Annotated in this window: 113 protein-coding genes and 1 pseudogene (2 of these 114 only partly in view); 48 read left to right on the plus strand and 66 right to left on the minus strand. The window is 64.4% G+C overall.

Features of this window, described 5'->3' with window-relative positions; all coding sequences use genetic code 11:
* Both J1M86_RS17155 and J1M86_RS17160 read right to left on the minus strand, forming a co-directional pair.
* Window positions 1-305 carry the 5' portion of a hypothetical protein gene (locus J1M86_RS17155; protein ID WP_206510755.1) on the minus strand. It extends 136 nt beyond the left edge of the window, so 305 of the gene's 441 nt are visible here — the first part of the coding sequence; its start codon is at window positions 303-305; its stop codon lies beyond the left edge, outside the window.
* A 39-nt stretch (window positions 306-344) separates the two neighbouring features.
* Entirely contained in the window at window positions 345-1,142 is a 798-nt protein-coding gene (locus tag J1M86_RS17160; protein ID WP_206510756.1) for a helix-turn-helix transcriptional regulator, read from the minus strand.
* 84 nt (window positions 1,143-1,226) lie between these two features.
* Here J1M86_RS17160 and J1M86_RS17165 point away from each other — a divergent pair, with 84 nt between their 5' ends.
* Complete coding sequence (locus J1M86_RS17165) at window positions 1,227-2,018, plus strand: alpha/beta fold hydrolase (protein ID WP_206510757.1); 792 nt, start codon at window positions 1,227-1,229, stop codon at window positions 2,016-2,018.
* A 60-nt stretch (window positions 2,019-2,078) separates the two neighbouring features.
* Here the strand turns inward: J1M86_RS17165 and nrdR are convergent, their stop codons facing one another.
* A complete protein-coding gene (gene nrdR / locus J1M86_RS17170) occupies window positions 2,079-2,543 on the minus strand; it encodes a transcriptional regulator NrdR (RefSeq protein ID WP_075840206.1) in 465 nt (154 codons plus the stop codon).
* Between the two features lie 155 nt (window positions 2,544-2,698).
* Complete coding sequence (locus tag J1M86_RS17175; protein WP_206510758.1) at window positions 2,699-3,178, minus strand: LysM peptidoglycan-binding domain-containing protein; 480 nt, start codon at window positions 3,176-3,178, stop codon at window positions 2,699-2,701.
* 228 nt (window positions 3,179-3,406) lie between these two features.
* Here J1M86_RS17175 and lexA point away from each other — a divergent pair, with 228 nt between their 5' ends.
* Window positions 3,407-4,210 (plus strand): transcriptional repressor LexA, encoded by an 804-nt coding sequence (gene lexA, locus J1M86_RS17180; RefSeq protein ID WP_206510759.1) that lies wholly within the window; start codon window positions 3,407-3,409, stop codon window positions 4,208-4,210.
* 94 nt (window positions 4,211-4,304) lie between these two features.
* On the opposite strand, the gene J1M86_RS17185 is transcribed toward lexA, so the two are convergent.
* The 3 genes from J1M86_RS17185 to ptsP all read right to left on the minus strand — a co-directional run bounded on the left by J1M86_RS17185 (window position 4,305) and on the right by ptsP (window position 8,614).
* On the minus strand, window positions 4,305-5,447 hold the full coding sequence (locus J1M86_RS17185) for an acyl-CoA dehydrogenase family protein (protein ID WP_075840054.1): 1,143 nt from the start codon (window positions 5,445-5,447) through the stop codon (window positions 4,305-4,307).
* A gap of 123 nt (window positions 5,448-5,570) precedes the next feature.
* Window positions 5,571-6,833 (minus strand): uracil-xanthine permease family protein, encoded by a 1,263-nt coding sequence (locus J1M86_RS17190; RefSeq protein ID WP_206510760.1) that lies wholly within the window; start codon window positions 6,831-6,833, stop codon window positions 5,571-5,573.
* A 23-nt stretch (window positions 6,834-6,856) separates the two neighbouring features.
* Window positions 6,857-8,614, minus strand: coding sequence for a phosphoenolpyruvate--protein phosphotransferase (gene ptsP, locus J1M86_RS17195; RefSeq protein ID WP_206510761.1), 1,758 nt, complete (start codon window positions 8,612-8,614; stop codon window positions 6,857-6,859).
* Window positions 8,615-8,767: 153 nt separating this feature from the next.
* On the opposite strand from ptsP, the gene J1M86_RS17200 reads away from it, so the two are divergent.
* The 4 genes from J1M86_RS17200 to J1M86_RS17215 are packed head-to-tail and all read left to right on the plus strand — an operon-like array spanning window position 8,768 to window position 12,921.
* Window positions 8,768-9,535: a DeoR/GlpR family DNA-binding transcription regulator gene (locus J1M86_RS17200; protein ID WP_206510762.1), complete on the plus strand. Its 768-nt coding sequence runs from the start codon at window positions 8,768-8,770 to the stop codon at window positions 9,533-9,535.
* A complete protein-coding gene (locus J1M86_RS17205) occupies window positions 9,532-10,557 on the plus strand; it encodes a 1-phosphofructokinase family hexose kinase (RefSeq protein WP_206510763.1) in 1,026 nt (341 codons plus the stop codon). The genes J1M86_RS17200 and J1M86_RS17205 overlap by 4 nt, the downstream gene beginning before the upstream one ends.
* A gap of 8 nt (window positions 10,558-10,565) precedes the next feature.
* A complete protein-coding gene (locus tag J1M86_RS17210) occupies window positions 10,566-12,623 on the plus strand; it encodes a fructose-specific PTS transporter subunit EIIC (protein ID WP_206510764.1) in 2,058 nt (685 codons plus the stop codon).
* Between the two features lie 40 nt (window positions 12,624-12,663).
* Window positions 12,664-12,921 carry an HPr family phosphocarrier protein gene (locus tag J1M86_RS17215; RefSeq protein WP_206510765.1) on the plus strand — a complete coding sequence of 86 codons (258 nt, stop codon included), beginning with the start codon at window positions 12,664-12,666 and terminating at the stop codon, window positions 12,919-12,921.
* Between the two features lie 43 nt (window positions 12,922-12,964).
* On the opposite strand, the gene J1M86_RS17220 is transcribed toward J1M86_RS17215, so the two are convergent.
* The 5 genes from J1M86_RS17220 to J1M86_RS17240 form a co-directional block, all read right to left on the minus strand.
* On the minus strand, window positions 12,965-14,011 hold the full coding sequence (locus J1M86_RS17220; protein WP_241260183.1) for a hypothetical protein: 1,047 nt from the start codon (window positions 14,009-14,011) through the stop codon (window positions 12,965-12,967).
* Window positions 14,012-14,015: 4 nt separating this feature from the next.
* Entirely contained in the window at window positions 14,016-15,455 is a 1,440-nt protein-coding gene (hflX, locus tag J1M86_RS17225) for a GTPase HflX (RefSeq protein ID WP_241260289.1), read from the minus strand.
* Window positions 15,456-15,739: 284 nt separating this feature from the next.
* Window positions 15,740-16,609, minus strand: coding sequence for a diaminopimelate epimerase (gene dapF, locus J1M86_RS17230; protein ID WP_206510766.1), 870 nt, complete (start codon window positions 16,607-16,609; stop codon window positions 15,740-15,742).
* A gap of 61 nt (window positions 16,610-16,670) precedes the next feature.
* Complete coding sequence (gene miaA, locus J1M86_RS17235; protein WP_206510767.1) at window positions 16,671-17,582, minus strand: tRNA (adenosine(37)-N6)-dimethylallyltransferase MiaA; 912 nt, start codon at window positions 17,580-17,582, stop codon at window positions 16,671-16,673.
* Window positions 17,579-18,298, minus strand: coding sequence for a hypothetical protein (locus J1M86_RS17240; protein ID WP_206510768.1), 720 nt, complete (start codon window positions 18,296-18,298; stop codon window positions 17,579-17,581). The genes miaA and J1M86_RS17240 overlap by 4 nt, the downstream gene beginning before the upstream one ends.
* 224 nt (window positions 18,299-18,522) lie before the next feature.
* Here J1M86_RS17240 and J1M86_RS17245 point away from each other — a divergent pair, with 224 nt between their 5' ends.
* Window positions 18,523-19,956, plus strand: a complete 1,434-nt coding sequence (locus tag J1M86_RS17245; protein ID WP_206510769.1) for a DUF349 domain-containing protein — start codon at window positions 18,523-18,525, stop codon at window positions 19,954-19,956.
* A gap of 10 nt (window positions 19,957-19,966) precedes the next feature.
* Here the strand turns inward: J1M86_RS17245 and J1M86_RS17250 are convergent, their stop codons facing one another.
* The 4 genes from J1M86_RS17250 to J1M86_RS17265 all read right to left on the minus strand — a co-directional run bounded on the left by J1M86_RS17250 (window position 19,967) and on the right by J1M86_RS17265 (window position 22,849).
* On the minus strand, window positions 19,967-20,587 hold the full coding sequence (locus J1M86_RS17250; RefSeq protein ID WP_230554829.1) for a hypothetical protein: 621 nt from the start codon (window positions 20,585-20,587) through the stop codon (window positions 19,967-19,969).
* Window positions 20,584-22,107 (minus strand): tRNA (N6-isopentenyl adenosine(37)-C2)-methylthiotransferase MiaB, encoded by a 1,524-nt coding sequence (miaB, locus tag J1M86_RS17255; RefSeq protein ID WP_206510771.1) that lies wholly within the window; start codon window positions 22,105-22,107, stop codon window positions 20,584-20,586. The genes J1M86_RS17250 and miaB overlap by 4 nt, the downstream gene beginning before the upstream one ends.
* A gap of 269 nt (window positions 22,108-22,376) precedes the next feature.
* Complete coding sequence (locus J1M86_RS17260; RefSeq protein WP_206510772.1) at window positions 22,377-22,544, minus strand: hypothetical protein; 168 nt, start codon at window positions 22,542-22,544, stop codon at window positions 22,377-22,379.
* Window positions 22,545-22,615: 71 nt separating this feature from the next.
* The gene (locus tag J1M86_RS17265) at window positions 22,616-22,849 is read right to left on the minus strand and encodes a hypothetical protein (protein WP_206510773.1); all 234 of its coding nucleotides are present in this window, start codon (window positions 22,847-22,849) and stop codon (window positions 22,616-22,618) included.
* Between the two features lie 889 nt (window positions 22,850-23,738).
* Here J1M86_RS17265 and J1M86_RS17270 point away from each other — a divergent pair.
* The 4 genes from J1M86_RS17270 to J1M86_RS17285 all read left to right on the plus strand — a co-directional run bounded on the left by J1M86_RS17270 (window position 23,739) and on the right by J1M86_RS17285 (window position 27,006).
* Window positions 23,739-24,467, plus strand: coding sequence for an amino acid ABC transporter ATP-binding protein (locus J1M86_RS17270; RefSeq protein WP_187346801.1), 729 nt, complete (start codon window positions 23,739-23,741; stop codon window positions 24,465-24,467).
* 89 nt (window positions 24,468-24,556) lie between these two features.
* Window positions 24,557-25,384: a glutamate ABC transporter substrate-binding protein gene (locus tag J1M86_RS17275; RefSeq protein ID WP_206510774.1), complete on the plus strand. Its 828-nt coding sequence runs from the start codon at window positions 24,557-24,559 to the stop codon at window positions 25,382-25,384.
* 87 nt (window positions 25,385-25,471) lie between these two features.
* Window positions 25,472-26,149 carry an amino acid ABC transporter permease gene (locus J1M86_RS17280; RefSeq protein ID WP_075840060.1) on the plus strand — a complete coding sequence of 226 codons (678 nt, stop codon included), beginning with the start codon at window positions 25,472-25,474 and terminating at the stop codon, window positions 26,147-26,149.
* Window positions 26,149-27,006, plus strand: coding sequence for an amino acid ABC transporter permease (locus J1M86_RS17285; protein ID WP_206510775.1), 858 nt, complete (start codon window positions 26,149-26,151; stop codon window positions 27,004-27,006). The genes J1M86_RS17280 and J1M86_RS17285 overlap by 1 nt, the downstream gene beginning before the upstream one ends.
* A gap of 93 nt (window positions 27,007-27,099) precedes the next feature.
* Here J1M86_RS17285 and J1M86_RS17290 read toward each other — a convergent pair whose 3' ends face one another.
* The 6 genes from J1M86_RS17290 to J1M86_RS17315 all read right to left on the minus strand — a co-directional run bounded on the left by J1M86_RS17290 (window position 27,100) and on the right by J1M86_RS17315 (window position 32,471).
* Window positions 27,100-27,696: a regulatory protein RecX gene (locus J1M86_RS17290; protein WP_206510776.1), complete on the minus strand. Its 597-nt coding sequence runs from the start codon at window positions 27,694-27,696 to the stop codon at window positions 27,100-27,102.
* Between the two features lie 15 nt (window positions 27,697-27,711).
* Window positions 27,712-28,749, minus strand: coding sequence for a recombinase RecA (gene recA / locus J1M86_RS17295; protein WP_206510777.1), 1,038 nt, complete (start codon window positions 28,747-28,749; stop codon window positions 27,712-27,714).
* Between the two features lie 183 nt (window positions 28,750-28,932).
* Window positions 28,933-29,127, minus strand: coding sequence for a DUF3046 domain-containing protein (locus J1M86_RS17300; RefSeq protein WP_075840063.1), 195 nt, complete (start codon window positions 29,125-29,127; stop codon window positions 28,933-28,935).
* Window positions 29,118-30,290 (minus strand): glycosyltransferase, encoded by a 1,173-nt coding sequence (locus tag J1M86_RS17305; protein ID WP_206510778.1) that lies wholly within the window; start codon window positions 30,288-30,290, stop codon window positions 29,118-29,120. The genes J1M86_RS17300 and J1M86_RS17305 overlap by 10 nt, the downstream gene beginning before the upstream one ends.
* 59 nt (window positions 30,291-30,349) lie before the next feature.
* The gene (locus J1M86_RS17310; protein ID WP_241260186.1) at window positions 30,350-31,876 is read right to left on the minus strand and encodes a glycerol-3-phosphate dehydrogenase/oxidase; all 1,527 of its coding nucleotides are present in this window, start codon (window positions 31,874-31,876) and stop codon (window positions 30,350-30,352) included.
* Window positions 31,877-31,925: 49 nt separating this feature from the next.
* Complete coding sequence (locus tag J1M86_RS17315) at window positions 31,926-32,471, minus strand: TetR/AcrR family transcriptional regulator (protein WP_075840064.1); 546 nt, start codon at window positions 32,469-32,471, stop codon at window positions 31,926-31,928.
* Window positions 32,472-32,716: 245 nt separating this feature from the next.
* Between J1M86_RS17315 and J1M86_RS17320 the strand changes: the two genes are divergently transcribed.
* Both J1M86_RS17320 and J1M86_RS17325 read left to right on the plus strand, forming a co-directional pair.
* Window positions 32,717-34,297 carry an FAD-binding oxidoreductase gene (locus tag J1M86_RS17320; protein ID WP_206511097.1) on the plus strand — a complete coding sequence of 527 codons (1,581 nt, stop codon included), beginning with the start codon at window positions 32,717-32,719 and terminating at the stop codon, window positions 34,295-34,297.
* 19 nt (window positions 34,298-34,316) lie between these two features.
* Window positions 34,317-35,210: a diacylglycerol kinase gene (locus tag J1M86_RS17325; protein WP_075840066.1), complete on the plus strand. Its 894-nt coding sequence runs from the start codon at window positions 34,317-34,319 to the stop codon at window positions 35,208-35,210.
* 41 nt (window positions 35,211-35,251) lie between these two features.
* Here the strand turns inward: J1M86_RS17325 and J1M86_RS17330 are convergent, their stop codons facing one another.
* The 5 genes from J1M86_RS17330 to pgsA all read right to left on the minus strand — a co-directional run bounded on the left by J1M86_RS17330 (window position 35,252) and on the right by pgsA (window position 38,582).
* Entirely contained in the window at window positions 35,252-35,425 is a 174-nt protein-coding gene (locus J1M86_RS17330; RefSeq protein WP_187346792.1) for a hypothetical protein, read from the minus strand.
* A gap of 120 nt (window positions 35,426-35,545) precedes the next feature.
* Entirely contained in the window at window positions 35,546-36,280 is a 735-nt protein-coding gene (locus tag J1M86_RS17335) for a hypothetical protein (protein ID WP_230554842.1), read from the minus strand.
* A 119-nt stretch (window positions 36,281-36,399) separates the two neighbouring features.
* A complete protein-coding gene (locus J1M86_RS17340) occupies window positions 36,400-37,224 on the minus strand; it encodes a PspA/IM30 family protein (RefSeq protein ID WP_075840067.1) in 825 nt (274 codons plus the stop codon).
* A 167-nt stretch (window positions 37,225-37,391) separates the two neighbouring features.
* Window positions 37,392-37,748: a helix-turn-helix domain-containing protein gene (locus tag J1M86_RS17345; protein WP_075840068.1), complete on the minus strand. Its 357-nt coding sequence runs from the start codon at window positions 37,746-37,748 to the stop codon at window positions 37,392-37,394.
* Window positions 37,749-37,964: 216 nt separating this feature from the next.
* A complete protein-coding gene (pgsA, locus tag J1M86_RS17350) occupies window positions 37,965-38,582 on the minus strand; it encodes a CDP-diacylglycerol--glycerol-3-phosphate 3-phosphatidyltransferase (RefSeq protein WP_206510781.1) in 618 nt (205 codons plus the stop codon).
* 140 nt (window positions 38,583-38,722) lie between these two features.
* Here pgsA and J1M86_RS17355 point away from each other — a divergent pair, with 140 nt between their 5' ends.
* Both J1M86_RS17355 and J1M86_RS17360 read left to right on the plus strand, forming a co-directional pair.
* A complete protein-coding gene (locus J1M86_RS17355; protein ID WP_241260187.1) occupies window positions 38,723-39,307 on the plus strand; it encodes an amino-acid N-acetyltransferase in 585 nt (194 codons plus the stop codon).
* A 61-nt stretch (window positions 39,308-39,368) separates the two neighbouring features.
* Entirely contained in the window at window positions 39,369-39,650 is a 282-nt protein-coding gene (locus J1M86_RS17360; protein ID WP_206510782.1) for a YciI family protein, read from the plus strand.
* Window positions 39,651-39,700: 50 nt separating this feature from the next.
* Here J1M86_RS17360 and J1M86_RS17365 read toward each other — a convergent pair whose 3' ends face one another.
* Window positions 39,701-42,367: a DNA translocase FtsK gene (locus tag J1M86_RS17365; protein WP_206510783.1), complete on the minus strand. Its 2,667-nt coding sequence runs from the start codon at window positions 42,365-42,367 to the stop codon at window positions 39,701-39,703.
* 92 nt (window positions 42,368-42,459) lie between these two features.
* Complete coding sequence (locus J1M86_RS17370; RefSeq protein WP_206510784.1) at window positions 42,460-43,083, minus strand: TIGR03085 family metal-binding protein; 624 nt, start codon at window positions 43,081-43,083, stop codon at window positions 42,460-42,462.
* A gap of 62 nt (window positions 43,084-43,145) precedes the next feature.
* Between J1M86_RS17370 and J1M86_RS17375 the strand changes: the two genes are divergently transcribed.
* The gene (locus tag J1M86_RS17375; protein WP_206510785.1) at window positions 43,146-43,928 is read left to right on the plus strand and encodes a sulfite exporter TauE/SafE family protein; all 783 of its coding nucleotides are present in this window, start codon (window positions 43,146-43,148) and stop codon (window positions 43,926-43,928) included.
* A gap of 12 nt (window positions 43,929-43,940) precedes the next feature.
* Here the strand turns inward: J1M86_RS17375 and J1M86_RS17380 are convergent, their stop codons facing one another.
* The 3 genes from J1M86_RS17380 to thyX form a co-directional block, all read right to left on the minus strand.
* The gene (locus tag J1M86_RS17380; protein WP_241260188.1) at window positions 43,941-45,767 is read right to left on the minus strand and encodes a ribonuclease J; all 1,827 of its coding nucleotides are present in this window, start codon (window positions 45,765-45,767) and stop codon (window positions 43,941-43,943) included.
* Window positions 45,764-46,672 (minus strand): 4-hydroxy-tetrahydrodipicolinate synthase, encoded by a 909-nt coding sequence (dapA, locus tag J1M86_RS17385; protein WP_075840071.1) that lies wholly within the window; start codon window positions 46,670-46,672, stop codon window positions 45,764-45,766. The genes J1M86_RS17380 and dapA overlap by 4 nt, the downstream gene beginning before the upstream one ends.
* Window positions 46,673-46,743: 71 nt before the next feature.
* Window positions 46,744-47,496: an FAD-dependent thymidylate synthase gene (gene thyX, locus J1M86_RS17390; protein WP_075840072.1), complete on the minus strand. Its 753-nt coding sequence runs from the start codon at window positions 47,494-47,496 to the stop codon at window positions 46,744-46,746.
* Window positions 47,497-47,640: 144 nt separating this feature from the next.
* Between thyX and J1M86_RS17395 the strand changes: the two genes are divergently transcribed.
* Entirely contained in the window at window positions 47,641-48,120 is a 480-nt protein-coding gene (locus tag J1M86_RS17395) for a hypothetical protein (protein WP_206510786.1), read from the plus strand.
* A 28-nt stretch (window positions 48,121-48,148) separates the two neighbouring features.
* Here J1M86_RS17395 and zwf read toward each other — a convergent pair whose 3' ends face one another.
* The 8 genes from zwf to J1M86_RS17435 form a co-directional block, all read right to left on the minus strand.
* Window positions 48,149-49,603, minus strand: coding sequence for a glucose-6-phosphate dehydrogenase (gene zwf, locus J1M86_RS17400; RefSeq protein ID WP_206510787.1), 1,455 nt, complete (start codon window positions 49,601-49,603; stop codon window positions 48,149-48,151).
* A gap of 52 nt (window positions 49,604-49,655) precedes the next feature.
* Complete coding sequence (locus tag J1M86_RS17405; protein ID WP_206510788.1) at window positions 49,656-50,885, minus strand: winged helix-turn-helix domain-containing protein; 1,230 nt, start codon at window positions 50,883-50,885, stop codon at window positions 49,656-49,658.
* A 42-nt stretch (window positions 50,886-50,927) separates the two neighbouring features.
* Window positions 50,928-51,377 carry a flavodoxin family protein gene (locus tag J1M86_RS17410; protein WP_075840073.1) on the minus strand — a complete coding sequence of 150 codons (450 nt, stop codon included), beginning with the start codon at window positions 51,375-51,377 and terminating at the stop codon, window positions 50,928-50,930.
* The gene (locus J1M86_RS17415) at window positions 51,377-51,835 is read right to left on the minus strand and encodes a tetratricopeptide repeat protein (RefSeq protein WP_075840217.1); all 459 of its coding nucleotides are present in this window, start codon (window positions 51,833-51,835) and stop codon (window positions 51,377-51,379) included. The genes J1M86_RS17410 and J1M86_RS17415 overlap by 1 nt, the downstream gene beginning before the upstream one ends.
* 5 nt (window positions 51,836-51,840) lie before the next feature.
* Window positions 51,841-52,599: a 4-hydroxy-tetrahydrodipicolinate reductase gene (gene dapB, locus J1M86_RS17420; RefSeq protein ID WP_206510789.1), complete on the minus strand. Its 759-nt coding sequence runs from the start codon at window positions 52,597-52,599 to the stop codon at window positions 51,841-51,843.
* A gap of 109 nt (window positions 52,600-52,708) precedes the next feature.
* Window positions 52,709-53,815 (minus strand): zinc-binding dehydrogenase, encoded by a 1,107-nt coding sequence (locus J1M86_RS17425; protein ID WP_206510790.1) that lies wholly within the window; start codon window positions 53,813-53,815, stop codon window positions 52,709-52,711.
* Between the two features lie 42 nt (window positions 53,816-53,857).
* Window positions 53,858-56,536 (minus strand): glucosidase, encoded by a 2,679-nt coding sequence (locus tag J1M86_RS17430; RefSeq protein ID WP_206510791.1) that lies wholly within the window; start codon window positions 56,534-56,536, stop codon window positions 53,858-53,860.
* A 55-nt stretch (window positions 56,537-56,591) separates the two neighbouring features.
* Entirely contained in the window at window positions 56,592-56,774 is a 183-nt protein-coding gene (locus tag J1M86_RS17435) for a hypothetical protein (RefSeq protein WP_075840218.1), read from the minus strand.
* Between the two features lie 205 nt (window positions 56,775-56,979).
* On the opposite strand from J1M86_RS17435, the gene J1M86_RS17440 reads away from it, so the two are divergent.
* From J1M86_RS17440 to J1M86_RS17530, 19 genes and pseudogenes are all read left to right on the plus strand, one after another.
* Entirely contained in the window at window positions 56,980-57,618 is a 639-nt protein-coding gene (locus J1M86_RS17440) for a hypothetical protein (protein ID WP_206510792.1), read from the plus strand.
* A gap of 82 nt (window positions 57,619-57,700) precedes the next feature.
* Entirely contained in the window at window positions 57,701-58,084 is a 384-nt protein-coding gene (locus J1M86_RS17445; protein WP_206510793.1) for a response regulator transcription factor, read from the plus strand.
* Window positions 58,085-58,307: 223 nt separating this feature from the next.
* Window positions 58,308-58,667 carry an NADH-quinone oxidoreductase subunit A gene (locus J1M86_RS17450; RefSeq protein ID WP_075840076.1) on the plus strand — a complete coding sequence of 120 codons (360 nt, stop codon included), beginning with the start codon at window positions 58,308-58,310 and terminating at the stop codon, window positions 58,665-58,667.
* 40 nt (window positions 58,668-58,707) lie between these two features.
* Window positions 58,708-59,262: an NADH-quinone oxidoreductase subunit B family protein gene (locus J1M86_RS17455; protein WP_075840077.1), complete on the plus strand. Its 555-nt coding sequence runs from the start codon at window positions 58,708-58,710 to the stop codon at window positions 59,260-59,262.
* Window positions 59,263-59,270: 8 nt separating this feature from the next.
* Window positions 59,271-59,912, plus strand: a pseudogene (locus J1M86_RS17460) (NADH-quinone oxidoreductase subunit C); the annotation flags it as partial.
* Window positions 59,912-61,219, plus strand: a complete 1,308-nt coding sequence (nuoD, locus tag J1M86_RS17465; protein ID WP_206510794.1) for an NADH dehydrogenase (quinone) subunit D — start codon at window positions 59,912-59,914, stop codon at window positions 61,217-61,219. The pseudogene J1M86_RS17460 and the gene nuoD, both read left to right, overlap by 1 nt.
* Window positions 61,216-62,043, plus strand: coding sequence for an NADH-quinone oxidoreductase subunit NuoE (nuoE, locus tag J1M86_RS17470; RefSeq protein ID WP_206510795.1), 828 nt, complete (start codon window positions 61,216-61,218; stop codon window positions 62,041-62,043). Before nuoD ends, nuoE begins: the two co-directional genes overlap by 4 nt.
* A gap of 1 nt (window position 62,044) precedes the next feature.
* Entirely contained in the window at window positions 62,045-63,343 is a 1,299-nt protein-coding gene (nuoF, locus tag J1M86_RS17475; RefSeq protein ID WP_206510796.1) for an NADH-quinone oxidoreductase subunit NuoF, read from the plus strand.
* Window positions 63,340-65,688 carry an NADH-quinone oxidoreductase subunit G gene (locus J1M86_RS17480; protein ID WP_206510797.1) on the plus strand — a complete coding sequence of 783 codons (2,349 nt, stop codon included), beginning with the start codon at window positions 63,340-63,342 and terminating at the stop codon, window positions 65,686-65,688. Before nuoF ends, J1M86_RS17480 begins: the two co-directional genes overlap by 4 nt.
* Entirely contained in the window at window positions 65,685-66,962 is a 1,278-nt protein-coding gene (gene nuoH / locus J1M86_RS17485) for an NADH-quinone oxidoreductase subunit NuoH (RefSeq protein ID WP_206510798.1), read from the plus strand. Before J1M86_RS17480 ends, nuoH begins: the two co-directional genes overlap by 4 nt.
* Window positions 66,955-67,458: an NADH-quinone oxidoreductase subunit NuoI gene (gene nuoI / locus J1M86_RS17490; protein WP_241260190.1), complete on the plus strand. Its 504-nt coding sequence runs from the start codon at window positions 66,955-66,957 to the stop codon at window positions 67,456-67,458. The genes nuoH and nuoI overlap by 8 nt, the downstream gene beginning before the upstream one ends.
* A complete protein-coding gene (locus J1M86_RS17495; RefSeq protein WP_206510800.1) occupies window positions 67,455-68,222 on the plus strand; it encodes an NADH-quinone oxidoreductase subunit J in 768 nt (255 codons plus the stop codon). The genes nuoI and J1M86_RS17495 overlap by 4 nt, the downstream gene beginning before the upstream one ends.
* Window positions 68,219-68,518: an NADH-quinone oxidoreductase subunit NuoK gene (gene nuoK, locus J1M86_RS17500; protein ID WP_206510801.1), complete on the plus strand. Its 300-nt coding sequence runs from the start codon at window positions 68,219-68,221 to the stop codon at window positions 68,516-68,518. The genes J1M86_RS17495 and nuoK overlap by 4 nt, the downstream gene beginning before the upstream one ends.
* Before the next feature lies 1 nt (window position 68,519).
* Entirely contained in the window at window positions 68,520-70,400 is a 1,881-nt protein-coding gene (gene nuoL, locus J1M86_RS17505; RefSeq protein WP_206510802.1) for an NADH-quinone oxidoreductase subunit L, read from the plus strand.
* A gap of 11 nt (window positions 70,401-70,411) precedes the next feature.
* Window positions 70,412-71,938 (plus strand): NADH-quinone oxidoreductase subunit M, encoded by a 1,527-nt coding sequence (locus J1M86_RS17510; RefSeq protein WP_206510803.1) that lies wholly within the window; start codon window positions 70,412-70,414, stop codon window positions 71,936-71,938.
* Entirely contained in the window at window positions 71,938-73,545 is a 1,608-nt protein-coding gene (gene nuoN / locus J1M86_RS17515; protein ID WP_206510804.1) for an NADH-quinone oxidoreductase subunit NuoN, read from the plus strand. The genes J1M86_RS17510 and nuoN overlap by 1 nt, the downstream gene beginning before the upstream one ends.
* A gap of 145 nt (window positions 73,546-73,690) precedes the next feature.
* Window positions 73,691-74,779, plus strand: a complete 1,089-nt coding sequence (locus tag J1M86_RS17520; RefSeq protein ID WP_206510805.1) for a GGDEF domain-containing protein — start codon at window positions 73,691-73,693, stop codon at window positions 74,777-74,779.
* Window positions 74,780-74,826: 47 nt separating this feature from the next.
* On the plus strand, window positions 74,827-75,054 hold the full coding sequence (locus J1M86_RS17525; RefSeq protein ID WP_075840082.1) for a hypothetical protein: 228 nt from the start codon (window positions 74,827-74,829) through the stop codon (window positions 75,052-75,054).
* The gene (locus J1M86_RS17530; protein ID WP_075840083.1) at window positions 75,051-75,791 is read left to right on the plus strand and encodes a polyprenol monophosphomannose synthase; all 741 of its coding nucleotides are present in this window, start codon (window positions 75,051-75,053) and stop codon (window positions 75,789-75,791) included. Before J1M86_RS17525 ends, J1M86_RS17530 begins: the two co-directional genes overlap by 4 nt.
* Before the next feature lie 8 nt (window positions 75,792-75,799).
* On the opposite strand, the gene J1M86_RS17535 is transcribed toward J1M86_RS17530, so the two are convergent.
* The 5 genes from J1M86_RS17535 to J1M86_RS17555 all read right to left on the minus strand — a co-directional run bounded on the left by J1M86_RS17535 (window position 75,800) and on the right by J1M86_RS17555 (window position 81,967).
* Window positions 75,800-76,501, minus strand: coding sequence for a 1-acyl-sn-glycerol-3-phosphate acyltransferase (locus J1M86_RS17535; protein WP_075840084.1), 702 nt, complete (start codon window positions 76,499-76,501; stop codon window positions 75,800-75,802).
* 97 nt (window positions 76,502-76,598) lie between these two features.
* On the minus strand, window positions 76,599-77,879 hold the full coding sequence (locus J1M86_RS17540) for a pitrilysin family protein (RefSeq protein WP_075840085.1): 1,281 nt from the start codon (window positions 77,877-77,879) through the stop codon (window positions 76,599-76,601).
* A gap of 70 nt (window positions 77,880-77,949) precedes the next feature.
* Window positions 77,950-80,223 (minus strand): polyribonucleotide nucleotidyltransferase, encoded by a 2,274-nt coding sequence (locus tag J1M86_RS17545; protein ID WP_206510806.1) that lies wholly within the window; start codon window positions 80,221-80,223, stop codon window positions 77,950-77,952.
* Window positions 80,224-80,597: 374 nt separating this feature from the next.
* On the minus strand, window positions 80,598-80,867 hold the full coding sequence (gene rpsO, locus J1M86_RS17550) for a 30S ribosomal protein S15 (protein WP_075840087.1): 270 nt from the start codon (window positions 80,865-80,867) through the stop codon (window positions 80,598-80,600).
* Between the two features lie 143 nt (window positions 80,868-81,010).
* Window positions 81,011-81,967: a bifunctional riboflavin kinase/FAD synthetase gene (locus J1M86_RS17555; protein ID WP_187346793.1), complete on the minus strand. Its 957-nt coding sequence runs from the start codon at window positions 81,965-81,967 to the stop codon at window positions 81,011-81,013.
* 103 nt (window positions 81,968-82,070) lie between these two features.
* Here J1M86_RS17555 and J1M86_RS17560 point away from each other — a divergent pair, with 103 nt between their 5' ends.
* The 4 genes from J1M86_RS17560 to J1M86_RS17575 are packed head-to-tail and all read left to right on the plus strand — an operon-like array spanning window position 82,071 to window position 85,374.
* Complete coding sequence (locus J1M86_RS17560; protein WP_307786668.1) at window positions 82,071-83,018, plus strand: metal ABC transporter substrate-binding protein; 948 nt, start codon at window positions 82,071-82,073, stop codon at window positions 83,016-83,018.
* Window positions 83,015-83,770 (plus strand): metal ABC transporter ATP-binding protein, encoded by a 756-nt coding sequence (locus J1M86_RS17565; protein ID WP_206510808.1) that lies wholly within the window; start codon window positions 83,015-83,017, stop codon window positions 83,768-83,770. The genes J1M86_RS17560 and J1M86_RS17565 overlap by 4 nt, the downstream gene beginning before the upstream one ends.
* A gap of 1 nt (window position 83,771) precedes the next feature.
* The gene (locus J1M86_RS17570; RefSeq protein WP_206510809.1) at window positions 83,772-84,632 is read left to right on the plus strand and encodes a metal ABC transporter permease; all 861 of its coding nucleotides are present in this window, start codon (window positions 83,772-83,774) and stop codon (window positions 84,630-84,632) included.
* A gap of 16 nt (window positions 84,633-84,648) precedes the next feature.
* Window positions 84,649-85,374 (plus strand): metal-dependent transcriptional regulator, encoded by a 726-nt coding sequence (locus J1M86_RS17575; protein ID WP_075840090.1) that lies wholly within the window; start codon window positions 84,649-84,651, stop codon window positions 85,372-85,374.
* A 30-nt stretch (window positions 85,375-85,404) separates the two neighbouring features.
* On the opposite strand, the gene truB is transcribed toward J1M86_RS17575, so the two are convergent.
* Genes truB through J1M86_RS17590 form a run of 3 tightly spaced genes read right to left on the minus strand, consistent with a single transcriptional unit; the run spans window position 85,405 to window position 87,958 of the window.
* Window positions 85,405-86,346, minus strand: coding sequence for a tRNA pseudouridine(55) synthase TruB (truB, locus tag J1M86_RS17580; protein WP_206510810.1), 942 nt, complete (start codon window positions 86,344-86,346; stop codon window positions 85,405-85,407).
* A gap of 26 nt (window positions 86,347-86,372) precedes the next feature.
* Window positions 86,373-87,038 (minus strand): 4'-phosphopantetheinyl transferase Npt, encoded by a 666-nt coding sequence (npt, locus tag J1M86_RS17585; RefSeq protein ID WP_075840092.1) that lies wholly within the window; start codon window positions 87,036-87,038, stop codon window positions 86,373-86,375.
* On the minus strand, window positions 87,035-87,958 hold the full coding sequence (locus J1M86_RS17590; RefSeq protein WP_075840093.1) for a metallophosphoesterase: 924 nt from the start codon (window positions 87,956-87,958) through the stop codon (window positions 87,035-87,037). The genes npt and J1M86_RS17590 overlap by 4 nt, the downstream gene beginning before the upstream one ends.
* 142 nt (window positions 87,959-88,100) lie before the next feature.
* On the opposite strand from J1M86_RS17590, the gene J1M86_RS17595 reads away from it, so the two are divergent.
* The 4 genes from J1M86_RS17595 to J1M86_RS17610 all read left to right on the plus strand — a co-directional run bounded on the left by J1M86_RS17595 (window position 88,101) and on the right by J1M86_RS17610 (window position 91,036).
* Complete coding sequence (locus tag J1M86_RS17595; RefSeq protein WP_206510811.1) at window positions 88,101-88,295, plus strand: hypothetical protein; 195 nt, start codon at window positions 88,101-88,103, stop codon at window positions 88,293-88,295.
* Window positions 88,296-88,423: 128 nt separating this feature from the next.
* Entirely contained in the window at window positions 88,424-89,131 is a 708-nt protein-coding gene (gene modA, locus J1M86_RS17600; protein WP_241260308.1) for a molybdate ABC transporter substrate-binding protein, read from the plus strand.
* Window positions 89,128-89,934 carry an ABC transporter permease gene (locus J1M86_RS17605; RefSeq protein WP_206510812.1) on the plus strand — a complete coding sequence of 269 codons (807 nt, stop codon included), beginning with the start codon at window positions 89,128-89,130 and terminating at the stop codon, window positions 89,932-89,934. The genes modA and J1M86_RS17605 overlap by 4 nt, the downstream gene beginning before the upstream one ends.
* Window positions 89,935-89,947: 13 nt before the next feature.
* A complete protein-coding gene (locus J1M86_RS17610) occupies window positions 89,948-91,036 on the plus strand; it encodes a sulfate/molybdate ABC transporter ATP-binding protein (RefSeq protein WP_206510813.1) in 1,089 nt (362 codons plus the stop codon).
* Here J1M86_RS17610 and J1M86_RS17615 read toward each other — a convergent pair.
* The 8 genes from J1M86_RS17615 to rimP form a co-directional block, all read right to left on the minus strand.
* Entirely contained in the window at window positions 91,018-92,367 is a 1,350-nt protein-coding gene (locus J1M86_RS17615; protein ID WP_206510814.1) for an MATE family efflux transporter, read from the minus strand. The two genes, J1M86_RS17610 and J1M86_RS17615, sit on opposite strands and share 19 nt — an antisense overlap.
* Window positions 92,354-93,304, minus strand: coding sequence for a bifunctional oligoribonuclease/PAP phosphatase NrnA (locus J1M86_RS17620; protein ID WP_206511099.1), 951 nt, complete (start codon window positions 93,302-93,304; stop codon window positions 92,354-92,356). The genes J1M86_RS17615 and J1M86_RS17620 overlap by 14 nt, the downstream gene beginning before the upstream one ends.
* A gap of 56 nt (window positions 93,305-93,360) precedes the next feature.
* Window positions 93,361-93,837 carry a 30S ribosome-binding factor RbfA gene (gene rbfA / locus J1M86_RS17625; RefSeq protein WP_075840097.1) on the minus strand — a complete coding sequence of 159 codons (477 nt, stop codon included), beginning with the start codon at window positions 93,835-93,837 and terminating at the stop codon, window positions 93,361-93,363.
* Between the two features lie 33 nt (window positions 93,838-93,870).
* A complete protein-coding gene (locus tag J1M86_RS17630; protein ID WP_075840098.1) occupies window positions 93,871-94,161 on the minus strand; it encodes a DUF503 domain-containing protein in 291 nt (96 codons plus the stop codon).
* Between the two features lie 158 nt (window positions 94,162-94,319).
* Window positions 94,320-97,244, minus strand: coding sequence for a translation initiation factor IF-2 (infB, locus tag J1M86_RS17635; protein ID WP_206510815.1), 2,925 nt, complete (start codon window positions 97,242-97,244; stop codon window positions 94,320-94,322).
* A 98-nt stretch (window positions 97,245-97,342) separates the two neighbouring features.
* Window positions 97,343-97,726, minus strand: a complete 384-nt coding sequence (locus tag J1M86_RS17640; protein WP_206510816.1) for a YlxR family protein — start codon at window positions 97,724-97,726, stop codon at window positions 97,343-97,345.
* 64 nt (window positions 97,727-97,790) lie between these two features.
* Entirely contained in the window at window positions 97,791-98,801 is a 1,011-nt protein-coding gene (nusA, locus tag J1M86_RS17645) for a transcription termination factor NusA (RefSeq protein ID WP_075840100.1), read from the minus strand.
* 3 nt (window positions 98,802-98,804) lie between these two features.
* Window positions 98,805-99,374: a ribosome maturation factor RimP gene (rimP, locus tag J1M86_RS17650; RefSeq protein WP_206510817.1), complete on the minus strand. Its 570-nt coding sequence runs from the start codon at window positions 99,372-99,374 to the stop codon at window positions 98,805-98,807.
* A gap of 132 nt (window positions 99,375-99,506) precedes the next feature.
* On the opposite strand from rimP, the gene J1M86_RS17655 reads away from it, so the two are divergent.
* Both J1M86_RS17655 and J1M86_RS17660 read left to right on the plus strand, forming a co-directional pair.
* The gene (locus J1M86_RS17655; protein WP_206510818.1) at window positions 99,507-100,019 is read left to right on the plus strand and encodes a hypothetical protein; all 513 of its coding nucleotides are present in this window, start codon (window positions 99,507-99,509) and stop codon (window positions 100,017-100,019) included.
* The gene (locus tag J1M86_RS17660; RefSeq protein ID WP_075840102.1) at window positions 100,016-100,456 is read left to right on the plus strand and encodes a ferritin-like domain-containing protein; all 441 of its coding nucleotides are present in this window, start codon (window positions 100,016-100,018) and stop codon (window positions 100,454-100,456) included. Before J1M86_RS17655 ends, J1M86_RS17660 begins: the two co-directional genes overlap by 4 nt.
* Window positions 100,457-100,463: 7 nt before the next feature.
* Here the strand turns inward: J1M86_RS17660 and J1M86_RS17665 are convergent, their stop codons facing one another.
* Together J1M86_RS17665 and J1M86_RS17670 are read right to left on the minus strand one after the other, a co-directional pair.
* Window positions 100,464-102,185 (minus strand): acyl-CoA dehydrogenase family protein, encoded by a 1,722-nt coding sequence (locus J1M86_RS17665; RefSeq protein WP_206510819.1) that lies wholly within the window; start codon window positions 102,183-102,185, stop codon window positions 100,464-100,466.
* A 79-nt stretch (window positions 102,186-102,264) separates the two neighbouring features.
* Window positions 102,265-104,016, minus strand: coding sequence for a proline--tRNA ligase (locus J1M86_RS17670; RefSeq protein ID WP_206510820.1), 1,752 nt, complete (start codon window positions 104,014-104,016; stop codon window positions 102,265-102,267).
* Window positions 104,017-104,112: 96 nt separating this feature from the next.
* Between J1M86_RS17670 and yaaA the strand changes: the two genes are divergently transcribed.
* The gene (gene yaaA, locus J1M86_RS17675; protein WP_206510821.1) at window positions 104,113-104,856 is read left to right on the plus strand and encodes a peroxide stress protein YaaA; all 744 of its coding nucleotides are present in this window, start codon (window positions 104,113-104,115) and stop codon (window positions 104,854-104,856) included.
* Window positions 104,853-106,079 carry a DUF2786 domain-containing protein gene (locus J1M86_RS17680; RefSeq protein WP_075840104.1) on the plus strand — a complete coding sequence of 409 codons (1,227 nt, stop codon included), beginning with the start codon at window positions 104,853-104,855 and terminating at the stop codon, window positions 106,077-106,079. The genes yaaA and J1M86_RS17680 overlap by 4 nt, the downstream gene beginning before the upstream one ends.
* 11 nt (window positions 106,080-106,090) lie before the next feature.
* Here the strand turns inward: J1M86_RS17680 and J1M86_RS17685 are convergent, their stop codons facing one another.
* The 8 genes from J1M86_RS17685 to cobO form a co-directional block, all read right to left on the minus strand.
* The gene (locus J1M86_RS17685; RefSeq protein ID WP_206511100.1) at window positions 106,091-107,539 is read right to left on the minus strand and encodes an MFS transporter; all 1,449 of its coding nucleotides are present in this window, start codon (window positions 107,537-107,539) and stop codon (window positions 106,091-106,093) included.
* A 65-nt stretch (window positions 107,540-107,604) separates the two neighbouring features.
* The gene (gene cobA / locus J1M86_RS17690; RefSeq protein WP_206510822.1) at window positions 107,605-108,837 is read right to left on the minus strand and encodes a uroporphyrinogen-III C-methyltransferase; all 1,233 of its coding nucleotides are present in this window, start codon (window positions 108,835-108,837) and stop codon (window positions 107,605-107,607) included.
* 11 nt (window positions 108,838-108,848) lie between these two features.
* Window positions 108,849-110,531, minus strand: coding sequence for an ABC-F family ATP-binding cassette domain-containing protein (locus tag J1M86_RS17695; RefSeq protein ID WP_206510823.1), 1,683 nt, complete (start codon window positions 110,529-110,531; stop codon window positions 108,849-108,851).
* A gap of 18 nt (window positions 110,532-110,549) precedes the next feature.
* Window positions 110,550-112,211, minus strand: a complete 1,662-nt coding sequence (locus tag J1M86_RS17700) for an alkaline phosphatase D family protein (RefSeq protein ID WP_206510824.1) — start codon at window positions 112,209-112,211, stop codon at window positions 110,550-110,552.
* 19 nt (window positions 112,212-112,230) lie between these two features.
* Window positions 112,231-113,082 (minus strand): LLM class F420-dependent oxidoreductase, encoded by an 852-nt coding sequence (locus tag J1M86_RS17705; RefSeq protein ID WP_206510825.1) that lies wholly within the window; start codon window positions 113,080-113,082, stop codon window positions 112,231-112,233.
* A gap of 18 nt (window positions 113,083-113,100) precedes the next feature.
* Window positions 113,101-113,463, minus strand: coding sequence for a cobalamin biosynthesis protein (locus J1M86_RS17710; protein ID WP_075840105.1), 363 nt, complete (start codon window positions 113,461-113,463; stop codon window positions 113,101-113,103).
* Between the two features lie 8 nt (window positions 113,464-113,471).
* Entirely contained in the window at window positions 113,472-114,896 is a 1,425-nt protein-coding gene (locus J1M86_RS17715; protein WP_307786669.1) for a cobyrinate a,c-diamide synthase, read from the minus strand.
* Window positions 114,890-115,343, minus strand: the 3' portion of a protein-coding gene (cobO, locus tag J1M86_RS26445; RefSeq protein ID WP_075840223.1) for a cob(I)yrinic acid a,c-diamide adenosyltransferase. Its footprint extends 167 nt past the window's final position; the window shows 454 of its 621 coding nt (coding positions 168-621); the start codon falls outside the window, past its right edge — the gene reads right to left on this strand; it ends in the stop codon at window positions 114,890-114,892. Before cobO ends, J1M86_RS17715 begins: the two co-directional genes overlap by 7 nt.

The following is a 115,343-nucleotide window of genomic DNA, read 5'->3' on the forward strand; positions in this document are numbered from 1 at the left end:
GTGATACCGACGGTCGAAGCGGTGATCAGCGCGAAGATCGACACTGCGCCCAGCCACCCCACAGTGCGAGTGCGCTCGCCGTCCAGGAGTGCCAACGACCACGTTCCGCCGACGAAAGCTGCACACCCGAGAAGGCCACCGAGAACTGCACCGACAACAAAGCCGTAGGCCGCCGTCCAGCCGTCGACACTGACCGTCGACGGTCGGTACATCGTCCAAGCTGCGTAGGCGATTCCGCAGACTACCGGCCAACCGAAAGCGAAAACTACCCAACTGCGATTGGCCTCTGTCTGGTGAGCTTCCATAGCGGCAAGCGTAGTCGGGGCCGATTCTGCGCCGTTCACTCACGATTCGGCTCGCAGCATGTCTGCCGTGAGCTGGTCCGAGGGATAGAAGAGTTCGATGGTCAGTTCTTCGAGCGTTATGTCACGCGGAGTGCCAAAGGTGGTCATCGTGGTGAAGAAGGAAAGCCTGGAGCTTCCCAGAAGCATCTCGAAGGGCACCACCAATTGAGGGTCATGTTGATCTCGGCTGCTGCCACTCGCCCGAGGTCCATCGAGGATGCGCACGGTCTCGTATTCACTCACCTCACGCTCGATATCCGTCAAACGGTCATCACCGGTTGTTCGCACGAGCCGACGAAGCTGATCGAGTAGATAACTCGCCCATTCATCGAAGTTGCAGGTATGGCCCGACAACCCATCGGGGTGAAGCGATGCCCGAAACATGTTGAGAGGCGGTCCATGCAGGTGATCTGGAATCAAAGACATCAGCTTAGTTGCAGAGCTGTTGGCCAGCACGACGTTCCAGGCCCGATCGAGCGCAACCCCGGGAAAGGGATCGTGAGCGTTCAGGAGTTCCTGGATTGTTGCTCTGATGCGCACGAGCTGCCGGTCATCGAACGCGACCTCAGAGTATCGCGGAGCATGACCTGCGGCCAGAAACAGTGAATTCCGTTCCCGTAGAGGAATTTCCAACTTCCTCGCCAAGGCATCCAACAAGGCCTGACTGGGTTGGGACTTGCCGGTTTCCACACAGCTCAGATGCCGTGGGGAGACACCGACATCGTGGGCCAGATCGAGCTGACTGATCGACCGACGCGAACGCCATTGCTGAAGCATTACCCCCACCGACACCGCCATGATTCGATGCTACGTAGTAGCTGTCCGGTTCATATGACCTCTGAGGTAGTAGCCCTTGTGGGTCGACGAATGCACCATTGGGCCATGAGCAACTCAACGCCCCCGAAGATCATCATTTCTCCCGCAATGGCCGTGCCAGCTCGGGCCTATCGACGCCTACTCGGCGCACTGGACGAGATCGGATGGTCAGCCGACGTGGCGCCCAGAAGAGGCATCGAAGAGGGCGATACAGCTCCGTCGCGAGCAGTGGATTGGTCGTTCAACGATGAAGTCGATGATCTTGCAGCCGCCGTGCGCACAGCACGCAACTCGCAGCCGGATCAGCCAGTTCTTGTCCTCGGCCACAGTTTCGGCGCTCAGCTTGGCGCAGCCCTGCTGACCGGCGAGACCCCGATCAAGTGCTGTCCGGATGGACTGATAACCGTCGGCGCCTCGGTACCCCACTTTCGCCACTTTCCGCGCCTGGGCCTACGAGAACTTGCGGTAGCCGAAGCAGTGTCAGTAGGGACCGCGATAGCCGGCTACTGGCCGAAGCCAGGCTTCGGTGCACCGACTCCGAGGACTTTGATGCGGCAATGGGCTCGAATGGTGTACGCCGGAAAAGCTCCGCTTCCCGTGGATGGTCGGATCACCATTCCCACTCTCGCGGTCCGACTCGATGACGACGACCTGGTTCCCGTTCGAGCGGCGGAACACTTCGAAAGAGCTGTTACACCGGAGCATCTGGAAACGTGGACTTATGGCAGAGCCGACTGCCCGGTCGGTGGATCGATAGGCCACATCGGCTGGCTTCGAACACCACGACCGGTAGTCGAAAAGATCCAGCGATGGGCACGATTCGTTGCCTCGGAGGGACTCACGAGACGCACCGTGTAGGGAGATGTATCCGCCAACGCCATCAGACGTAAGGGCAAAACCACCTCGCGACTACGCGGGTCAGTCGACCGCGGACGACTCGCGGTGCGCGCGTAGGTCCTGAATCTCCTTCTCGAAGTCCTCGGCCGAGCTGAAGGACCGATACACGGAGGCGAACCGCAGGTACGCCACCTCGTCCAGATCACGTAGTGGACCGAGAATGGCCAACCCGACCTCGTGGCTGGGGATTTCGGCCGAACCGGAGGCGCGTACAGCGTCCTCCACCTTCTGCGACAGCAGGTTCAACGCGTCGTTGTCCACGTCTCGCCCCTGGCAGGCGCGTCGAACACCCTTGACGACCTTTTCACGCGAGAAAGGCTCGGTAACCCCGCTGCGCTTGACGACGGCCAGCACGGCGGTCTCGACTGTGGTGAACCGACGACCACATTCCGGGCACGAGCGTCGGCGGCGGATTGCTTGCCCCTCGTCCGCCTCGCGTGAGTCGACCACACGAGAGTCGGGGTGCCTGCAGAACGGGCAATGCATGAAGGAGCCTCCGTCGTAGCCGATGCACTCCCTTGGATCACGCTCGAGGGGTACGGGCATCGAGGATACTCGGAGCCTCACGTACGCACCTCGATCACCCGATACGCGGAGCTCTCGGCACACCGGATCTGCGACGCGCACGGTCATGATCGGCGCTACCGGCCGGCTGTGGCTGGAATCACCAGTTGCTGGCCCTGGGACACCGACGCGCCGGCGAGGCCGTTCAGTTCGAGCATGCTGTCGACCACATCCTGCACGGGCACTCCCGGTGCGATGCGCTGAGCGACGTCGCTGAGCGTCTCGCCCTGCTGAACGACGGCGACACCTACCTGCGGTGCGGACTCGATCGAGCCTGCGCGCAGATTCGCGACAGCGACGAACGCCAACAGCACCACGGCGGTGGCGAGAACACCGAGGACGGTTGCAGTCCACGACAGCGTCTGCGGGCTCCTGTCCTCGACACACGCCTCGCGGTGCCCGCGCGCCATTCCCTGCGGGGCGCTCGTGTGCAGGTAGCGACGGCGCTGCGGGGTGGGACGCCGACGAACAGCACTCCCCCTGTGTGTACTGCCACGGTGCGCACTGACACGCCGCTCGGTCGTGATGCTCATGAGAACCTCCACTGGAGTGGACATGATCGAAGGGTGTATTCGATCAGGCGTTCGATGAACGCTTGTTCGAAGTTCTATCACGCAGCTCCGACAAAGTCAGTAGAAAACGCGACACGGATCGAACAGATGTTTGATCGAACAGCGTCGACGGGCTAAGTTCGTGTCAGAAGCCACACGCCACATCCACACCACCCGGCCAGCTCAGGTCGCACTCGAGCTTCAGCTACAGCCACGACGCAGGAGGACGCAGGAATGAAAGACGAGACCTCGTCAGGGTCACCGAAATCGACCGTCTCACCGAAGTCGACACCGAAATCGACCAAGTCGGCAGGCAAGCCCGCGGGAAAGCCTGCTGCCGTCCCCACTGCGAAAGCGTTCGAGGGTGAAGGCACCGATGTCAGCGCCGGACTGACGGAGCGTCAGCGCAAGGTACTCGAGGTCATCAGGGCGTCGGTCACCGAACGCGGATACCCGCCGAGCATTCGTGAGATCGGTGACGCCGTGGGTCTGACGTCCACGTCCTCGGTGGCTCATCAGTTGCGCACTCTCGAGCGCAAGGGATTCCTGCGGCGCGATCCCAATCGCCCACGCGCAGTGGATGTGCGCGGACTCGACGAGGTCCAGGCAGACCACGCCGCGGCGGTTGCCGACGGTTCGGCGCCCGCCGAGGAACAGCTCCCCACACCCACGTTCGTTCCGGTTCTGGGGCGTATCGCCGCGGGCGGGCCGATTCTGGCCGAGCAAGCTGTGGAGGACGTGTTCCCGTTGCCGCGCGAACTCGTGGGCCAGGGCTCACTGTTCCTGCTCAAGGTCGTCGGCGAGTCGATGATCGACGCCGCGATCTGCGACGGTGACTGGGTGGTGGTTCGTCAGCAGAGCGTGGCCGACAACGGTGACATCGTGGCGGCGATGATCGAGGGTGAGGCGACGGTGAAGACGTTCAAGCGCAGCAAAGGCGAAGTGTGGCTGATGCCGCACAATCCGTTGTTCGATCCCATACCGGGCAACGATGCGGCGATCCTCGGCAAGGTCGTCACCGTCATGCGCAAACTCTGACCAAACACAGGTCGGCCTGAAAACGAGCAGGGGCTCGGCAACAATATGGTTGCCGAGCCCCTGCTCGTCGTTCGGGTTTGCGTCTTTCGAAAACTCAGAGATCGAGTCCTCGGCCGATGATTTCCTTCATGATTTCCGTGGTGCCGCCGTAGATGGTCTGCACACGCGAATCCATGTAGGCCTTGGCGATGGGGTATTCCTTCATGTAGCCGTAGCCGCCGTGCAACTGCAGGCATCGATCGATGAGCCGGACCTGATTCTCGGTGGTCCACCACTTCGCCATCGCGGCTTCCTGCACCGTCAGCGTGCCGGCGTTGAGGAGTTCGACGAACTTGTCGACCATGATGCGTGTCGCGGTGGTTTCGGTGGCAAGTTCGGCCAGCACGAAACGTGTGTTCTGGAACTTGCCGATCGACTTGCCGAAGGCCTTGCGGTCGCGGCAGTACTGGATGGTCATCTCCAGCGCGGATTCCATTGCGGCCGCTGCCACCACGGCGATGGACAGACGCTCCTGAGGCAGGTTCTGCATGAGGTAGATGAAGCCCATGCCCTCGTCGCCGAGAAGATTGGCCGCCGGAACACGGACGTCGGTGAAGCTGAGTTCGGCGGTGTCCTGAGCCTTCATACCGATCTTGTCGAGGTTGCGGCCACGCTCGAAACCGGGCATGTCGCGCTCGACCACGAGCAGGCTGAATCCCTGGGCGCCCTTGTCCGGATCGGTGCACGCAACGACGATCACCAGGTCGGCGTTGATTCCGTTGGTGATGAAGGTCTTCGAGCCGTTGAGGACCCATTCGTCGCCGTCGCGGACTGCGCGGGTCTTGATGCCTTGCAGGTCGCTACCGGTTCCCGGCTCGGTCATCGCAATTGCGGTGATCAGCTCGCCCGAGCAGAATCCGGGCAGCCACCGCTGCTTCTGCTCCTCGTTGCACAGGTCGATGAGGTACGGCGCAACGACGTCGTTGTGCAGCGTGAAGCCGATGCCGCTGTACCCACCACGTGTGGTTTCCTCGGTGAGGATGGTGTTGTAGCGGAAGTCCTTGACTCCCCCGCCACCGAATTCCTCGGGAACGGCGGTGCCCAGGAACCCTTGCTTGCCGGCTTCGACCCAGACGCCGCGGTCGACGATGTTCTGCTCTTCCCACTTCGCGTGGTTGGGCGCTACGTGCTGGGCCAGAAATTTGCGGTACGACTCACGAAAGAGGTCGTGCTCGGGCTCGAACAGTGTGCGGTCCACTACTTCTCTCCTTCGAGGGGCTTTCCCGGTCGGCAACAACACCGCCGCCGGTGATATACCTCGACACTACGACTGTGAGCACGGCTCGGTCGATGACCGAGCCGTGCGTGATCGGTGACCCGTTTAGCGAGTCACACCTCTGCTGAGCGCCCGCATCACCGGATACCCGACGAGTATTCCGACCGATCCCCAGGCGATCCCGCCTAGTGCGATCGAACCTATCGTCAGTGTCAGATCGCCGATTCCGGCGACGAGCGCGGCGGCGACGACCGTGAGGTTGACGGGATCGGTGAAATCGACCTCGCTGTCGGTCCAGATCCGTACCCCGAGGAGACCGATCAGACCGTAGAGCACGAGGGTGGCTCCGCCGATGACTCCGTCCGGAACCGTGAAGACGAGAGCACCGAATTTCGGGGAAAATGCCAGCACGACGGCAGTCGCGGCGGCCACCCAGTAGGCGGCGGTGGAGTAGACGCGAGTGGCTGCCATGACGCCGATGTTCTCGGCGTACGTCGTAGTACCCGAGCCTCCGCCAGCGCCCGCGAGGGTGGTGGCGAGACCGTCGGCGATGAGGGCATCACCGGCCACATCGTCGAGTGACTTGCCGGTCATCGCGGCCACTGCCTTGACGTGACCCACGTTCTCCGCGACGAGCACGATCACCACCGGTAGAGCGATGAGCACGACGGACAGCTCGAACGTCGGCCCGCGGAACTCGGGAATACCGATCCAGGCCGCGTCGCGCATGGCACCGAGTCTGGTGTCGTCGATCTGCCCGGTGATGGCGGCGAAGACCCAACCGAGCACGACCCCGACCAAGATCCCCAGCCGTCCGAGCATCCCTGGCCCGGCGACGGTCACGAGAAGAATGGCGAACAATGTCACCGCAGCAACCAGCGGCTGCGCCTCGAACGACGACGTGGCCGCCGGAGCGAGGTTCAGTCCGATGAGCACGACTACTGCACCGGTCACCACGGGTGGCATTACCGCCTCGATGACCCGGCTGCCCGCGAATCGGACCACGAATCCGACACCGGCCAGCACTATTCCGACCGACATGACAGCGCCGAGTTGCGCTGCCGCCCCGGATGCCTGAGTGGCGGTCAGGGGCGCGATGAACGCGAACGACGATCCGAGATAGCTGGGAACCCGCCCGCGGGTGATGATCAGGAAGAGCGCGGTTCCGATGCCGGAGAAGAGCAGCGTGGTGGTGACCGGAAATCCCGTCACCGTGGGGACCAGGAGGGTGGCACCGAACATAGCAATGACGTGCTGCATACCGATTCCGATGGTGCGCGGCCACGTCAAACGCTGATCCGGTTCCACCACTGCCCCTGCTGCGACGCTCTTTCCGTTGCCGTGCAGGGTCCACCCGAAGTTGCTCACGGAACCGAATACTAGAGCCGATGTCAGTCGAGGACGGCACCGGCCGCAGCTCGCGCTGCCGCAGCGCTGTCGGTGGAGAGCGCTGCAGCCGCCGCTTGCTTGCACTGCGCGAACGTCACCGAGGACAGTTTCGCACCGACGTGCGCCACTGCCGCGGAGGCGGCGGACAACGACGTGACGCCCAGCCCCACAAGCACGCAGGCCAGTAGCGGATCGGCGGCCGCTTCACCACAGACTCCCACGGGCTTGCCTACCGCCGCTCCGGCCTTCGCGGTGTGCGCAACCAGGGTGATGACAGCCGGCTGCCACGGGTCGGTCAACGAGGCGAGTTGGGAGGACATTCGGTCGGCGGCCATCGTGTACTGGGCGAGATCGTTGGTCCCGATCGACAAGAAGTCCACATGTTCGAGAATGTGCTCTGCCAGCAGCGCAGCAGCGGGGATCTCGATCATGACGCCCGGCTTCAATCCACGCTCGCGTGCGTCGGCGGCGAACGCTGCCGCTTCCGCTGAGGTGGCGATCATCGGCGCCATCACCCACGGGGCGGAACCGGTGGCTGCTGCGGCTGCGGCGATGCCGTCGAGCTGGCGGTGGAGTATTCCCCTGTTGTTCTCCGCTATGCGAATTCCGCGAATCCCCAGGGCTGGGTTTGCTTCGTCGGCATGATTGGCGAAGCGCAGGGGCTTGTCCGAACCAGCGTCGAGGGTTCGGACGACGACCTTGCAGCCCGCGAACGCCGTCAGCACCTCGCCGTAGATCTCGGCTTGTTCGTCGACGGTCGGCTCACTGTCGCGATCGAGGAAACACAGCTCGGTGCGGAAGAGACCGATGCCCTCCGCTGCCGACTTGCGCGCTGCGCGGGCCCCCGCGCCGTCCTGAACATTGGCGAGGATGTCCACTGCGTGTCCATCGGATGTGGCACCCGGTCCGGACCACCCCGACACCCGCTCCAGCTCGGCTCGTGCTGCTGCCACCGCGGCCTCGGCACTGTCCCGGTTCGGCTCGAGGACGATGTCTCCGGTGATCCCGTCGACAACCGCGGGCGTTCCCTCGGGCACGTCGTCGAGTTCGGCGACGGCGACCACGCACGGGATTCCGAGTTGGCGGGCGATGATCGCGGTGTGACTGGTGGGGCCACCCAGCGAGGTGGCGAGCCCGACGATCAGGTCGGGGTCGAGGCCGGCAGTGTCGGCGGGCGCCAGGTCATCGGCCAGAAGTACCGAGGGCACGCTCGGTGTGGGCACGCCCGGCTCGGACACTCCCAGAATCTCGGCGATCACTCGGTCGCGGACATCGCGTAGATCGGTGACGCGTTCAGCCATCAGCCCCCCGAGCTTGATGAACATCGCCGCGAACTGCTCGGTCGCTGCATCGGTCGCCGATGTCGCAGACGTGCCGGTTCCGATCAGTTTCTCGGCGGCGCGCAACCAGCCGCGATCCTGCGCCATCGCCGCGTTCGCGGAGAGCACCTCCGATGCAGCGCCGGTCGCGAGCTCTGCTCGTCCGCGCAGCCTTCCGGCGACGACTGCAGCTGCCGTGCGGAAACGCTCGAGTTCGGCCTCGCGTGCGTCCTCCTCGATCACCGAAGTGTCCGTGGGGACGTCAGGGCGACTGCCCGGCCGAATCACGGGTCCGTATCCCACACCGGGAACGACCGGGGTGCCGCGCAGCACTTTCGATCCCGAGAGCGGGATGCCCTGCGCGCCTTGGGTTGCTATGCGATTCTCCCCTGCTGCTGCGGTGTCGGTCCCGTCAGCGTTCGCCCGAAGCGATCCGGTCATGCGTCCTCCTCGGACTGATAGTTCTGGCCTTGCTGCTGTGGCCGACGCAATTTTATCGACCTGTTGTGACCAAGATTACTCGTTGCTCTTGACATGTCAACATATACGGGCGTAAAACAACATAAACCAACAACAACGTGGAGGGAGGCGCAGGTGTACGCAGAAGAACGGCAACAGGCCATCGCAGAGTTGATCAGCACTCGCGGCCGCATCTCCGTCGCCGACCTTTCCTCGACCTATGGGGTCACCACCGAGACGGTCCGACGCGACCTCGCCATCCTGGATCGTCTGGGAGTAGTTCGCCGAGTCCACGGCGGCGCAGTACCCGCGTCGGCTCTGACGGCGACCGAGCCCGGCGTCGGGGAACGTGAGTACACGCGCGCCGAACAGAAGGACGCCATCGCCGCGGCTGCTCTGGACTTCCTCCCCCCGCCCGGTGGAAGCACGGTGCTCGACGCCGGCACAACCACGGGCCGTCTTGCCGCTCTGCTGTCGAGCGAACGTGAACTCATCCTCATCACGAACTCGGTGCCCATCGGCGCTCGGGTCGCCCCCCTCACCGGCATCAAGCTGCGCATGCTCGGTGGCCGAGTCCGGGGCACCACCCAGGCCGCTGTCGGCGAGGAGGCCCTCGCAGCCCTTGCCTGGCTGAGAACGGACGTCGCGTTCATCGGTACCAATGCGCTGAGCCTCGGACACGGCCTGTCCACTCCGGACAGTGACGAGGCTGCCGTCAAGCGCGCGATGGTTCGGAGCGCAAACCACGTCGTCGTGCTGGCGGACTCGTCGAAAGTCGGACGCGAGCACCTGGTGAGTTTCGCCCGTCTCGACGACATCGACGTGCTCATCACCGACGACGGCATCGACGACAACGATCACAAGAGTCTGACCGACCAAGGAATCGAGGTGGTGATCGCATGATCGTCACACTGACCGCCAATCCGAGCATCGACCGCACCGTCGCACTCGAATCCCAACTGACCCGAGGTGGCGTCCATCGCGCACTGTCGACGGTGAGCGAACCCGGCGGCAAGGGAGTGAACGTCGCACGGGTCCTGACCGCGTCCGGGGTTCAGGCCATGGCAGTTCTACCCGCCGCCGAGGGGGACCCCATTCTGGAAGCACTGACCGCGACGGGAGTGCGCTACTGCGCCATCCCGACCAGCGGCACCGCGCGGACGAACATCACGGTCAGCGAGCCCGGCGGTACAACCACCAAGATCAACGAACCCGGTGCGACCATCACCCCGTCGACCCGACGCGAACTGTTCGACGTCGTGCTCGATCTCGGCAGGGACGCCACCTGGGTGGTGTTGTCCGGCTCGCTTCCGCCCGGGATCTCGGTCGGCTGGTACGCCGAACTCGTCCAAGCCCTGCGCAACACGTCCTGCAAGGTGGCCGTCGACACCTCCGATGCTCCCCTGCTCGCACTCGCCGAGGCGTTCCCGGGTGCTGCCCCCGATCTGATCAAGCCGAATTCCGAGGAGCTGGCACAGCTCACCGGGGTCGACGGTCAGCACCTCGAACGGGCCGCCGAGTCGGGAGACCCCACCGCCGCGGTCGACGCCGGGCGAATCCTGCTCTCGCGAGGAGTGGGCGCGGTATTGGCGACCCTGGGCGCCGCCGGAGCGGTCCTCGTGACGCCGGAAGGAGCCTGGTTTGCCACACCGCCGGCTATCGACGCGATCAGCACGGTCGGTGCCGGAGATTCCTCCCTTGCCGGGTACATCCTTGCGGACATCGAACGATCCTCACCTGCCGACCGCCTCCGCCGAGCGGTCGCCTACGGAACCGCAGCAACGGCGCTTCCCGGCACATCACTTCCCAACCCCGATCAGACGCACCCGGAAGCCGTAACGGTGCGAGCACTCGATTCACCCGCTACGGCACCCGCAAGTACTTCGTCCGAAGCAAGCCAACCAAGTTCGTCGACACTCTCTTAGGAGCCGTCATGTCCACACCCTCACACGATCCCGCGATCATCGCGGAGGAGCTGATCCTCCTCGATGCGGATCTCGGCGAGTCCACAGAGTCCGTCATCGAACGGCTCTCCGAAGTGCTGGCAGGGGCAGGCCGCGCCACCGACGCAGCCCCTCTGCGCGACGCCGCCCTCGCCCGCGAAGCCCAGTCCGCCACCGGCCTTCCCGGCGGCATCGCCATTCCGCACTGCCGGTCCGAGGCCGTCACCACGGCATCGCTCGGTTTCGCACGTCTCAACCCGAAGGTCGACTTCGGGGCCCCCGACGGCCCCGCCGATCTGGTCTTCCTCATCGCCGCACCGGAGGGAGCCGGTTCGGCACACATGAAGCTGCTGTCGAGTCTGGCGCGCGCACTCGTCAAACCGGAGTTCGTGGCATCGCTGCGAGAGGCCCCGACGGCAGCCGCCGTGGTCGCGCTCGTGGACGCGGTGATCAATCCCCCGGCCAAGAAGGTCGCCAGCACCTCCGAGGCGAAGGCCCCTGCCGGATCGCCAGCAGCGGGAGTCTCGTCCGCGACGGTCGTCGACGCGCCCACCGAGGCAGCCCGGCACATCGTCGCCGTTACCGCGTGCCCGACGGGCATCGCCCATACCTACATGGCAGCCGACTCCCTCGTCGCCGCCGGGGACAGGGCAGGAGTCACCGTTCACGTGGAGACGCAGGGTTCGAGCGGCAGCACGCCCCTCGATCCCGCACTCATCGCGAGCGCTGCAGCCGTCATCTTCGCCACCGACGTCGGCGTCAAAGGCAAGGAGAGGTTCGGCGGCAAACCCGTCGTCTCCTCGGGCGTCAAACGTGCCATCAACGAACCGGATGTGATGGTGTCCGAAGCGCTCCGCGCCTCCGAGGACCCGAATGCAGCCACAGTCGCCGGCGACGCCTCCGCAGCGACGAGCGCCAGTAGCGCAGGAGAATTGGGCTGGGGCACCCGGATCCGGCAGATCCTGCTGACCGGTGTCAGCTACATGATCCCGTTCGTTGCCGCCGGTGGTCTGCTGATCGCGCTCGGCTTCCTCCTCGGCGGATACGAAATTTCCGACAATGCCAGTGACATCGTCATCGACAACTCGTTGGCGGAGCTTCCCGACGGCGGCATGAGGGCGTACCTCGGAGCCGTTCTGTTCCAGATCGGCGCGCTGTCGTTCAGCTTCCTCGTTCCCGCCCTCGCCGGCTACATTTCCTACGCCATCGCCGACAGACCCGGTCTCGCACCGGGCTTCACGGCAGGCGCGGTGGCAGTGTTCGTCGGAGCCGGCTTCATCGGCGGCCTCGTCGGTGGCCTGATCGCAGGCTTCGTGGCACTCTGGATCAGCAAGTGGAAGATTCCGGCCCTGCTGCGTGGACTCATGCCGGTGGTCATCATCCCGCTGTTCGCCACCTTGATCGTCGGCGGACTGATGTTCCTCGTCCTCGGCAAGCCGCTTGCCGCCATCACGAGTGGACTCACCGACTGGCTCAACGGACTCACTGGTGCATCGATCATCATCCTGGGCATCATCCTCGGCCTGATGATGTGCTTCGACCTCGGTGGACCGGTCAACAAAGCTGCCTACGCATTCGCCACGGCAGGGCTCGTCATCACCGACGTCGCTTCGCTGCGCATCATGGCCGCCGTGATGGCCGCCGGTATGGTTCCGCCCCTCGCGATGGCACTGGCTTCGGTTGTCCGGCCCAAGCTGTTCACCGAGGCCGAACGCGAAAACGGCAAAGCTGCCTGGTTCCTCGGTGCAGCATTCATCACCGAGGGTGCCATTCCTTTCGCCGCAGCTGACCCGCTGCGCGTCATCCCGTCCATGATGGCCGGCGGCGCACTCACCGGCGCACTCATCATGGCCACCGATGTGACCCTGAGCGCACCGCACGGCGGCCTCATCGTGTTCTTCGCGATCGGGAAGTTCCTGTGGTTCGTCTTGGCTCTCATCGCGGGAACCCTCCTGTCTGCGTTCCTCGTCGTGTTCGCCAAGCAGTTCCTCAAGGGGAAGAACACCCCCACCGACGACGTGCTCGACCCCGATCTCGTTACCGCCTGACACCTATCGACCACCACATACCAACGAACAGGAGTTCACCATGCCCAGCACCACAGTCACCGTCGGATCCGCCATCGGTCTGCACGCACGCCCGGCCGCACTGATCGCGGAGGCGGTCGCCGATGCCGGCGTGGACGTCACCCTCGCGGTGGAAGATCAGGAGCCGGTCGACGCCGGCTCGGCGCTGATGATCATGACTCTCGGCGCCACCAAGGGCACCGAGGTCACCGTCGAGAGCGAGGACCAGGCGGCACTCGACAAGATCGCCGGACTCGTCGCATCCGATCTGGACGCCTGAGCTGCAATCTCGAGCGGGTATCGAAATTCAGCAGTATCGAAAATCAGCGGCGGCGCAGTGCTGATCTGACGGCGTAGGCGATCGAACCGAGTATCAGAACAGCGGCGACGGCCAGAGCACCGAGGGTCCATCGGGAATCCGATGGACCCTCGAGCTCTGTCGTCGCCTCGCTCGTATTCGGCTCTCCTACAGCGGCACTGTCGGACCGAACCAACGAAGTCGCGTCCTCGAGGACGAGGATCGGCGGCATCGGTCCGCCGGCAGCCTCGGACGCGAGAAGAAGATTGCCGTCGGCATCGAAGGCGAGCGCCTCCCCCTGCGGCTGATCAGGAACCGCTACGACAACCGGCTCTCCGGTCAGGGCCTCCACGACATCGCCGTCCTCGATCGGAAAGAGGTAGACGTCGTTGTAGGTGCGCACCGCCGCGACCGAACCGTCGATGCTGACCGCACCGCCGGTCGCCAGAATCGAGCCGACGATGATTGGTGGTCCTCCCGGCGTCGTCGTCGGCGTGAACGCGAGCTCACCGACCTTCTCCAACGGTGTGGGGCCGGGCGAGGCCAGTTCGGAGACGCTGCGGTCGCCCTCTGGAACGTAGATGCCGCTCACACCCGTTGCGTCCTTGGTGATGATCACCGGTCGCCCACCGGGCTCGATCAGGAGCGTCTCCGCATCGTGTGGACCGTCCGGGTAGACGAGCCGATACAGCTCGCCCTGGCCGTCGGACGGTGTCATCCGCGTGAGCGCAACGGTGGGACGGAGACGCTGGTTGTCTCCGGTATCGGACAGCCACAAATCCCCGCTGTACGACCCCAGGTCCTCCACGTCGAACGGGTCGACGGGAACGTCGAGCCACCTCGAGACGGCGCATTGCCCGTCGAGAACGGCGAGGCGGTGGTCGGTGCCGCCGTCACCGATCGCGTAGGTCACCCCATCGATCACCGTCAGCCCGGACAGCTCTTCCAGACCCGGATCCGACGGCGTGCAGAGCGTTTCGAACCGTGCCGTTCCGGGCTCAGCCGTAGCCGGTCCAGCAGCGAGCACGGCCGCAACGAGCACTGCGGGTACGACGAGAGCCGGTGAACGCACCAGGTCAGGCAGTCGCGGATTCGTATGCGAACTCGGTGAGGACGGATGCGAGAGCCGTCGGCACCCGCGCTTCGACCCGCGTGCCGTCCGCCTCGTGCGTCGACTTCGAAATCCGCCCCTCGGTGTGGATCCGCGCGACCAGATCGCCCCGCGTGTACGGCACGAGCACGTCGACCTCGGACTCAGGCCACGCCAGAATCTCAGCCAGATGATCACGCAACTCGTCGATTCCCTCACCCGTCCGCGCGGACACGAAACGCGCCCCCGGCAACAGCCCACGCAACTGGGTCAGCTGTACGGGATCGGCGGCATCGATCTTGTTCACCACGATCAACTCGGGCGGCATCTTCGCGTCACGTTCCTTGACCACGTCCACGATGACCTCGCGAACGGCCTTGATCTGGTCCACAGGAAGCGGATCGGAACCGTCGACGACATGCAACAGCAAGTCAGCGTCGGTGACTTCTTCGAGAGTGGACCGGAAGGCCTCGACCAGCTGCGTCGGGAGATGACGCACGAACCCGACGGTGTCGGTGAGCACCACGGCGCGACCGTCCTCGAGCGTCGACTTGCGCGAGGTGGGATCCAACGTGGCGAACAGTGCGTTCTGCACGAGCACGCCGGAACCGGTGAGCGCGTTGAGGAGACTGGACTTGCCGGCGTTGGTGTATCCGACGATCGCGATCGACGGCACAGTGCTCTCGAGGCGACGTTCTCGCTTGGTATCGCGGGCCTGTTTCATACCTTTGATCTCGCGACGCAGCTTTGCCATGCGCTCGCGGATACGACGACGATCGGTCTCGATCTTGGTTTCACCGGGTCCACGCAGACCCACGCCGCCATTGCTACCTGCGCGACCACCTGCCTGCCGTGACATCGACTCACCCCAGCCGCGAAGTCGCGGGAGCATGTACTCCATCTGCGCGAACGCGACCTGCGCCTTGCCTTCGCGGGAGGTCGCGTGCTGGGCGAAGATGTCGAGAATGAGAGCGGTTCGGTCGATGACCTTGACCTTGACCACTTTCTCCAGAGCGTTGAGCTGCGCAGGAGTGAGTTCACCGTCGCAGACGACGGTGTCGGCGCCGGTCGCGAGCACGACATCGCGCAGCTCGTGGGCCTTACCGGAGCCGATGTAGGTCGCGGAGTCGGGCTTGTCGCGTCGCTGCACGAGAGCGTCGAGGACCTCGGACCCCGCCGTCTCGGCGAGGGCGGCCAACTCGGCCATGCTGCTTTCTGCCTGCGCAGAACTACCGGTGGTCCACACCCCCACCAGCACGACCCGTTCGAGTCGGAGCTGGCGGTATTCGACCTCGGTGACGTCCGCGAGTTCGGTGGACAGCCCGGCCACGCGTCGAAGCGCTGTTCGTTCCTCGAGCTGCATATCGCCGGACGACGGCGAAGAAGTGGACGTCGGTGATGTCGACGGCAGAGTGTCGGTGGGCAGGGTGTCGGTGGGCAGTGCCGAGCGCGCGATGCGTTTGGACCATGCTTCGGACTCTTCTCGCGTCCACGCGCCACTCTCACCGGCGCCATTGCTCGCGCCTTGGTTCACAGCATCCTGGCGTTCTGTATCCGTTATCTCGTCAATCCTTAGTTCTGGGAAGCGACGCCGTACCTGTTCGAGTACGGCGAGGACACGCTTCGATGTTTACCCGACACCTCGATGATCCACGAAAACCCCAGCGCATGCACGCGGGTTTCGCGCTCGGCGGACGGCGAGGCGGCCGCTCACGCCAGTTCGCGCCACCACTCGTCGTTGATCTCACCGCTGGCGACCAAGACCGAGGGGCCCCGCAGGGTGGCACCGGAGTCGTCGATGGACACGGTCACCTCGCCGCCGGGGACACCGACGACGACCTGTCCGCTGTCCATTCCCTCGAAGGACAGCGCTGCTGCTGCCGCGGCGACGGTGCCGGTGCCGCAGGACCGCGTCTCGCCGACTCCACGCTCGAAAACCCGCATGTCGACGCGGCCGAACTGCAGCCGAGTGAGTATTTCGACATTGGCGCCCGCGGTGAAGAAATCAGCGTCGAGCGCTGGAGCCGCAGACAGATCGAGCGCACGCAGGGCGGTGATATCGGCTGCCGGATCGACACAGGCCAGATGCGGGTTGCCGACATCGATGCCGATCCCGTCGAACGTTCTGCCGGCGACCGTGGTGGTGCTCGCGCCCATCAGATGAACGTCGCCCATCTCGACCGTCACATCAGCGGAAACAGAATCGAAAGTGTGCACGGTCACTGGACGGGCGCCGGCGCGGGAGCCGACGACGAAGTGGTCGGCGGTTTCCAGTCCGGTGGCACGGAGGTAGTGAGCGAAGACGCGTACTCCGTTTCCGCACATCTCCGCGGTGCTGCCGTCGCCGTTTCGGTAGTCCATGAACCAGTGATCGGCTTCGACCCCGGCGGGTAGACGGTCCAAGACACCTGCGTCCCGGAGCCGGCCAGCGCGGGCAATGCGAAGGAGGCCGTCGGCGCCGATGCCCCGGCGGCGATCGCACAACGCGGCGACCCGGGGGCGGAGCAGCTCGGTCGCCACGTCGGGATCGTGCAGGACGACGAAGTCGTTCTGCGTTCCATGGCCCTTGGCGAAGTGCATTCCCGGATCTTACTGGCGAAGTGGTCTGCGCTCGAAACGTACGTGTTTCGCCGGACAGGCCCTACTCGCCCAGAGCTTGCACAGCCTGCTCGAACATGTGCGTGTCCGCGCCGTCCAGCCACTGAATGCGCGGATCACGTCTGAACCACGAGCGCTGCCTGCGGACGTACCGACGGGTACCGATGAAGGTGCGCTCGCGAGCGGCATCGAGTTCGAGGCGTCCGTCCAGGAAGTCCAGCACCTGTGCGTATCCGATAGCCCGGGAGGCCGTCACCCCGTCTCGCAGTCCGATCTCGACCAGGGAGCGCACTTCCTCGACGAGTCCACCGGTGAACATCAGGTCGGTGCGGCGAGCGATGCGTTCGTCCAACTCGGTGGTGTCGCGATCCACTCCCAGAATTCGCGTTCCCCATCGGGGTTCGCCGATGGTCGGCGCCGAGGCCGCGAACGGCCTTCCGGTGATCTCGACCACCTCCAGAGCGCGCACGATCCTGCGCCCATCGGTGGGCAGAATCGACGCGGCCGCTTCGGGGTCATGTTCGTGTAGCGCGCGATGAACGGCATCGGTGCCGCCATCGGCGAGTACGCGTTCCCATCGGGCACGAACCTCGGGATCGGTCGCCGGAAATGCCCACTGGTCCAGCAAAGACTGCACATACATCATGGATCCGCCGACGATGATCGGTACGCGTGCGCGGGCAATGATGTCCTCGACGTCGACGACAGCGGCCTCCTGATACCTCGCGACCGTCGCAGTGTCGGTGACGTCGAGCACGTCCAGGCGGTGGTGCGCGATGCCTCGCCGCTCGGCAGGGGCGAGCTTGGCGGTACCGATGTCCATACCGCGGTACTGCTGCATGGCGTCGATGTTGACCACTTCACCGCCCAGAGCTTCCGCGAGATCCAAACCGAGTTCGGACTTTCCCGTGGCGGTCGGGCCGACCACGGCAACGGGCCTGATCACGACCGTCACCCTTCTAGCTCCCATGTTCCGACGTAGTACCCCACGCCGAAGGGCGCGCCGCGGTACAGCGTCCGGGCGGTGGGGCGGTCCTCGCCGAGCACGCCCGCCAGAGCCAGCCAGACCACGAAAGCGTCTACGCCGAGTTCGGCGCACTCGGTGCGGTCCAGACCGGTGAGTGCGTCCGGATCGGCCGCGGACAGCGCGTCGTCGATGCGTTGCTGAACGCCCTCCGCGCGGTCGTCGAAAGAGCCGGGCGCCTTGGCGGTGAGGGTGGTCGCTCCGTCGGCGACGACGAGCAGTCCCCACGACTCGGGGGTGGCGTCGAGTTCTGCGCGCAGGTCACTGCCGATCCGGCGACAGTCCGTTGTCGAGGTCGAACGGACGAGGAAACGGACCTCGATCGACGCCTGCGGGGCGGCCTCGCCGCGCAGCCATCCGGCGACCAACGCGGCAAGAGGTAGTTCAGAATCGATCCGGCTCGAAATCGGCGACAATGCCACCGTCACGTCGACACCGAAGCCGGCAAAGCTGCCGCCGGTCGCCGGCTCGATAATTGCTTGCCGGTCGGCTGCGGCCACCACCAGCCAACGGTCGGCAACTGCGCCGAGCATCCTCGCCGCTTCCAACGCGGCGCTGCGGACCGCCTCGGCCTCCACGGCACCTGCACCGGTCAGCTCGGGAACCAGCAGGGGTGGGGACGGAACCAGAGCCACGGCGCGCAACACTGCATCAACGTTAGTCGGTCGAGCGGACCACTCCCGGGCGCGGTCGCGACCGAACCAGCGGCGACACACCGATCGATTGTGCAGACGGCCACACCAATCCGCGTGTCACCTGTTTCAATGGTCGGATCGGTCGATACCGAGTTCAATGGTGTCTTCAGGCTTCAATGGTGATTGTTCACCACCGCGATACAGGCAGCCGTGACGCGCGGCAGAGATGAGGAACGATGACCGATCCCAGCGGCAACACCACCGACACCCCACAAGCCGGCGTGTCCGCACCAACTGAGCCCAGCTCTGATTCGCCCAGGCCCGGTGCACCCAAGCCCGGTGGGCCCCGACCTGGCGGCGCCCCGAAGCCTGGTGCAGCAAAGCCCGGCGGGGTCGCGAAGCCTCATCCTGTCCCGTCCCATGTCGGCACTGTCACACCTGCAGTGGCCCCACCCAGCGACCCCAGCAAGTTCGGCAGGGTCGACGAGGACGGCACAGCGTGGGTCCGCACTTCCGAGGGTGAACGCCAAATCGGTTCGTGGCAGGCCGGCGACGCTGCCGAGGGGCTGGCGCACTTCGGGCGTCGGTACGACGACTTGTCGACGGAGATCGCTCTCCTCGAAGCGCGGCTCACCGCGGGTTCCGGTGACGCCAAGAAGACCCGCGCCGCAGCGCAGTCACTCGCCGACGGGCTCGAGACGGCCGCGGTGATCGGAGACATCGACGCACTGGCCGAGCGATTGCGACTGGTCATCGAGCACTCGGAGACCGCCGCTGCGCTTGCCCGCCAGGAGAAGGAACTCGAGCGGGCGGCCCACACGGCCCGCAAGGAGGAACTTGCCGCCGAGGCCGAGCAGATCGGCACGGAATCCACCCAGTGGAAGCATGCCGGAGACCGACTCCGCGAGATTCTCGACGAGTGGAAGACCATCCGCGGTGTCGATCGCAAGGTCGACGACGCCCTGTGGAAGCGCTACTCGAAGGCTCGCGAAAATTTCAACCGCCGTCGCGGCGCGCACTTCGCAGACCTCGATCGCGAGCGCGGGGCCGCGAAGACTCGCAAGGAAGAACTCGTGAAGCAGGCCGAGGCGTTGTCTTCGTCCACCGACTGGGGCCCGACCGCGGCGGCCTTCCGCGAGCTGCTGGTGGAGTGGAAGGCAGCAGGTCGAGCACCACGCGATGCCGACGACACACTGTGGAAGCACTTCAAGGCCGCTCAGGACGTGTTCTTCGCGGCTCGCAATTCTGCTGCCTCGGAGCGGGACGCAGAGTTCGAGGCCAATGCGGCCGCGAAAGAAGAGCTTCTTGCCAAGTACAGCAACATCGATCCAGCGTCCGATCTCGACGGCGCACGCGCGGCACTGCGTGACCTGCAGGAGAAATGGGACGCGCAGGGCAAGGTGCCGCGGGAGAGGATGCAGGATCTCGAAGGTCGCCTACGTGCGATCGAGAAATCCGTCCGCGAAGCCGTCGACTCGCAGTGGCGACGCACCGATCCGGAGGCACTCGCGCGGGCGGCGCAGTTCCGTGAGCGGGTCGCGCAGTTCGAGGAGCAGGCGGCGAAGGCTACCGCTGCCGGCAAGAACAAAGATGCGGCGCGCGCGCTCGAGCAGGCTCAGCAGTGGCGCGAATGGGCCGAGGCTGCCGAGGGCGCCGTCGGCGAAAGGTAGCCGCTGGACGTCAGCGCTTGCGGTCGGTCGGTCGCCCCAGAATGGGTCCGTCCCACCGCGAGTTCTGTTCCGCTTCCACTGAGGCTGCTCGACGGCGTTCCTGAGCTTCGAGCTGGGCGGTGGTCTTGCTCCACACCGACTTGAGCCAGAAGAACGTCAGCGTGAGAACCAGCAGCCATCCGATGACGAGTCCGAGACCGGGGCCGCTGCCCGGCGCATCGGCGGGCAGGGTTTGCCGTGTCCAGATCGCGAACATGCCGTATACGGACGCGATACCGCAGCCGGCGAGCGCGGTCCAGGCAATGGCCCAGACTCGGGTGACGAGGGCCAGAACCGACATCACAACGGCGAATACCGCCACGAATCCGACGAAGATGCGCGAGGGCAGTGCGATCGATTCGTTCTGAGCATCGATATTGCCGAACAACACGTCGAACCCGTTCGCGCTGCCCGTATGCGGTAACGCAAAACTGAAGATCAGCAGCAGCACGAGCACGGCTACCACCACCGCCCGGAAGCCGGGATCGATCTCCGAGTCGATGCGACGCTCCGCGGCTTCGTAGTCGGGGGCACTGTAGTCGGGGTTGCCGGAATCAGGCGTACTGGAATCAGGGGTACTGGAATCGGTCATGCGGTGCATCCTGTCGTTGCGGGCAGCGGGGCCGGAGCGCCGACGGACGGCAACCCCAATCCGACGCCGATGGGAGCCGTTGTGGGAAGCGTTCCCCGCTCGTGTGCGTCGCCGGCGGCCGTGCGGCGGTGCGACGCCACCCCCGAATCGGCGATGAGGTGGTACGGCGCGGCCGCGGTGATCGTGGTGGTGACCACGTCTCCGGGCCGGATCTGATCGAGCAGTGACTGGTCGGCGCTGAAGTGCACGAGCCGCCCGTCGCGCGCCCGCCCACTCTTTCGGTGAGTTGCGGCGTTCTTGCGGCCCTCCCCCGTGGCAACGAGGAGTTCGACCTCGGTGCCGATCAGCTCACGATTGGCCTCGAGAACGATCTGCTCCTGCAGAGCGATCAGCCGGTTGTAGCGCTCCTGCACCACTTCCTTGGGGATCTGATCGTCCATGTCCGCGGCCGGAGTGCCGGGGCGCTTGGAGTACTGGAAGGTGTAGGCGTTGGTGAACCGCGCGCGACGCATCACCTCGAGTGTCTGCTCGAAATCTTCCTCGGTTTCCCCTGGGAAGCCGACGATGATGTCGGTGGTGACGGCCGCCTGCGGCATCACTGCGCGCACCTTGTCGATGATGCCCAAGAATTTGCTTTGGCGGTAAGACCGCCGCATCGCCTTGAGGATGCGATCCGAGCCCGATTGCAGTGGCATGTGCAGGGTGGGGCACACGTTCGGGGTCGTTGCCATGGCCTCGATGACATCGTCGGTGAACTCGGCCGGGTGCGGTGAGGTGAAGCGCACTCGCTCGAGTCCGTCGATCTGCCCGCAGGCTTTGAGCAGCTGCGCGAAGGCTCCGCGATCACGCGGTAGATCGGGGTCTGCGAACGAGGCGCCGTACGCGTTGACGTTCTGCCCCAGCAGCGTGACTTCGAGAACACCCTGGTCGACGAGTGCCTGGACCTCGGCGAGAATGTCACCCGGTCGTCGATCGATTTCCTTGCCGCGTAGTGCCGGGACGATGCAGAAGGTGCACGTGTTGTTGCACCCGACCGAGATCGACACCCAGCCCGCGTACGGAGATTCGCGTTTGGCCGGCAGGGTCGACGGAAACGCCTCGAGCGATTCCAAGATCTCCACCTGAGCCTCGTCATTGTGGCGCGCGCGTTCCAGCAGCACCGGGAGCGAGCCGATGTTGTGTGTACCGAACACGACGTCCACCCAGGGCGCCTTCTTCACGACGGTGTCGCGGTCCTTCTGTGCGAGGCACCCACCGACAGCAATCTGCATCCGCGGGTTGCGAGTCTTCGCCGGACGGAGCATGCCAAGATTTCCGTAGAGCTTGTTGTCGGCGTTCTCGCGAACCGCGCAGGTGTTGAAGACCACGAGGTCAGCGTCGGTACCGGTCGCTGCCGGAACGTATCCAGCTTCCTCGAGTAGCCCGGACAGACGCTCCGAGTCGTGCACGTTCATCTGACAACCGTGCGTACGTACCTCGTAGCTCCTGGCTTCTGGCCGTGCGGCTTCATCGTTCAACATTGACACGCACCAGACTAACAGCGATCAGAGAACGGCTCGAGCACCCTTGCGATCCTGCGGCCCTCGGGTGACCAGCATCTTCCGACAACATCTCGGTCTCGACGTCATATTCGTCGGTGGCCTCGCGAGAAGCACCGCGTCAGTGTCCGAATGATGGATGACCAACATCGCTTGTGATCGATGCAATGGATGAACGCACCCTGCATCTCCGATGGGACGTGGACGCCAATCTGCAGCTTCCTGACGACGTTGGCTCATTCGGCCTAGACCTAGCCGCCTGCGCCACCGGTACCGCCTGCACCACCCGTACCGAGGTAACCGCCGTCGCCACCGTAACCGCCGGGACCACCTGGGTCGGCTGTTGCGGTGTTGGTGTCGCCGCTGTTGTTGTACCCGGTGTTGGTGCCTCCGCTGTTGTTGTAACCGGTGTTGGCCATCCCAACGTTGTTGTCGCCGACCGGGCCGGCTCCGCCTACCCCGCTAGCGCCTCCGGTTCCACCAGTCCCTATCAATTGACCGGCAGTGCCGCCTTGCCCACCGGCGCCGCCGTTGCCGCCGTTGCCGCCGTTGCCGAACAACAGGCCAGCTGATCCGCCGTGACCACCTGCGAATCCAGCACCGCCGTTACCCCCATGACCACCGTGACCACCGTGACCAATGAGCCAGCCGCCCGATCCGCCGTGACCACCATGACCGTCGGCACAGTGCCCGCCGTTGCCGCCGTTGCCTTGGATGAGGCCACCGGGCTGCCCATCCTCGCACGGACCTCCGTTCGCTCCGTCGCCGAATAGCCTCGGTACGTTCACTGGGATGCGAAGGGAGTCAACGTGAGTCAGCGGTGAGGATGAGGCGGTATCGATCCCGGTGATGGTGATCGGTGTGGCATCGAGCCCAGCCAGGGGCGACGCGGCCGCTATGCTCCCGACGCCGCACACGGCCAGCGACGCGACGCTGACCGCCACGGCTGTTCCGACAACTCGACCTCGAAGACTGAAATGACGCCTGCTGTTCATTATCGACCTCGGTATGTTCGAGGGGTGCGGTAACTATTGCCCGTCAAATGTGAGTTGCCAGCTCGAGTTGCCGCTGACCGTCCCCTGATTTGATTTGCGACCGATTTTAGTCTCCCTGAGCAAGCTTGGATACGGTCTGACTTGCCCCGTTTGCGAAAAACCCTCCATCCGCCATCGTGCGGTCGCTTGGCGTGTTGCAGCGTTTGTCAACGTGTAAAGCATGGACTCGACCTCTTCACGGCTCACCGAGTCGTCGGTGAGACACCGATGCCCTTACCTGACCCCTTGATCGGGATGAAGCCACGCACTGTGACCAGGACCGCTATCGGTCGGCGTCGTGCACCCTCGTCTGACAACCGTGCGTACGTACCGCGCAGCTCCCCTGCATGCTCAGGACACTCGTCTTCGCTTCTCCGCGGTACGACCCGAGGCGGACATGCCGTGCCCGGGACCTGCGTGGGGTGCTGCAGCTGTACCGACCGTCAGTAAAGTTTCCATTACATAATTCGAATTGTCGGGTGAAAACCGCTGCCGACAAGGAAACTACGAATAGGGTTCTGCCCTATGACGCACGCCACCGACGCGCCGGCTTCCGGCGCTCATGCCAATCGGCCCCCCATGATCTCCCTCAGATCGGTGGACAAGCACTTCGGTGATCTGCACGTTCTGAAGGACATCAACCTCGAGGTACCTGCCGGTCAGGTCGTGATCGTGATCGGGCCGTCCGGATCGGGCAAATCGACCCTGTGCCGCACGATCAATCGCTTGGAGCCCATCGACTCGGGAACGATCGAAGTCGACGGTTCGGTGCTACCGGCCGAGGGCAAAGCCTTGGCGGCACTTCGAGCGGATGTCGGCATGGTCTTCCAGTCGTTCAACCTGTTCGCGCACAAGACCATTCTCGAAAACGTGATGCTCGCGCCGTCCAAGGTGCGCAAGCTCAAGAAGGACGAAGTTCGCAAGAACGCCCAGGCTCTACTCGAACGAGTCGGGATCGCGAATCAAGCCGACAAGTACCCGGCCCAACTGTCCGGCGGTCAGCAGCAGCGTGTGGCGATCGCCCGTTCGCTGGCGATGAATCCCAAGGTGATGCTGTTCGACGAGCCGACTTCTGCACTCGACCCCGAGATGGTCAACGAGGTACTCGATGTCATGACCTCCCTCGCCAAGGAGGGCATGACAATGCTCGTCGTCACCCACGAGATGGGCTTCGCCCGCAAAGCCGGCGACCGTGTGATCTTCATGGCCGACGGCGCCGTCGTCGAGGACACCGATCCCGATACCTTCTTCACCAAACCCGAATCCGAGCGCGCCAAGGACTTCCTCGGCAAGATCCTCGGTCACTGACACACGCGGTCACTGATTCACCAGAAGCACAGATCCACCGACAGCACTGCAGTCATCTCACGGCACGACACAAAATGGAGGAACATCCAGTGAAACTCAACCGTTCGCTACGTCTCGGTGCAGGGCTCGCCGCGTTGGCCATCGTCGCAACCGCCTGTGGCGGAAACGAGGAGCGCAGCGTGTCGTCGAGCGCCGAAAGTGGCAACCTCATCGTCGGCATCAAGTACGACCAGCCGGGCCTGGGTCTGCGCAACCCAGACGGCACGTTCACCGGTTTCGACGTCGAGGTCGCCAAGTACGTAGCCGAGCAGCTCGGTGTGTCCGAGGACAACATCGAGTTCCGGGAAGCACCGTCCGCCCAGCGTGAAACCCTGATCGAGAACGGTGAGGTCGACTACGTCGTCGCGACGTACTCCATCACCGATGCTCGCAAGGAGCGGGTCAGCTTCGCCGGACCGTACTTCGTTGCCGGACAATCGCTCCTGGTGTCCAGTGACAACACCGACATCACCGGACCCGACTCTCTCGAGGGCAAGCGACTGTGCTCGGTGACCGGTTCGACGCCCGCACAGAACATCGCGGACGAGTTCCCCAACGTCCAGCTCCAGCCCTTCGACACATACTCCGCGTGCGTCGAATCCTTGCGCAACGGTGCGATCGACGCGGTCACCACCGACGACATCATCCTGGCCGGTTACGCCGCTCAGTATCCCGGTGAACTGAAGGTCGTGGGTGAGCCGTTCACCACGGAGAACTACGGCATCGGTCTCGCTCTGGAAGACACCGAGGGTCGGAACCAGATCAACGATGCCATCGAGGAGATGGTGGCCAGCGGAGCCTGGGAACAGGCGTTCAACGACACCGTCGGTGACTCCGGCTACCCGCTGCCGGCCGAGCCGACCGTCGACCGCTACTGACGCTGCGCCCTGCGTCGGGCGCGTTCACCTGCACGGTGAACGTGTCCGACGCTCACGGCCCTCCCGAGCCGATTGGACACTCCTCCATTGAACATATTGAGCAAGTACGACGATCAACTCGTCGACGCGTTCATCATGACGATCAAGCTGACGGTTCTCTCCGCGATCGGCGCACTCCTGATCGGTACGCTCATCGCAGCGATGCGCGTCTCTCCGATTCCCATTGCCCGCGCGATCGCCGTTGCATACGTCACCATCTTCCGTAACACCCCGCTCACGCTGATCATCCTGTTCACCTCGTTCGGCCTGTACCAGACCATGGGTGTTTCTCTGGCACCACAGAGTTCTCCGACGTTCTTGAACGAAAACAACTTTCGTTTGGCCGTTCTCGGGTTGAGTGTCTACACAGCATCGTTCGTCGCCGAATCGTTGCGATCGGGGATCAACACGGTCCCCGTCGGGCAGGCAGAAGCAGGCCGCTCGCTCGGAATGACGTTCACCCAGAACGTCACCATCGTGGTACTCCCCCAAGCGTTTCGTGCCGTCATCGGCCCGCTCGGCAGCGTGCTGATCGCGCTGACGAAGAACACCACTATCGCGTCCGTCATCGGCGTCGCCGAAGCCTCGTTCTTGATGAAGACCATGATCGAGAACGAGGCGGCGATCTTCGTCGTCGGTGGAATTTTTGCCCTAGGTTTCGTCTGCCTGACGCTTCCCACCGGACTGTTGTTCGGCTACCTCAGCAAGCGATTGGCGGTGAAGTGATGAGTGACGCTGTAGCCGTTCTCTACGACGTTCCCGGCCCCAGGGCCAAAGCTCTCCACCGGGTATTCTCCGGTGTTGTCCTGCTGGTCTCGCTGGGCATAGCGTTCCTGATCTACCTTGCGCTCGACTCCAAGGGTCAGCTGACGGCGGACAAGTGGGATCCGTTCCTCGAGTCCACCACGTGGACCACCTACTTGCTGCCCGGCATTCAGGGCACGTTGGTCGCGGCTGCCCTGTCGATCGTGTTCGCTCTGGTCCTCGGCGCTGTGTTGGGGATCGGTCGGCTCTCGGACCACCGCTCCGTCCGCGTCATCAGTGGAGTGTTCGTCGAGTTGTTCCGAGCTGTGCCGGTTCTGATCCTGATGATCTTCCTGTACGCGGTGTATGCCGAGTACCAGATCTTCATGGTGAAGTATCTGGCTCTTGCAGCAGTGGTGACGGGCCTGACCCTGTACAACGGGTCGGTCATCGCAGAGATCGTTCGAGCCGGCGTCAATTCGCTTCCGAAGGGTCAGACCGAGGCCGCAATGGCTCTCGGCATGCGCAAAGGCCAGGTCATGAGCCTGATCCTGCTCCCGCAGGCTGTGACCGCAATGCTCCCGGCGATCATCTCGCAGATGGTGGTGGCGTTGAAGGACTCGGCGCTGGGTTATCTCATTGGCTACATCGAGGTCGTCCGAGCGGGCCAGCAGGTCGGTGCCTTCTACGGCAACTACCTGCCATCGCTCATCATCGTTGCGATCATCATGATCATCATCAACTCGATGCTCACCAAGCTCGCGACCGTGGTCGAGCGCCGTATGCGACAGCGCAAGAAGGGCAGCGGTGGCGAAGTCGTTCCCGCCCAGCCCGTCTGACGCAGGTCGGCACCCAAGTTCCAGCACGAGGCCCGCAACACCGAATGGTGTTGCGGGCCTCGTGTGTTCGACGGGACCGCTACGAGTGGACGATCACCCGTAGCTCTCACCGTCGAAGTCCTCGGTGGCAACATAGATCTGTTCGAGCTCGGCCTTGACCACCGCGAATGCCATGCCCTGCTGGTAGCCGCGACGCGCCAGCATGCCGACGAGCTTGCGGACGATCTTGTCCCGCTCCGCTCGTGCGTCAGGATCTCCGGCATCCGGAAACGACAGCGAGCGACACTTCTTGCGCACCAATTCGGTAGCGCGTTCGCGCTCGTCCTCGCTGTCGATCTGGTCGAGAGCACTCTGCGCATGTTCGGCGCTCACGCCTTTGGTGCGTAGTTCGAGACTCAAAGCTCGCTTGCCCTTGCCGGAGAAGGTGTGCCGCGAGTGCACCCATTGTTCGGCGAACGCGGCGTCGTCGACGAGTTTGGCTGCCTCCAACCGGGACAGCACTGAATTTGCCACCTCGGGTGTGTAGCCCTTCTTGGCCAAACTCGTTTCCAACTCGTGACGGCTTCGAGCCCTGTCGGTCAGCAGCCGAAGGCAGACATCTTTCGCCTGCGCCTCGGTGCCGCCACCCTCGGTCTTGGTTCGCTCGGACTTGGCTCGCTCGGACTTGGTTCGCTCGGTCTCAGGTTGCATGCAGACCTACCCGATCTAGAACTCGACAGGCGCGGCCGCGTCGTCGGTGGCGGTCACGTCTGCGCCGATCTGAAGCTTCTCCATGATCTTCTTCTCGATCTCGTCACGGATGTCCGGATTCTCCAGCATGAACTTGCGGGCGTTCTCCTTGCCCTGGCCCAGCTGATCGCCGTCATAGGTGAACCATGATCCCGACTTACGGATGAACCCGTGCTCGACACCCATGTCGATGAGCGAACCCTCGCGGCTGATGCCCTTGCCGTACAGAATGTCGAACTCCGCCTGCTTGAAGGGCGGTGCGACCTTGTTCTTGACGACCTTGACTCGGGTGCGGTTACCGACCGCATCGGTGCCGTCCTTCAATGTCTCGATTCGCCGGACGTCGAGCCGCACCGACGAGTAGAACTTCAGAGCCTTACCACCGGTGGTGGTTTCCGGCGATCCGAACATGACGCCGATCTTCTCGCGCAGCTGGTTGATGAAGATCGCGGTGGTGCCGGAGTTGTGGAGAGCGCCGGTCATCTTGCGCAGCGCCTGGCTCATCAGTCGCGCCTGCAAGCCGACGTGACTGTCACCCATCTCACCCTCGATCTCGGCGCGCGGCACGAGGGCTGCCACGGAGTCGATGACCAGGATGTCGAGGGCACCGGAACGAATCAGCATGTCGGCGATCTCGAGCGCCTGCTCACCGGTATCGGGCTGAGAGACGAGCAGCGCGTCGGTGTCGACTCCGAGCTTCTGTGCATAATCCGGGTCCAGGGCATGCTCCGCGTCGATGAAGGCCGCGATACCGCCGTTGCGCTGCGCATTGGCGACAGCGTGCAGCGCCACGGTGGTCTTACCCGAGGACTCCGGGCCGTAGATCTCGACGACACGACCGCGCGGCAACCCTCCGATACCGAGTGCGATGTCGAGCGCGATGGAACCGGTGGGAATGACGGCGATCGGCTGACGAACCTCGTCACCGAGGCGCATCACCGATCCCTTGCCGAAGTTCTTGTCGATCTGCGCAAGTGCGAGATCGAGCGCTTTGTCGCGGTCGTATGCAGCCATCGTGATCTCCTCGTATGGTGTCGTTCAGCTTCGTTCAGCGTGTTGTCGGTAACGGTAGATCGGGGTACCGACAAGAACGCCGTACCGCTGCGTGAACCGAATGACACCAGCATAGGGGAACACCTGTTCGATTGCGCCGCGCGACTCGCCGACACGCCGAGAACTTCGTCAGCAGAGACTCCGTCACCAGCGACGGCGGGGGACGTCGAATTCCTGGCACAGCTCACGCCAGACGTCCCTGGGGTCCACTCCGGCCTCGATTGCTTCCGCACCGGTGCGGCCGTTCAGACCCATGATCACGTGGTCGACGAGCATCGAATCCCCGCGCATCTGGCCGAACTCTTCTGTCAACAATTCACGGAACTCGGTCAAGCGCACGGTTCAACCGTACCGAAGCCGATCACTCCGCGACACACGGCGACGGGATCTTCCACCTCGGCCAGTGTCGCTGCCGCGACGGCCGCAGCGGTGGCGTACGCGGGATCCGAAAGCACACGGAGGACAGCATCGCCGATCGATGCTGCAGTCGCCGGCCTGACGACGACCGCACTGCCTTGCCGTTCGGCACGCTTGGCCAACTCCCACTGGTCACCGCCACCGGGAACCGCTACAACCGGCACACCATGCAGAAGCGCCTTCGCGAGCAAACCATGGCCACTACCGCACACCACGACATCCGCGCGGCGAAGCAGATCGTCTTGACGGCCGAGTCCGGCCGCAGCCCAACTCGGCAGTTCGGTAGGTGGCTCGTCCAGCATCGACGCGACGACGCGTACGCCACCGCCCGCGAGGCCGTCGATCGCCATCTCCAGCATGCCTTCGGCGCCCGTGAAGGCAGTGGAAGGCGCGATCATCACCAGGGGGTCCGTGCCCGACGGTACGGGCAACACCTCGCTCGTCGGCTCCCACAGGAGCGGCCCGACGACGTGCGCTTCGGTCGGCCAGTCCGGTCGCGGAACTTCCAGAGCCGGAATTGTCGCGATCAACCGCGCCGCGGGACCGGGGTCCTCGGCCGGTAGCCCCACCCCCACCCGTGCAGCGCTGCGCTGCGCTTTCCCCTGCGCGATGGATCGGCCCGTCGCAGCGCGCATGATCTTATCCCGTAGCCGACCTCGAATTCCGGTGCCCGGTGTCAGCCCGCTTCCGATGGGTGGTAGTCCCCGCGACGGGGCGTACAGCGGATGCGGTGACAGTTCCACCCACGCAATTCCGAGGCGCTCGGCCGCCAAACCGCCTCCGGCGGTGAGGATATCGGAGACCACCAGATCCACATTTGCGCTTCGTAGGTCGGGTAGCAATTCGGTCGAGATGAAGGCCGCTCGCGAGTGGATACGCTGACCCGCGTCCATGTCGTCGTCCTCCGGGCGCGGCGTCAAGCCTTTCAGCAGACGCGCATCGAGACCGCTGTCGGCCGCGGGGGCGATCCAGCGGGCCCCGGTGAAGAGGATCGGTTCGTCGCCTGCGCGCCGGAAGGCATGGCACAGCGCAATGGCGGGGAAGGCATGTCCGGGATCGGGACCGGCTACGACGGCTACACGCACGCGCTCAGCGTGCCACAGGTTTTCTCATCCTCGAACCAGCAAGTCAGTCCGGCTGAATGTCAGTTTTCGCGCAGGGCGCGTTCCCCCGCAGTTCGGGCGCGAAAACGGTCCGACTCCACCAACCCGATCCTGGTGCGCCGATCCAGCAGATCGTCCGCCGAACGGGCTCCCTCGTATCGCACCGAGAACGCAAGCTCGGCAGCGCACACGTCGATACCGTCGGCGATCGGCTCCAGACCGCCGGCCATCGTCTCGGCGATTGCCAGCACCAACCGCGCCTCGGTGCCGTACCGGCGTACGAGCGTCCTGGGAGCCTGGATCGAGGCCAGGCTCGCCACTGTGGCGGCACCGACCAGTGGAATGGATGCGGTCCGGCAGGGTCCAGCGGAGAGCCGCGCCGCAGACACCGCCGCGTCCACGGTCTCTTCCGCCATCAGCCGATACGTGGTGAGCTTCCCGCCGACTGCCCCGATGGGACCGTCACCGTCGTCGAACACAGCATGACGCCTCGACAACGCGGCGGTCGGTCCGCTGCCCGAACCCAAGAGCGGGCGCAGCCCGGCGAAGGTGCCCAGGATGTCCGATCTCGTGGGCGCCGGACTCACCGCGGTACCGAGGACGCCGAGAAGGAAGTCGATCTCGGCGTCTGTGGCGCGAGGCACGTCAGGAATGTCCTCCGCGGGCTCGTCCGTCAACCCCACGTACACGCGTCCGAGCGGTGCCGGCAGCGCGAAGACGAACCGATTGCGTTCGCCTGGAACCTGAATGGTGAGCGAGCACGTCAGGCCACCGAACAAGGCAGCATCGAAGACGAGGTGGGTGCCCCGACTCGGCCTCAGCGCAATCGACGGGTCCACTTTGCCCGCCCACACTCCGGCGGCGTTGACGACGATGCGGGCGTCGATTCGCGTCGCCGAACCCGTGTCCTCCTCGACCAGTGTCGCCGAGGTCCGATCTACGTCTCGGGCCGAGACACCCGTCAGTATCGACGCACCGTAGAGGGCCGCAGTGCGCGCGACTGCGACGACGAGTCGGGCGTCGTCGACGACCTGTCCGTCCCAGGACGCCACGCCGCCTCGAAGCCCGTCACGATTGACGGTCGGCGCCGACGATGCCACGTCCTCGGGGCCGATTCTTCGTGCCCGGGGCAGCACCGCAGGCGATGTGCCGGCCACGCTGCGCAGTGCATCACCGAGCGCGAGACCGGTGCGCACGACGGTCTCACCCACAGTCGACATCGACGGAAGCAGCGGCACTATTTGCATCAAAGGTCGAACGAGGTGCGGCGCGGTGCGCGTGATCAAGGTTCCGCGCTCCACTGCACTGTCGCGGGCGATCGCGAACTGACCCGAGGCCAGGTATCGCAGGCCGCCGTGCACGAGCTTCGAACTCCACCTGCTCGTGCCGAACGCCAGGTCGTACTTCTCGACCAGCACCACTTTCAATCCCCTCGACGCTGCATCGAGGGCGATACCCGCACCGGTGATACCTCCGCCGACGACCAGCACATCCACCGCATCGGCATTCCACACCGACTCCAGTTCGCGCGTGCGTCTGAGCGCGCGCAGCGCCGAACCGTAGGGCATGCGAGCGGGCATCGGGGCGGAGAGGCGGCTCAAGAGTGACGGCCCGACGTCACGGAGGTGTCGGGCGTAGGTATGCGTCGAGGGCGCGGGACATCTCGACCATCAGGTCTTCACCGGATATGCGTGAGGACACCATTTCGGCCGACTGCACAGCAGACTGCACCATCAACAGTGCGACGGTGGCGAGCTGGACGGGATCGCCGTCTCGGATGGACGAGTCCCGTTGCCCTTGTTCGATCAGAGAGATCAACGCATCGATTATCAGCGACTGACTCGTACCGAGCCGGTGCAGGATATAGGTGCCGAGAATGTCCGGGTCGGACTGCAGAATCTTGACGAAGAGGGGATGTGTGCGGATCCGGTTGCCGACTACTGCAGCCCCTTCGGAGACCAACTGGCGGATGGGAACGTCGCCGGTGAGCGACGGCATGACTGCACCGATCTCGCGGGTGAGCAGACTCGACACAACCGCACGTGTGTCAGCCCAGCGCCGGTAGACAGTGGGCCGAGAAACCTGAGCCCGACGAGCGATCTCGGCAAGCGTGGTGCGCCTGACGCCGTATTCGAGAATGCAGGAATGTGCAGCGTCGAGCACCTGGTCTTCGACGGTGCGGTCGCTGTCGGCGGTATGAACATCGGTCGAGGCGGAACCGGTGTCGACAACGGACCGTTCGATCACTGCATCCACCTCGCTCGATCTCTTCCGACTGCTACCCGTTCACGCGAACTCGCGCCTGATGCGCATCACGGAGTCCGAGTTACAAACCTGCATGTCATGTAACACTATAGATCATGCGAACAAAGTCCCGGATCGAGTTTCCCGGTACGCCTGCACCGCTGATGGCGTGGAATGCCTGGGGCGATCCGCGCGAGCGCACACCACTGAGCGAGAGGACGCGTTCGGTTCTCGAGGCGGTCCTGGGTATCCCCACACATGAGCAACCGACAACCGGCGACGACGCGGTTCGCCTGCACAGGTCGCGGCTCACGGACCACCGCAGACATGGCCTGGAGACCATTGTCGGAACCGAACATCTCTCGACCGACGACGAGGTACGCACTCAGTTCCTCGGCGGCAAAAGCACACTCGATCTGTTGGCCCGGCGCAGCGGATCGATCCAGAATGCGCCCGATGCCGTCGCATTCCCCGCCGATGCGGAGGAGGTCGAGGCGCTGCTGCGCTACTGCAGCGAAGAATCGATCGCTGTGGTGCCGTTCGGTGGCGGGACGAGTGTCGTCGGTGGTGTGGAGCCTCTCCGCGAATGGTTCGATACCGTCGTGACGATCAGCATGCGCCGGCTGTGCGCCATGACCGACCTCGACGAAGTCTCCCGCACGGCCACACTGCAGGCGGGCGTCACCGGTCCGCAAGCCGAGGAAATGTTGACCCGGCACGGGCTTTCCCTCGGTCACTATCCACAATCCTTCGAATACGCGAGCATCGGCGGATTCGCCGCGACGCGATCCTCCGGGCAGGCCTCGTCCGGATACGGACGATTCGACGATATGGTCGAAAGCGTCACCGTCGCAACGCCGATCGGGATCACCCACTGCGGTCGCGCCCCGGCCTCGGCAGCGGGCCCCGATCTGCGAGAGGTCTTCCTCGGGTCCGAGGGCGCACTCGGCATCATCACATCCGTCACCGTGAAGGTGCATCCGATTCCAGCATCGACCGAGTACCGGTCGTGGTGGTTTCCGACTTTCGCGGCCGGCTCCGCAGCGTTCCGTGAGCTGGCGGTGGATGCGGGTAGGCCCACTGTCATGAGGCTGTCCGACGAAGCCGAAACCGGAGTCAACTCCGCGTTGGCGCTCGGTGACAACGGCGACGCGCCGACCGGTGGATGCATCGCCGTTGCCACATTCGACGGTGTCCCCGCCGAGACCGCAGCGCGAGCCGCTGCCGCCGATACAACGGTGCTGCGCGCCGGTGGCACGGTCGTCGATCCCGAGCACGCCCGGAGGTGGGAGCACGGCCGGTTCGGCTCGCCGTATCTGCGTGACGCTCTGCTCGACGCGGGTGCGGTGGCGGAAACACTGGAAACGGCGACGAGTTGGGCCGATCTCGACCGGGTGCGCGGCGAAGTCGTCGCCGCCCTCGTAGATTCCCTGACGGCATCAGGTACTCCGCCGCTCGTGATGTGCCACATCTCCCACGTCTACGCCACCGGTGCCTCGCTCTACTTCACGGTGGTCTGTGCAGCGGCAGGCGACCCGGCGGCACAGTGGACTCGCGCCAAGGAAGCGGCCACGACCGCGATGGCGACGGCGGGAGCAACAATCACACATCATCACGCCGTCGGTCGCGATCACCGACCTTGGATGGCAGAGGAGGTCGGATCCGTCGGCATTGCGATGCTTCGAGCAATGAAATCCGCGGTCGACCCCGCAGGGGTGCTGAACCCTGGCAAACTGATCCCGTGAACACGGGGCCGGCGCGCGCATGAGCATCGCGGTCTCCGTCTTGACCAATCCCGTCGCAGGCAACGGACGGGCGACCCGCATTTCGAGAGAGGTCGTCACCAGACTGCGCGAGCGCGGGGCGAGTGTCACCACCATCGAGGGCCGCACCCCTGGTGATGCCCTCGAATCCGCCAAGCGAGCCGTGCGCGCTGGGACCGAAGCGCTGGTCGCGGTGGGTGGCGACGGTCTGGTCAACCTCGCCTTGCAGGCCGTTGCGAGGACGTCCACGCCCCTGGCGGTCGTACCTGCGGGAACCGGCAACGACTTGGCACGACTGCTCGGTGTCCCGCTCACCGATCCGGCGGCCGCCGCGGACATCGTGCTGGACGGACGATCGGTTTCGATCGATCTCGGCCGCGTCGATGGTCGTTGGTTCTCGACGGTGCTGTCGAGCGGATTCGACAGTCTCGTCACCGAGCGCGCGAACAAACTGCGCTGGCCGACCGGTCGTCTGCGCTACAACCTGGCGATGCTACTCGAGCTGGCCCGACTCCGGCCGATTCCCTATCGCCTGGGTCTCGACGGCGAATCGCTGGACATCGAGGCGACACTGGTGACCGTCGGCAACGGACCCACGTACGGCGGCGGGATGGCCATTTGCCCTGCGGCCCGTGTCGACGACGGTCTGCTCGATGTCACCGTGGTCCGCGCATCGAGCCGACGGCGGCTGGTCCGACTGTCTCCGACTGTGTACAAGGGAACGCATGTGTCCCTGCCCGAGGTGGAAACCTACCGAGCCGAAACCGTGTCACTCGCTGCGCCGGGAATGGTCGCCTACGCCGACGGCGAACGCTTCTCGGCGCTGCCGATAGTCATCGAAGCCGTGCCCGAAGCCGTCACGGTGTTGGTGGGCCGCACTTCGCCCCTCGGTTGACTTGCTGCCTGTTCGATCGCAGGTCTTACAGTCTTTCGACGTCACAATTTGTTGGCGTCGCGGCGTCCTCCTGCGCTGACGGCGGTGATCAACCAGTAGAGGCCGAACACTATCGCGGCAGCTATGGCCACCCAGAACAGTCCCTTGATCACCGCGCCCAGTATTGCGAACGCGAGCCAGACGAGGACGATGATGCCGAGCACTTTCCAGAACATGCGCTTTCCCTTTCGTTGTGTACCTACGATCCTGACAGCTCGAAGGCTCGGATCGTAGGTACCGACAACAAGATCAGGGAAAGATGGGGGAACACCCCGAGAGCACCGAGAGAGGGGGTTTCATCGGTGCCGACTCCGTATTGCGTTGAGCTCGGCGAGCGCAGTCGCCCAACCCTCCAACCGATCGGTGGCCGAGGTCAACTCCGCCTTGCGTCCGGCAACGGAGCTCGACGGGAGGGCATTGGGGGCGGTCAACCGGGCCGCAGCGGCGACGAGCTCCTCGAACTGATCGACACCGGAGTCGAGTTCGGTCGCGGCGCCGGTGATTGTGGCGGAGAGGTGTTCGCGCGCCCGCGCGTTGGCGTCCGCGGCACGCTCCATCGCCACGATGTCCGCGGCCATCTCCATGAGCGCCTGCGCGGCTGCCGAGGCGACATCGGTGGTGTCGGCCATCTCCACCGGATCGACGAACTCGGATCGGCTCAGAATGCCGGAAAGCTCGTAGAGACTCCGCTGCGCACCGATGAGCCGGCTCATGGGCTCGTAGGTTGCGGACGAGCGCGCGGGTAGCACCGTCTTGTTCGGCCGAGCGGCAGGAAGCGGTTGCGATCTCAATCGCCGGTAGGTACCGACTGCCAAGACTGCGGGCACAGCGAAGACAGCTGCGCCACCCCCGGCAACGATCATCGTCCATTCCGGGGCCGACCCGACGGCGAGGCCCGCGGCGGACACCGCCGAGATGCCCGAGGCGCCGCCGAACCACGATCCGCGTCGACGCGCGCGCCGCACTCGTCTGATTTGCTTCCGACGCGGATCGTTCCACCGACCGACCGCCTCGATTGCCGTTTCGCTCATCCTGCGTGCGCTGTCAGCCACGCCGCGAACCGCCGTGACGGACCCGGGAACAGGCATGGCCGACCACTTGTGTGGTCGGCCATGCCTGTACTTGTTCACGATTCGGTTCGCTGGGGCGTTCAGTTCTGCGCGGGAGGTTCGGGCGTCGTGTTTGCCGAGTTGGTGTTCGGCGACTTGGCAATCGACGGCTTGGACGCGGTGTTTCCGGACGGAAGCGACTCACCGGCCATGGAGGCTCGGATCTGTTCGAGCCTGCTGTGGCCTGCCATCTGGACCGAAGCCTGCTGCACCTCCATCATGCGGCCGGACACCGTGTTCTGCGCCAGCTCCGCAGAGCCGAGTGCGTCTGCATACCGACGCTCGATCTTGTCGCGAACCGCGTCGAGGCTCGGGGTGTTGCCCGGAGCGGACAGCGTCGAGTCCATCGACCGCAGTGACTCGCTGACCTTCTCCTGCATCTTTGCCTGCTCGAGTTGGCTGAGCAGCTTGGTCCGCTCGGCAACCTTGGCTTGCAGGGCCATCGCGTTCTGTTCGACGGCCTTCTTCGCCTGCGACGCCGCCTGCAGCGACTGATCGTGCAGCACCTTCAGGTCCTCGACGCTCTGCTCAGCGGTGACGAGCTGCGCCGCGAACGCCTCGGCGGCGTTGGTGTACTGCGTTGCCTTCTCCACGTCACCGGCGGCATTGGCCTGGTCAGCCAGTGTGACCGCCTGGCGAGCATTGGCGTTGAGCTTTTCGACCTCGTCCAGTTGACGGCTCAGTTTCATCTCCAGCTGACGCTGATTGCCGATCACCGAGGCCGCCTGCTGAGACAGCGCCTGGTGCTGTCGTTGCGCATCCTCGATGGCCTGCTGAATCTGAACCTTGGGGTCGGCCTTCTCGTCGATCTTGGAATTGAAGAGCGCCATCATGTACTTCCAGGCCTTGACGAAAGGATTAGCCATGGGTTGATCCTGCCTCCATCCAGAGCGACGTTGTCGCGCGTAGGGGGTCGGCTGACGTGTGCAGCGACCTACGATGAGTTGCCCGTGTCACGAGAATACTGGTCTGGTCGAATTGCCGTGGAACTGTGTCACCAATGCAGTTGCGCGGGCTGGTGCAAGCCCGTTGCTCACGCTGCGGCGAGGGCTCGCGCAGGCGCCGGAATAACCACCCTCGTCTCGCCCGCGATGCGGGGCGAGGTGTCCTCGGCACCCACCGAGGCGGGCGTCTCGGCAGCACGCGCTGCGGCCGAGGATTCCGACAGGCATTCGCTCACATCGCTCATGACGTCGGCCAAGGGCACGGCGAGAGCGTCGCAGATCGCGGCGAGCAACTCGCTCGAGGCTTCTTTCCGTCCACGTTCTACTTCCGAGAGATACCCCAGACTGACCCGTGCCGTGTTCGATACCTCGCGCAGTGTGCGACTCTGCGCAACACGAGTGCGCCGCAAACTGTCGCCGAGTGCTTCACGCAATAGCAGCGCCATCTCGCTCCTCCTCGTTCGAGCCATGTCGTTCGAAACTGTGCTTCGTCTTCTGTACGTCCAAGTCCAGCATCTTCAGGTACAACGTAGGACGGGGCTCGATTGGTTCCCGACCCTATACCGCCGATGCACCTTCGAGACGCTGCTGCAGCAACGACACGGCTAGTCGGACTGTATCGCGTCGAACAGCCCAACGGTCACCCGAGAGTTTCACTTCGGTCAACGGGTCGCACCTCTTCTCAGGCGCACGGCCTGGACGATGTAATCCACTCCCGTGTACACCGTGAGCACGACAGCCAAACCCATCAACGTCACCGATACGAACCGGACTTCGTCGGGTAGCGGGAACAGATAGAACCCGATAGCAACGCTCTGCAAGAGCGTCTTCACCTTTCCGCCGCGGCCGGCCGGGATGACACCGTGCCGGATCACTGCGAACCGCACGCCCGTGATGGCAATCTCGCGGGCCGCGATCACGATGGTGACCCACCACGGGAGGTCGCCCAGAATCGACAAACCGACCAGCGCGGCGCCGATCAGCGCCTTGTCCGCGATGGGGTCGGCCATCTTGCCGAAATCGGTGACCAGTCCGTATTTGCGTGCAAGTTGGCCGTCGACACGGTCGGTGATCGCGGCTACCGCGAACACGACCGTCGCGCCGATCCGCCATGCGGGGTCCTGACCGTCGTCGACGAACAGTACGACGAGGAAGACGGGAACCAGGGCGATCCGAAGCACGGTCAGAACGTTCGCAATGTTGAGTATCGGAACCGCTTCGGACCCTGTCGAAGAGTTGCCGTGCGGAGGCCGCGGAGTCGGCGGAACCTCCCCGGTCATGCCGCCCCGCCAGATTCTTCGGCGTCCCGGAGGACATTGATAGCGAAAGGTCGACGACGGTGTCCAGGTTCGTGGGTGGCGAGTTCGATTACGGACACACGAGAAGAATATCGGTTGGAGCGTTGGCTACTGTTCACCACATGACTTCTGCGCCGAATCGGGCCGGTCGACCTCCCGTCGACGACGCGTCCGACCCGAGTTCGAACTCACGGCTCCTCGCCCACGGCGGCGACGATGTAGTGGTTCGACGTGCGCGAACATCCGACATTCCCGAGATCAAACGCCTGATCGACATTTACGCCGGGAAGATTCTGCTCGAGAAGAACCTCGTGACGTTGTACGAGGCGGTGCAGGAATTCTGGGTGGCGGAGCGAGCCGGATCGGTGATCGGGTGCGGCGCCCTGCACGTGTTGTGGGCTGATCTGGGCGAGGTGCGCACGGTGGCGGTGGATCCGTCCGCCAAGGGTCACGGGGCCGGGCACTTGATCGTCGACAAATTGGTCGACGTTGCACGCGAACTGGCCCTGCAGAAGCTGTTCGTACTCACCTTCGAGGTGGACTTCTTCTCCCGACATGGATTCGCCGAGATCGAAGGGACGCCCGTCACCGCCGAGGTGTACGCGGAGATGTGCAGGTCGTACGACACCGGTGTCGCCGAGTTCCTCGATCTGAGTTACGTGAAACCGAACACGCTGGGCAACACCCGGATGTTGCTCTCGCTCTGATGTCGATCACACCTGATGTCGATCTCACCTGATAATGACAACCGATAGGAAATGGACACACATGGCCCTCTTCGCCGTCGCATACACGTACTCCCCCGCCACGACGGACGGTCGTGACACGCATCGCGCAACCCACCGCGCTTGGCTCGGCGAACTTCTCGAACGCGGTGTCCTCGTCTCGAGCGGCCCCTACACCGACGGCAGCGGCGCGCTCATCCTCGTGGAAGGTACCGACGTCGCATCGGTTCGAGAACTCTTCGCGCAGGATCCGTTCGCGGTCGAGAATCTCATCGAGGAGTCCTCGATCACCGAGTGGAAGCCGGTGATGGGCGCCTTCGCCTGACGGTGCTTCGCGGCCCGCGGCGGAGCCTGTGACACTCTGCGGAGCAGTGTTCAGTCTTCCGCCGGAGCCTCGTCCGGGTCGCCGCCTTGGATCGACCACAGCAGCCCGTCCAGTTCATCAGGCTTGATCAGCACCTCACGCGCCTTGGAGCCTTCACTCGGCCCGACGACTCCGCGGTTCTCCATCAGGTCCATCAACCGGCCAGCCTTCGCGAAGCCCACCCGCAGCTTGCGCTGAAGCATCGAGGTCGAACCGAACTGGCTGGAGACAACCAGCTCCACCGCCTGGAGCAACACACCGAGATCGTCGCCGATATCCGGGTCGACATCCTTCTTCTCCGACGCCTTGCTCGCGGTGACGGTCTCGTTGTATTCCGGTTCCGCCTGATTCTTGGCGAAGTCGACGACCGCCGTGATTTCCTCGTCGGTGATGAAGGCGCCCTGCAGGCGAGTGGGCTTGCCGGCTCCCATCGGCAGGAACAGCGCATCACCCATACCGATGAGCTTCTCTGCACCGGGCTGATCGAGGATGACCCGTGAATCGGTGAGCGAGGATGTCGCGAACGCGAGCCTGGACGGGACGTTGGTCTTGATCAGACCGGTCACGACGTCCACCGACGGTCGCTGCGTTGCCAGCACCAGGTGAATGCCGGCAGCGCGAGCCTTCTGCGTGATTCGCACGATGGCGTCCTCGACGTCCCGCGGTGCGGTCATCATCAGATCGGCGAGCTCGTCGACGATGGCAAGGATGTACGGATACGGCCTGTAGACGCGTTCACTGCCCAGTGGTGCGCTGATATCACCGGAGCGCACCTTCTTGTTGAAGTCGTCGATGTGCCGAACCTTGTTGACCTGCATGTCCTGATAGCGCTGTTCCATCTCCTCGACCAGCCACGCCAGGGCCGCGGCAGCCTTCTTGGGCTGCGTGATGATCGGGGTGATGAGGTGGGGGATCCCCTCGTACGGTGTCAGCTCGACCATCTTCGGATCGATCAGGATCATCCGTACCTCGTCCGGTGTCGCGCGGGCGAGCAGTGAGACGAGCATCGAGTTCACGAAGCTCGACTTACCGGAACCGGTGGAACCCGCCACCAGCAGGTGCGGCATCTTGGCCAGGTTCGCGCTGATGAACTCGCCCTCGATGTTCTTGCCGAGGCCGATCACCAGCGGGTGATGATCCTTGCGCGTGGACGGCGCAGTGAGCACGTCGGCGAGACGAACCATTTCGCGGTCCGAGTTGGGCACCTCGATGCCGACTGCAGACTTGCCCGGGATCGGGGCCAACAGCCGCACGTTGTCGGTAGCCACTGCATAGGCGATATTGCGGGCCAGTGCGGTGATCTTCTCGACTTTGACGCCCGGGCCCAGTTCCACCTCGTATCGGGTGACTGTCGGGCCGCGCGTGAATCCGGTGACCGCCGCGTCGATCTTGAACTGATCGAGAACATCGGAGATCGCCTCGATCATCGCGTCGTTGGCCTGGCTGCGAGTCTTGGGCGGATCGCCGTCGATCAGCAGCGAAAGCGATGGCAGGGTGTAGTCCCCGTCGACGACGCGATCGACGACGATCTTGTCGTCCTCGGTGGCACTCTTCGGTTCGGCGGCCTTGACTACAGGCTTCGCCACAGCCCGAGCAGCTGCCGCTGGTCGAGATGCCGGCGCCGGGGCCTCGGCGGCCGCCTCCGCCGCCGCAGGGTCGATGACCTCGGTCGGAGCCTCGGGCTGCGCTGTCCTCCTGCGCGTGCGCGGCTTCGCGACCGGTACGTACTCCTCGGTCGGGTAATTGTCGTACGGGTCGCTCTCGCCTGCCTTGTCGACGGGGTAGCCGTCGAAGTCGGCGTCGTGGCTGTATCCCTCGTCGCCGAAATCCGTTCCGAAATCGGCGGGGTCGTACTCTCCGTACTCGTCACCGCGGCTGTCGGTACCGAACAGCGTGCGCAGTTTGGCCGGGACGTCTCGAACGGTGGTGCCGGTCAGCAGCAGCACTCCGAACAGACCGGCGAGAAACAGCAGCGGTACCGCCAGCCAGACCGTCAGACCGTCGACGATCGGGCCACCGGCGACGTAGCCGACAAACCCGCCACCCGTCGCGCGCCCCTCCGCATCCGTCGGGAAGCCCGCAGCCATGTGCCACAGCCCGAGGACGGGAAGGATGAGCAGTATCGAGCCCAACACCAGCCGCGGCCGGATCTCGGGGTTCGGTTCCGATCGCATCAGAACTACAGCGATGGCAACACCGAGCGCGGGCACGATGTAGCCGGCGTCGCCGACCACTGCGCGCACGGCAATTTCGATCCACTCACCGATGGGGCCACCCGCGCTGAACCAGACGGCTGCAGCAACGATGACGCTGACGGCGATCAGTCCGAGCGCGATGCCGTCGCGACGGTGACCGTGCTCGATGTCCTTGGCCTTGCTGACCGTCCGGGTGGTGGCGCCGACACCTTTGGCAGCAACAGCCCAGGTCGACGTCACGCCGCGGCCGATGGCGGACATGACGCCACCATTGTTCTTGCGTGCAGGCCGACGGGGCGCTGCCGAGCGGGTGGACGCACCGCCGCGAGGCGGGGACTTTCGCGGGGCGGTCGGCTTTCGCGGCGTGGTGACCGTGCGAGCAGTACGCCCTTTCGCGGTCTTGGCTGTTCCCCCCGACGCACGCGATGACAGCGAATTGCCGGCGCCGGCTTTCGAACTTCGGGTGCTGGTCTTTCCTGCCATGCGCTCAGGTTAGTCGCAATGACCCCTCGGAAACCATCCGCAACACCAGTAACAGCTTGCCCGACTTGTCCCGATGCGTTGTGCCATCGACCTCAGAAGCTTCGGTCAAGCCCCTGAACTGCTGCGATGTCGGCCTCGGTGCCCTCGAACTCGATGACCACGGCGCTACGCCCGAAGGCGTGCAGCAGCAGTTCGGACGGCTCACCCGTCAGCACCACGTGTCGACCACTCGCCTTCTTGACCGTTTTCGTTCGACCGTCCTTCGATCGGAACACCACACCGACCGGCGACGCGGAATATGCACGTCTTCCGATCAGGCCGGCAATCGTCCATAGCCTGTTCTGCAGCGAAGCCGACAACGTGCGTTGAGTCCAGTCCGGCCCCGCCCGGCGGAGATCCTCATGGTGAACGAACATCTCCCCCACGTTGATCACCGGGTCGAGAAGCTTGAACGGTGACCAAAGGGGTGGGCCCGTCCGAATGGCCGACACCAGGTCGTCGAAAGGCTTCGCCGCCGCCCCTGCCTGCACCTTCTCGGTGTATCCGGACAGAAATGGAAGCACGATCCCGGGTGCGGCATCCAGACGCCGCTCTCGGACCACCAGGTGTGCCGCGAGATCGCGAGCTGTCCAGTCACCACACAACGTCGGGGCGTCCTCCCCCACTGCGGTCATTGTTCGTACGAGTTCGGCGCGTTCGTCCTGTGCAAGGCTCACACTCACTCACAGTACGTGCCCCGTCAGCGGTGCGGCGGTGGGTGAACCGTAATCTCACATCGGTGCCGGTATCGGAAATTGTCGTCATATTCGTCGCTGGGTTGGGCGCGGGCGCGATCAATGCGGTCGTCGGGTCCGGGACTCTGATCACGTTTCCCACGTTGGTTGCGTTCGGCTATCCCCCCGTAGTGGCCACCATGTCGAATGCCATCGGGTTGGTGGCCGGAAGTATCTCCGGAACATGGGGATATCGCCGCGAATTGCGCGGACAGTGGGGACGGCTGCGGTGGCAGATGCCGGCCTCGTTCGTCGGAGCACTGATCGGGGCCTGGCTACTACTCCACCTGCCGCCGTCCGTTTTCGCCGCCGTCGTACCGATCCTGCTGATCGGCGCGCTGGTCCTGGTCGTGGTGCAGCCCCGAATTCAGACCTGGGCCCGCCGCCGCTCCGAGGCTGCGGGCGTGGCAACCGATCACGTCAGCCGCACCAAGCTCGTACTGCTGACGATCGGCACCTTCGCCGTGGGGATCTACGGCGGGTATTTCACTGCAGCCCAGGGCATCATGCTGATCGGAGTGATGGGAGTTCTGCTGCCCGACTCGATGCAGCGGATGAACGCTGCCAAGAATCTTCTCTCACTGATCGTGAACGTGGTCGCCGCCGCGACATACACGATCGTCGCGTTCAGCGATATCAGCTGGGCAGCAGCGGGTTTGATCGCTGCCGGTTCGCTGTTCGGCGGGTCGATAGGCGCACGCTACGGCCGAAAGCTGTCGCCGTGGACTTTGCGCGCCGTCATCGTGGTCGTCGGGCTCATCGGTCTGTGGCGCCTGTTGGCAGCCTGAGCGCGCAGGAAACTACTTGTTCCCCACCGCCATGACCGTCGGAACGATCATCGGCTTGCGGCGATACTTGTCGGCGACCCAACGTCCCACCACCCTGCGAACCGCCTGCGCGATCCGGTGAGTATCGGTGACTCCTTCGGAAGCAAGACGAACGAGCTCGGCCTCGACCAACTGGCCGGCTTCCTTGAGTGCCGTGGGATCATCGGAGAATCCGCGACCCGACACCTCCGGGGCGGTGACGGCACGGCCAGTACTCGAGTCGACGGCGACCGTGATGGCAATGAATCCACCCTCACCGAGAACCAGGCGATCCGACAGGGTGGAATCACCGACGTCACCGACGGACAGACCGTCGACATAGACGTGGCCGACGGGCACCTGCCCGACGATGCGGGCGAGTCCGTCGACCATGTCGACCACCACCCCATCCTCGGCGAGGATGATTCGATCCTCGGCCACACCGGTCGCCTTCGCCAGTGCCGCGTTGGCACGCAGGTGGCGCCACTCCCCGTGCACGGGCATCGCATTGGTGGGACGCACCGCGTTGTACAAGTACAGCAGCTCGCCTGCGGATGCGTGACCGGAGACATGCACCTTCGCAGTCTGCTGGGTCACCACCGTGGCGCCGCGCTTCGCAAGACCGTTGACGACGGCGAAAACCGAATTCTCGTTGCCGGGGATCAAGGACGACGCCAGGACGACGAGATCGTTGGCCTTGACGTTGATCTGACGGTGTTCTCCGCGCGCCATTCGCGAGAGTGCCGAGAGCGGCTCGCCTTGAGACCCGGTTGAGATGAGCACGAGCCGGTCGTCGGGCAATGTCGCCGCCGTGTCGACGGTGACTTCGAGACCGTCGGGCACCCGCAGGTACCCGAGATCCTGGGCTATCTGCATGTTGCGCACCATCGACCGACCGACGAATGCTATCCGACGGTTGTATCGCTCAGCCACGTCGATGACCTGCTGAATTCGGTGCACGTGGCTCGCGAACGACGCCACGATCACGCGCTGCTTGGCCTTGCCGATGACGGTGTCGAGGACTCCGCCGATCTCGCGCTCAGGGGTGACGAAGCCGGGGACTTCGGCGTTGGTCGAGTCCACCAGGAACAGATCGACACCTTCGTCGCCGAGACGTGAGAAGCCTGCGAGGTCGGTGAGCCGTCCGTCGAGCGGCAGTTGGTCGAGTTTGATGTCGCCGGTGTGCAGCGTCAGGCCCGCGTCGGTGCGGATCGCGATGGCCAGAGCGTCCGGAATCGAGTGGTTGACCGCGAAGTACTCGCACTCGAACGGCCCATGGTTGGTCTTCTGGCCCTCGATGACCTCGACGAGGTTGGGGCGCAACCGGTGTTCACGGCACTTGGCCGCCACCAGCGCGAGCGTGAACTTCGATCCCACGACCGGTACGTCCGGACGCAGACGAAGCAGGAACGGCACCGCGCCGATATGGTCCTCGTGACCGTGTGTGAGAACGACGGCCTCGACGTCGGCCATCCGGTTCTCGATGTGCCGGAAGTCCGGCAGGATCAGGTCGACGCCGGGTTGCTGGTCCTCGGGAAAGAGCACACCACAGTCGACGATGAGCAATTTTCCCTGATGCTCGAACACCGTCATGTTGCGGCCGATTTCGCCGATGCCGCCCAGCGCGACTACGCGCAGGCCCTTGAACGGCGCTGCGGGCGGCGTACCGAGTCGGTCGGTCGGGTCGAATTGTGTTCGAGCGTCGGGGCGAACCGTCCGGGCCGAACTTTGCACGATCGGTTTCGCGGACTGCGCCTGCCTGTCGGCAGGCGGACCTGCACTTCGGGTTGCGCGGCCACGCGATCGTGCTGGTCGGCTCATACAAGCACTCCTGCTGCTCTCAGATCCGCTGCAAGCATGTCGATCTGGTCACTGGTGGGCGGCACCTGGGGAAGCCTGGGCTCGCCCACGTCCAGTCCGATGAGCCGCAGACCTGCCTTGGCGGCGCTGACGCCGCCGAGTCGGGCCACGCTTCTGGTCACCGGAATGAGGCTTGCATTGATGGCCCGCGCCCTTGCATTGTCACCCGCCATGAAGGCGCTGTGCATTTCGCGCAGTCGGGCCGGCACGAGGTGGCCGATGACGCTCACGAATCCGGTAGCGCCCACCGACAGCCACGGCAGGTTGAGCGGATCGTCGCCTGAGAAGAATTGCAGCCCTGTCGTTGCGATCAATTCAGCGCCGGCGTTGAGGTCCCCCTTGGCGTCCTTGACGGCAAGGATCCGAGGGTGCTCGGCGAGCCGACGCAGCGTCTCGGTCTCGATGGGAACGACCGAGCGCGGCGGAATGTCGTACAACATCACCGGCAGGTCCGTCGCGTCGGCGACTGCGGTGAAGTGCGCGAAGAGCCCCGCCTGCGGCGGCCGAGAGTAGTACGGCGTGACCACCAGGAGGCCGTGGGCGCCTGCGCGGGCCGCGTCGCGGGCCAACTCGACGCTGTGCGCGGTGTCGTTGCTTCCTGCTCCGGCAATAATGCACGCGCGGTCCCCGACGGCCGCGATGACCGCGCGCATGAGCTCGAGCTTCTCGTTCTCGGTGGTGGTAGGTGATTCACCGGTGGTACCTGCGAGGACCAGCCCGTCGTTACCCTGCTCGACCAGGAAATGAGCCAGCCGTACTCCGGCGTCGATATCCAACTTTCCGTCGGGGGTGAACGGGGTCACCATGGCGGTCAGCACCGTGCCGAACGGGGAGTGGATCGCAGGAGCGGGATCACCGTATGTCATGGTCAGAAAGGTTACCCGGTGCAATGCGCGCTAACTCGCGGCGGGACGGAACTTCGCCCGAGAGCGGGCGGTCAGTTCTCGGTGACGAACGGGCTGTGCGCCACCTCGGAACCATCCGACAGTGCGGAAATTTCGAAATCGCCGAAGATGTCCGGCGCGATCGAGGCCAGTTGCCTCAGGCATTCGACCGCCAGACGTCTGATTTCGACGTCCGCGTGTTCGGAGGCGCGCATCGACACGAAATGCCGCCAGGCCCGGTAGTTGCCCGTGACGACGAGCTTCGTCTCGGTCGCGTTGGGGAGAACAGACCGCGCCGCCTGGCGCGCCTGCTTGCCCCGGAGCGCGGAATTGGTGACGCCGTCGAGCTTGTGCTCGAGTGCATTGAGCAGTTCGACGTAGGCAGCTCTGCTTGCGTCCGTTGCTTGCTCGAACAACGCTTCCAGCTCGGCGTCCCCTGCAACAGCGGGCGGGGCGATGACGTTGGCGTCGCGCTCGGGCACGAAGCGCTGGGAGAGCTGGGAGTACGAAAAGTGGCGATGCCGGATCAGCTCATGCGTGCACGACCGCGAGATCCCCGTGATGTAAAAGCTCACCGATGCATGCTCGAGGACGGACAGGTGCCCGACGTCGAGTAGGTGCCGCAGATAGGACGCGTTCGTCGCAGTTCGCGGGTTCGGTTTGGACCAACTCTGGTAGCACGCGCGGCCGGCGAACTCCACGAGCGCTTGTCCCCCGTCGGCATCGGTCTCCCACGGGATGTCCAAAGGCTCGACGAACTCGGTCTTGGCGACCAATTCAACCTTCAGTGACACCGTCTTCGACACTGCGCATTCCTTCGCTAGTACAGCTGACAACTCACACAAACCCTATCCACGAACCTCGCGAGCACCCGGCCGACGCCAAATCGGCGTCACGATGACGACAATTCGACGCTTGCACGACGCCACTTTAGACGTCACACTGACACCATGGAACTAGACAGGTATACCGCCTCGCTACGTGCAGATCTTCTGGCAGCCGCATCGCTCGGCGACGACCACACCAGAAAGACCGCCGAAGCACTCGCCAACGCGGCACAGGCGTCTGCACGGCTCATGCTCCTCGAAGCGATGTCCGAGTTCGCCGACGAGATCTCCGACCGAATCGACGGGTATTCCGTTCATCTCAAATTGTCCGGGAACGAGGCGTCGGCCGACGTCATCCGTGAGGCCATCGACGAGGCTGCCGAAAGGTCGGCCGGAGCGATACCGTCCGATGGTGACGAATACCCGACGATGGACGATGTCACAGGCGAGGTGCGTCGCGTCACCCTACGCATGGTCGAACACGTGAAGGAACGGGCCGAACAAGCAGCGTCCATGAATGGCGTTTCGCTCAATTCCTGGCTCTCGCAAGCAGTTCAGGATGCACTACGTGAACAGGTTCGCAACAACCGCACGCGGTACTGAGTCTACGAACCGACGCAAGGCAGCGCCGTCAGCGCTTTTCACGCCACTCCCGTTCGAATGGCAGCCGCCATGCATGCGGGGCGATCAGCTGGTGAATTGCATTCGGCCCCCAGGACCCCGGCGTGTACTGCCGCACAGGTGGCAGGTCAGCGAGTAGCGGCTGCGACACCTCCCATAACCGCTCGATCCCCTCGGCTGTGGTGAACAGCGTGTGGTCGCCGTGCATGGCGTCGAGAATGAGCCGCTCGTACGCCTCGAGCACATCCGACACACGTTCGGTTTCCTGTAGTGCGAATTGCATGCTCAGTTTGTCCAACCGCATCCCCGGCCCGGGCCTCTTGCCGTAGAAGGACAACGACACCTTCGACGCATCCGCCAAGTCGAACGTGAGGTGGTCCGGCCCGTGCGCACCAACGCCGGACCCCGCCGGAAACATGCTCTTCGGCGGCTCACGGAATGCGATGGAGATTATTCGTTGCCCCTCGGCTAGGCGCTTGCCCGTCCTGAGGTAGAACGGCACACCCGCCCATCGCCAGTTGTCGATTTCGCACTCCAATGCGACGAAGGTGTCCGTTTCCGAGTCCGGTGCCACGCCCGGCTCGGACCGGTAACCCGAGTACTGACCGCGTACCACCTTGCGAGGGTCGAGCGGAAGCATCGACCTGAAGACCTTGTTCTTTTCCTCGCTGATCGCTCTGGGCTCGAGAGCCGTCGGCGGTTCCATCGCCATGAAGGCGAGAACCTGGAACAAGTGGGTGACCACCATGTCCTTGAAGGCGCCGGTATTTTCGTAGAAGTTCGCCCGGCCGTCGAGCGCAAGGGCTTCCGGAATGTCGATCTGCACGTGGTCGATGAAATTTCGGTTCCAGATCGGCTCGAACAAACCGTTCGCGAAGCGAAACGCCAGAATGTTCTGCGCAGGTTCCTTTCCGAGAAAATGGTCGATACGAAAGATCTGCTCCTCGTCGAAAGTCTCGTGCAACCTGGCATTGAGAGCAATCGCGCTCTCGCGGTCCGTTCCGAAAGGCTTCTCCATGATGATCCGAGAATTCTTCACCAGATCGGCGGCGGCGAGCATGTCGACGACTGCCAGCGCAGCTTTCGGAGGGACAGACAAATAGTGCAACCGCTTGACGCCGACACCGAGTTCGATTTCTGCGGTGGCAACGGCCTCCCCCAACGCCGCCGGACCGGACTTCTGCGACACGTAGCTCAATTTCCCCGCGAATTGGCGCCACTGTTCGTCGGAGACCTTTCGGCTCGAGTGCTCGTCGATCGCTTCGAGTGCCATCTGACGAAACTCGTCACTGGTCATCTCTTCCAACGACGTTCCGACAACTCGGATTCGCGGAGCGAGTTCGGACAACGCGAGGTGCATCATCCCCGACAGGAGTTTGCGCTTCGCGAGATCGCCGGTGGCTCCGAAGAGCACCACGACCTGGGGCGACAGCTCGTTCGATTGCGCAGATACGGAAGAGGTCATGTCGGGCATGGTCGCACCATTCTTTCTCGTCCGCTGTCCGAACCTCCGGGGGTCATCCGGTCGCCGGCAACTCGGTCAGAGCCGGCATCAGATCCCCGCGCCCACCGAGGACGACATCCGCCAGCTCGAGCCAGTCGGCCATTTCGCGCAGCACCGGGTGCAATGCCGCCGCAATGACCGTTGCGTCGCGGTCACCGTCGACGAATGCGCCCAGTACCTGCAGTTCCGATCGCGCTCGGTCGCCTTTGAGGTCGACTCGCGCCACGAGTTCGCCGTCCAGCAGAAACGGGAAGACGTAGTAGCCGTGAACTCGCTTGTGCTGCGGGGTGTAGATCTCGATCCGGTAATGGAAGTCGAAGATGCGCTGCACCCGCGGCCGGAAGAAGATCATCGGGTCGAACGGGCACAGGAGGGCAGCGCCGCGAACGGACCGCGGAATCCGTGCATCGGCGTGAAGATAGGCGGGGGCGCCCCAGCCGCGAACCTCGACTTGTTCGAGCACCCCGTCCTCGACCAGATCGGCTATCGCCGCTGTGGTCTGCTTCTGCGAAAGGCGGTAGTAGTCACGCAGATCCGCTTCGGTGGCGACGCCCAGAGCATCCGCCGACCGACCCACCAGCGCACGCACCGCATCGGCCTCGACCACGCGCCGCGCAGCGATGTCGGCAGGTATGACGCGCTCGGTCAAATCATAGTGACGAACGAAGCCTGCCCGTGTGGCCACCGACACCACCCCCGCCGCAAAAAGCTGCTCGCACACGATCTTCACGTCGCTGCGATCCCACCACGGCCCTTTTCTGCCAGGCCGCTCGACGTCGAGCACGCGCTCGATCTCGCCCGCACTGGACGGCCCCAGATCGGCGATCACACCCTGCACTTCCTTCGCGAGCGTCGGGTTCCGCTCCAGAACGGACTTCGCACCGCCCCACCGTCCATGCTCGTAGAGTTCGGTTCGCCAGCGCATCAACGGCCAGTCCTCGACCGGAATCAGCGCAGCTTCGTGCGCCCAGTACTCGACCAGCCGACGCGGACTGCGCGCCGTATCGGTCCACGCGGCCCGATCCACCACACCGCGGTCGTACCGGCCCACACGGCTGAACACGGGAGCGTAGTGCGCGCGCACCAGCACCGATACCGAGTCGATCTGCAACAGATGCGTTCGATCGAGAACCTTGTGCACGGCGCGTGTGGACGCACCCCGTTCCCCCGCCGGATGCGGCGAGGCCAGACCCTGTGCGGCCAGCGCCGTACGCCGAGCCATCGCCGCACTCATTTCACGCATGGACCCAGCCTGCCACGAAGTGAACCGGTCATCCCTGAACCGTCAGGTCATGAGAGTCGCGGCGAGAGTACCGCCGAGCTCGTAGCACGCCTCCCGGCTCGCCTTGTCGACGTTCGTCACCTCCAACGCCGCAGCGGCCTGTTCGAGACCCCATCCGGTCGTGATCTTGCGAACGGCCGCGACCGCCCCCGCTGTGTCGTTGTTGCCGTGCACCCACAAACCGAACGGGCGCGCGGCGACGGCGTCGAGGCATGGGTAGTAGGTGGTGTCGAAGAAGTGCTTCAGGGCACCGCTCATGTAGCCGAAGTTGGCGGGAGTTCCGAACAGGTAGCCGTCGGCGCCGAGGACGTCCGGCACCGTCGCCGCGAGTGCGGGGACACTGCGGACCGTCACCCCCTCGATGTCGGGATCCATCGCGCCTGCCATCACCGACTCGAGCAACTCGCGGGTGACCGGCGAGGGAGTGTGGTGAACGATGAGCAGCGTAGGCATCAGGACTCGTCGCGTTCGAGCGCCACCGCTCGCTTCATCGTCTCGCGGGCACGAGAACGATCACCGGCGTAGTCGTAGGCCCTGGCGAGCCGGTAGGAGTTGCGCCAGTTGTCCGGGTCCTTTTCCCATTCGGACTTGACCTGCGCGAACAGTTCGTCGGCAGCGTCGCGTTCGAGCCGTCCCGACGGCATCCGGGGCAGCTCCGAGACATCGAGTTCCAGGCCTTCGTCATGAACCCGGGACGCAAGACGCTGATGATCCAGACCTGCCTTGAGCGTGGCGAAGACGATCCAGACACCGATGATGGGAAGCAGCAGAACCCCGACACCGAGACCGACGCTGACCGCGTCGCCGTTGCGAAGCAGCGACACGCCCCGACTACCGAGAACGTAGAAGTAGAAGCCCAGAATCGCCACGAGCACGACGATGATGGACAGCACCCTCGTCGACTTGTTCATTGCGATCACAGGTCGAGGAACGAATCGAGCCCGACGGTCAACCCCGGTCGACCGGCGATCTCCCTGACTCCGAGGAGCACTCCCGGCGCGAACGATGTTCGGTCGAGTGAATCGTGCCGGATGGTGAGTGTCTCGCCGGTGGTGCCGAGCAGAACTTCCTGATGCGCCACGAGTCCTGCCAGTCGAATGGAATGCACGCGCACACCTTCTACTTCGGCGCCTCGTGCCCCGTCGAACTCCGCTGTCGTCGCATCCGGGCTCTTCGGTACCCCTGCCTTCGCGCGGGCTGCGGCGATCAATTGGGCTGTGCGGTAAGCGGTACCCGACGGCGCGTCGGCTTTGTTCGGGTGGTGCAATTCGATGACCTCGACGGAGTCGAAGAACCGCGCGGCCTGTTCGGCGAAACGCATTGTCAATACTGCGCCGATCGCAAAATTGGGTGCTATCAGCACTCCGGTTTCGGGCGCGCCCGCCAACCAGGAACGCACCGAGTCGAGGCGGGTGTCGTCGAAACCGGTGGTGCCGACGACGGCGTGGATACCGTTCTCGACAACGAACTTCAGGTTGTCCATCACCACATCGGGGTGGGTGAAGTCGACGACCACGTCGGTGGCCGCGTCGACGAGATTGGTGAGGGGATCGCCCTGGTCCACCGCAGCGACGAGTTCGAGATCCTCCGCGGCCTCCACAGCCGCGCAGATCGCCTGACCCACCTTGCCGCGAGCACCGAGGACGCCGACCCGGACGGGTACTTCTGCACTCACGATTGCTCCGCTCCTCGACTCGAACACTTACGCGCACGCAAGCCTACTGACCTAGACCTCGCCCGCAGTACGCCGGTCGGCGGAGTTGGGTCCGGCTCGTCACGACGCGTCAGTCGAAGGTGATGACTTGACGTATCGCATTTCCGTCGGCGAGTTCGTCCATTCCGCGGTTGATCTCGTCCAGGCCGATTCGAGAGCTGATCAACTTCTCCACCGGCAATCTGCCCTCACGCCACATCTGCGCATATTTCGGAATGTCGCGCGAAGGCACAGCCGATCCCAGGTAGCTGCCGATGATCGTGCGCGCCTCGGCCACCAGTCCGAGCGGGGAGATCGATGATCTTGCGTCGGGGGCAGGTAGGCCGACGGTGACGGTGACGCCACCGGGTGCTGTCGCCGCCACCGCAGCTTCGAAAGCTCGCGCATTTCCAGCGGCCTCGATGACGACGTCGGCCTTGACGGCCAGTTCTTGTCTCTCGGTAGGCGAGAACGTCTGGGTCGCCCCAAGTTCACGGGCCGCGATCAGCTTGTCCGGGACGCCGTCGACGCCGATGACTTCTCCCGCACCAACGGATACTGCCGTCAGGATCGCAGCCATGCCGACGCCACCGAGCCCGATCACCATGACCGACTGACCCGGCTTCGGTTGTCCCGCATTGAGGACGGCACCACCACCGGTGAGCACTGCGCATCCCAGAACGGCGGCGATGTCGGCAGGGATGTCGTCGTCGACCGGGACGACGGACTTGCGGTCGACCACAGCATGCGTGGCGAATCCGGACACGCCGAGGTGGTGCTTGATCTCGACGCCGTCGCGCGTCAGCCGTACGCCACCGCCGAGCAGCGTCCCCTCGTTGTTGGTCGAGCTGCCTGTGACACAGGGCATCCGGCCGTCGGTCCGACATCCGGCGCAGTCGCCGCATCGGGGCAGAAACGTCATGACCACGCGGGCACCGACGGCTATGTCGTCGACACCCGCTCCGACGGACTCGACACGGCCGGCAGCTTCGTGGCCCAGCAGCATCGGAACCGGTCGAATGCGGTTGCCGTCGACAACCGACAGGTCCGAGTGACACAATCCCGCTGCCTCGATTCTGATCAGCAGTTCACCGTCACCAGGAGGCGCCAGGTCCAGTTCCGAAACGGTGAGGGGGCGCGATTGCGCGTAAGGCCGAGAAGATCCGATGTTCTCCAGTACTGCGCCGCGGATTTTCATGGCACCACTCTAGGTGAGCACGAGTCCGACCCGCGGCCGCTCTCAGAGCGGTAGCCGCGGACGCAGCAGATGTGCGACGAGCCCGGTCCATCCGGTCTGGTGCGAGGCCCCCAAACCCTCGCCGGTGTCACCGTCGAAGTACTCGTTGAAGGTGGGATGCACGCTCCAGAGCGGGTCGTCACTGGACTCGATTCGGTCGCCGTCCGCAGGCCGCTTGCCGTTGACCGGACGGAACAACGACGCCAGGCCGTTGTCTATCAGGTCCGCCGCGTCGGTCAACGTGCAGTGGTTGCCGGACCCCGTGGGGATCTCGATGGTGAACGAGTCGCCGTAGTGCCGGCCGTACGCTCGCAGTTTGTCGGCAAGCAGGACATTGACCGGGAACCAGATGGGGCCACGCCAATTCGAGTTGCCACCGAACATTCCGGTGCGGGATTCGCCCGGTTCGTATTCGATGTACAGCGATCGGCCGTCTATCTCGTAGGTGATCCCGTCGCGATATGACGCAGAGAGCGAGCGAATACCGAATGCAGAGAGAAATTCCTCGGAATCGAACATCCGCGACAGCACACGCTTGAGCCGTTCGGGTTCGACGAGTGAGAGCAGCACGCGGACTTCGTCACCGTCTTTTCGCGCGAGCAGGGGGCTGACCATCTCCGGTCGACGCCTCTGCACCCAGCGCAGCCGCGCGGTCAGATCGGGGCACTCCTCCTCGACCCACGACGGTATCTCCGTGGCCCCGAGGATCGGAAGCAATCCGACCATCGACCGAACCCGCATGGGAATCGCATCTCCCTCGGGCGGGACGAGGACGTCGTAGAAGAACCCGTCTTCCTCGTGCCACAGTGAAATATGCTGCGAGCCGAACGATTTGACGGCTCGTGCGATGGAAAGGAAGTGGGTGAAGAACTTGGTTGCCACGTCGTCCCACGCGCTGTCGTACCTGGCGAGTTCGAGAGCAATCTTGAACATCTGCTGGCAGTAGAAGGCCATCCAGCTGGTCGCGTCCGACTGCTCCAGACGAAACCCCGGCGGCAGCGGAGCCGACCTGTTGAACAGTCCGATGTTGTCCATCCCGAGAAATCCGCCCTCGAAGATGTTCGAGCCCTCGGAGTCCTTGCGGTTCACCCACCAAGCGAAATTCAGGAGAAGTTTCGTGAAGACTCGAACGAGGAACTCTCGGTCTCGAAAACCGTCGATGCGGTAGACGTGCCATGCCGCCCATGCATGCACCGGCGGGTTGACGTCGCCGAACTCCCACTCGTAAGCCGGAAGCTGACCGTTGGGGTGCATCGCCCACTCGCGGCACATCAACACGAGCTGTTCCTTGGCGAAGTCGGGGTCGACGTGCGCAAGCGGAATGGCATGAAAGGCCAGATCCCAGGCCGCGAACCACGGATACTCCCACTCGTCGGGCATCGAGATGACATCAGCCAACGCGAGGTGACGCCAGTGGGCGTTGCGAGCGGTCGAGCTCTGCCGCGACGCCGGCGCCGGCTCTCCCACCCTGTCACCTTCGACCCACTGCTCGACGTCGTAGCGGTAGAGCTGCTTCGTCCACAGCAGTCCGGCGTAGGCGCGACGGGCGACATGACGATCGGCGTCGTCGAGATCGGCTCCGATGACAGCATCGTAGAACTCGTCGGCCTCGGCCTGCCGGTCCGCGACCACGGCATCGAATCCGCGACCGAAGGTCTGTTCGTCGGGCGGGTTCATGGACAGGCGCAGCTTGACTTCGACGGTGCCACCGGGCGCGATCTCGTCCAGCTGGAACCAGAACGCGGCCTTCGTGCCGGTCCGCTCCGGATTGACGGCGTCGACATCCCCGCCGACCACTCGGCGCCCGATGCCGTCCTTGCTGTACTGGGAACGGTTCTCCTGTCCCCACAGATCGGCGGCATTGGTCTCGTTGTCGCAGAACAACACGTCCGGATGCCCCTCCGCGCTGAGGTAGTACCTGCCAAGGAAACTGTGATCCGCCTCGATGGCACGCAGGCGTCCGGACTCCAGTTCGTTGGGATCGACGTCGGTGAGGGTGCCACCGCGGTCGTCGCGCCCCCAAGCCCAGGTGTTTCGTAGCCACAGGTGCGGCAACAAATCGAGTGATGCCGTCTCCGGGCCGTGATTGGTGACGGAGATGACGATGCAGATGTCGTCGGGTGAGGCCTTGGCATAGCTGACCTGGACGTCGCAGAATCGGTTCTCTTCGAGTATTCCGGTGTCGGACAGTTCGTACTCGCGGTCGTCTCGGCCGCGACTGGCGTTCTCGTCCCGGAGCTGTTGGTAGGGATACTCCGCGTGGGGATACCGATACAGCCACTGCATCCAACTGTGGGACGGTGTCCCGTCGATCACCCACCAATACTCTTTGGCGTCCTCACCGTGGTTGCCCTCACCGTTGGTGAGTCCGAACAGCCGCTCCTTGAGGATCGGGTCCTTGCGATTCCACACCGCGAATGCGAAGTTGAGGAAGCCGAAACGATCACAGATGCCCCCGAGGCCGTCCTCGCCCCAGCGGTAAGCTCGAGCATGCGCCTGGTCGAACGGAAACGACTGCCACGCGTCTCCGTCCTCCGAGTAGTCCTCGCGCACCGTTCCCCATTGCCTACCAGCGAGGTATGGGCCCCACTGACGCCATGGCCCGCTCACCCCGGGCGACTCGGCAAGCCGAGAATGCTCTGTGGTGGACGGCGTTCTGGGTGCGTCAGGGGCGTCGGTCACGCGTCACAGTCTGCGCTCCCGCTGCCTCGGCTGCACGCCGGCTGGTGTTGCGGGATCAGGAGCAGGCGGCGATCAGACGTGCGACGTCGAGATGATCCAGCCCCTTGGGCGGTGGGTTCTGCAGCAATATCTCCTGCAAACGGCTGACGAACCCTTGACGGCTGACTCCGAAATCGCCGAGCACGTCGTCGCCCGGTCCGTCGCCGCGTGGGAACCGATCGCTCACTTCGTCGCGCATGGCCATCCTTCGACTGCTGTTGGGTGGGGACCGCGGCGTGCGGTGCCGAGTCGGGGGTAACGGCTTCGCACGCCGCGGTCGAGGTTTCTATCGGCGAGGTTCAATGTTCGTTACACATTGATATCAAATGGAACGACCAAGCGCGTCCGGAAGCGATGTGAGCAGCACGAACCGCGTTGCATGCCGACCGGGTAGCGTTCGCTCGATGGCACTGATTCACGATGCGCAGCTATCCCCCAGCAAGATCGACATGCTTCGCGCTTGGGCGCCTGAACAGCCCTGGGCCGCGCATCTCGATATCACCGACGTGACCATCCTCGGCGCCTATCGCTTCGACGATCCCAATGGCGCCGTCGGAATGGAGACCTTCCTTCTGGCCTCTGGTGGCGAGGTACTGCAGGTGCCCTTGACATACCGGGACAGGCCACTTGCCGACGCGCAAGGCCATCTCGTCAACACGATGCAGCATTCAGTTCTCGGGGAGCGCTGGGTGTACGACGCGGTCCATGATCCCGTCTACGTCACCGTCCTCGCTGCAACGATCCTCACCGGTGGTACGCAGGCAGAACTCCAGTACGACTACCCGACGTCACCGGAGAAACGGACTGTGACCACCAGCGTCCGCGGAAGCGGACACGAAGGAACGCCAGTGCCACCCCTCCTCCATGTTCACGTTGCGAATAGCGAAGGAAGAACCACCTTTCGGTCCGAGGCCCTCGAAGTGACTCTCGCCCGGGTCGTCGGCGTTCCCCTGGCACCATCCCCGGATGCCACCCTGACCGGAATCTGGCCGGGGCAGGATACCCCCGCATTGTTGGCCACCGCGCGAGCCGTGCAGGTCTGAATCGGCGTCAGGTTTCTGCCGGTGGGAGTGGGTTACCTCGAATACGCGATGCGTCCCCACAAGTGGACGTAGCATCGCTGTCGTGAACGATCCGCTGCGCATACTGGTGTACAGCAGCAACGCGAACACGCGCGCCGACGTCACCACCGCGATCGGCAAACACCCCGATCCCGAACTGCCCGCATTCGAGTACATCGAAGTGGCGAGCGAACCCATGGTCATCCACCATCTCGATGCCGGCGGCGTAGACCTGGCAATCCTCGACGGCGAAGCCACACCGGCAGGCGGTATGGGTGTCGCCAAGCAGCTGAGGGACGAGTTGGACAACTGCCCGCCACTCGTCGTGCTCACGGGCCGTCCAGACGACAGATGGTTGGCCGACTGGTCGGGAGCGGAGGCCGCGGTCTCGCACCCGATCGATCCATTCGTGCTCACCTCCGCCGTCACCGCGTTGCTTCAGAGCTGACGCGAAACCCCTTCATCACAAGCCATTCCGGCTCGACCGCTACATTCACGTCCAAGATCGACTTTCTCGCCGACACGCTCATCTCGGAGTTCGAAACCGAGACAAGTCGGGGCATCACCCCGGTAGGCTGTGTTTCGGCTCACATTTTTCTATTGGCTAAAGATCTCTTGGCCGACGGAGCTCCTTCAGATGCCCACAAGGCAGGCGCGGAGAGGTGAAAAGGATGAACGAATACATACCCGTCTTCGTCCTGGGTGCTGTCGCCGTTGCCTTCGCCCTCGTATCGGTGCTCATCGCGTCCGTCGTCGGCCCCAAGCGATACAACCGAGCCAAAATGGACGCATACGAGTGCGGTATCGAACCGACCGCGCAACCGATGGGCGCCGGGCGTTATCCGGTGAAGTTCTATCTCACCGCGATGCTCTTCATCATCTTCGACATCGAGATCGTCTTTCTGTACCCGTGGGCAGTGCATTTCGATGCGCTCGGAGTATTCGGCCTTCTGGCCATGGGCATGTTCATCGTCAGCGCCTCCGTTGCCTACGCCTACGAGTGGCGACGAGGCGGACTCAGCTGGGATTAGCGCGCGACACCGTCATCATCGCCGTTGGGAAGGATTTTGCATGGGACTCGAGGAGAAGCTGCCGAGTGGGTTTCTGCTGACCACGGTCGAGGGTCTCGCGGGCTACGTTCGAAAGGGTTCGCTGTGGCCGGCGACGTTCGGACTCGCGTGCTGCGCAATCGAGATGATGGCGACGACCTCCGGACGATTCGACATCGCGCGTTTCGGAATGGAGGCTTTCCGAGCCTCACCGCGACAGGCAGATCTGATGATCGTGGCGGGGCGCGTGAGCCAGAAGATGGCTCCGGTTCTGCGTCAGATCTACGACCAGATGGCCGAACCGAAATGGGTTCTGGCGATGGGTGTCTGCGCCTCGTCGGGCGGGATGTTCAACAATTACGCCATCGTCCAGGGCGTCGATCACGTCGTGCCGGTAGACATCTACCTTCCTGGCTGCCCGCCTCGGCCCGAGATGCTGCTCAACGCAATCATGATGTTGCACGAAAAGATTCAAGAAATGCCCCTCGGCGCGGACCGCGAGAAGGTCGCCCGTGCCGCCGAGGCAGCGGCGATGGACATTCGGCCGACGATCGAGGCGAAGGGGTTGCTGCGGTGACGTCCGACCGTCGAGGCATGTTCGGGGTACGTGGAACAGGCGATACCTCCGGCTACGGAAAACTGGCCTCGCAAACCTACGTCCAAGGCAGCACAGAGAGACCGTTCGGCAGCTACTTCGACTCCATCGCAGACCATCTCGAGCGCGCCCTCCTCGCCGAAAATCTGCCGTTCGACGAGGCCGTGGAAAGTGTGGTGGTCTTCCGAGGCGAGCTAACCCTCCATATTCGCCGCGAGCACCTCCCGAGTACCGCCCGAGCGCTGCGCAATGATCCCCAGCTTCGATTCGAAATGTGCTTGGGCGTCAACGGAGTTCACTATCCACGCAACGAGGGCCGCGAACTGCACGCGGTCTATCCGCTACTCTCCATCACGCACAATCGTCGGGTTCGTCTCGAAGTCTCGGTACCGGACTCCGATCCTCACATCCCGACCCTGGTCGGGATCTACCCGACGAACGATTGGCACGAGCGGGAGACCTGGGACTTCTTCGGCATTCGATTCGACGGGCACCCCTCCCTCACTCGGATCCAGATGCCGGACGACTGGGTCGGACACCCGCAGCGCAAGGACTATCCACTCGGCGGAATCCCAGTCGAATACAAGGGCGCGAGCATTCCTCCACCCGACCAACGGCGGGAGTACAACTGATGACCGGTATCTCCGATCGCGAAAAGGCTTTCACGGTGTCGGGCCAGGATTGGGACGATGTCGTCGCCGCTGCCGCCGAGAGCACCGCCGACGAGCGCATCGTGGTGAACATGGGACCGCAACACCCCTCCACACACGGTGTGTTGCGGCTCATTCTCGAGATCGAGGCCGAGACTGTCACAGAGGCTCGTTGCGGTATCGGATATCTGCATACCGGCATCGAGAAGAACCTCGAGTTTCGGAACTGGACCCAGGGCGTCACCTTCGTCACTCGGATGGACTACCTGTCACCGTTCTTCAACGAAACCGCCTACTGCCTCGGCGTCGAGAAGTTGCTCGACATCACCGACGACATACCGGAACGCGCGACCGTGGTGCGCGTCCTGCTGATGGAACTGAACCGCATCTCCTCGCACCTCGTCGCGCTCGCCACCGGCGGGATGGAACTGGGTGCGGTGACGGCGATGCTCTTCGGGTTTCGCGAGCGCGAACTCATTCTCGACGTGTTCGAACTGGTCACCGGATTGCGCATGAACCACGCCTACATCCGGCCTGGGGGCCTCGCCCAGGATCTGCCCGACGATGCCATCGGCAAAATTCGCCAGCTGTTGAAGACCCTGCCGGACAGGCTGCGAGACATGTCGAAGCTGCTCGACGACAACAAGATATGGAAGGCACGCACCCAGGGCATCGGTTACCTGGACCTCACTGGGTGCATGGCACTGGGTATCACCGGGCCGATGCTCCGCTCGACTGGTCTCCCGCACGATCTGCGGGTTTCACAACCCTACTGCGGCTACGAAACCTACGAGTTCGACGTATGCACCGACACCGGATGCGATGCCTTCGGGCGCTACGTCATTCGAGTCGCAGAGATGAAAGAGTCCCTCAAGATCGTCGAGCAGTGCCTGGACAGATTGCGGCCCGGTCCAGTGATGGTCGAGGACAAGAAGATTGCGTGGCCGGCGGACCTGACGGTGGGGCCCGACGGCATGGGCAACTCGGACGAACATGTTCGGGACATCATGGACACGTCGATGGAGTCGCTCATCCACCATTTCAAGTTGGTGACCGAGGGATTCCGCGTGCCGCCCGGGCAGGTGTACGTAGCCGTCGAGTCTCCTCGCGGCGAGCTGGGTGTGCACATGGTCAGCGACGGGGGAACGAGGCCGTTCCGAGTGCACTATCGAGACCCCTCTTTCACCAACCTTCAAGCCGTCGCGGCGACGTGTGAGGGCGGCATGGTCGCCGACGTCATTGCTGCAGTGGCCAGTATCGATCCCGTGATGGGTGGTGTGGACCGATGACCGAGAGAGTGTTTCTGCAGCTCGGTACACGCCCAGTGCCGTATCCCGAAGACGTGCGTGCCCGGCTCGACCGCGACGCCGATACGATCATCGCGAGGTATTCGCTGCCCGAGGCACCGGATCCGCAGATGGCCCGATCTGCGTTGCTGCCCCTGCTGCACCTGGTGCAGGCCGAGGACGGTTTCGTCTCGCCCACTGGAATCGAGTTCTGCGCGGACCGGTTGGGGTTGACGGGCGCAGAGGTCACGGCGGTCTCCACGTTCTACTCGATGTATCGCCGCGAACCCACCGGCGACTATCTGGTCGGGGTGTGTACCAACACGCTGTGTGCCGTGATGGGCGGTGACGCCATCTTCGAGGCGCTCCAAGACCACCTCGATTCCGGCGACGACCGTCTGACCCTGACGCGTGTCGAGTGCAACGCCGCGTGTGACTACGCGCCCGTCGTGATGGTGAACTGGGAGTTCTTCGACGATCAAACCCCTGAATCGGCTCGTGCACTTGTAGATTCACTGCGCATCGGCGAGGAGGTCGTCCCCACCCGCGGCGCCTCACTGTGCACCTTCAAGGAGACGCAGAGAATTCTCGCCGGCTTCCCGGACGAGCGGCCCGGTGCGGCCCACGCCGGCGGCCGGGTGGGCGAGCCGACGCTGGCCGGCCTACATATCGCGCAGGACGCCGGAATGACCGCGCCGACGGTGTCGCACCCGACCGACAGCGGCGCAGCACCTCTCGATTCCGAGGAGGCCACCGCGGCTGCGACCACCAAGGACAAGCCGGCACCTGCCCCGACGGAATCCGTTCCGCCCGAGAAGGGAGAATGACGTGCCGCTGACGCCTGTGCTGAGCCGATACTGGGACGACCCCGAGTCCTGGACACTCGAGACCTATGAACGACATGACGGCTACCGCGGCCTGCGCCGGGCACTCGACATGCCGCAAGATGACGTCATCGCGCTGGTCAAGGATGCTGGTCTCCGCGGACGGGGCGGCGCCGGCTTCCCGACGGGCATGAAGTGGAGCTTCATCCCGCAGGGGGACGGCAAACCTCACTATCTGGTGGTCAACGCCGACGAATCCGAGCCCGGGACGTGCAAGGACATGCCGCTCCTGCTGGCCACCCCGCAGGTCCTGCTGGAGGGAATCGTGATCGCCGCCTATGCGATCCGCGCGCACCGCGCCTACATCTACCTCCGAGGCGAAGTAGTTCCGGTGCTGCGACGCGTGCAGGCCGCGGTCGCCGAAGCCTATGCGGCCGGATACCTGGGCAAGAACATCCTGGGTAGCGGCTTCGATCTGGACGTCGTGGTGCACGCCGGGGCGGGCGCGTACATCTGCGGCGAGGAGACGGCGCTGTTGGACTCGCTCGAGGGGCGGCGCGGGCAACCCCGCCTACGACCTCCGTTTCCAGCGGTCGCCGGGCTGTACGCCTGCCCTACCGTCGTCAACAACGTCGAGTCGATCGCAAGCGTCCCGGCCATCATCGACAACGGCGTCGACTGGTTCCGCTCCATGGGTAGCGAGAAATCGCCTGGTTTCACACTGTATTCACTGTCGGGCCATGTTGTCCGGCCCGGTCAGTACGAGGCGCCGCTCGGCATCACCCTTCGTGAACTACTCGGCTACGCGGGAGGCATCAGGGAGGGCCACACCCTGAAGTTCTGGACACCCGGTGGCTCGTCGACTCCTATTTTCACCGACGAGCACCTCGATGTGCCGTTGGACTACGAGGGTGTCGCAGCCGCCGGTTCGATGCTCGGAACCAAGGCTCTGCAGCTCTTCGACGACACCACCTGCGTCGTGCGAGCGGTTCGCCGATGGACCGAGTTCTACGCGCACGAATCGTGCGGCAAGTGCACTCCCTGCCGCGAGGGAACATACTGGCTGGTTCAGATCTACGAGCGACTCGAGACCGGTCGTGGCACCGAATCGGACCTCGACAAGCTCGTCGACATCGCCGATAGCATCCTCGGAAAGTCGTTCTGCGCGCTCGGCGATGGAGCCGTCAGTCCGATCACGTCATCGCTTCGGTATTTCCGGGCCGAATACCTCGCACACCTCGGTGCGCCCTGCCCGTTCGATCCACATCGCTGCACGACCATGGCGAAGGAGCTGAGCGCATGAGCGTCGAGGTGAAGATGGTGACCGCGAGTATCGACGGAACCGAGATCTCGGTGCCCGTCGGCACCCTGGTCATCAGAGCGGCCGAGAGCCTCGGCATCCAGATACCGCGGTTCTGCGATCATCCGCTGCTGGATCCGGTCGGCGCGTGCCGCCAATGTCTCGTCGATGTGGAAGGACAGCGCAAGCCGCTCGCATCCTGCACCACAACGGTTACCGAGGGCATGGTCGTGCGCACTCAGCTCAGCTCCCAGGCGGCCGCGAAGGCCCAAGAGGGTGTCATGGAATTGCTGCTGATCAATCACCCGCTGGACTGCCCGGTGTGCGACAAGGGCGGTGAATGTCCGCTGCAGAATCAGGCGATGTCGGCGGGCCGGGCCGAGTCACGATTCGAGGGCGTCAAGCGCACCTTCCCCAAACCTATCGCGCTGTCTTCGGAGGTACTTCTCGATCGCGAGCGGTGCGTGCTGTGCGCGAGGTGTACTCGTTTCTCGCAGCAGATCGCCGGTGATCCGTTCATCGAGCTCACCGAGCGTGGGGCACTGCAACAGGTGGGGATCTCGCCCAGCGAACCGTTCGAATCCTACTTCTCCGGCAACACCGTCCAGGTGTGTCCCGTCGGCGCGCTCACCGGCGCCGCATACAGGTTCCGCGCACGGCCCTACGATCTGGTGTCGACCCCGAGCGTATGCGAACACTGCGCGAGCGGCTGCGCGGGACGCACCGACCATCGGCGCGGAAAGGTGTTGCGGCGTCTCGCCGGCGACGACCCGGAGGTCAACGAGGAATGGAACTGCGACAAGGGCCGGTGGGCATTCACCTACGCCACCGAGCCGGACCGGATCACCGGACCACTCGTCCGCGGCGCGGACGGTCACCTCGCCCCCGCATCATGGTCCGAGGCGATTGCGGCGGCGGCACGTGGACTGGCTGCAGCGAAGGCGAACGTGGGCGTCCTCGTCGGTGGTAGATCTACCGCCGAGGACGCGTACGCCTACGCGAAGTTCGCTCGAACAGTACTCGGCACCAACAACATCGACTTTCGCGCCCGAGCGCACAGCAGTGAAGAGGCGGAGTTCCTGACCTTCCAGGTCGCCGGGCGTGAATGTGACGTCACATACCGAAGCCTCGAGCAGGCGCCCGCGGTTCTGCTCATCGGCTTCGAGCCGGAAGAGGAGTCACCCATCGTATTTCTGCGTCTGCGCAAAGCCGTGCGGACCAACGGTCAAGAAATCACTGCCATCGCACCATTGAAGTCCGCGGGAGTGACCAAGCTCGGGGCTCGGCTGATCACCTGCCTACCCACCGCCGAATCCGCAGAGTTGGACGCGATGACGGATGTCGCGCCGGGCACGATCGTTCTCGCCGGTGAACGGCTCGCCGAAACTCCCGGCGGGCTGTCCGCTCTCGTCCGTTTCGCCGAGCGGACAGCGGCGAAAATCGCGTGGATTCCGCGTCGCGCGGGCGACCGCAGCGCACTCGAGATGGGCGCTCTGCCCACTCTGCTGCCTGGGGGAAGACCGGTATCCGATGAGGCCGCGCGAACAGAACTGGCGCAGCTGTGGGGAACCGAGCTACCAGTCACCGAGGGGCTCGACACGGCGGCAATCCTGCACGCAGCGCAGGACGGGGCTGCTCTCGTCGTCGGTGGCGTGGAGCTCGCCGACCTACCCGATCCGGCTGCGGCGGCTGCCGCACTGGACGGCTCGGCCTTCGTCGTCAGCCTGGAACTGCGCCGCAGCGCCGTCACCGATCGAGCCGATGTGGTGTTCCCCGTCGCGCCGGTCACCGAGAAGGCCGGAACCTTCATCGACTGGGAGGGCCGGCGCAGACCGTTCGAACCCGCGATAACGGGCACACGATCGTTGAACGACGGCCGTGTTCTGCACGCACTCGCAGCCGAGATGGGGTCGGCACTCGGGCTGCCGGACGTCGATTCCGCGCGCCGAGAGATCGCGTCGCTGCGGCCCTGGACAGGTACCCGCGGCAGCGCGCCCGATCGACGATCTCGGCCGGCGCAGAGCCCAGGCCCTGGCGAGGCCGTGCTCTCGACGTGGCGGATGCTCCTGGACGCCGGTCGGATGCAGGATGGAGAGCCTCATCTCGCGGGAACGGCGCGCGTACCCGTCGTACGCCTTTCCGCCACCACAGCCGATGAGATCGGTGCGCGCGAAGGCGACCACGTCAGTGTCGGTTCCAGCCGAGGGACAGTGACGTTGCCGCTCACGGTGACCGAGATGCCCGATCGTGTCGTCTGGCTGCCGATGCGGTCGCACGGCTCTGAGGTCAACGCTCAGCTCGGTGTCGGCAGCGGTGCGACCGTCACCATCGCGGCGGTGACACGGTGACTCCCGGGTTCGGCCAGGATCCCTGGTGGCTGGTGGTCGGCAAGGCAGTAGCAATCTTCGTCTTCCTCATTCTGACCCCGCTGGTCGCCATCATCGCCGAGCGCAGGGTGATGGCCCGTATGCAGATGCGTATCGGACCGAATCGGGTCGGACCCGGCGGAATCCTGCAGAGCCTCGCCGATGGAGTCAAACTCGCGCTGAAGGAGGGCATCGTCCCCAAGGGGGTCGACAAGCCGATCTATCTGTTGGCGCCGGTGATTGCTGCGGTGCCCGCGTTCATGGCGTTTGCGGTGATCCCCTTCGGTCCCGAAGTGTCGATCCTCGGTGTGCGAACGCCGCTGCAGCTCACCGACTTTCCAGTGGGTGTTCTGTACATCCTCGCGGTGACCTCGGTCGGTGTGTACGGGATAGTTCTCGCTGGATGGGCCTCCGGGTCCACTTATCCTCTACTCGGAGGCCTACGGTCCACCGCACAGGTCATCTCGTACGAAATCGCCATGGGCCTGTCGTTCACAGCGGTGTTCCTGTACGCGGGGACAATGTCCACCTCAGGAATCGTTGCGGCGCAGGCCAACACCTGGTACATCTTCTTGCTCTTTCCCTCGTTTGCCATCTATCTGACCTCGATGGTGGGGGAAACGAATCGGGCCCCCTTCGATCTGCCCGAAGCCGAGGGCGAACTGGTCGGAGGCTTCCACACCGAGTACTCGTCGCTGAACTTCGCGATGTTCATGCTCGCCGAGTACGTCAACATGGTGACTGTCTCGGCCCTGGCCACAACGTTGTTTCTGGGCGGATGGCGCGCACCGTTCCCGATCAGCATGTGGGAGGGCGCGAATTCGGGGTGGTGGCCGGTGCTGTGGTTCACCCTCAAGGTCTGGGTGTTCCTGTTCGTCTTCATCTGGCTGCGCGCGACGCTTCCTCGCCTGCGCTACGACCAGTTCATGAATCTGGGCTGGAAGGTTCTCATCCCGATCTCACTGGTGTGGATCATGCTGGTCGCCACCGTGCGAGCGTTCCAGATCGAGGGATACCCCTCGATCGCCGTTGCACTGGTGGTGGCAGGGGCCATCGTTGCGCTTCTCGCGGCGTGGTTCGTTCGACGCCGCCTCCGCAGCAGGTCCGTAGCGCCGATACCAGCCGGTCAGATGCCGTTCGATGCCACGCCGTTCGATGCCATGGCGGGCGGTTTCCCGGTACCACCGCTGCCTGGACAAACCGGGCCCGAACAAACGCCCCCGACAGATGACGCGAAGGAGCGCAGCGATGCCTGAATTCTTGGGACCCATAGCGGGCTTCGGTGTCACGTTCGGCACCATGTTCAAGAAGCCGCTCACCGAGCTGTATCCCGAGGAGAAGGCGCCGACCGCGAGGCGCTACCACGGGCGACATCAACTCAACCGCTACGCCGACGGTCTGGAAAAGTGCATCGGCTGCGAACTGTGCGCGTGGGCGTGCCCGGCAGATGCGATCTACGTCGAGGGCGCCGACAACACCGAGGAGGAGCGCTACTCCCCCGGTGAGCGATACGGGCAGGTCTACCAGATCAACTATCTGCGCTGCATCGGTTGCGGGCTGTGCATCGAAGCCTGTCCCACCCGAGCGCTCACGATGACCAACGAGTACGAGATCGCCGACGACAATCGGGCCGACCTGATCTACGAAAAGGACCAACTGCTCGCCCCCACTCCCCCCGGGGCGCAACCGGCCCCGCACGCCATGCCCGATGGCGCCACGGCGGCCGACTACTACCGGGGGTCGATCACGTGAACACCTCCACGGCAGAAGCGGTGCAGTTCTGGTTGCTCGGTGGTCTCGCAGTCGTGGGCTCGATCGCGATGGTTGCCGCCAGAAAGGCCGTGTACTCGGCCCTCTTCCTGGCCGTCACCATGATCATCCTCGCCGTCTTCTACATCGCCCAGGGAGCTGTCTTCCTCGGCGTCGTGCAAGTCGTCGTCTACACCGGCGCAGTGATGATGCTGTTCCTGTTCGTCCTCATGCTCGTGGGTGTGGACTCGGCGGACTCGCTCACCGAGACGATCAAAGGCCAACGCCCCGCCGCCGTGGCCGCAGGCGTCGGGTTCGGGCTCGTCGTGATCGGTGCCATCGGCAACGCATCTGTCGAGTCAGGTCGGCCCGAGTTCATCGGTCTGGAAGAAGCGAACGCGGGCGGCAACGTGGAAGGTCTCGCCGAGCTCATCTTCGTCCGGTACCTATGGGCCTTCGAACTCACCGGAGTCCTACTCATCATCGCCACGATCGGAGCCATGGTCCTTGCCCATCGAGAGCGTTTCGAGGAGCGAAAGGGCCAGCAGGAGTTGTCGCAACAGCGATTCCGAGACGGTACGCAGGTGACACCACTGCCGAGTCCCGGGGTGTACGCGCGTCACAACGCAGTCGACTGGCCCGCGCGACTCCCCGATGGGTCGCCGTCGGAACTGTCGATCAATCCGATGCACCGTGGACACCGGAACGACCGTGACGGGGGCCAGGAGTGGAGCCTGCGGAACGACCGTGACGGGGGGAAACAGTGAATCCGGAGAACTACATCTACCTGTCGGTACTGCTTTTCTCGATCGGTGCCGCTGGAGTTCTACTGCGCCGCAATGCAATCGTGGTGTTCATGTGCATCGAGTTGATGCTCAACGCGGCGAATCTGGCTTTCGTGACGTTTGCCCGCATGCACGGGAATCTGGAGGGACAGGTCTTCGCCTTCTTCACCATGGTCGTTGCTGCCGCCGAGGTGGTCGTCGGACTCGCGATCATCATGACCATCTTCCGCACCCGTCGATCTGCGTCGGTCGACGACGTGAATCTGCTGAAGTACTGATATGACAGCGATCTGGGCTCTACCGGCACTGCCGCTGTTGGGCGCGCTCGTCCTGCTCCTGGCCGGACGACGCAGCAATGGCTGGGGACATCTGTTCGGCACCGCGATGTCGGCACTGTCGTGTGCATTCGCGCTCGCACTGTTCGTCGACATGCTGGGCCGCGAGGCCGAGCAACGCGCCATCTCCGACACACTCTTCACCTGGATACCGGTAGCGGAATTGCAGGTGGACTTCGGATTTCGCCTCGACCAGCTGTCGATCTGCTTCGTGCTCCTGATCACCGGCGTCGGCACCCTCATCCACATCTATGCCATCGGATACATGTCCGAAGACCCCGAACGCAGAAAGTTCTTCGCCTACCTCAACCTGTTCCTCGCAGCGATGTTGCTGCTGGTTACTGCGGACAACTTTCTCGGACTGTACGTGGGCTGGGAAGGCGTCGGACTTGCGTCGTATCTGCTGATCGGGTTCTGGCAGCACAAGCCGGCGGCAGCAACGGCCGCGAAGAAGGCATTCGTGGTCAACCGCGTCGGCGATATCGGGTTGATGATTGCACTGATGATCATGTTCGCGACGTTCGGCAGCGTGTCGTTCGCCGACGTGTTCGCCGGTGCCGAGACCGCGAGCAGCGGGACGGTCACCGCACTCGGCTTGGCCTTGCTCCTTGCGGCCTGCGGCAAGTCCGCCCAGGTGCCCCTGCAGTCCTGGCTCGGTGACGCCATGGAGGGACCCACCCCGGTCTCGGCTCTCATCCACGCCGCCACGATGGTCACCGCGGGCGTTTACTTGATCGTCCGAGCCGGGCCCGTGTTCGAGTCCGCCCCCGCTGCCCAGACCGCAGTGGTCATTGTCGGCGCCGTCACTCTCCTGTTCGGCGCCGTGATCGGTTGCGCCAAGGACGACATCAAGAAGGCGCTCGCAGCGTCGACGATGAGTCAGATCGGATACATGGTGCTGGCAGCGGGTCTCGGCCCAGCCGGTTACACCTACGCGATCATGCTCTTGCTCGCACATGGGTTCTTCAAGGCCGGCATGTTCCTGGGCGCAGGCTCGGTGATGCATGGGATGAACGACGAGGTCGACATGCGCAAGTTCGGTGCACTGCGTACCGCAATGCCCATCACGTTCGCGACTTTCGGGCTCGGGTATCTGGCCATCATCGGCGTGCCACCCTTCTCGGGTTTCTTCGCCAAGGACAAAATCATCGAGGTCGCATTCGGAGCGGGCGGTGGCGTGGGGATTGTGCTCGGCGTTCTCACCCTGTTCGGTGCGGGCCTGACGGCCTTCTACATGACTCGTGTGATGATCATGACTTTCTTCGGTTCTCCCCGTTGGGATTCCGAAGCACACCCGCACGAGTCACCATCGATCATGACCGCCCCTATGGTGGTGCTCGCCATCGGATCGGTCGGAGCCGGAGCATTGTTCACCATCGGTGGGTCATTGAAGAACTGGCTCGAGCCGGTGTTCGGTGAGGCAGAGGAGGCACACGCGCTTCCCGCATGGGTCGTCACGGCGCTGGCCATCGCTGTCGTCGCGGCAGGCGTCGCTCTCGCGTACGACAGATACGCCCGCCATTCGGTGCCGGCTACCGCGCCCGAGACGGTCTCCGCGTTGACCGTCGCTGCGCGCCATGATCTCTACGGGGACGCGGTGAACGAAGCCGTCTTGATGCGACCGGGCATACGAGCGACCGAACTGTTGCGACGTTTCGACGATTCGGTGGTGTCCGGCTCGACTCGGGCAGTGGCCTCGGCCGTGGCGAAGGTGTCCACGCAAGTACGACACAGTCAGACGGGGTACGTACGCTCGTACGCACTCACGATGCTTGCCGGTTCTGCGCTTCTGATCGCGACGATGGTGGCGGTGATGCTCTGGTGAACTCTTCCTCGGTGACGACATTTCCCTGGTTGACTCTGCTGTGGCTGCTCCCCGCTGTCGGTGCGGTGGCCGTTCTCGCCATACCGCGAGCACAGCCGCAGGTGGCAAAGGTGCTCGCTCTGGTCGTGTCCGCGGCGACGCTGGGCATCGCCGTTGTCCTCACCGTCTCGTTCGATCCAGCGGGCGAGGAATTCCAGTTCGTGGAATCGCATTCGTGGATAGAGTCTTTCGGGGCGCGATACGAGTTGGGTGTCGACGGCATTGCCCTGGTACTGGTGCTGCTCACCACTGCGCTTCTGCCGCTGCTCATGGTCGCCGGTTGGAACGATGCGGGCCGAGACAAGTCCGCCCGCGTCTACGTTGCGTCGATGCTGTTGGTCGAGGCGATGGTGCTGATGTCGTTCTGCACGCTGGACATTCTGCTGTTCTACGTGTTGTTCGAAGCGATGTTGATTCCGATGTACTTCCTCATCGGCGGCTTCGGCGGACCGGGGCGCGCCGCCGCGGCCGTGAAGTTCTTGTTGTACAACCTCGTCGGTGGTCTCGTGATGCTGGCCGCGGTGATCGGGCTCTACGTCGTCACCGCCCAGTCGGACGCCTTCGACAGCGGCACATTCGGCTTTCGCGAGATCGCCGCAGCCGCTGAGGCCGGAGAACTCGGGGTCGGCCAGGGAGTACTGAACGCATTGTTCCTCGGGTTCATGTTCGCTTTCGCGGTCAAGGCGCCGCTGTGGCCGTTTCACACCTGGCTGCCCGACGCCGCCGTCGAATCGACCCCCGCGACAGCCGTTCTGATGATGGCTGTCGTGGACAAGGTCGGAACCTTCGCCATGCTCCGATACTGTCTGCAACTGTTCCCGGAATCCTCGCGGTACTTTGCGCCCGTGATCATCACTCTCGCCGTGATCGGGATCGTCTACGGCGCGGTGCTAGCGATCGCGCAGACCGATGTGATGCGCTTGATCGCCTACACCTCTATCTCGCACTTCGGCTTCATCATCCTCGGGATCTTCGTCATGAACAGCCAGGGGCAGGCCGGAGCGACGCTCTACATGGTCAATCACGGCATATCGACGGCCGCCCTATTCCTGGTCGCGGGCTTCCTGGTCTCGCGGCGAGGAACGCGGGTGATCTCGCACTACGGGGGTGTGCAAAAGGTTGCGCCCGTCATGGCCGGGGTCTTCCTGATCGCCGGGCTCGCGACGCTTTCCTTGCCCGGCCTGGCTCCGTTCGTCAGCGAATTCCTGGTCTTGATAGGAACATTCGCTCAGTACCACGTGGCAGCGCTGGTGGCCGCGACCGCACTCGTTCTTTCCGCGATCTACATACTGTGGCTCTATCAACGGGTCATGACCGGGCCGCACCGTGTCGAGAACGAGGGAATGAAGGATCTGGCTCCTCGTGAACTGGTGGTCATGGCGCCCCTGGTAGCGCTTCTGATCATCCTCGGCGTCTATCCTGCTCCGCTGCTGGACATCGTCACACCCGCGGTGCAGACCACGATCACCGCCGTCGACACCGACACGGGAGGGCAGTGATGAACCAACCCATCCTGGACGCACCGAGCATCGAGTACGGACAGCTGTCTCCGATGCTGATCGTCTTTGCAGTGGGTGTACTCGGCGTGATCGCCGAGGCTTTCGCACCCAGGGCGATGCGCTACCGCATTCAGATGACGCTTGCGCTCGGCGGCACGGCAGCCGCACTCGCCTCCGTCGTCGTACTGGCATCGATATTGGCGCAGTCCGATTCGGTCGGCACCCGCGCAGTCATGGGCGCAGTCGCCGTGGACCGGCCCACTCTGTTTCTTCAGGGGACGTTGCTGCTCGTCGCACTACCCTCCTTGCTGCTCGTCGGAGAACGCACATTCGGGCGCATACACGCCGATTCCCGCGTCCACGCAGATTCTTTTGCCGCGCAAGCCTCGACGGTGCCCGGGAGCCTCTCGGAAAGGCAGGCCACAGAATCTGGCGCGACGCAGACCGAGGTGTTCCCGCTGACGATGTTCGCGCTGGGCGGCTTGCTGCTGTTTCCGGCATCGAACGACCTGTTGACAATGTTCGTTGCCCTCGAAGTCTTCTCGCTCCCGCTGTACCTGTTGTGCGGTTTGGCGCGACGGCGCCGCCTCCTCTCTCAGGAAGCGGCGATGAAGTACTTTCTTCTGGGCGCGTTCTCGTCGGCGTTCTTCTTGTTCGGCGCAGCTCTGCTGTACGGCTATGCGGGCACCCTCGAGTTCGGAGCCATCGGCGACGCTGTGTCGATCGGGGCAGGAAACGCTGCCATCGCAGTTCTCGGAACCGCGCTGGTGGGTGTCGGACTGCTGTTCAAGGTCGGCGCGGTCCCCTTCCATTCGTGGATTCCCGACGTCTATCAGGGGGCGCCGACACCGATCACGGCTTTCATGGCTGCCGCGACCAAGATTGCGGCATTCGGTGCGATGCTGCGATTGTTCTACGTCGCGCTTCCCGATCTACGCGAGGACTGGCTTCCCGCACTGTGGGCGGTCGCCATCGCCACGATGCTCGTCGGTGCTGTGCTGGCTGTGACGCAGACCGATATGAAACGCATGCTCGCGTACTCGTCGATCACGCACGCGGGATTCTTGCTCACGGGTCTGATCGCGATCGACGGCGACGGGCTCTCTGCCAGCCTGTTCTACCTGTTCGTCTACGGTTTGGCCACGGTGTCCGCGTTCGCTCTGGTCACCGTTGTGCGCGACGACAACGGCGAGGTGGCCCGGATATCGCGGTGGGCCGGCATCGGACGCACTTCACCGATCGTCGGTGTGTCGATGGCGCTGCTGTTGCTCTCGTTTGCAGGAATCCCGTTGACCAGCGGTTTCATGGGCAAGTTCGCCGTCTTCACCGCAGCCGCCGGGGACGGTGCGACGCCGCTCGTCATCGTTGGTGTACTCGCCAGCGCAATCGCAGCGATCTTCTACGTGCGCGTCATCGTGCTCATGTTCTTTGCGGACGCCCCGTCCGAGAGTTCCGGCGAGGCCGACCGTGTCTCCGACGTGGTCGTCTCGGCTGGTCTGTCCACGAAGGTGGCGATAGGTCTCGGCGTCGCGGTGACCATCGTGTTCGGATTCTTCCCGCAGCCACTGCTGGATCTCGCTGACAGTGCCGCGGTCTTCCTGAGGTGACGCGCCCGATCGGGGTTCCGCCGTTCACGGCCACCGTGGCAGAGGCACGAAAATCACTCCCGCCCGAGCAGTCTCGTGGTCTACTTGTTGGGGCCTCGACCACAGCAGAACCGGCCCTGCAAGAGGGATTCCGAGGTTTTTTTCGATGAAGTCGCTACGCCAATGGTGGTCACAGCCGGCCGACTATGCGTGGGCAGTGCACTACATTCAAACGCACCCCCTGCTGCGGGTCACCAGGGTTGCCATAGGTCTGTACTGCTGGACGTACGGACTGGTCTGCGTGCTGGCGCTCATCTCACCACTGATGGTGGACAACGCAGCTGGCCGTGTGATTGTCACGGGGTTCGCTCTCAGCACCGCAGTTGTCGGGTTCGCGTGGATACGCGGGCCGTGGCCCGGTTTCGCTTGGTCACTGGTGTTCGTGGCATACGCCGAGATCGGCGTGACCAGCACTCTGTTCGCCCTCGACGCGCCCTCGGTCGCGCTCCTGTGTACGGCACTTCTGAGCGTGATCGGCACCTACGTGGCCGCCTTTCACGACGCGAAGGTATTCCTCGCCCACCAGGTGTGGTCACTTGCCACGTGCGCCGTTCTCTACGTACTCGCACTCGCCGAACCCGGCATATCCCCGACGATGGTGACGGGGTACCTCATCGTGGTCGTCCTGGTTCTGGTGTCCTCGCCGATTCTGACCCAAGCCTTCATCATTCTGCTGCGCCGGGACGCGGCTGTTGCGCACTTCGACCCGCTCACCGGCCTCCGCAACCGCCGCGGGCTGGAATCCGCCATCGGGGCGATGACCGAGGATTCGGACGGCATCGCAGTGATCGTCGCCGACCTCGACAACTTCAAGTCGGTCAACGACAGCCACGGCCACGCTTATGGTGACGACGTTCTGCGCCGCACAGCCGAGTTGCTGGCAAACACTTTTCCTGTACCCGCGGTGACTGCCCGTACCGGAGGCGAGGAGTTCGTGGTGGTAGCTGCCGGGCCGTTGAGCGTTGCGTCCACGGCCGCCGAGCGCCTACGACGAACAGTTCCACAATGCGATTACAAGGGGCACACCACGACCAGTATCGGCATCCACTACCGGTACACGCCCATCGGACCTATCGATGCCGTGCTGGACGAGCTGCTCGCCAGTGCGGATGCCGCGATGTACGAGGCGAAGCGGCTCGGCGGAGATGCCGTCGTCACAGACGTCGAGGACGACGAGTCGCGATCGGCGGTATGAGCCGGGCCCCCTGCGTTCGACGCCGGCTCATGGCCCATGATGGTGCGATGAGTTCGAGCGACCTCTTCGGAGGCCCCAAACGACTGCTCGTCGTAATTGCCGTGATCGTCGTCGTTGCACTGATGGCCGCGTTGGCCACCTTGCTTGTCCGGCACGCACTCGGCCCACCGGAGGGCCCGTCCCCCTACGAAACCACCGAGAGCGCAGGATCTCGCACCGCCGACGATGTCCGATATTTGGTTCTCGCCAGCTCATCACGGATCATACGAGCGTGACTTATCCCAGCGGCGCTCCGAAGACGACCGTTGTCGTTCCCACGTACAACGAGCGCGAGAACCTTCCCAAACTGATCGGGCTACTGGCCGACCTGCGAATCGAGAACCTTCACGTTCTCGTCGTTGACGACAACTCCCCCGATGGCACCGGGAAAATCGCCGACGAGATGGCCGAAAACGGTCCACTGCCGGTCACAGTCCTGCACCGAACGGAAAAGAACGGCCTCGGTCGAGCCTATGTCGCCGGCATGACCCGCGCGCTCGACGACGGTGCCGACATCGTCATCCAGATGGATGCCGACCTCTCACACCCCACCGACGTCATCCCGACCATGATCGAGACCCTCACCACGACCGACGCAGCGGTCGTGCTCGGATCGCGCTACGTTCCGGGTGGAGCGGTAGCGAGCGATTGGCCCTGGCATCGCAAGGCACTGTCCGCATGGGCAAACTTCTACGTCAACGCCATCCTGCGGCTCGGTGTCAAAGACGCCACAGCTGGTTTCAAGGCATGGCACGCCAGCACGCTGCGCGCAATCGACGTTGCGTCCGTGCAAAGCAACGGCTATGCGTTTCAGGTCGAGATGAATCACCGAACGGTCCGTCGCGGTCTGTCGCTCGCCGAGGTGCCGATCCGCTTCGAGGAGCGCAACGACGGCGAGTCGAAGATGAGCTTGTCCGTCCAACTGGAGTCGGCAGCTGTGCCGTGGAAGCTCCTGCTGAGCCGCAAGCGCTGACGCTCTCGTCAGGCTGCTTTCACCGACCCTGCTTTCACCGGTCCTGCTTTCATCGATGCTGCGTAGACGTCGACGTACTCCTGCCCGGACATGGACATGAGCGAGTACATGACCTCGTCGGTGACCGAACGAACGACGGCACGGTGCCCCGAGAACTCTCGGTAGCGCGAGAAGTCCATCGGTGCACCGAACTTGACGACGATCTTCGTCGGGCGCCACATCTTGCTGCCGACCGGATTGAATTTCTTGGTTCCGAACATCACGACCGGTACCACCGGCGCCCCCGATTCCAGCGCAACGCGCGCCATGCCGGTCTTGCCCTTGTACAGGCGCCCGTCGGGCGAGCGGGTGCCTTCCGGGTAGATGGCCCAGATGCCGCCCTCGGCGAGTATCTTTCGGGCCGCATTCAGCGCAGGCTCGCCGGCACCAGAGCCGGAACGATCGACGGGCACCTGACCGGCGCTCGTGTAGAACCAGCTGATCAGGCGTCCCTTGAGTCCGTGGCCGGAGAAATACTCGCTCTTGGCAACGAATTTGACCCGACGCCGCATCACGAGCACCAGGAAGAAGGAGTCGACGACGGTCAGGTGGTTGCCCGCGACAATGATCGGCCCCGACGACGGGACGTTCTCTGCGCCCTCGATTCGCGGTCTACCCATGAGCCAGAGAATCGGCCCGATCAGCACATATTTGAAAATCCAGTACCACATGAGCCGCCTGCTTCCCGATCATGGACTTTCTCCACACCACGGTAGCCGCAGACCCCCGCCTTCGTACACCGAGCAGGCGCCGCATGCCCGGAGCCGATCAGCCGACGATGGACTTCACCGACGACGGGAGCTGACGTGCACTCTTGTACGGCCCCACCACTGCAGCGCCGAACGGTCGCGCCAACAACACCTGTGCGACGTCTCTGACCTCGTCGTTCGTCACCTCGTCGATACGAGCGAGGGTGTCGGCGATGTCGCGGTGGTTGCCGTAGTTGAGCTCACTGCGACCGATCCGATTCATCCGGGAACCGGAATCCTCCAGCCCCAGAACAAGTCCGCCTCGAAGCGACCCTTTGGCCCGTGCACACTCGTCATCGGTGATGCCCTCGGATGCGACCTGCGCCAGCACCTCACGGACCACCGTCGTCACCTCCGCAAGGTTCTCCGGCTGGCATCCCGCGTAGACGGAGAATGCGCCTGAGTCGGCAAAGGTGTCGACCGAGGAATACACCGAGTACGCGAGCCCGCGCTCTTCGCGGATCTCTTGAAAGAGCCGGGAAGACAACCCGCCTCCGACAGCCGCGTTGAGAATCGACAGCGCCCACCGGTGGCCTTCGTGCCGACCGAACGCACGTACTCCGAGCGAGAGGTGCGCCTGCTCACTGTCACGCTTGACGAACTTCAGTTCCGGGCGAGCGCGAACCCGCGCCGCCCCTCCCCGACGTGGGACCGGTTCGACATCTCTGCCGAGGTGGCCTCCGAAGGCACGCTCGACCAGTGCAACGGTCTGCCGGTGGTCGATGTTTCCCGCCACTGCGACCACCATGCGGTCGGGCGTGTAGCGGCGGCCGTGAAACGAGCGCAGCTGACTGCGCGTCATCGATTCGACCGAGTCGACCGTCCCGATGATCGGTCGGCCCAAGGGATGCGCCGGGAACATCGCCTCGATGAACAGATCACCGAGCAGATCTTCCGGATCGTCGTCACGCATCGAAATCTCCTCGAGCACCACCTGGCGCTCGATGTCCACATCGGCGACGCGGCAACGGCCCCGAAGTACGACATCGCTCACGAGATCGACTGCCATCGCCAGGTCCTCGTCCAACACGTGCGCGTAGAAGCAGGTGTTCTCCTTCGAGGTGAAGGCATTGAGTTCACCCCCGACGCCGTCCATGACCTGTGCGATTTCCAGGGCGGTCCGCGTCGGTGTCGATTTGAACAGCAGATGCTCGAGAAAGTGTGCTGCGCCGGCAACGCTCGGCCCCTCGTCGCGAGACCCGACGCCCACCCACACTCCGACCGAGGCCGAACGAACCCCGGGAACGAATTCGGTCACGACACGTAGACCACCGGGCAGAGTGGTGCGCTGAACGCCCATCACCCCGGTGGGATCCGAAACGGCAGAACGGTACGCCCCGTAGGGACGTACCGTTCTGCCTGCGGTCTTCTTACTCAGCGCTGACCTCGGCGGGTGCCTCGGCGGTCACGTCGGCGGCACCGGATGCGGGTGCCGCGTTGTCGTCCTCGACAGGGACGAGGCTGATCTTGCCGCGGTTGTCGATGTCGGCGATCTCGACGCGGAGTTTGGATCCGACGCTCACGACGTCCTCAACCTTGTTGATGCGCTTACCTCCACCGAGCTTGGAGATGTGCACCAAACCGTCACGACCGGGCAGAAGCGACACGAACGCACCGAAAGCCGTTGTCTTGACGACGGTTCCGAGGAAACGCTCGCCGACCTTCGGCAACTGTGGGTTGGCGATGGCGTTGATCATGTCGATCGCAGCCTGCGCGGACGGGCCGTCCGCAGCACCGACGTAGACGGTGCCGTCATCCTCGATCGAGATGTTGGCGCCGGTCTGCTCGGTGATGGAGTTGATCATCTTGCCCTTGGGCCCGATGACCTCGCCGATCTTGTCTATCGGAACCTTGATTGCCGTGACGCGCGGCGCGAAGGGGCTCATCTCGTCGGGTGTGTCGATGGCTTCGGCCATGACCTCGAGGATGGTGGTACGCGCGTCCTTCGCCTGCGACAGGGCACCTGCCAACACCTTGGACGGGATGCCGTCGAGCTTGGTGTCGAGCTGCAGGGCCGTCACGAAGTCTTTCGTTCCGGCAACCTTGAAGTCCATGTCACCGAACGCGTCCTCTGCACCGAGAATGTCGGTCAGCGCGACGTATCGGGTTTCCCCGTCGACCTCGTCGGAGACGAGGCCCATCGCAATGCCGGCAACTGGAGCGCGAAGCGGCACACCGGCGTTGAGCATGGACAGTGTCGATGCGCACACCGAACCCATGGAGGTCGAACCGTTGGAGCTCAGTGCTTCGGAGACCTGGCGAATTGCGTAGGGGAATTCTGCCTGGCTCGGGAGCACCGGCAGCAGTGCACGCTCGGCGAGCGCACCGTGGCCGATTTCGCGTCGCTTCGGAGTTCCGACTCGGCCGGTCTCACCGGTCGAGTAGGGAGGGAAGTTGTAGTGGTGCATGTAGCGCTTGGAGGTCTCGGGTCCGAGCGAATCGATCTGCTGAGCCATCTTGACCATGTCCAGCGTGGTGACACCGAGAATCTGGGTCTCACCGCGCTCGAACAGTGCGCTCCCGTGGGTGCGGGGAATGATCGCGACCTCGGCCGAGAGCGAACGGATGTCGGTGACACCGCGGCCGTCGATCCGGAAGTGGTCGGTCAGAATGCGCTGGCGCACGGACTTCTTCGTCAGCGCGCGGAATGCCGCACCGATCTCTTTCTCACGTCCGACGAACTGGTCGGCGACCTGTTCGAGAACCTGAGCCTTGACCTCGTCCAGCTTGGCCTCACGCTCGGCCTTGCTTGCGATGGTCAGCGCCTCGTTGAGCGGGATCTGTGCTGCGCCGGAGACGGCGTCGAACACGTCCGACTGGTACGGCGGGAAGAGCTGGAAGTTGCCGGTGGGCTTGGCAGCCTTGGTGGCGAGTTCCTGCTGCGCGGTGCACAGCGCAGCGATGAACGGCTTCGACGCCTCGAGGCCCTCCGCGACGATCGCTTCGTTGGGAGCCTGGGCACCGCCCTCGATCAGTTCGATGACGTTCTCGGTGGCCTCGGCCTCGACCATCATGATCGCGACATCGGCGTCTGCGCCGGAGCCCGACACGATGCGGCCGGCGACGACCATGTTGAACACGGCCTTCTCGAGCTGCTCGTTGGTCGGGAAGGCAACCCACTGCTTGTCGATGAGCGCCACACGCACGCCACCGATCGGGCCGGAGAACGGCAGGCCGGCGATCTGTGTGGACGCCGACGCTGCGTTGATGGCCACGACGTCGTAGAGATCTGCCGGGTTGAGGCTCAGAACCGTGATGACGACCTGGATCTCGTTGCGGAGCCCGTCGACGAACGTGGGGCGCAATGGCCGGTCGATCAGTCGGCAGGTGAGAACCGCGTCCGTGGACGGTCGACCTTCGCGGCGGAAGAACGATCCCGGGATACGTCCCGCGGCGTACATGCGCTCTTCCACATCGACCGTCAGCGGGAAGAAGTCGAGTCCTTCGCGCGGGCCTTTACCGGCCGAGGTGGCCGAGAGGAGCATGGTGTCTTCGTCGAGGTAAGCCGCGACAGCACCGGATGCCTGCTGCGCGAGGCGGCCGGTCTCGAAACGGATGCTGCGCTTGCCGTAGGTGCCGTTGTCGATTACGGCGGTTGCTTCGTAGACGCCCTCTTCGGCTTCTACCGTGGTTGTTTCCGTCATTCTCTTCTTCTCGTCCTCTCGTCTTTGCCGCGTTCGTGCCGACGAGCCGCCGGCCCCGGATCACCGATGCGGTGAACCTCGGGCTGCAGCTGCTCGAGCAGGGGCGGCCATCGATCGAAGCCCGACGGACCGACGAGCAGTCCTGCTGTATGCGATCGAGCAGGTCCTGCTGTGTCCGAAGGGCCACTACCGAAGGCCGACTCCACTTCAGTCGGCGTGTACGGCGATGTGTGAACACCCATGTGTCCACATGTACTGCTGACTTGCCTGTTTTTCCAACACAGATAGCCAACGAGGAACAGTGTAAGCACTGCCTCGTTGGCTACTGCACTATTTCGATGACCGCCCATGACATGGGCGCGTCGGCACCGGATCTAGCGACGCAGTCCCAGACGCTCGATGAGCGAACGGTACCGGGTGACATCGGACTTCGCTACGTACTTGAGAAGGCGACGACGACGTCCGACCAGCAGCAGAAGGCCGCGGCGGGAGTGGTGGTCGTGCTTGTGCTTCTTCAGGTGCTCGGTGAGATCGGAGATGCGCTTGCTGAGCATCGCGACCTGAGCCTCGGGCGAGCCGGTGTCGGTCGGGTGCAAGCCGTACTCGCCGAGTACGACCTTCTTCTCTTCGGTGGTCAATGCCACTGGTACTACTCCTGATCACTGACGTCCGCGCGAAAGGAAATCCTCCACCCAAGTCGATCGTGATACACGACAGGGCGGCAGGACCGGGTGCAGCCACCACGGACCGCAGCGTGCACCGAGGAGCCAGCCTATCAGCTATGGGCTCAGGTCAGTGTTGCGCGTACCTCATCGGCATCTCGGCCCATCTGTTCGACCAGGGTCTCGATGGAGTCGAACTTCTCCATGCCACGAAGGCGTTCGACGAAATCGACCGCTACATGCTGGCCGTAGAGGTCGCCGTCGCCGTCGAGCACGAATGCCTCCACCGTGCGCGTGCGACCCGAGAACGTTGGATTCGTCCCTACCGATACCGCTGCGCGATGCCGCTCGCCCGGCGTCACAGTGCCCATCACAGGCCCGGGGCCGAGCACGGTGAACCATGCTGCGTACACGCCGTCCGCAGGTATGGCCGAGTACATCGGCGGCGCCACGTTCGCAGTCGGGTAGCCGAGTTGTCGACCTCTGCCGTCCCCGTGAACCACGACGCCCTCGACACGATGCGGTCGGCCGAGTGCGGCACAGGCCGCCGAGACGTCGCCCGCATCGACGCACGAGCGGATGTAGGTCGAGGAGAAGGTCACTGCATGCTCGGCGAGCAGATTGAACCCGTCGACCGCGAAACCGGATCGGTGGCCGATCTTGCGCAGCAGATCGACGTTGCCTTGCGCCTTCTTGCCGAACGTGAAGTTCTCCCCCACGACGACTTCCGCGACGTGCAGGCGCTCTATCAAGATCTCGTGGACATAGCGTTCGGGCGTAAGCCTCATGAGTTCCGGGGTGAAGGGCATCACGCAGAAGACGTCGATACCCAGTTCCTCGGCAAGCTCGGCTCGCCGTGTGAGGGTGGTCAACTGTGCCGGGTGCGAACCTGGCCGGACGACCTCCATCGGATGCGGATCGAACGTCATCAGCACGCTCGCGACGCCCCGCTCGGCCGCCGAGTTCACCGCCCGACTTATGAGTCGGGCGTGCCCGCGGTGCACGCCGTCGAAAACACCGATCGTGAGAACACAACGGCCCCAGTCGGCAGGTACGTCGTCGAGACCTCGCCATCTCTGCACGAGGCAAAGCCTACGGCCCACCGCCGACGAGGTCACTTCCGGATCGATGTGTCACGGCAAACACCTGTGGACAAACCCGCGAACAGTCTGCCAAGATTTCGGGGTGCCTAACTTTTATTTTCGTAGCGTCGCAGCGGTGCTGTTGTGCGCACTCGCACTGAGCGCCTGTGCTCGCGCGGTCGGTGACGGCGAAGCGGTAGGCCTCGAGGCGGAAGGCGAGGATGACCCGCGACCGCTGGTGCTGACCACCTTCACGGTGCTTGCGGACATGGCACGCAACGTGGCGGGGGAACACTTACGCGTCGAATCCATCACCAAGGCGGGTGCGGAAATCCACGGGTACGAACCAACCCCCGGCGATCTTCGCACCGCAGACCGAGCCGACCTGATCCTGGACAACGGACTCGGTCTCGAAGCCTGGTTCGAAAAATTCGTCGAGCGCGTGCCCGCACCACACGCCGTCCTCAGCGACGGAGTCGATCCGGTCTACATCCGCGGCGACGCATACGCGGGCAAAGCAAACCCGCACGCCTGGATGTCGCCGACAGTAGCGCAAACGTACATAGACAACATCGCGGACGCATTCGTCCGCCTCGACCCCGCCAACGCGTCCGACTACCGCGCGAACGCCGCCGCCTACAACGGCGTGCTCAGCGCTGTCGCCGACGAACTTCGCGCCGATCTGGCCGTGCTCCCCGCCAACCAGCGAGCCCTGGTCACCTGCGAGGGAGCGTTCAGTTATCTCGCCCGAGACTTCGATCTGCAGGAGGCCTACCTCTGGCCGGTCAACGCGGAGCAGGAAGGTACACCGAAGCAGGTGGTCGCCACAATCGATTTCGTCCGAGAGAACGACGTACCCGCTATTTTCTGCGAGTCGACAGTGTCGAACAAGGCTCAGCTTCAGGTCGCCGAGGACACCGGCGCCCGATTCGGCGGAACCCTCTTCGTCGATTCCCTCAGCGACGACGGCGGTCCGGTTCCGACCTACCTGGACCTGCTCACCTACGACGCCCGAACCATCACCGACGCACTACTCGGGGAGTCAGAATGAACCGCATCGCACCGGCGCTCCAGGTGGAGCACTTGGGTGTTCGCTACCGCGAGGTCACCGCACTGGTCGATACTTCCCTGACGCTCGAACCGGGGCGAGTATGCGGGCTGGTCGGCATGAACGGATCCGGCAAGTCGACACTGTTCAAGTCGATCATGGGCGTCGTCCGGCCCGACACCGGATCCATCCGCATATTCGGCGGACCGCCGGAGAAGGCGCGCAAGGATGCAGCGGTGAGCTACGTGCCCCAGAGCGAAACCGTGGACTGGACGTTCCCCATCAGCGTTCGTGAGGTGGTGATGATGGGTCGCTACGGTACGCAGAACTGGATGCGCACCCCGCGCGCCCGCGACAGGGACGCCGTTGCAGCAGCATTGGCGCGCGTCGAGTTGACCGAGTTGGCCGACCGGCAGATCGGCCAACTGTCGGGGGGCCAGCGTAAACGCGCGTTCGTTGCTCGGGCCATCGCCCAGGAGGCATCGCTGCTGCTGCTCGACGAACCGTTCGCGGGCGTCGACAAACGTACCGAGGCCACGATCACCCGACTCTTGCGCGAACTGACCTCGGCGGGAGCTTCGGTATTGATCTCCACACACGACCTTCGCGCCCTGCCGGATCTGTGCGACGAGGCGATCCTGCTGCACCAGCGGGTGCTGATGCACGGAACCCCGAGGGAGGTGCTGCGGCCCGAGAATTTGGCACTGGCCTTCGGCATCGACCCGCTGCAATCGATCGACTCGGAGGGACACTGAGATGTACCCGCTCGACCTGCTGCTCGATCCGCTTCAATACACCTTCATCAGAAGAGCGCTGCTCGTCACCGTGGTCGCATCCGTGGTGTGTGCGGTTCTGAGCTGCTGGCTCGTTCTGATCGGTTGGTCTCTCATGGGTGATGCCGTCTCGCATGCAGTTCTGCCAGGCGTCGCGCTGTCCTACCTACTCGGCGCGCCGTTCGCGATCGGGGCGTTGATCTTTGCGCTCATCGCCGTCGGAGCGATCGGCATCGTGCGAAACACGACCGCAGTCAAAGAGGACGCCGCAATCGGGGTCGTCTTCACGACGCTGTTCGCGTTCGGCGTCGTCTTGATCTCGAAATTCCCGAGCCAGATCGACCTGAACCACATCCTCTTCGGCAATCTTCTCGGTGTATCCGAAGGAGACATGTGGCAGGTCATCGTTCTCGGCGGGCTGGCATTGGCGGTGATGATCGTCAAGCGACGCGACTTCACGCTGTTCGCGTTCGATCGAACGCAGGCGCGTGCGGTCGGGATCTCGCCGAGCGTGCTGTCCGGTCTGATGCTGACCCTGCTCGCGCTCACGACTGTCGTGGCCCTGCAGGCGGTGGGCGTGATCCTCGTCGTCGCCATGCTGATCACACCGGGCGCGACGGCCTACTTGCTCACGCAACGCTTCGGTCAGATGCTGCTGCTGGCTCCCGCCATCGGCATAGGCTGCGCAATTGTCGGGATCTACGTGAGTTTCTACCTGGACGTCTCGTCCGGCGGAACCGTCGTTCTCGCCCAGGGAACGGTGTTCACCCTCGCGTACCTGTTCAGTCCGAGCCAGGGAATAGTGATGCGCCGGCTGCGACGACCCGCCGACATCGTTGCATGACAGACGGCCGGGCGAGATGTCATTTCCCATTGGATTGCCTAAGCTCGACTCCGTGGTGGAACAAAACGGGGAGGTACAGCTGTCGGCTGTAGCCCAGGACTATCTGAAAGTCATCTGGACCGCCAGCGAATGGAGCGAGGACACGGTGAGCACGAAAATGCTCTCCGAGCGCATCGGAGTTTCCGCCTCCACCGTGTCCGAGGCCATCCGAAAGCTGGCCGACCAGGGGATGGTCGATCACGCCCGCTATGGAGCGATCTCGCTCACCGAGCGTGGTCGTCACGCCGCCGTCGCCATGGTTCGTCGTCACCGACTGATCGAGACGTATCTCGTTCGCGAACTCGGATACGGATGGGACGAAGTTCACGACGAGGCCGAAATCCTCGAGCATGCGGTCTCCGACCTGATGATGTCGCGAATCGACGCCAAGTTGGGTTTCCCGCAGCGAGACCCCCACGGCGACCCTATTCCGTCTGTGGACGGCGACATTTCCTCGCCCGAAGCCACGAGACTGAGCGACTACGCGAACGGCCAAAACGGGCGCGTCGCACGCATCTCGGACTCCGACCCGGCCATCCTGCGCTACTTCGACACCGTCGGGATCACGCTCGACCTGGTGATCACCGTTGTCGAACGCCGCGACTACGCCGGAACCGTCGCGATCGAACTGGGACACGAGGAGTCGAACACCATCGATCTCGGTCAGCGCGCGGCCGAAGCGATCTGGATGGTTCCGGCCTGACCTCGCAGTAGCCCGCACCGACCGATTCTGCTAGCTGCTGAGACCTCGCAACGTAGCTGGACGCACCACCATCACCGAACTCGCCCGCTTACCCTTCTCCTGCAGCAGCGCGATCGCGTGACCGCTCGGATCGATCGCCGCGTACACGCCGGAGATTCCGATCGGGTCGAGCCAACGCCCCTGGCTTATCGCCTCCGCCTCGTCCGCATCGACCTGCCTGTGCTCGAACGCAGTGCGTGCGGCCTCGTCGATGTCGAGACTGACCGCGGGTTCGTCTGCGAGCTCGCGGAGAGTCCGGGCATGCTCGAGGGTGAAGGGGCCGACGCGGGTCCGGCGCAGTTTCGTCAGATGGCCACCGACCCCGAGTGCGGCGCCGAGGTCACGCGCCAAGGCTCGAACATAGGTCCCCGAGGAGCATTCGACCTCGACGTCCAGATCGACGAAGGCCGTCCCTTCCTCCCCCAGCACGTCCCGTCTGGCGAGAACCTCGAAGCGGGAGACGTGGACCCGCCTCGCCGGGATGGTGAACTCCTCGCCGGCGCGTACCAGCTTGTGCGCCCGCTGTCCGTCGACCTTGATCGCGCTGACGCTCGACGGGATCTGCTCGATGTCACCGGTGAGCGAGATGACCTGCGCGGAGATGTCTGCGTCGGTAATCGAGGACGCGGACGCGTCGGCGATCGTCTCGCCCTCGGCGTCGTCGGTGGTGGTGCTTCTGCCGAGACGGATGGTCGCCGAGTACGCCTTGGTGGTCAGGGCGAGCAGTCCGAGCATCTTGGTAGCGCGTTCGATGCCGAGGACGAGCACGCCCGTGGCCATCGGATCGAGCGTCCCCGCATGCCCCACCTTGCGTGTGTTCAGCAGCTTGCGGCACGACGCCACCACGTCGTGGCTGGTCACTCCCGCATCCTTGTCGACAATCAACAACCCGGCTCCGACGAGACCGGAGGACAACTTACCGCGCGCAGACACGAGAGATCATTGTGCCAGTACCGCGGTCAGGACACCGCTATCGCCGTCACGATCAGGCCTCCGTCGACCAACCATCGACCGTCGAAGGAGGTCAACGGCGGTCCGGTGAGGGTGTCGCCGGGGACGAGAAGCGTCGAGGTGAAGGTGCCGGAAAGCTCGCCCTTCACCCCGGTGCGCTCGAAAGTGATATGCGCATCCTCGAAACCCAGCCACCGTCCGGTGAGTGGTTCCCAGGCTTTGTAGGTCGCCTCCTTGGCACAGAACAACAGCCGATCCCAGTGCATGTCGGCACTGTCGGCAGTGGCGAGCCATTTCCGTTCCGCTTCGATGCTCACCGCGTCCAGCACACCGTCGGGCAACGGTCCATGCGGCTCGGCATCGATCCCGACCGAACGCACCTGCATGGAGTAGCCGAGAACGGCCCCGCGGTACCCGTCGCAGTGTGTCAGCGACCCGACAACGCCCTTCGGCCACTGCGGAGCACCGGACTTGCCGCGCATGATCGGCGCGGGGTCGACGCCCAACTTGCCCATCGCGAGACGAGCGCAGTGTCGCGCGGAGGTGAACTCGCGCTTGCGCTTGTCGACTGCCTTGGCCACCAGGGGCGCCTCGAGCGGATGCGGGGTCAACCCGGGTGGATCCTCGAACAACTCCGCGGCGACGACTCCGTTCGGGAGGATCGACTCGATCACTGCTTGGACCTCATCTTCTCGACTTCGGCTTCCATTTCGGGCGTGACGGTGAAGTGACCGCCCCACTTGTTCAGCGTTCCCTCCGGGTACGCGGGCACCGGGAGAATCCGACGCAGCACATTGTCCGGCAAACCTCGCCGTTGCCACTCACGCGGGTAGCCGACGGAGACTTCCTCGAAGCGCACTCCGTCGTAGTAAGTGGTTCGCGGAATGTGCAGGTGGCCGTACACCGAGCACAGTGCGTTGTACTTCACGTGCCAGTCGGCAGTGAGGGTCGATCCGCACCACAGCGCGAACTCCGGATAGAACAGCACGTCGGTCGGCTGACGAACCATCGGGAAGTGATTGATCAGCACTGTGGGAACGGAGGTATCGAGGGCGTCGAGGCGCGCGCGGGTGCTCTCGATACGTGCGCGGCACCACGCGTCGCGCGTGGCGTAGGGCTGCGGCGACAGCAGGAACTCGTCGGTGGCCACGACGTTCTTCTCTCGGGCGATCGCGAGGCCATGGTCTTTGTCGATCGCTCCGCGCGGCAGAAAGGAGTAGTCGTACAGCAGGAACAGCGGCACGATCGTCGCGGGCCCGCCCTCGCCCTCCCACACCAGGTAGGGGTCCTCGGGTGTCACCACGTCGATCTCTCGACACAAGTTCACCAGGTACTCGTAGCGCGCGACGCCGTGGATCTGCACGGGGTCTTTCGCCGTCGTCCACAGCTCGTGGTTTCCCGGCACCCAGATGACCTTCGCGAACCGGCTGCGCAGGAGTTCGAGCGCCCATTTGATGTCGTCGGTCTTCTCCGAGACATCGCCAGCGACGATCAGCCAGTCCTCGGGCGATTCGGGGTGAATATCCTCGGTGATCGGCCGGTTGCCTCGGTGGCCGACGTGGATGTCACTGACTGCCCAGAGCGTGGCTGCCACAGGGGGCGATCCTTTCAGTTCGATGACGTTCTCGCGGTTCGATGGTGAACCAACGCCCCATTCTCCTCTGTGATTGCGCCCTGTGCACGTCACGGGTGGCGGTCATGGGTGTTCGAGCACGCCACAGTGCGAGAATCGAGCTATGGAAAAACTTTCGGGGTCCGAGAAGAGCGGCCTACGGGCAGGGATGGTCATCACGGTGATGGCCGCATTCCTTGCCGGGATTGCATCGGACAACTTCGTAACCGGATTCGCGATCACGGCTGTGGTGTGCGCGGTAGCGCTGCTCGCCGCGCAGTTCCTGGCCCGTGTAGTAGTGGCGAGACGGAACAGGTGAGGCCGGCTATCCATGGTCATCGTCTTATCCATGGTCATCGTCTTATCCATGGTCATCGTCGAAGCACCGGAAACCCTCGCACGAACCGGTCGATAGGCCCGCTGGCCGCCGCCACGGCGTGTGCCGCACTGCTCACGGGTTGCGCACCCGGCTCCCCGAATACCGGCGACATCACGGTCTTTGCGGCGGCATCGCTGACCGCGACGTTCACCGAACTCGCCGAGTCCTTCGAAGCCCAGTACCCGGGCACGAACGTCGCTCTCAACTTCGCCGGTTCCTCGGACCTGTTCACCCAGCTCGACCAGGGTGCACCGGCCGACGTGTTCGCAACCGCGGACACGAGCACCATGGAGAGGGCGGTCGATGCGCAGCTCGTGGACGGCGAACCGACACCGTTTGCCACGAACGTGCTCACGATCGTCACAGCGCCGGGCAATCCCGCGAACGTGACATCGTTCGCCGATCTGGCGAACCCGGACATTCTGACTGTCGTGTGTGCCCCTCGGGTCCCGTGCGGCGCTGCCACCGACAAGGTCGAGCAGGTCACCGGCATCACCATTCCCGCAGTGAGCGAGGAATCGGCGGTGACCGACGTGCTCGGGAAAGTGACGTCGGGGCAGGCGGACGCCGGCCTGGTGTACGTCACCGACGCCGCAGCGGCCGGAGACCGAGTGACTTCGGTGACCTTCCCCGAATCGGCTCGAGCAATCAACACGTACCCGATCGCAGTCCTCGGCAGCAACAAGAACGCCGATGCGGCAGCTGCGTTCGTGGCATTCGTCACCGGCGCCGCGGGGCAGCGGATTCTCGCCGAGGCCGGGTTCGCGGCGCCGTGACCGCCACCCGCTCGACCACGGTTCGGCTCGGGCTCCCGGGGTGGGTCTTTCTTCCGGCCGCAATCGGTGCTCTGTTCATCCTGACACCGCTGCTTGCCATTCTGCTTCGGATCGATTGGCCCAATTTCGTTCCACTCGTCACCTCGGACGCATCGAGAACCGCACTCGCCCTGAGCTTGCGAACAGCCGCCGCCAGCACCGCGCTGTGTGTCGTCATCGGTATCCCCATGGCGCTCGTGCTCGCTCGCACCGATTTCCCGGGGCTCTCGATCCTTCGAGCGCTCGTGCTGCTGCCGCTGGTTCTGCCGCCCGTCGTCGGGGGGATTGCGTTGCTGTACACGTTCGGGCGCCTGGGCCTCGTCGGCGAGTATCTGGAGGGTTGGGGCCTGTCCATCGCATTCTCGACGACCGCGGTGGTGTTGGCTCAAACCTTCGTTTCGCTGCCCTTCCTCGTCCTCAGCCTCGAAGGTGCACTGCGAAGTTCGGGTCACGCCTACGAAAGGGTGGCGGCGACGCTCGGCGCTCGACCGACGACAGTCCTGCGGCGCGTGACCCTGCCCCTCGTGCTGCCCGGCCTCGTCTCGGGCGCTGTACTCGCCTTCGCGCGTGCACTCGGCGAATTCGGTGCCACCCTCACCTTCGCCGGATCGCTCCAGGGCGTCACACGGACCTTGCCACTCGAGATCTATCTTCAACGGGAAGCCGATGCCGATGCTGCAGTGGCGCTGTCACTACTGCTGATCGTCGTGGCCGCCCTCGTCGTTCTCGCCGCACGTGGACGCCGGACGGACAGTGTCCTGTGATGAAAGGTCTCCTGTGAGCTCCGTGTCCGTGACTGCCCGGATCGCGCAGCGGAATGTCGAGTTCGAGTTCGACGTCGCCGAAGGGGAGGTCGTTGCCCTACTCGGCCCCAACGGTGCCGGTAAATCCACGTTGCTCGACCTCATCGCAGGGCTCGCAACGCCCGACACCGGAAAAATCACCCTCGGGGCGGACGTCGTCACCGATACCGCTCGGGGAATACACGTGCCTCCCCATGCTCGCGGTGTCGCGAGCCTGTCTCAGAGCGCTCTGCTGTTTCCGCATCTCAGCGTCGCGGAGAACGTGGCGTTCGCTCCCCGCAGCCGTGGCGTCCGCAGGCGCGATGCGCGAGCACTGGCCCAGTCCTGGCTCAGTGCGGTCGGTGCACTCGACCTCGCCGGCCGCCGACCCGCGCAACTGTCGGGTGGGCAGGCACAGCGCGTAGCAATTGCACGTGCACTAGCCGCCGAACCCAGGGTCTTGCTCCTCGACGAGCCGATGGCGGCACTCGACGTCGAGACCGCCCCCGGGCTACGGCGCCTGCTTCGCACCGTGCTGCGCGAGCAGCGACGCACAGCAGTGGTGGTCACACACGACCTGCTCGACGCGCTGGCCATGGCCGACACCGTCGTCGTGGTCGAGTCGGGACGGATTGTCGAGCGCGGACCGACGGCCGATGTGCTCACCTCACCGCGCAGTGCCTTCGCCGCGCAGATCGCAGGGGTGAACCTGCTGACCGGTCGAGTCGACGCTTCGGGTTCGCTGACCACAGCGTGGGGACTGCACGTGTTCGGCCACATGGACGGTGCACAGGCGGAGGCAATGACGGGAGATGCGGTGGCGGTGTTCGCCCCGTCCGCCGTCGCCGTCCACCTCGAACCTCCGCGCGCCAGCCCGCGCAACATCTTTCCCGTCACCATCACCACGATGGACGCCCAGGGCGCGTACGTGCGGCTACGGGGAGCCGACTATCCGGACGGCAGCCCCGGGACAGCCGCCGACGTCACTCCAGCAGCGGTCGCCGAGCTCGATCTCGAGCCGGGCCGCGCCGTCTACTTCGTCGTCAAGAGTCAGGAAATGGCGATTCATCCGGCTGTGCGTTGAATGTCGGCGCCGGCGATAGCCCACCGGCCCGAGACGAAACGACCGATCACCGCCGCCATGCGCAGTGCGACGAAAATCCCGAGGCCGAACCAGATTCCGCGAAGTCCCCAGTCGAAGGCCAATGCGAGCCAGATCGACGGCAGGAAGCCGACGAGCGCACATGCGAGCGTGGCCGTTCGTAGGAACGCCGCATCCCCGGCACCGAGAAGCACACCATCGAGTGCGAACACGACACCGGCCAGTGGAATGATCGCCACGAAGATCCACCAAATCGACTGCATCTGTTCCACCACGGACGAATCTGTCGTGAACAGGCCCGGCAGAATGGGCCCACCGGCCGCGAGAAGCAACGCCAGCACCAGCGCGAACACCGTCGACCACACCGTCAGTCGCCAGCCCAAGCGCGTCGCGCCGGGCACATCGGCGCGACCGAGGGCGGCACCGACCAAGGTCTGGGCAGCGATGGCCAACGAATCGAGAGTCAGCGACACCAAGTTCCACAGGTGCAGTACAACCTGATTGGCCGCGACCGACGCCGCGCCGAATCGCGACGCCACCGCCGCCGCGGAGAGGAAGCAGGCTTGGAACGCCAGGCTGCGTAGCACCAGATCTCTGCCCAGCGACAACTGCGCACGCATCACCGGCCATGATGGGCGCAGCGGCACGCCTGATCGCACGAGTGCTACGACGAAGAGAGCTCCCGCAACGGTCTGGCCGATGACGTTGGCGACCGCCGACCCGACCAATCCCAGGTACGGGAATCCGAGGAGTCCGTGCACCAGGAGTGGGCACAGGACCGCCGAGAGCCCCAACCCGAACACGACGTAGCGGAGCGGGCGAACCGTGTCCTGTAGGCCTCGCATCCATCCGTTGCCCGCCATCGACACCAGAATGAACGGCACGCCGAGTACCGCAACCCGGAACCAGCGCACAGCTTCGGCAGTGATGTCGCCACCACCGCCGATCAGCGTGAGAATCGGAACGCACAGCAGCTGCATCACTGCAATGATCAGCGCGCCGAGCCCGAACGCCAGCCATGTCGCCGATACGCCCTCCCCCACGGCGTCGTCGTCGCGTCCGGCACCGTGCAGGCGAGCCGCGCGGGCCGTCGTACCGTAGGACAGGAATGTCAGCTGAGTGCTGACCTGGGCCAGGACCAATCCCCCCACGGCAAGACCAGCGAGCGGCAACGCCCCGAGCCGGCCCACCACAGCGGCGTCCAAGAGTAAGTACAGCGGCTCTGCTGCAAGAACTCCCAGCGCTGGAATCGCCAATCCGAGGATGCGGCGCGGGGAGGCTTCGGCGAGGGCGCTGGAGTCAGGAGAGGGCATCGATCAGGGTGGCGACGACGTCCGACATCGTTCCGTGCGCGGTGAACCCGGCGGCGTTGCGGTGCCCGCCACCGCCGAGAACCGTTGCGACGGTCGAGACGTCGACTACGGTCTTCGAGCGCAGCGACACGGTCCATTCGTCACCGGCCTGTTGTTTGAACACAGCCGCGACCTCGGCTTCGGCGGTGGTGCGCACGATGTCGATGACGCTCTCGATCTCCTCCGACCGTAGTCCGGCGGTGTCCTCGCGTTCGATGACGGCGTACACCAACCCGAGCCCGCCGACACCGTCGGGAACGAGCGTCGCGGATCCGAGAACTTTGCCCAGCATCGGAAGCCAGCCGAACGGATGACTGTCCAGCAGCTTTCGGGCGATCGCAGCACCGTCGATACCGGTGGCGAGCAGTCGTTCGGCAAGCAGATGCGAGCCGGGCCGAACCCATCGAAACGATCCGGTGTCGGTGACCAGACCAGCGAACAAACAGTGGGCCACGTCGGCATCGACCTCGATGTCCCACGCGTCGAACAGCCGCGTGATGACCGCGGTCGTGGACTCCGCACCGTCGTCGACGAGATTCACGGTCCCGAAACGAGTATTGGATCTGTGGTGATCGATCACCAGGCATGCGTCTGCGGAGTCGATTCGATCGGCAAGCGCACCGAGTCGCCCTCGGCTGCCGGCATCCACGGTGACGACGAGGTCGACCTCGCTGCGCACTTCCCGAGCGGGAACCAACATTTCGCGCCCGGGCAGTTCGTTCATCGATTCCGGTAGCTCCTCGGGGACGGCGAACGACACTTCCACCGACACTCCCCGCCGATCCAACACCATCGCCAACGCAAGACCGCTACCGATGGTGTCGGCATCCGGGTGCACATGACAGAGCACAGTCGCCGAGCGAGCAGCCTCCAACAGGGAGATGACGCGGGGGAACATGTCCTCTACCGGTGCACCGATTCCTGCCTGTGGCGAGGCCGCTCTGGGCGATGTCGTCACGTCGCCCGGTCCACCTCGGCCGACTCTGAGTCCTCGTCGAGGTCTCGGGGCGCCTTGTACGGATCGGGGTCACCTGCGGGTTGCGCGGTGGCCGCCGCCCGGGCGACCTCACTGTCTGCTCGCCGGGCGCGCTCGAGGAGTTCCTCCATGTGACGCGCTGTATCGGGGACCGTGTCCGTGACGAACGTCAGGGTCGGTGTGAAGCGAACACCGGTTCCCGCACCGACTTTGGAGCGCAGAACGCCCTTTGCCTTCTCCAAACCGGAAGCCGCAGCCTGCACGTCGGGCGGCGTGTCCAAGTCCTCGCCTCGCACCGTGTAATAGACCGTCGCATCGTGCAGGTCGGCTGTGACCTTGCAGTCGGTGATCGTCACGAATGCCAGCCGCGGATCCTTGATCTCGTGGTCGATAGCCGTCGCAACGATGGCGGCTATCCGTTTCGAAAGCCTGCGAGCCCTCGCCTGATCCACCATGAACTCTTCACGCTCCTCATACGCGGTACCGAGTCAGTCCTCGGGACCGAAAATTCTTCTTCTCACTGCCAACAATTCCAGATCGTGGCGCTCGGCGACATGCCGTTCGCATTCGTCCAGTTTGTCGTGCAGACCATCGACATCGGATCCCGCTGCGGCGATTCCGAAAAGGGACCGCCTGATACGGCCGAGTTCACCCGTCTCCGCCGCCGAAACACCAAATCTGTGCAACTCCGACAGCACGGGCTCGACCGTCGTCTGCTTCTCCGCCAACGACCGCACGTCGCCCAACAGCACGTCCAACTCCAGAGCACCCAGATACACGCGGCCATCCTTCGATCGGTTCGACCGGACGATCCGGCGGCGGCACCTTCGAGGTACCGCCGCCGGCCGTATCGATCACTGCAGTGTCACTCCCCGTGCGTCACCACAACCGAGATCGGAACCTTGTCGGGTGCGTCACCCACAGGTTCCTTTCCCGTCTAGTCGCGCGGCTTCTCGCGAAGCTCGTACGCCTCGATGACATCTCCCACCTTGATGTCGGAGTACGTCACCGTGAGACCACACTCGTAGCCCTCGCGCACCTCGACCGCGTCCTCCTTCTCACGACGAAGCGAGGAGATGGTGACGGTCTCGGCGACCACCTTGTTGTCGCGAAGCAGACGCGCCTTTGCGTTGCGACGGATCGTACCGGAGGTGACGAGGCAACCGGCGATATTGCCGACCTTGGACGAACGGAACAGCGCACGAATCTCTGCCTGACCAAGCGCGACCTCTTCGTACACCGGCTTGAGCATGCCCTTGAGGGCCCGTTCGATCTCGTCGATCGCCTGGTAGATCACCGAGTAGTACCGAATGTCGACACCCTCACGGTTGGCGAGCTCGGTGGCCTTGCCTTCCGCGCGGACGTTGAAGCCGATGATGATCGCGTTGGAGGCCGATGCGAGGTTGACGTTGGTCTCGGTGACGCCACCGACACCGCGGTCGATGACCCGCAGCTCTACCTCGTCGTCGATCTCGATACCCAGCAGGGCTTCTTCGAGCGCCTCGACGGTGCCCGAGTTGTCGCCCTTGAGGATCAGGTTCAGCTGCGAAGTCTCCTTCAGCGCTGCATCGAGATCATCGAGGCTGATGCGTTTGCGACTCTTCGCGGCAAGCGCGTTGCGCTTACGAGCGTTGCGACGATCCGCGATCTGTCGAGCGATACGGTCCTCGTCGACGACCAGGAGGTTGTCGCCTGCACCGGGCACCGAGGTGAAACCGATGACCTGCACGGGCCGCGAAGGCAACGCTTCGGTGACATCCTCGCCGTGCTCGTCGACCATGCGGCGGACACGTCCGTATGCATCGCCGGCCACGATCGAATCGCCGACTCGCAGCGTTCCGCGCTGAATGAGCACGGTTGCCACCGGTCCACGTCCACGATCGAGGTGGGCCTCGATGGCGACGCCCTGCGCCTCCATGTCGGGGTTCGCGCGCAGATCCAATGCGGCATCTGCGGTCAAGAGCACCGCGTCGAGAAGGGCGTCGATGTTGATGCCCTGCTTCGCGGAGATCTCGACGAACATCGTGTCGCCGCCGTACTCCTCGGCGACGAGACCGTATTCGGTGAGCTGCTGCCGGATCTTGTCCGGGTTGGCACCTTCCTTGTCGATCTTGTTGATCGCGACCACGATGGGGACATCGGCAGCCTGCGCGTGGTTGATCGCTTCGACCGTCTGCGGCATGACACCGTCATCGGCTGCAACAACCAGGATCGCGAGGTCGGTGGCCTTCGCACCGCGAGCACGCATGGCCGTGAAGGCCTCGTGACCGGGTGTATCGATGAAGGTCATGAGGCGCTCGTTGCCCTCGAGCTCGGTGAGAACCTGGTAGGCACCGATGTGCTGGGTGATGCCGCCGGCCTCGCCTTCGCGCACCGTGGTGTTACGGATCGAGTCGAGCAACCGCGTCTTACCGTGGTCGACGTGGCCCATGACTGTGACCACGGGGGGACGCTGTTCGAGGTCTTCCTCGCCGCCCGCATCCTCGCCGTAGGTGAGGTCGAAGCTGTCGAGCAGCTCGCGATCCTCGTCCTCGGGGCTGACGACCTGGACGACGTAATTCATCTCGCCGCCGAGCAGCTCGAGCGTCTCGTCGTTGACCGACTGTGTCGCGGTCACCATCTCACCGAGATTGAACAGAGCCTGAACCAATGCAGCCGGGTTGGCGTCGATCTTGTCCGCGAAGTCGGACAGCGAAGCGCCACGGGCGAGACGGATGGTCTCGCCGTTGCCGCGGGGCAGCCTGACGCCGCCGACGGCAGGAGCCTGCATGCTCTCGTACTCGGCACGTTTCGCCCGCTTCGACTTGCGTCCACGCCTGGGCGCGCCGCCGGGACGACCGAATGCACCTGCTGCAGCGCCGCGCTGGCCTGGACGACCACCGCCGCCGGGACGACCACGGAAGCCGCCTGCCGGTGCTCCACCTGCGGGAGCGCCGCCTGGCGCACCTGGAGCGCCGCCGCCGCGGTAACCGCCGCCACCGGGACGACCGCCCGGAGCGCCGCCGGGGCGACCCGGACGGCCGCCTGTGGCGGGAGCGGGACGCGACGAACGCGTGGGCATGGCACCCGGGTTCGGGCGAGGTGGCATCGAGCCGGGACTCGGACGAGGTCCGCCCTGGCCGGGAGCCGGACGAGGCCCGCCCTGGCCGGGAGCCGGACGCGACCCACCCGCCGGTGCTGCCGGACGAGGTCCACCCTGACCGGGAGCCGGACGACCGCCACCCGGCCGAGGAGCACCGGGAGCCGGACGAGGCGCGGGACGCTCGGTGGGTGCGGACGAGTACGGGTTGTTACCGACGCGAGGAGCCTTGGGTCCCGGCTTGGGCCCGGGAGCGCCTGGCTTGGGTCCGGCCGGCGCAGCCGGAGCCTCGGATGCTGCCGGGGACGCCTCTGCGGCGGGTGCTGCCGGCGCAGCGGCAGCTGGCGCCGATGGTGCCGGAGCGGCCGGGGACGGGCTCGCCGGTGCGGCTGCGGCGGGTGCAGCGGGTTCCGACTTGGTCGGCGCTACGGGCTCCGCAGGTGTTTCTGCAACCGGGGCTGCCGGTGTCGGCCGCGGTGTCGGCTTGGGGCCGGGCCGCGGACCGCCGGGCTTGGCGCCGGTGGTCGGCTTGGGCGCGGAATCGGTGGCATCGCTACGTGATGCGGTGCTGCCGTTCGCTGCGCCGGCGGACTGACCGTTGCCGGAGGCGGAATCGGGTTTGTCGGATGGGAACGACTCACGCAGTCGACGCGCTACGGGCGCTTCGACGGTGGACGATGCGGACTTGACGAACTCGCCTTGCTCTTTGAGCCGTGCGAGTAGTTCCTTACTGGTGACACCGAGTTCTTTTGCCAACTCGTGCACGCGGGCCTTGCCTGCCACTGCTCTCCTCACTGAGAGGCCGAGCGAGGCTTGGGTGCCCGCACGACCTCGGGTTATCTCCGACGGACGTTCATCGTTGGTGCTTCACGGTGTGCTCATCAGTGCTGTTGCCTGTTCTTCTCGACGGATGTAACTCTGTCGTCCGGTTCCGGTGATCGACCTTCCGATGAAGCGCTTTCGACGAAAGCGACTACCTCGGAAGTTTCCACCGGCCCCGGCACGCGAAGTGCCCTGCCGAAAGCTCGGCGCCGTTCTGCGTTGACCAGACACTGCTGGACGGGGTGCAACCATGCACCTCGACCGGGCAGCCTGCGGCGGACATCGGGTACGAGGATCCAGTCCGAGGACTGCGATCCACCGTACGAGGGTCTGACCACGACTCTCAACAGATCGACGGACGGAGCTCTCCCCTTGCACCCGACACACGTGCGCACCGGCTGACGGTCTACCGCCGAACCGGTGCTCTCATGAGACGAACGCATGGAGATCATTTCCGAACCACCGACCACTCTACCGCTGTATCGCTCCGAACTCCGCATTCCACCCTTACCCGCTGGTCGATTCGGGTGCCACCGCCGCATCGCTGCGGATATCGATACGCCAACCCGTCAGCCTGGCAGCCAATCGGGCGTTCTGCCCCTCTTTGCCGATGGCCAGCGAGAGTTGATAATCAGGGACGACGACACGGGCCGCGCGAGCTACGGCGTCGACTACCGTCACCGACACAACCTTCGACGGAGACAGTGCGTTACCGACGAATCGGGCCGGATCCTCGTCGAAGTCGATGATGTCGATCTTCTCGCCCGCGAGCTCACTCATCACGTTGCGAACGCGCTGGCCCATGGGCCCGATGCACGCACCTTTGGCGTTCAGTCCGTTCACGGTGGACCGCACGGCAATCTTCGACCGGTGTCCCGACTCGCGGGCGACAGCGATGATCTCGACCGAGCCGTCGGCGATTTCCGGCACTTCCAAGGCAAAGAGCTTTCGCACCAGGTTGGGGTGCGTTCTCGACAGGGTGATCTGCGGACCGCGTTGGCCGCGGGCAACACCGACGACGTAACACTTGATTCGTTCGCCGTGCTCGTAGCTCTCCCCCGGGACCTGCTCTGCCGGCGGCAACAGACCGTCCGCACCGTTGGCGTCGCTGCCGATTCGGACGATGACCGTGCCCTTCGCATTCGCCCGGGTGTCTCGTTGAATGACTCCGTTGACGATCTCACCCTCGTGGGTGGAGTACTCGCCGAACGAGCGCTCGTGCTCGGCATCACGCAACCGCTGCAGGATGACCTGTCGTGCCGTCGTGGCTGCGATACGACCGAATCCCTCGGGGGTGTCATCCCACTCCGAGATGGTGTTGCCGTCCGCGTCGATCTCCTTGGCCATCACCCGCACCGAACCGGTCTTGCGGTTGACGTCGATCCACGCGTGCGGCTGATGCCCCTCGGTATGCCGGTAGGCCGTCAGCAGCGCTGTCTGGATCGTGGAGATCACTGTCTCGATCGAGACGCCTTTGTCCGCCTCGATAGCGCGTAGCGCTGCGATGTCGATATTCACTTGTCAAGACCCTTCTTCCGGTGTTTCCACGTTCACGATCTCGTCTGTGTCGGCCGGGGCGGGCCTGCCGTCGACGACGCCGCCCGCCAACTCCATTTCATCAGCCTTGGGCCGCGAGAATTCCACCTGCACAACCGCCTTGACCACGTTCGCCAGCACGATGTCCCGTGTGGCCAGGACGCCTTTGGTCCGGGTGACAACGGTTACGACATCTCCGTCGAGCAGCCCGACGCGAGCATCGAACTTCTCCTCGGCCAGTTGGATCCGGACCATCCGACCCCGCGCCCGACGCCAATGCCGGGGCTCGGTCAGCGGCCGGTCGATCCCTGGGGTGGTGACTTCGAGCGTGTACGGCGCCTCACCGAAATCCGACACAGCGTCGAAGACATCGGAGATATCGCGACTGAGCGCAGGCAGGGAATCGAGATCGATGCCCTCGTCACGGTCGACCATGATCTTTACGGCACTGTGTTTGCCGGCCGCGACGACGGTGACGTCCTCGAGGTCGAACCCCCTGGCCTCGACGAGATCGGAGAGGAGTGCGATGACCCTCTCCTTGGACGGAACAGGCATCCTGGTGGGAACTCCTCGTTGAAGTTGTGTGAAAGCCGGCGCGTGGTGAACGTACAGCTTAACGCCATCTGCGGGCACTGATGACCAGGTCCGGGTGCACGAGAGCAAGATCGCACCTGGCACGATAAGGGCGTGCCGACGCCGGAGATCACTCGTTCGCTCTCACGCCGTGCAGCGTTCCGGTGGACCGCGGGCGCAGTCCTGGGCACTGCCGGTCTGGTCGGCGCGATCTCCTGCTCCTCGGCCGCCGAGGAGCAGGCCACCGTGGACACGTTGACCACACACTTGCGGCTCGCGCGACGCGATGCCACCGCAGCCACTGCATTGACTGCGCTCGCACCCGAACTGGCTGGAGCGCTCGATGTGGTCCGCGCCGAACGCACCAGCCACGCCGACGCGCTCGCCGCCGAGATCGCTCGGGTTGCAGGCGTGCCCGCGACAACGGCGGCAGAGGCAGCGGAGACGACCCAGGCGCAGTCCACGACGCCGAAGCCGCCGCCGACGCTGGACGAACTGAAGTCCTACCTGCGCGAGTCGCAGCGTGGCGCGGCCGATTCGGCCCGCAACGAGTCGGGATATCGCGCCGGCCTTCTCGGTTCGATCAGCGCGGCCTGTGCCGTCGAACTGGAAGTGGTGCTGGCGTGAACGAACTGGGTGTGGAACAACAGGCGCTCGTCGATGCTCTCGATGCCGAGTACGCGGCCGTCTTCGCGTACGGCGTTGTCGGCGCCTTCTCGAATCCGGCACGCGCCGACCTCGTCGCGGCGAATGCAGCCGCTCATCGGGCTCGCCGGAACGCGACGATCGACGCCTTGAAGGCGGCAAGCGTCGAAGCCCCTGCTGCGGCGACTGCCTACGCGATCCCGTTTCCGGTGACCGATCCGGTCGGCGCCGCGCAACTGGCGGCCCAGGTCGAGGTGGACACCTCCATCGCGTGGCGGTCGGTGATCGAACGCAGCAGGTCCGGACCCACCCGGGAGACCGCCGTCATCGCCCTCACCGAAGCCGCGCTTCGATTGGCCATTTGGCGCCGCATCCTCGGTGAGGTACCGGGGACCACGGCATTTCCCGGTCAAGTGTGATGCGCGGTCAGGGATTCATCTCGTACGCACCGTCGTAGGTCAGCACTTCGGCCCACACGGCGTCGAAACGGCGCCGATCCACGGTCGGCTTGCGAATCGCACCGAGTGCCCACTCCTGTTGGGCCGGGGTCGAGGACGGCTTGCCGTGCAAGGCCACGGCGTACCCCGAGAAGTCGCGAATCTGGAAGTCGAATATCTGATCCAGCGTCTCGACCGAGATCGCGTCGGCCGATTCGAGGATGAGGTGCCCGTAGACGATCAGCGAGAAGAGGTGCCCCACGTTCAGCAGGAAGTCGAGATCCTTCTGCTGAGCCTCGTCGGGGGCGGCTTCGCTGAGGAATTGCTTGAATGCCTGAGCTTGCTCGTAGAAACGCGCGACGTTGGGAATATGGGAGAACTTCTCGTAGACCGCTTCCCAGTCATGGAAGCGAACGGTGCTGGCTCCTCGGGCGGGCCCCTGAGCGAAGAAGAATGCGTCGTCGGAAGCATCGTCGCGAACACCTACCACGGGGTAGTCGACGGGGGCGAACATGTAGGACGGCATGAACTTGAGCACGAGCGCGACGTTGACGTGCACGGTGCCTTCGAGCTTGGGCAGGGTGCCGATCAACTGTGCCGCCTCCCGAAAGTACGTGTCCTTCTCGTACCCCTTGGCGGCGATGACGTCGTGCAGCATCCGCACCACCGTTTCGCCCTCGGAGGTGACCTTTGCCTTTGTCATCGGGTTGAACAGCAGGTAGCGCCGATCCTCGAGGTTCGCCGAGCGGAAGTAGTCCACTGCGCGCGAGGAGAAGACTTTCATCGCAATCAGACGCGCGTACGCATCGACGAAACTGGACCGTACGTGCGGGAAATCGGTGACCGGGTGGCCGTACAGAATTCGGTTGTGCGCGTGCGTGATCGCCTCGTGGAACGCATGCTCGGCGATGCCGATGGATCCGGTGCAGAGGTTGAACTTGCCGACGTTGACGGTGTTGAGGGCCGCCGAGAACGCGTCGGGTCCGGTATGGAGAATGTCCTGACTGCGGACTGGATAGTCCTCGAGCCCGAAGGTGCTGACGAACATCTGCCCGTGCACCACGTTCTCACGCAGCACGTAGTTCGGATGCGAGGAGTCGGCTGCGAAGAACACGTAGGCCTCCGGACCGTCCAGATCCGCTCGTCGACCGAAAATCGAGACCATACCCGCGACGTTGCCGTTTCCGATGTAGTACTTCTCCCCTGAAGCGGTGAATGCAAGATCCTCGTTGTCCGACGGGGTGAGCACCATGTCCGTGGAGTAGACGTCGGCGCCGTGCGTGCGTTCGGAGAGCCCGAACCCCATCACGGCGCCGTCGTCGAGTGCTTGTGCGGCCCTACGCTTGGCGCTCTCGTTGTCACTCATCCAAATAGGACCGAGGCCGAGGACGGTGACTTGCCAGGCGTACCAGTACGAGAGACCGTAGAAACCGAGTATCTCGCTGAGCGCTGCGTTTCGTGCCGCGTCCCAACGCTTGTTCGGGTTGCCGGCCGCATATGCGGCCGGTGTGCAGAAGGTGGCGAACAGCTTCTCCTTCGCCACGAACTCGAGGAAGTCGGCAGTCCAGACGGCGTCGAGGTCGTCGGCGAGCAAACGCGCCTTCCCTCGGTTCTCGAAGAAGGAGATGAGGGCGTGGAGTTGACGCGCTGTCTCCTCGTCGAATCGAGAAGTATCGAACTTCGTGGGATTCAACAGCTCAACATGTGCCATGTTGTCACCTCTCACAGTCGGTTACTCGAAGCTACCAAGGAGTAACCGACTGCAGTGGCAATTCGGACGGCAGTGGTGATCAGGAAGTGCGGCGTGCAACTTTCACGATCTCGGCGGCGGCTGTCTCGACGGGTAGTTCCCGAGTTTCTCCACTGAACCGGTCGCGCAGCTCGACATTGCCGTCGGCCCAACCTCGCCCGACCACGACCACCAGCGGCATACCGAGAAGCTCGGAATCTTTGAACTTCACACCCGGAGAGGCCTTGCGATCATCGAAGAGGACCTCGAGACCCGAAATGTTCAGTTCCGACGCAATCCCCTCGGCACCGGCGCGCGCAGCCTCGTCCTTGTTCGCCACGACCAGATGCACGTCGAACGGAGTGACCTCGGCCGGCCAGCGGAGCCCCTTCTCATCGTGCATCTGTTCGGCGATGACGGCGACGAGCCGGGAAACCCCGACCCCGTAGGAGCCCTGAAGCAGACGCACAGGCTTGCCGTTCTCACCGAGGACATCGACGGCGAACGCGTCGGTGTACTTGGAGCCGAGCTGAAAGATGTGCCCGATCTCGATTCCGCGGGCAGTGACCAAGGGCCCACGACCGTCCGGCGACATGTCACCGTCACGAACCTCGGCGGCTTCGATCGTTCCGTCGGGAACGAAATCGCGACCCGCGACGAGATTCACCACGTGCTTACCCTTGGCGTCTGCACCGGTGATCCACGACGTGCCGTCGACCACCCTGGGATCGACCAGGTAACGAACACCGTTGGCCTGCAAGGCCCGTGGCCCGATGTATCCCTTGACGAGGAAGGGATTGGCTTCGAAATCCGCATCGGTGAGCAGTTCGAACTCGGCCGGCTCGAGTGAGGCCTCCAGTCGTTTTTCGTCCACTTCGCGATCTCCGGGCACACCGACTGCGAGCAGTTCCCACTCGCCGTCGGCGTTGCGGACCTTGAGCAGGATGTTCTTGAGGGTGTCCGCGGCGGTGATCGTGCGTCCGAGATCAGCAGTGTTGGCCCAGTCGACGAGTGTCGAGATCGTCGGGGTGTCGCCGGTCTCGTAGTCCTCGGCTGCGGGCTGGCCTTCGACCGGCAGCGAATCGGGCCTGGCGGTCTCGACGGCCTCGACGTTTGCTGCATAGCCGGACTCGATACAGCGGACGTAGGTGTCCTCGCCGATATCGCTTGCGGCGAGGAACTCCTCCGATGCACTTCCACCCATGGCGCCCGAGGTCGCCGCCACGATGACGTACTCGACTCCCAGGCGAGCGAAGATCCGCTGGTATGCCTCGCGGTGGGCATGGTACGACGCCTTGAGTCCGTCTTCGTCGAGGTCGAACGAGTACGAATCCTTCATCACGAACTCACGTCCGCGGAGAATGCCGGCGCGGGGGCGTTCCTCGTCGCGGTACTTGGTCTGAATCTGGTAGAGCGTGACAGGCAGATCCTTGTACGAGTTGTACTCGCCCTTGACCGTCAGTGCGAACAGTTCCTCGTGCGTGGGCCCTAGAAGCATGTCGTTGCCCTTGCGGTCCTGCAGCCGGAAGAGGGCATCACCGTATTCGGTCCACCGCTTGGTGGTCTCGTAGGGCTCGCGGGGAAGCAACGCGGGCAGCGAGATCTCCTGCGCCCCGATTGCGTCCATCTCCTCGCGGACGACCCTCTCCACCTGCCGCAGAACTCGCAGACCCAACGGCAGCCAGGAGTACACACCGGGCGCGATACGACGAACGTAGCCGGCGCGAACCAACAGCTTGTGGCTGTCGACCTCGGCGTCGGCAGGGTCGTCGCGAAGGGTACGAAGGAACAGCTGCGAGAGACGGGTGATCACGGGATACGAGAGTAGTCGGTCCCCGCCATTGGTTTATCGAGTGGCTGGACTACTGGGTGGCGCTGGGCACCCGGTCGGTGCGTAACGTGGTTCCTCGTGCTGATTCTCCTACCCCCGTCTGAAACCAAGTCCGGTGGCGGCGACGGAGTTCCTCTCGATCTTGCCGCCCTGTCGCTGCCCGAGCTGACGCCGCTCCGCCGCAAGCTGGTCGACGCACTCGTCGAACTCGCCGACGACGCCCCCGCATCGAGTGCGGCACTCGGGCTCGGCCCGACCCAGGCGGACGAGATCGAACGCAACGCGTCACTGTGGACATCTGCGACGACGCCCGCACTCGATCGCTACACCGGTGTGCTCTACGACGCCCTCGATGCGCGCTCGTTCACGAAGGCCGGCCGCGCACGTGCGGCCGACCGCCTGTGGATCGGCTCCGCCCTGTTCGGCGCGGTCCGAGCCATCGACCCGCTCCCTTACTACCGTCTCTCCGGCGGCTCCAGACTCCCCGGCTTCGGTACGTTGCGCGCGCACTGGACGCCCGAGCTCACCGATGCGTTGGTCGCTGAGGCCGACAGCCTCGTCGTGGACCTCCGGTCCGGTATCTACCAGCAGCTCGGCCCCGTGCCAGGTGCGATCACAGCCACAGTGCTGACCGAGAAGCCCGACGGAACCCGGTCGGTGGTGAGCCACTTCAACAAGCACCACAAGGGGCTGTTGGCAAGAGCTCTCACGCTCACCACAGCCGAACCGAAGGACGTCAAAGCCGTGGCCAGGGTCGCGGCGAAGGCTGGGCTGAAAGTGGAGATCGCCTCACCCGTCGAACTGGTCGTGATCACGCGATGAACCCCGTTCCTGGACTGCTCCGCGCCGGAGCCGACGCCTCGTTCGGTCGCGGCAAAGACCTGCGCATCGTCGACGATGTCTCCGACCAGCTCATCGCGATGGAGAACTCCGACGCGCTGGGGCTGGGATCGGTCGCCCTGACGAACATGATCGAGACGATGTACGAGGCCGGGTGGCAACCCCTGGACCTACTCCACATCGTTCGGCGGCAACAGAGTGTCGCGGTGTCCTCGCTGGCGGCGGCCGCCATCCTGCATCAGTCGGACCTGTCGAACGCGGACCAGCGCGCACCCGAGAGCTGGGTGGCGCAGCTGTCGGAGATCTGTGCCGTCTATCCGCAAGCGGCCGCGCGTGTGGAGGCCTCCCCGAGTTTTCTCGCCGCTGTACTGCGGTCGAGCGGCACTGCGGACTACATCGCCCAGAGCGATCTGTGGCAGTCCGTTCTCGCACTTTTGGGTCAATGGCAGACCCTTCCTCGTTGGCCTCGGATCGGTCCACTGCCGTCACAATGGCCGAAGAAGCGCCCACCGACCGCTGCGCGATCGACGAGAAGTTCGGATGCACCGAGCGAGAAGGTACTGGGCAGGATTCGCGGCTTGCTGGCGAAGGCCGACGCCACCGACTTCGAGGAGGAGGCCGAGACACTCACCGCGAAAGCGCAGGAGTTGATGACGCGTTACTCCATAGATTCCCTGCTGCTGACCGAGGGCAATGTCGAGGTCGTCAGCGTTCGCGTTCACATCGACAACCCGCATGCTCCACCCAAAGCTCAGTTGTTGCACGGTGTCGGCGCCGTCAACCGTGTGAAGTCGATCTGGGATCCGACGTTCGCCGTCGCCACGCTCGTCGGCACCCCGGTCGACGTCGAGCAGACGGAAATTCTGTTCACATCGTTACTCATCCAGGCCACGAGAGCGCTATCGCATTCGCCCAAGGCCAAGCGTCGCAAAGGGTCGGCGTCAGCGGCGTTCGGCAAGGCGTTTCTGTATGCGTACGCGGTGCGGATCGGCGAGCGGCTCGCCGAGGTCGACGCGCGCACACTCGAGGAAGCATCCGAGCAGTCGAGTGACCTGCTCCCGATGCTCGCGGCCCAGTCCGTCGCTGTCGACGAAGAATTCGAGCGACTCTTTCCCAGCACCCGGCCGATGCGTGGTCCGCGGCTCGACGCCGAGGGCTGGCATTCGGGCCAGGCCGCAGCCGACGAGGCAGATCTATCGCGCTAGTCGGCGATCGATCAAACCGACTGCACGTCCTCCTGCGCGGCCTGGGCCTGGGCCACCTGCTGTGGGGTGAATCGGATGAAGAATGCGGCGAGTCCGGCGACAAGGGCGAACATCGCGCAACAGAACAGCGCGAACATGTATCCGGAACTGAGGGCGCCCAGTTGGGCGTCGTTCATGAGGTTGGCGGGTCCGGCGATGCCCCCGAGTGAAAGCGTGCGCGAGGTGGCGAGTGCACCGACCACTGCGAGCGCAACCGGCCCACCCAACGTCTGAGCCACCAGCGCGATGGCGGTGAGAGGCCCGATCTCGGTGGCGGGTACCCCGGCGATGGCGCACAGCGGTAGCGGTATCGACGCCATGCCGACGCCGAACCCGATACCGATGACCGGGAAGAAGATGCCGGGGAAGTACGACGAATCCGCGTTCATCGTCAGTACCGAGAACAGCAGCCAGCCGACCATGATCGCGGCGCCGGTCATCACGAGCCAGCGCGGTTGAATTCGCACCACCAGCTTGGAAGTGATGAATGCCGCTGCGCCGAGACCGAAGGCGAAGGGCACGAACGCGAGACCTGCACTGAGTGGGCTGTAGCCGAGAATGTCTTGCACGAACAGGGCGACGAACGCGGCCAGAGAGAACATCACGCCACCGGCGAAGAAGATGGCCACGAATGTCGCCACACGATCCTTGTCGGCGAACAACGAGAACGGAAGCAACGGGTTTTCGGCCCTGCGCTCTACGGCCAGGAACAGTCCCAGCAAGACCAGCCCTGCGACGAGCGAACCGACGACTACGGGGCTGAGCCAACCCAGTTCTGTCCCCTCACTCAACGCCAGGACGACACCGGTACATCCCAGCGTGCCGAGTACGGCGCCCGGGAAGTCGAGCGGGAGGCGCACCCCGGCGGTCTCCTTGAGTGACACCACCGCAAGAACGACGATGATCGCACCGATCGGAACGTTGATGAGAAAGATCCAGCGCCAGGACACCTGAGTCAATGCGCCGCCAAGTATCAATCCGGCGATGGAACCGACTCCGGTCATCGCGGCATAGATGGCGATCGCCTGGTTGCGGACGGGCCCCGGCGCGAACGTGGTGGCCACGAGCGCGAACGCGGTCGGTGAGGCGATCGCCGCCCCCACTCCCTGCAGGGCACGTGCACCGACCAGGGTCGCCTCGTTGAACGCCAACCCGCACAGCAGCGATGCGAGCGTGAAGACGATCACGCCGGTGAGGAACATCTTCTTGCGTCCGAACGCGTCACCCAACCGCCCACCGAGGAGCATGAGACCGCCGAATGCGAGGGCGTACGACGTCAGCACCCAGTTGCGACCAGCATCACTGAGACCGAGATCGGCTTGCAGAGGTGCGAGCGCGAGATTGGCGACGGTGCCGTCGAGAACCACCATGAGCTGAAGTCCGCTCAGCACGATAATGGCGAGACCGAATGCCCTGGTCATTACCGGGTAGACGATCTGCGTTTCGCGCGCTGCGGGCTGGGAGTGGTCAGGCATGGAAGTTCACGTTACCGAGAGTCCACCGAAAAACCAGCAACGGTCCCGATGACGACGATGGCAGGCGGCCTGATGCCCTCGTCCTTGACCTTGCGCGCAACCGTCGTCAGATCCGCGCGTACCTCACGTTGGGTACGCATCGTCCCTTCCTGAACGACGAGCACCGGCGTCGTCGCGGGGCGGCCACCGTCTATGAGTACCTTCGCAAATTTTTCGATGCGTTCGACCGCCATCAGCAGCACAATTGTCCCCTTGAGCTTGGCGAGCGCGTTCCAGTCGACCAGCGAATCGGGATGATCGGGCGCGACGTGGCCGGAGACGACGACGAACTCGTGCGTGACGCCGCGGTGCGTGACCGGCACACCCGCCGCGGACGGCACCGAGATGGCGCTGGTGATTCCGGGAACCACCGTCACCGGGATTCCGGCGGCGGTGAGCGCCTCGAGCTCCTCGTAACCGCGCCCGAACACGTAGGGGTCGCCACCTTTGAGTCGCACGACGAATTTGCCCGCTCTCGCCCCGTCGACGAGTGCCTGGTTGATCGCTTCTTGCGCCATCGCGCGACCGTACGGAATTTTCGATGCGTCGATGACCTGGACGTGCGGCCCGAGCTCGGCGAGCAGTTCCGGTGGCGCAAGCCTGTCGGTCACCACGACGTCCGCGTATGCCAGCATCCGACGTCCGCGCACCGTGATCAGGTCGGGGTCGCCGGGCCCTCCACCCACCAGAGCCACCCCGGTCAACGGCGCGTGCGCGGAATCGGTGATCACGCCCGACTGCAGCGCTTCGAGGACCGCGTTACGTACGGCCGCCGAACGTCGGTGCGCTCCCCCGGCGAGGACGCCGAGCGTCAGACCGTCGTATTCTGCGGACGCAGGGGTGACGGCTGTGCCGTCGCGGGCGATATCTGCACGAACGCAGAAGATCCTGGATTCTTCGGCCTCGGCGACGATGGCGGCGTTCGTGTCGGCCTCGTCGGTGCAGGCGATGGCGTACCACGCATCGTCGATGTCCCCGGGGGCATAATCCCGCAGTTCCATCGTCACCTGCCCGGCTGTGGCCATCGCTTCGACGGCCGGTGTCGCCTCGCGCGTGATGACGTGCACCAGCGCTCCCGACGAGATCAGCAAGGGAAGTCGGCGCTGCGCGACGGTCCCGCCACCGACCACCACCACACGCCTGCCCGAGAGATTCAGGCCGACGAGGTAGGGCGATTCAGTCGCATCGGTTTCAGTCTCATGCACGGTAGGAAACGCTACCGTGAACGCTGCACGCGCGTTTCGTCCCATACGGGCTCGTTCGATTCGTACACCCGGCCATCCGACCCGAAGACGAGAAATCGGTCGAAACTGCGGGCGAACCAGCGATCGTGAGTGACTGCAATCACGGTCCCTTCGAACGCGGCGATCGCGTCCTGCAGTGCATCGGCCGACAGCAAGTCCAGGTTGTCGGTCGGTTCGTCGAGCAGGAGAATTGTCGCTCCGGACAGTTCGAGCAGCAGGATCTGAACGCGCGCCTGCTGACCCCCTGACAGGTTGTCGTAGAGCTGCTCGGCGGCGAGGGCGAGTCCATACCGATCGAGGGCACGGCTGGCTGCCTCACGGCCCATCCCGTCGCGGTGCTCGTTTCCGAGATGCAGGATGTCGAGCAGGTTGTTCCCCGTCAGATCCGGTCGGGTGTGGGTTTGAGCGAAGAGACCGGGCCGAACTCTGGCACCGAGTACTGCCTGGCCGGTATGTGGAACCGGCTCGAGCTCCAGCTCCTGCACCGGTTCGTGCTCCCGCTCGGGATCCGTGCCGCCGGCGGCGAGTAGGCGCAGGAAGTGCGATTTGCCGGAGCCGTTGGATCCGAGCACGGCGACCCTGTCGCCGAACCAGACCTCGGTGTCGAACGGCTTCATCAGACCGGTCAGCTCGAGGCCTGTGCAGACAAGCGCTCGTTTGGCCGTACGACCGCCGTGCAACCGGACGGTCACTTTCTGTTTCACCGGGACGGCCTCGGGTGGTCCCGCGTCCTCGAATCGAGCGAGTCGAGTCTGAGCAGCGTGATAGCGGGCCGCGACACCGTCGTTGAACTTCGCTTTCTCCCGGAGGCGGAGCACGAGCGCACGCAGTTTCACCCGCTCCTCGTCCCACCGACGACGTAGTTCGTCGAGCCGAGCGTTGCGGTCCTCGCGAGCGTCGTAATAGGTGCCGAATCCCCCACCGTGCACCCACGATGTCGCACCGTTGATGCCGGGTTCGAGGGTGACGATGCGCGTCGCCGCGGCGGCGATGAGCTCGCGGTCGTGACTGATGAACAGCACGGACTTGTCGGATTCGCGGATGGTTCTCTCGAGCCACCGTTTCCCGGGTACATCGAGGTAGTTGTCGGGTTCGTCGAGCAACAGCAGCTGGTCCGAGCCGGTGAACAATGCCTCCAGCACCAATCGCTTCTGCTCGCCGCCGCTCAACGTCGACGCCGCTCGCCACTTTGCTCTGTCGAACGGCATACCGAGTGCGGCCGTGGTGACCTTGTCCCAGAACGGTTCCAGGTCGTACCCACCGATGTCGCCCCAATCCGACAGCGCAGCAGCATATTTCATCTGCGTCTTCTCGTCGTCGGCCTCGATCATCGCATTCTCGGCGTCGTCGAGGGCTTTCGCTGCCGACCGCACGGCCGGCGATGCAACCGACAGCAGCAAGTCGAGAACCGTCGAATCATCCCTCAGTTGGCCTACGAACTGACGCATCACACCGAGTGAACCGGATCGAGTGACGGCCCCGTCGTCCGGTTCGATGTCTCCGGCAACGATGCGCGTGAGCGTGGTCTTTCCAGTTCCATTGGGTCCGATGAGCGCCGCCTTTGCGCCGTCACCGACACGAAACCCCACTCCGCTGAGCAGTTGCCGCCCATCGGGAAGGAAGTAATCGATGTCGGTCAGTTCGAGGTGCGCCACACCGACCAACTATGTCAGTCAGGTCAATCGCATTTCGCACGTGGTCGTGAGTGTCTGTACTCCAGCGGCGTTCACGAACGCATGCTCGACCCGAAGCGCCGCAGAATCACGGTCGGTGGTGAGCAGCATGACGCCGTTGTCGAACCACGGACCTGCCTCGGTTTTCCAGGACATCTCGGTCGGTGCGACGTTCGCCGAACGAGCCAGCGCGGCCATCGCGCGCGCCATCGGTCTCTTGATCGCGAGTCGGTTGACCGCCCTGATGGGTAGTTCGAGGGGATTTCGGAACGGTGACATCGTCAACTGGTAGGTAGCGGGCACATCGCCACCGACTCCGAACTCCGCCCGTGCAACGTAGGAGCAGTGAACATCACCGGAAAGCCACAGGATGCTCGCGGGAGCATCCTCGCCGCGCGCGAGCTCACGAGTGAGCGTCGCCATGTCGGCGAACGAATTTCCGAACGCAGCCCAATGCTCGAGGTCCAGGTCGATCCGCAACTTCTCCCCCACCCGAGCGGCCGCTCTACCCCAACTTCCCTGTGCCACCGCCTCGTTCCACTGTTCGAGATGATGCAGCGCGGGCAGCATCAGGTAAGGCAACGACGACCCGAACAGCAGGTGCTTCGGTGACGCCTCGAGAGCGCGTTCTCGCACCCAGGCCCATTCCCTGGCATCGACCATGGCTCGGTTGTTCGGATCCAGGTTCCGCGCGCATCGAGAGTCGATCATGATCAGCCGGGTGTCGCCGAAGTCGCGGTAGAAACTCCACCGGCCGGTGGAGGGCTCGGCATCGATTCGAAGGGAGAACGAGGCGAGCACCTGTTCACGTTCGGTGTCCGAGGCCGCCGATCGCACGGCCGCGTACAACTCGTCCTCGACGAGCTCGGCGGGCGAAAGGTTGCCCAGGTGCTGGTAGACCCAGTACGAGGTGAACGCGCCGACGACGCGGTCTTTCCACCAGGACCTCGTTTCGATGTCCGCTCGCCAGGACGCCGAACTGTTCCAGTCGTCGCGGAGATCATGATCGTCGAGAATCATGCACGAGGGCACGCTCGCCAGGAGTTTTCTCACCGGCTCGGCGCCCCACGACTCGTGATAGAGCCACGAGTACTCCTCGAAGTCGCAGATCTCGTCCTCTGCATCGGTTCCGCGGACACTGTCGGGGCCATGCCCCGCCCCGCGGCGTGCACGAAGGCGCTCGAGGATCTCCGGAGACGGATCATCGGCATAGACCTGATCGCCCAGGAGAAGCAACGCTTGTGGCCATCGGCTGGAATCCTGCGTCGCCATCCGATTGCCCAGGCCGGCCAGTGCGTCGGCGCCGATGCGCTGCAGCGATTGGTCGCTGTAGTTGTCACCGCGTCGACAGGACCCGAAGGCGAGGGTGACCGGTCCGTCGGGGTCGACGGTGTGGATCGATGCCGTCTCCGGAGGCTTCGGCCAGACATTCGCGCCGTCGAACGTGACCTCGTAATCGAGTGCGGTGTTCTGAGGCAAGCCGGTCAGCGCGACCAGCGCATAGTGGTGACCGTGAATTCCCCAGGTCTTGGCCTCGCCGGCAACACCGATGTCGGTGCGAACCCGGACCGTTCCCGGTGCATCGAACTCGAACCAGAAACTCGCGTCGTGCGCACCGACGTAGCGAACCAGCGGACCCAGCACGAGGGGTGAGGACGTCATTGTTCACACAGTGCCCCTACTACGACCTCTGCGCCAGCTTCTCCGCCAGACGCTCGAGGTACGCATGAACCTCGGCATCGGACTTGTCCGGAATGCCGTACAGCACCTCGGTGACCCCGAGCTCACGCCATCGGTCGAGTCTTTCCGCTTTCGGTGCGGCGTCGAGGACGACTATTTCCGGCTGCCCCGCTCGCCCGGCATCACTCCACAGTGCGCGCAGGCGCAGCACAGATTCCGCGATGTCCTTCTCCCCCGGTGTGGTCATCCACCCGTCCGCACTACGTACGATCCACGCGAGGTTCTTGTCGGTCCCGGCAGCACCGACGATGATCGGAATCGACTTGCCCTGAGCAGGTTTGGGCCAGGCCCAGCTGGGACGAAAGTTCACGAACTCGCCTTCGTAGTGCGCCTCGGTGTCCGACCACAGGCTGCGCATCGCCTCCAGATATTCGCGGAGCATGGTGCGGCGGCGCCCGAGCGGCACTCCGTGATCGGCGAGCTCGTCGGTGTTCCAACCGAATCCGACGCCGAGACGCACGCGCCCACCGCTGAGATGATCGAGTGAGGCGATGGTCTTGGCCAACGCTATCGGGTCGTGCTCGACCGGGATCGCCACGGCGGTACCAAGACCGATGCGGGAGGTCACCGCTGCGGCCATGGACAGCGACACCCATGGATCGAGCGTCCTCGCATACCGGTCGTCGGGTAGTGAGGTGTCACCGGTTCGTGGATGCGCAGCCTCTCGTTCGATCGGCATGTGGGTGTGCTCGGGCACGTAGAACGAGTCGAAGCCGTGACGCTCCGCTGCGGCGGCCGCCGCAGCGGGGGTGAGGCCGCGATCGGAGGTGAACAAGACCAATCCGTAGCGCATGAGACATTAGAACGTGTTCTAGTCTGCTGTGCAAGCAACGGCGATCGTCACCGCTCGGCCGCCGACCTTCCCGAGCATGAGGCGGCCGCCCTTGCTCGCGAGCAACGCCGCCGCCTCGGCGACACTCGACGTTCCGGTGACCCCGCGAGCGAGCGCCGAGGGATTCGGCACCTCGACTCGGTCGAGACACTCGGCGGTCCACGCCGACCAGGGCACCCCCAGCGCGTCGGCGACGGGCCCGATCAACGCTTCCTTGCCGGCGAGAGTTGCCACCTCGACCACCACCCATTCGGGACGAACGACTCGCCGGACGAGTTCGAGGCAGTCGTCGACAGTTGCGGAGGACGTGGCCCCCAGACCGACGACGACCCGGTCGACCATCGGCCCGGTCAGCTCTCTACTGCGGCGAAGCGGGCACAGGCTTCGACGAATCGACTCACTGATCGCGGGTTTCCCGCCGGATGCGTGTGCAGATACGAGGCGTGAACTCGCCCCTGAACGAATCCCTCCCGCACGGTGCGCTTCACGGCAGTCGCACTGGGGTTGCGCCATCCCCAGGCAGGCGTCGCATGCTCGGTACCTGTCTCGACCAACATCGTGCGGTGAAACTCGTGGCCGGTCACCCGCTCGCCTGCCTCGAACAACACCGAGTCCTCGAGCGCAACCGCATCTCGGTAGCCGAGCGTGAGTTGCGAGCCGAATCGCGCGTCGACGTCGATCACGCCCGCCATGGCGTGACCGTCCAGGCAACGGGACAGGTACAGCAACCCGGCACATTCGGCATGAATCGGAATCTGGCGGCCCGCGAGCGCCCGCACGTCCTGTAGCAGCTCACCGTTGCTTGCCAGAGCTTCTGCGTGCTCCTCGGGAAACCCACCTGGAACGACGATGCCAGCCGTGCGCTCGGGCAACGCGTCGGTCAAGGGATCGAAGACCGCGACCTCCGCTCCAGCCGCCCGGAGCAACTCGACATGCTCGGCGTACCCGAAGGTGAAGGCCGGGCCGCCAGCGATCGCGACGACGGGTGAGAAGTTGCTGTGATCGCAGATCTCGGCCTCGGCATCCCACGCAGAACCCGTGACCGAGGACCGGGCGAGTGCCTGTACAGCGCCCAGATCGACGTGCTCGCGCACGAGGTCCGCCATCGCGTCGACGGCCTGTGCCGCGCGTCCGCCGTGCTCGAGCGCGGTGATCAACCCGAGGTGCCGGGACGGCACAGCAAGTTCGGACATCCGCGGCAGCGATCCCAGAACGGGTACACCCACCCGCTCGCACGCCTGCCGCAGCACCTCCTCGTGGCGTGGGCTGCCTACCCGGTTGAGGATGACCCCGCCGATACGGACGGAAGGATCGTAGGTCGAGAAACCGTGCAGGACCGCGGCGAGAGATTGACTGTGACCGCGAGCATCTACGACGAGTACAACAGGTGCGCCGATCGAGGACGCGATCGCCGCGGTGGACCCCTCTGCCGAAGCTGCGCCGCCGCCGGACATGTCGATCTTGCCGTCGAAGAGGCCCATCACACCCTCGACGACCGCGATGTCGCAGCCCTTACTGCCGTGCAGGAACAGTGGACCGATGCGATCGGCCCCAACCATGACCGCGTCGAGATTGCGTCCGGGCAGACCCGTGGCCAGCGCGTGGTAGCCGGGGTCGATGTAGTCCGGCCCCACCTTGAAGGGCGCCACTCGATGACCCGCAGCGCGCAACGCACCCATCAGCCCGGTCGCGACCGTCGTCTTCCCGCTTCCCGACGCCGGGGCCGCGATCACGACAGCGGGCGGCGACGCGTTCAGCGCGTTCGGAGTCACCACTCGATTCCGCGCTGACCTTTGCGGCCCGCATCCATCGGATGTTTGACCTTGCTCATCTCGGTGACCAGATCCGCAGCGTCGATCAGTGCTTGCGGGGCGTCCCTGCCGGTGATGACGACGTGCTGATTCCCTGGGCGATGTGTCAGTACATCGACAACCTCGTCGACGTCGACCCAGCCCCATTTCAGCGGATAGGTGAACTCGTCCAGGACGTAGAAGCGATGCGTCTGGTCCTGGAGTCGTCGGGCGATCTCCGCCCACCCCTCGGCTGCGGCCGCGGCGTGATCGACCTCGGACCCCTTCTTGCGGGTCCACGACCAACCCTCGCCCATCTTGTGCCACTCGACGGCACCTCCGACCCCGGAGCTCTCGTGCAGCTCACCGAGCAATGCGAACGTGGCCTCCTCGCCGACCTTCCATTTTGCACTCTTCACGAATTGGAACACT

The organism is Rhodococcus sp. KRD197, from assembly GCF_017168235.1.
In the GTDB taxonomy this organism is placed as follows: domain Bacteria; phylum Actinomycetota; class Actinomycetes; order Mycobacteriales; family Mycobacteriaceae; genus Rhodococcoides.

Coding starts and splice junctions, on each gene's coding strand:
- J1M86_RS17345 (WP_075840068.1), bottom strand. CDS start 37,748: ATGGCGCTGCTATTGCGTGAAGCACTCGGCGACAGTTTGCGGCGCACT.
- J1M86_RS17405 (WP_206510788.1), bottom strand. CDS start 50,885: ATGCGTGAAATGAGTGCGGCGATGGCTCGGCGTACGGCGCTGGCCGCA.
- J1M86_RS17615 (WP_206510814.1), bottom strand. CDS start 92,367: ATGCCCTCTCCTGACTCCAGCGCCCTCGCCGAAGCCTCCCCGCGCCGC.
- J1M86_RS17535 (WP_075840084.1), bottom strand. CDS start 76,501: ATGTGGTACTGGATTTTCAAATATGTGCTGATCGGGCCGATTCTCTGG.
- J1M86_RS17425 (WP_206510790.1), bottom strand. CDS start 53,815: ATGAAAATCCGCGGCGCAGTACTGGAGAACATCGGATCTTCTCGGCCT.
- nrdR (WP_075840206.1), bottom strand. CDS start 2,543: ATGCATTGCCCGTTCTGCAGGCACCCCGACTCTCGTGTGGTCGACTCA.
- J1M86_RS17570 (WP_206510809.1), top strand. CDS start 83,772: ATGTACCCGCTCGACCTGCTGCTCGATCCGCTTCAATACACCTTCATC.
- J1M86_RS17595 (WP_206510811.1), top strand. CDS start 88,101: ATGGAAAAACTTTCGGGGTCCGAGAAGAGCGGCCTACGGGCAGGGATG.
- J1M86_RS17540 (WP_075840085.1), bottom strand. CDS start 77,879: ATGGGCGTTCAGCGCACCACTCTGCCCGGTGGTCTACGTGTCGTGACC.
- dapF (WP_206510766.1), bottom strand. CDS start 16,609: ATGCACTTCGCCAAGGGCCATGGAACGCAGAACGACTTCGTCGTCCTG.
- J1M86_RS17250 (WP_230554829.1), bottom strand. CDS start 20,587: ATGACCGATTCCAGTACCCCTGATTCCAGTACGCCTGATTCCGGCAAC.
- J1M86_RS17335 (WP_230554842.1), bottom strand. CDS start 36,280: ATGAGCGAAACGGCAATCGAGGCGGTCGGTCGGTGGAACGATCCGCGT.
- J1M86_RS17455 (WP_075840077.1), top strand. CDS start 58,708: ATGGGACTCGAGGAGAAGCTGCCGAGTGGGTTTCTGCTGACCACGGTC.
- J1M86_RS17210 (WP_206510764.1), top strand. CDS start 10,566: ATGTCCACACCCTCACACGATCCCGCGATCATCGCGGAGGAGCTGATC.
- J1M86_RS17165 (WP_206510757.1), top strand. CDS start 1,227: ATGAGCAACTCAACGCCCCCGAAGATCATCATTTCTCCCGCAATGGCC.
- J1M86_RS17365 (WP_206510783.1), bottom strand. CDS start 42,367: ATGGCAGGAAAGACCAGCACCCGAAGTTCGAAAGCCGGCGCCGGCAAT.
- J1M86_RS17160 (WP_206510756.1), bottom strand. CDS start 1,142: ATGGCGGTGTCGGTGGGGGTAATGCTTCAGCAATGGCGTTCGCGTCGG.
- J1M86_RS17290 (WP_206510776.1), bottom strand. CDS start 27,696: ATGCAACCTGAGACCGAGCGAACCAAGTCCGAGCGAGCCAAGTCCGAG.
- J1M86_RS17565 (WP_206510808.1), top strand. CDS start 83,015: ATGAACCGCATCGCACCGGCGCTCCAGGTGGAGCACTTGGGTGTTCGC.
- J1M86_RS17520 (WP_206510805.1), top strand. CDS start 73,691: ATGAAGTCGCTACGCCAATGGTGGTCACAGCCGGCCGACTATGCGTGG.
- J1M86_RS17450 (WP_075840076.1), top strand. CDS start 58,308: ATGAACGAATACATACCCGTCTTCGTCCTGGGTGCTGTCGCCGTTGCC.
- J1M86_RS17360 (WP_206510782.1), top strand. CDS start 39,369: ATGGCCCTCTTCGCCGTCGCATACACGTACTCCCCCGCCACGACGGAC.
- zwf (WP_206510787.1), bottom strand. CDS start 49,603: ATGACCTCTTCCGTATCTGCGCAATCGAACGAGCTGTCGCCCCAGGTC.
- J1M86_RS17665 (WP_206510819.1), bottom strand. CDS start 102,185: ATGGCACATGTTGAGCTGTTGAATCCCACGAAGTTCGATACTTCTCGA.
- J1M86_RS17260 (WP_206510772.1), bottom strand. CDS start 22,544: ATGGCCAACACCGGTTACAACAACAGCGGAGGCACCAACACCGGGTAC.
- recA (WP_206510777.1), bottom strand. CDS start 28,749: ATGGCTGCATACGACCGCGACAAAGCGCTCGATCTCGCACTTGCGCAG.
- J1M86_RS17340 (WP_075840067.1), bottom strand. CDS start 37,224: ATGGCTAATCCTTTCGTCAAGGCCTGGAAGTACATGATGGCGCTCTTC.
- rimP (WP_206510817.1), bottom strand. CDS start 99,374: ATGCCTGTTCCGTCCAAGGAGAGGGTCATCGCACTCCTCTCCGATCTC.
- J1M86_RS17325 (WP_075840066.1), top strand. CDS start 34,317: ATGAGCATCGCGGTCTCCGTCTTGACCAATCCCGTCGCAGGCAACGGA.
- J1M86_RS17700 (WP_206510824.1), bottom strand. CDS start 112,211: ATGACGTCCTCACCCCTCGTGCTGGGTCCGCTGGTTCGCTACGTCGGT.
- J1M86_RS17175 (WP_206510758.1), bottom strand. CDS start 3,178: ATGTCCACTCCAGTGGAGGTTCTCATGAGCATCACGACCGAGCGGCGT.
- J1M86_RS17320 (WP_206511097.1), top strand. CDS start 32,717: ATGGCGTGGAATGCCTGGGGCGATCCGCGCGAGCGCACACCACTGAGC.
- nuoI (WP_241260190.1), top strand. CDS start 66,955: ATGCCTGAATTCTTGGGACCCATAGCGGGCTTCGGTGTCACGTTCGGC.
- J1M86_RS17270 (WP_187346801.1), top strand. CDS start 23,739: ATGATCTCCCTCAGATCGGTGGACAAGCACTTCGGTGATCTGCACGTT.
- J1M86_RS17440 (WP_206510792.1), top strand. CDS start 56,980: ATGGCACTGATTCACGATGCGCAGCTATCCCCCAGCAAGATCGACATG.
- pgsA (WP_206510781.1), bottom strand. CDS start 38,582: ATGACCGGGGAGGTTCCGCCGACTCCGCGGCCTCCGCACGGCAACTCT.
- J1M86_RS17710 (WP_075840105.1), bottom strand. CDS start 113,463: ATGGTCGACCGGGTCGTCGTCGGTCTGGGGGCCACGTCCTCCGCAACT.
- J1M86_RS17575 (WP_075840090.1), top strand. CDS start 84,649: ATGTCATTTCCCATTGGATTGCCTAAGCTCGACTCCGTGGTGGAACAA.
- J1M86_RS17205 (WP_206510763.1), top strand. CDS start 9,532: ATGATCGTCACACTGACCGCCAATCCGAGCATCGACCGCACCGTCGCA.
- J1M86_RS17685 (WP_206511100.1), bottom strand. CDS start 107,539: ATGACCAGGGCATTCGGTCTCGCCATTATCGTGCTGAGCGGACTTCAG.
- J1M86_RS17285 (WP_206510775.1), top strand. CDS start 26,149: ATGAGTGACGCTGTAGCCGTTCTCTACGACGTTCCCGGCCCCAGGGCC.
- J1M86_RS17380 (WP_241260188.1), bottom strand. CDS start 45,767: ATGAGCCGACCAGCACGATCGCGTGGCCGCGCAACCCGAAGTGCAGGT.
- J1M86_RS17310 (WP_241260186.1), bottom strand. CDS start 31,876: ATGCCCTACGGTTCGGCGCTGCGCGCGCTCAGACGCACGCGCGAACTG.
- J1M86_RS17435 (WP_075840218.1), bottom strand. CDS start 56,774: ATGCGCGACGAAGTGAGCGATCGGTTCCCACGCGGCGACGGACCGGGC.
- nuoD (WP_206510794.1), top strand. CDS start 59,912: ATGACCGGTATCTCCGATCGCGAAAAGGCTTTCACGGTGTCGGGCCAG.
- J1M86_RS17410 (WP_075840073.1), bottom strand. CDS start 51,377: ATGCCTACGCTGCTCATCGTTCACCACACTCCCTCGCCGGTCACCCGC.
- J1M86_RS17355 (WP_241260187.1), top strand. CDS start 38,723: ATGACTTCTGCGCCGAATCGGGCCGGTCGACCTCCCGTCGACGACGCG.
- J1M86_RS17705 (WP_206510825.1), bottom strand. CDS start 113,082: ATGCGCTACGGATTGGTCTTGTTCACCTCCGATCGCGGCCTCACCCCC.
- ptsP (WP_206510761.1), bottom strand. CDS start 8,614: ATGACCGGATCGCTTCGGGCGAACGCTGACGGGACCGACACCGCAGCA.
- nuoE (WP_206510795.1), top strand. CDS start 61,216: ATGACCGAGAGAGTGTTTCTGCAGCTCGGTACACGCCCAGTGCCGTAT.
- nuoN (WP_206510804.1), top strand. CDS start 71,938: ATGAACCAACCCATCCTGGACGCACCGAGCATCGAGTACGGACAGCTG.
- J1M86_RS17680 (WP_075840104.1), top strand. CDS start 104,853: ATGAACCCCGTTCCTGGACTGCTCCGCGCCGGAGCCGACGCCTCGTTC.
- lexA (WP_206510759.1), top strand. CDS start 3,407: ATGAAAGACGAGACCTCGTCAGGGTCACCGAAATCGACCGTCTCACCG.
- J1M86_RS17545 (WP_206510806.1), bottom strand. CDS start 80,223: ATGACGGAAACAACCACGGTAGAAGCCGAAGAGGGCGTCTACGAAGCA.
- dapA (WP_075840071.1), bottom strand. CDS start 46,672: ATGACATACGGTGATCCCGCTCCTGCGATCCACTCCCCGTTCGGCACG.
- J1M86_RS17395 (WP_206510786.1), top strand. CDS start 47,641: ATGGAACTAGACAGGTATACCGCCTCGCTACGTGCAGATCTTCTGGCA.
- J1M86_RS17640 (WP_206510816.1), bottom strand. CDS start 97,726: ATGCGTTCGTCTCATGAGAGCACCGGTTCGGCGGTAGACCGTCAGCCG.
- J1M86_RS17480 (WP_206510797.1), top strand. CDS start 63,340: ATGAGCGTCGAGGTGAAGATGGTGACCGCGAGTATCGACGGAACCGAG.
- J1M86_RS17620 (WP_206511099.1), bottom strand. CDS start 93,304: ATGTTCCCCCGCGTCATCTCCCTGTTGGAGGCTGCTCGCTCGGCGACT.
- rbfA (WP_075840097.1), bottom strand. CDS start 93,837: ATGGTGGATCAGGCGAGGGCTCGCAGGCTTTCGAAACGGATAGCCGCC.
- nuoL (WP_206510802.1), top strand. CDS start 68,520: ATGACAGCGATCTGGGCTCTACCGGCACTGCCGCTGTTGGGCGCGCTC.
- J1M86_RS17245 (WP_206510769.1), top strand. CDS start 18,523: ATGACCGATCCCAGCGGCAACACCACCGACACCCCACAAGCCGGCGTG.
- J1M86_RS17525 (WP_075840082.1), top strand. CDS start 74,827: ATGAGTTCGAGCGACCTCTTCGGAGGCCCCAAACGACTGCTCGTCGTA.
- J1M86_RS17215 (WP_206510765.1), top strand. CDS start 12,664: ATGCCCAGCACCACAGTCACCGTCGGATCCGCCATCGGTCTGCACGCA.
- J1M86_RS17330 (WP_187346792.1), bottom strand. CDS start 35,425: ATGTTCTGGAAAGTGCTCGGCATCATCGTCCTCGTCTGGCTCGCGTTC.
- miaB (WP_206510771.1), bottom strand. CDS start 22,107: ATGTTGAACGATGAAGCCGCACGGCCAGAAGCCAGGAGCTACGAGGTA.
- J1M86_RS17415 (WP_075840217.1), bottom strand. CDS start 51,835: ATGAACAAGTCGACGAGGGTGCTGTCCATCATCGTCGTGCTCGTGGCG.